The organism is Streptomyces sp. NPDC034099, from assembly GCF_055575415.1.
Window position 1 is genome coordinate 230685 of the sequence record NZ_JBVISR010000006.1, and the last position, 111201, is coordinate 341885.

Annotated in this window: 111 protein-coding genes and 2 pseudogenes (2 of these 113 running past the window's edge); 59 read left to right on the plus strand and 54 right to left on the minus strand. The window is 72.2% G+C overall.

Annotated features, from left to right (window positions below):
* Positions 1-669, plus strand: the 3' portion of a protein-coding gene (locus tag ACZ56V_RS19540) for an Fpg/Nei family DNA glycosylase (RefSeq protein WP_468943770.1). 195 nt of this gene lie to the left of the window's left edge; only the last 669 of its 864 coding nucleotides appear in the window; its start codon lies off the left edge, out of view; its stop codon occupies positions 667-669.
* 39 nt (positions 670-708) lie between these two features.
* On the opposite strand, the gene ACZ56V_RS19545 is transcribed toward ACZ56V_RS19540, so the two are convergent.
* The 3 genes from ACZ56V_RS19545 to ACZ56V_RS19555 all read right to left on the minus strand — a co-directional run bounded on the left by ACZ56V_RS19545 (position 709) and on the right by ACZ56V_RS19555 (position 2743).
* Positions 709-1359 carry a zf-HC2 domain-containing protein gene (locus tag ACZ56V_RS19545; protein WP_468943773.1) on the minus strand — a complete coding sequence of 217 codons (651 nt, stop codon included), beginning with the start codon at positions 1357-1359 and terminating at the stop codon, positions 709-711.
* A gap of 172 nt (positions 1360-1531) precedes the next feature.
* On the minus strand, positions 1532-2047 hold the full coding sequence (locus ACZ56V_RS19550) for a hypothetical protein (RefSeq protein ID WP_003977917.1): 516 nt from the start codon (positions 2045-2047) through the stop codon (positions 1532-1534).
* A 141-nt stretch (positions 2048-2188) separates the two neighbouring features.
* Positions 2189-2743, minus strand: a complete 555-nt coding sequence (locus ACZ56V_RS19555; RefSeq protein ID WP_356370585.1) for a sigma-70 family RNA polymerase sigma factor — start codon at positions 2741-2743, stop codon at positions 2189-2191.
* A gap of 264 nt (positions 2744-3007) precedes the next feature.
* On the opposite strand from ACZ56V_RS19555, the gene ACZ56V_RS19560 reads away from it, so the two are divergent.
* Positions 3008-4162, plus strand: a complete 1155-nt coding sequence (locus tag ACZ56V_RS19560; protein WP_468943776.1) for a CapA family protein — start codon at positions 3008-3010, stop codon at positions 4160-4162.
* A gap of 1 nt (position 4163) precedes the next feature.
* On the opposite strand, the gene ACZ56V_RS19565 is transcribed toward ACZ56V_RS19560, so the two are convergent.
* A complete protein-coding gene (locus tag ACZ56V_RS19565) occupies positions 4164-4637 on the minus strand; it encodes a MarR family winged helix-turn-helix transcriptional regulator (RefSeq protein WP_398916809.1) in 474 nt (157 codons plus the stop codon).
* 58 nt (positions 4638-4695) lie between these two features.
* Between ACZ56V_RS19565 and ACZ56V_RS19570 the strand changes: the two genes are divergently transcribed.
* Positions 4696-5511, plus strand: a complete 816-nt coding sequence (locus ACZ56V_RS19570; RefSeq protein WP_398916807.1) for an alpha/beta fold hydrolase — start codon at positions 4696-4698, stop codon at positions 5509-5511.
* On the opposite strand, the gene ACZ56V_RS19575 is transcribed toward ACZ56V_RS19570, so the two are convergent.
* Positions 5508-6914, minus strand: a complete 1407-nt coding sequence (locus ACZ56V_RS19575) for an amino acid permease (RefSeq protein WP_398916805.1) — start codon at positions 6912-6914, stop codon at positions 5508-5510. The two genes, ACZ56V_RS19570 and ACZ56V_RS19575, sit on opposite strands and share 4 nt — an antisense overlap.
* Before the next feature lie 120 nt (positions 6915-7034).
* Entirely contained in the window at positions 7035-7496 is a 462-nt protein-coding gene (locus tag ACZ56V_RS19580) for a universal stress protein (protein ID WP_356370600.1), read from the minus strand.
* Between the two features lie 109 nt (positions 7497-7605).
* On the opposite strand from ACZ56V_RS19580, the gene ACZ56V_RS19585 reads away from it, so the two are divergent.
* The gene (locus ACZ56V_RS19585) at positions 7606-8445 is read left to right on the plus strand and encodes a polysaccharide deacetylase family protein (RefSeq protein ID WP_398916803.1); all 840 of its coding nucleotides are present in this window, start codon (positions 7606-7608) and stop codon (positions 8443-8445) included.
* A 31-nt stretch (positions 8446-8476) separates the two neighbouring features.
* On the opposite strand, the gene ACZ56V_RS19590 is transcribed toward ACZ56V_RS19585, so the two are convergent.
* Positions 8477-9142 carry a class F sortase gene (locus ACZ56V_RS19590; RefSeq protein ID WP_467382128.1) on the minus strand — a complete coding sequence of 222 codons (666 nt, stop codon included), beginning with the start codon at positions 9140-9142 and terminating at the stop codon, positions 8477-8479.
* 331 nt (positions 9143-9473) lie between these two features.
* On the opposite strand from ACZ56V_RS19590, the gene ACZ56V_RS19595 reads away from it, so the two are divergent.
* Positions 9474-9968 (plus strand): hypothetical protein, encoded by a 495-nt coding sequence (locus tag ACZ56V_RS19595; protein WP_356370608.1) that lies wholly within the window; start codon positions 9474-9476, stop codon positions 9966-9968.
* A gap of 86 nt (positions 9969-10054) precedes the next feature.
* On the opposite strand, the gene ACZ56V_RS19600 is transcribed toward ACZ56V_RS19595, so the two are convergent.
* The 3 genes from ACZ56V_RS19600 to ACZ56V_RS19610 all read right to left on the minus strand — a co-directional run bounded on the left by ACZ56V_RS19600 (position 10055) and on the right by ACZ56V_RS19610 (position 12152).
* Positions 10055-10573 carry a hypothetical protein gene (locus tag ACZ56V_RS19600; RefSeq protein ID WP_398916797.1) on the minus strand — a complete coding sequence of 173 codons (519 nt, stop codon included), beginning with the start codon at positions 10571-10573 and terminating at the stop codon, positions 10055-10057.
* A gap of 189 nt (positions 10574-10762) precedes the next feature.
* On the minus strand, positions 10763-11527 hold the full coding sequence (locus tag ACZ56V_RS19605) for a bestrophin-like domain (RefSeq protein ID WP_468943783.1): 765 nt from the start codon (positions 11525-11527) through the stop codon (positions 10763-10765).
* 16 nt (positions 11528-11543) lie between these two features.
* On the minus strand, positions 11544-12152 hold the full coding sequence (locus ACZ56V_RS19610) for a hypothetical protein (RefSeq protein WP_468943785.1): 609 nt from the start codon (positions 12150-12152) through the stop codon (positions 11544-11546).
* Between the two features lie 268 nt (positions 12153-12420).
* Between ACZ56V_RS19610 and ACZ56V_RS19615 the strand changes: the two genes are divergently transcribed.
* From ACZ56V_RS19615 to rmdA, 3 genes are all read left to right on the plus strand, one after another.
* Positions 12421-13368, plus strand: a complete 948-nt coding sequence (locus ACZ56V_RS19615) for an SCO0930 family lipoprotein (protein WP_398916891.1) — start codon at positions 12421-12423, stop codon at positions 13366-13368.
* A 225-nt stretch (positions 13369-13593) separates the two neighbouring features.
* A complete protein-coding gene (locus ACZ56V_RS19620; RefSeq protein WP_468943788.1) occupies positions 13594-14406 on the plus strand; it encodes an SAM-dependent methyltransferase in 813 nt (270 codons plus the stop codon).
* On the plus strand, positions 14403-16547 hold the full coding sequence (gene rmdA, locus ACZ56V_RS19625) for a cyclic Di-GMP phosphodiesterase RmdA (RefSeq protein ID WP_468943790.1): 2145 nt from the start codon (positions 14403-14405) through the stop codon (positions 16545-16547). Before ACZ56V_RS19620 ends, rmdA begins: the two co-directional genes overlap by 4 nt.
* Before the next feature lie 18 nt (positions 16548-16565).
* On the opposite strand, the gene ACZ56V_RS19630 is transcribed toward rmdA, so the two are convergent.
* Positions 16566-17402: a LysR family transcriptional regulator gene (locus tag ACZ56V_RS19630; RefSeq protein ID WP_468943793.1), complete on the minus strand. Its 837-nt coding sequence runs from the start codon at positions 17400-17402 to the stop codon at positions 16566-16568.
* Positions 17403-17592: 190 nt separating this feature from the next.
* Between ACZ56V_RS19630 and ACZ56V_RS19635 the strand changes: the two genes are divergently transcribed.
* A complete protein-coding gene (locus ACZ56V_RS19635; protein WP_398916786.1) occupies positions 17593-18489 on the plus strand; it encodes an NAD(P)H-binding protein in 897 nt (298 codons plus the stop codon).
* Between the two features lie 15 nt (positions 18490-18504).
* On the opposite strand, the gene ACZ56V_RS19640 is transcribed toward ACZ56V_RS19635, so the two are convergent.
* On the minus strand, positions 18505-19389 hold the full coding sequence (locus ACZ56V_RS19640; protein WP_052842528.1) for a LysR family transcriptional regulator: 885 nt from the start codon (positions 19387-19389) through the stop codon (positions 18505-18507).
* Between the two features lie 131 nt (positions 19390-19520).
* On the opposite strand from ACZ56V_RS19640, the gene ACZ56V_RS19645 reads away from it, so the two are divergent.
* The 6 genes from ACZ56V_RS19645 to ACZ56V_RS19670 all read left to right on the plus strand — a co-directional run bounded on the left by ACZ56V_RS19645 (position 19521) and on the right by ACZ56V_RS19670 (position 25753).
* Positions 19521-20192, plus strand: coding sequence for a succinate dehydrogenase (locus ACZ56V_RS19645; RefSeq protein WP_398916889.1), 672 nt, complete (start codon positions 19521-19523; stop codon positions 20190-20192).
* Between the two features lies 1 nt (position 20193).
* Positions 20194-22143 (plus strand): fumarate reductase/succinate dehydrogenase flavoprotein subunit, encoded by a 1950-nt coding sequence (locus ACZ56V_RS19650; RefSeq protein WP_467382136.1) that lies wholly within the window; start codon positions 20194-20196, stop codon positions 22141-22143.
* Positions 22140-22886, plus strand: coding sequence for a succinate dehydrogenase/fumarate reductase iron-sulfur subunit (locus ACZ56V_RS19655; RefSeq protein WP_398916782.1), 747 nt, complete (start codon positions 22140-22142; stop codon positions 22884-22886). The genes ACZ56V_RS19650 and ACZ56V_RS19655 overlap by 4 nt, the downstream gene beginning before the upstream one ends.
* Before the next feature lie 252 nt (positions 22887-23138).
* Positions 23139-23909: a GNAT family N-acetyltransferase gene (locus ACZ56V_RS19660; RefSeq protein ID WP_468943798.1), complete on the plus strand. Its 771-nt coding sequence runs from the start codon at positions 23139-23141 to the stop codon at positions 23907-23909.
* On the plus strand, positions 23909-24739 hold the full coding sequence (locus tag ACZ56V_RS19665) for a lysophospholipid acyltransferase family protein (protein ID WP_468943800.1): 831 nt from the start codon (positions 23909-23911) through the stop codon (positions 24737-24739). Before ACZ56V_RS19660 ends, ACZ56V_RS19665 begins: the two co-directional genes overlap by 1 nt.
* A gap of 72 nt (positions 24740-24811) precedes the next feature.
* Positions 24812-25753: a DUF2382 domain-containing protein gene (locus tag ACZ56V_RS19670; protein ID WP_468943802.1), complete on the plus strand. Its 942-nt coding sequence runs from the start codon at positions 24812-24814 to the stop codon at positions 25751-25753.
* 42 nt (positions 25754-25795) lie between these two features.
* Here the strand turns inward: ACZ56V_RS19670 and ACZ56V_RS19675 are convergent, their stop codons facing one another.
* Positions 25796-28141 (minus strand): ATP-binding cassette domain-containing protein, encoded by a 2346-nt coding sequence (locus tag ACZ56V_RS19675; protein ID WP_468943805.1) that lies wholly within the window; start codon positions 28139-28141, stop codon positions 25796-25798.
* A 42-nt stretch (positions 28142-28183) separates the two neighbouring features.
* Positions 28184-29203 carry an LLM class flavin-dependent oxidoreductase gene (locus ACZ56V_RS19680; RefSeq protein ID WP_468943807.1) on the minus strand — a complete coding sequence of 340 codons (1020 nt, stop codon included), beginning with the start codon at positions 29201-29203 and terminating at the stop codon, positions 28184-28186.
* 106 nt (positions 29204-29309) lie between these two features.
* Here ACZ56V_RS19680 and ACZ56V_RS19685 point away from each other — a divergent pair, with 106 nt between their 5' ends.
* Positions 29310-29801 (plus strand): phosphatase domain-containing protein, encoded by a 492-nt coding sequence (locus ACZ56V_RS19685; protein ID WP_398916770.1) that lies wholly within the window; start codon positions 29310-29312, stop codon positions 29799-29801.
* Positions 29802-29834: 33 nt separating this feature from the next.
* Here the strand turns inward: ACZ56V_RS19685 and ACZ56V_RS19690 are convergent, their stop codons facing one another.
* The gene (locus tag ACZ56V_RS19690) at positions 29835-30050 is read right to left on the minus strand and encodes a dodecin (protein WP_198601909.1); all 216 of its coding nucleotides are present in this window, start codon (positions 30048-30050) and stop codon (positions 29835-29837) included.
* A 262-nt stretch (positions 30051-30312) separates the two neighbouring features.
* On the opposite strand from ACZ56V_RS19690, the gene ACZ56V_RS19695 reads away from it, so the two are divergent.
* Positions 30313-31581, plus strand: coding sequence for an extracellular solute-binding protein (locus tag ACZ56V_RS19695; RefSeq protein WP_468943811.1), 1269 nt, complete (start codon positions 30313-30315; stop codon positions 31579-31581).
* Between the two features lie 45 nt (positions 31582-31626).
* Here the strand turns inward: ACZ56V_RS19695 and egtD are convergent, their stop codons facing one another.
* From egtD to egtA, 4 genes are read right to left on the minus strand one after another with little or no spacing between them, the layout of a single operon-like run.
* Positions 31627-32598 carry an L-histidine N(alpha)-methyltransferase gene (gene egtD, locus ACZ56V_RS19700; protein WP_356370658.1) on the minus strand — a complete coding sequence of 324 codons (972 nt, stop codon included), beginning with the start codon at positions 32596-32598 and terminating at the stop codon, positions 31627-31629.
* Positions 32595-33395 carry an ergothioneine biosynthesis protein EgtC gene (gene egtC, locus ACZ56V_RS19705; protein WP_356370661.1) on the minus strand — a complete coding sequence of 267 codons (801 nt, stop codon included), beginning with the start codon at positions 33393-33395 and terminating at the stop codon, positions 32595-32597. The genes egtD and egtC overlap by 4 nt, the downstream gene beginning before the upstream one ends.
* On the minus strand, positions 33395-34750 hold the full coding sequence (gene egtB / locus ACZ56V_RS19710) for an ergothioneine biosynthesis protein EgtB (protein WP_468943815.1): 1356 nt from the start codon (positions 34748-34750) through the stop codon (positions 33395-33397). The genes egtC and egtB overlap by 1 nt, the downstream gene beginning before the upstream one ends.
* Positions 34747-36048 carry an ergothioneine biosynthesis glutamate--cysteine ligase EgtA gene (gene egtA, locus ACZ56V_RS19715; protein ID WP_468943818.1) on the minus strand — a complete coding sequence of 434 codons (1302 nt, stop codon included), beginning with the start codon at positions 36046-36048 and terminating at the stop codon, positions 34747-34749. The genes egtB and egtA overlap by 4 nt, the downstream gene beginning before the upstream one ends.
* 286 nt (positions 36049-36334) lie before the next feature.
* Between egtA and ACZ56V_RS19720 the strand changes: the two genes are divergently transcribed.
* A complete protein-coding gene (locus ACZ56V_RS19720; protein ID WP_398916761.1) occupies positions 36335-37174 on the plus strand; it encodes a TIGR02452 family protein in 840 nt (279 codons plus the stop codon).
* Here the strand turns inward: ACZ56V_RS19720 and ACZ56V_RS19725 are convergent.
* Entirely contained in the window at positions 37159-37623 is a 465-nt protein-coding gene (locus ACZ56V_RS19725) for a type II toxin-antitoxin system PemK/MazF family toxin (protein ID WP_356370672.1), read from the minus strand. The genes ACZ56V_RS19720 and ACZ56V_RS19725 overlap by 16 nt on opposite strands.
* A gap of 99 nt (positions 37624-37722) precedes the next feature.
* Between ACZ56V_RS19725 and ACZ56V_RS19730 the strand changes: the two genes are divergently transcribed.
* The 4 genes from ACZ56V_RS19730 (at position 37723) to ACZ56V_RS19745 (ending at position 41149) form a co-directional block, all read left to right on the plus strand.
* Complete coding sequence (locus tag ACZ56V_RS19730; protein WP_398916759.1) at positions 37723-38613, plus strand: NAD(P)-dependent oxidoreductase; 891 nt, start codon at positions 37723-37725, stop codon at positions 38611-38613.
* Positions 38614-38701: 88 nt separating this feature from the next.
* On the plus strand, positions 38702-39124 hold the full coding sequence (locus ACZ56V_RS19735) for a PPOX class F420-dependent oxidoreductase (RefSeq protein ID WP_398916757.1): 423 nt from the start codon (positions 38702-38704) through the stop codon (positions 39122-39124).
* Between the two features lie 406 nt (positions 39125-39530).
* Complete coding sequence (locus tag ACZ56V_RS19740; RefSeq protein ID WP_356370690.1) at positions 39531-39959, plus strand: VOC family protein; 429 nt, start codon at positions 39531-39533, stop codon at positions 39957-39959.
* 119 nt (positions 39960-40078) lie between these two features.
* Positions 40079-41149 carry a hypothetical protein gene (locus tag ACZ56V_RS19745; RefSeq protein ID WP_468943823.1) on the plus strand — a complete coding sequence of 357 codons (1071 nt, stop codon included), beginning with the start codon at positions 40079-40081 and terminating at the stop codon, positions 41147-41149.
* A gap of 37 nt (positions 41150-41186) precedes the next feature.
* On the opposite strand, the gene ACZ56V_RS19750 is transcribed toward ACZ56V_RS19745, so the two are convergent.
* Positions 41187-42470, minus strand: coding sequence for an MFS transporter (locus ACZ56V_RS19750; RefSeq protein ID WP_468944110.1), 1284 nt, complete (start codon positions 42468-42470; stop codon positions 41187-41189).
* 81 nt (positions 42471-42551) lie between these two features.
* Positions 42552-43439: an alpha/beta fold hydrolase gene (locus tag ACZ56V_RS19755; RefSeq protein WP_468943826.1), complete on the minus strand. Its 888-nt coding sequence runs from the start codon at positions 43437-43439 to the stop codon at positions 42552-42554.
* A 184-nt stretch (positions 43440-43623) separates the two neighbouring features.
* Here ACZ56V_RS19755 and ACZ56V_RS19760 point away from each other — a divergent pair, with 184 nt between their 5' ends.
* From ACZ56V_RS19760 to ACZ56V_RS19780, 5 genes are all read left to right on the plus strand, one after another.
* A complete protein-coding gene (locus ACZ56V_RS19760) occupies positions 43624-45606 on the plus strand; it encodes an AfsR/SARP family transcriptional regulator (RefSeq protein ID WP_468943829.1) in 1983 nt (660 codons plus the stop codon).
* 100 nt (positions 45607-45706) lie between these two features.
* Entirely contained in the window at positions 45707-46141 is a 435-nt protein-coding gene (locus ACZ56V_RS19765) for a PPC domain-containing DNA-binding protein (protein WP_398916747.1), read from the plus strand.
* Positions 46142-46228: 87 nt separating this feature from the next.
* Positions 46229-46654 (plus strand): CBS domain-containing protein, encoded by a 426-nt coding sequence (locus ACZ56V_RS19770; protein WP_468943832.1) that lies wholly within the window; start codon positions 46229-46231, stop codon positions 46652-46654.
* Positions 46655-46688: 34 nt separating this feature from the next.
* A complete protein-coding gene (locus ACZ56V_RS19775; protein ID WP_398916745.1) occupies positions 46689-46943 on the plus strand; it encodes a DUF6343 family protein in 255 nt (84 codons plus the stop codon).
* Positions 46944-46968: 25 nt separating this feature from the next.
* The gene (locus tag ACZ56V_RS19780; protein ID WP_398916743.1) at positions 46969-47988 is read left to right on the plus strand and encodes an RNA polymerase sigma factor RpoD/SigA; all 1020 of its coding nucleotides are present in this window, start codon (positions 46969-46971) and stop codon (positions 47986-47988) included.
* A gap of 21 nt (positions 47989-48009) precedes the next feature.
* Here the strand turns inward: ACZ56V_RS19780 and ACZ56V_RS19785 are convergent, their stop codons facing one another.
* Positions 48010-49449, minus strand: coding sequence for an FAD-dependent oxidoreductase (locus tag ACZ56V_RS19785; RefSeq protein ID WP_398916741.1), 1440 nt, complete (start codon positions 49447-49449; stop codon positions 48010-48012).
* Between the two features lie 14 nt (positions 49450-49463).
* Complete coding sequence (locus ACZ56V_RS19790) at positions 49464-50717, minus strand: polysaccharide pyruvyl transferase family protein (protein ID WP_467382164.1); 1254 nt, start codon at positions 50715-50717, stop codon at positions 49464-49466.
* A gap of 149 nt (positions 50718-50866) precedes the next feature.
* Between ACZ56V_RS19790 and ACZ56V_RS19795 the strand changes: the two genes are divergently transcribed.
* Entirely contained in the window at positions 50867-51817 is a 951-nt protein-coding gene (locus ACZ56V_RS19795) for a TerC family protein (protein ID WP_468943837.1), read from the plus strand.
* An 18-nt stretch (positions 51818-51835) separates the two neighbouring features.
* Here the strand turns inward: ACZ56V_RS19795 and ACZ56V_RS19800 are convergent, their stop codons facing one another.
* Positions 51836-52675 (minus strand): helix-turn-helix transcriptional regulator, encoded by an 840-nt coding sequence (locus ACZ56V_RS19800; RefSeq protein WP_468943840.1) that lies wholly within the window; start codon positions 52673-52675, stop codon positions 51836-51838.
* A 103-nt stretch (positions 52676-52778) separates the two neighbouring features.
* On the opposite strand from ACZ56V_RS19800, the gene ACZ56V_RS19805 reads away from it, so the two are divergent.
* Positions 52779-53486, plus strand: coding sequence for an SDR family NAD(P)-dependent oxidoreductase (locus ACZ56V_RS19805; protein WP_398916733.1), 708 nt, complete (start codon positions 52779-52781; stop codon positions 53484-53486).
* Positions 53487-53490: 4 nt separating this feature from the next.
* On the opposite strand, the gene ACZ56V_RS19810 is transcribed toward ACZ56V_RS19805, so the two are convergent.
* Complete coding sequence (locus tag ACZ56V_RS19810) at positions 53491-53694, minus strand: hypothetical protein (protein WP_104633438.1); 204 nt, start codon at positions 53692-53694, stop codon at positions 53491-53493.
* Between the two features lie 136 nt (positions 53695-53830).
* Between ACZ56V_RS19810 and ACZ56V_RS19815 the strand changes: the two genes are divergently transcribed.
* A complete protein-coding gene (locus ACZ56V_RS19815) occupies positions 53831-54736 on the plus strand; it encodes a LysR family transcriptional regulator (RefSeq protein WP_468943844.1) in 906 nt (301 codons plus the stop codon).
* 60 nt (positions 54737-54796) lie between these two features.
* Here the strand turns inward: ACZ56V_RS19815 and ACZ56V_RS19820 are convergent, their stop codons facing one another.
* Complete coding sequence (locus ACZ56V_RS19820; protein WP_468943847.1) at positions 54797-55360, minus strand: NAD(P)H-dependent oxidoreductase; 564 nt, start codon at positions 55358-55360, stop codon at positions 54797-54799.
* A 139-nt stretch (positions 55361-55499) separates the two neighbouring features.
* On the opposite strand from ACZ56V_RS19820, the gene ACZ56V_RS19825 reads away from it, so the two are divergent.
* Together ACZ56V_RS19825 and ACZ56V_RS19830 are read left to right on the plus strand one after the other, a co-directional pair.
* A complete protein-coding gene (locus ACZ56V_RS19825) occupies positions 55500-56204 on the plus strand; it encodes a TetR/AcrR family transcriptional regulator (protein WP_468943850.1) in 705 nt (234 codons plus the stop codon).
* Positions 56205-56276: 72 nt separating this feature from the next.
* Positions 56277-57311 carry a LacI family DNA-binding transcriptional regulator gene (locus tag ACZ56V_RS19830; RefSeq protein WP_398916725.1) on the plus strand — a complete coding sequence of 345 codons (1035 nt, stop codon included), beginning with the start codon at positions 56277-56279 and terminating at the stop codon, positions 57309-57311.
* Between the two features lie 19 nt (positions 57312-57330).
* Here the strand turns inward: ACZ56V_RS19830 and trxA are convergent, their stop codons facing one another.
* Complete coding sequence (trxA, locus tag ACZ56V_RS19835) at positions 57331-57726, minus strand: thioredoxin (protein ID WP_398916723.1); 396 nt, start codon at positions 57724-57726, stop codon at positions 57331-57333.
* 120 nt (positions 57727-57846) lie between these two features.
* Between trxA and ACZ56V_RS19840 the strand changes: the two genes are divergently transcribed.
* Entirely contained in the window at positions 57847-59280 is a 1434-nt protein-coding gene (locus ACZ56V_RS19840) for a dihydrolipoyl dehydrogenase family protein (protein WP_467382174.1), read from the plus strand.
* A 38-nt stretch (positions 59281-59318) separates the two neighbouring features.
* On the opposite strand, the gene ACZ56V_RS19845 is transcribed toward ACZ56V_RS19840, so the two are convergent.
* Positions 59319-59975, minus strand: coding sequence for a peptide deformylase (locus ACZ56V_RS19845; RefSeq protein WP_468944113.1), 657 nt, complete (start codon positions 59973-59975; stop codon positions 59319-59321).
* Between the two features lie 43 nt (positions 59976-60018).
* Positions 60019-60366, minus strand: coding sequence for a tetratricopeptide repeat protein (locus ACZ56V_RS19850; RefSeq protein WP_468943854.1), 348 nt, complete (start codon positions 60364-60366; stop codon positions 60019-60021).
* Positions 60367-60513: 147 nt separating this feature from the next.
* On the opposite strand from ACZ56V_RS19850, the gene ACZ56V_RS19855 reads away from it, so the two are divergent.
* The gene (locus ACZ56V_RS19855; RefSeq protein WP_468943857.1) at positions 60514-61479 is read left to right on the plus strand and encodes a pirin family protein; all 966 of its coding nucleotides are present in this window, start codon (positions 60514-60516) and stop codon (positions 61477-61479) included.
* A 187-nt stretch (positions 61480-61666) separates the two neighbouring features.
* Here ACZ56V_RS19855 and ACZ56V_RS19860 read toward each other — a convergent pair whose 3' ends face one another.
* Complete coding sequence (locus ACZ56V_RS19860; protein ID WP_468943860.1) at positions 61667-62881, minus strand: glycosyltransferase; 1215 nt, start codon at positions 62879-62881, stop codon at positions 61667-61669.
* Entirely contained in the window at positions 62878-63678 is an 801-nt protein-coding gene (locus ACZ56V_RS19865) for a MerR family transcriptional regulator (protein ID WP_467382178.1), read from the minus strand. The genes ACZ56V_RS19860 and ACZ56V_RS19865 overlap by 4 nt, the downstream gene beginning before the upstream one ends.
* 131 nt (positions 63679-63809) lie before the next feature.
* On the opposite strand from ACZ56V_RS19865, the gene ACZ56V_RS19870 reads away from it, so the two are divergent.
* From ACZ56V_RS19870 to ACZ56V_RS19880, 3 genes and pseudogenes are all read left to right on the plus strand, one after another.
* Positions 63810-64718, plus strand: coding sequence for a quinone oxidoreductase family protein (locus ACZ56V_RS19870; protein WP_468943863.1), 909 nt, complete (start codon positions 63810-63812; stop codon positions 64716-64718).
* 106 nt (positions 64719-64824) lie between these two features.
* Positions 64825-65067, plus strand: a pseudogene (locus ACZ56V_RS19875) (hypothetical protein); the annotation flags it as partial.
* A gap of 89 nt (positions 65068-65156) precedes the next feature.
* Positions 65157-65348 carry a hypothetical protein gene (locus tag ACZ56V_RS19880; RefSeq protein WP_467382184.1) on the plus strand — a complete coding sequence of 64 codons (192 nt, stop codon included), beginning with the start codon at positions 65157-65159 and terminating at the stop codon, positions 65346-65348.
* Between the two features lie 35 nt (positions 65349-65383).
* Here ACZ56V_RS19880 and ACZ56V_RS19885 read toward each other — a convergent pair whose 3' ends face one another.
* Entirely contained in the window at positions 65384-66316 is a 933-nt protein-coding gene (locus ACZ56V_RS19885) for a LysR family transcriptional regulator (protein ID WP_468943867.1), read from the minus strand.
* 108 nt (positions 66317-66424) lie between these two features.
* Here ACZ56V_RS19885 and ACZ56V_RS19890 point away from each other — a divergent pair, with 108 nt between their 5' ends.
* The 4 genes from ACZ56V_RS19890 to ACZ56V_RS19905 all read left to right on the plus strand — a co-directional run bounded on the left by ACZ56V_RS19890 (position 66425) and on the right by ACZ56V_RS19905 (position 68954).
* Positions 66425-67270: an alpha/beta fold hydrolase gene (locus tag ACZ56V_RS19890; protein WP_468943870.1), complete on the plus strand. Its 846-nt coding sequence runs from the start codon at positions 66425-66427 to the stop codon at positions 67268-67270.
* A gap of 84 nt (positions 67271-67354) precedes the next feature.
* Positions 67355-67936, plus strand: coding sequence for an MFS transporter (locus ACZ56V_RS19895; RefSeq protein WP_468943873.1), 582 nt, complete (start codon positions 67355-67357; stop codon positions 67934-67936).
* Complete coding sequence (locus ACZ56V_RS19900; RefSeq protein ID WP_468943876.1) at positions 67917-68252, plus strand: ArsR/SmtB family transcription factor; 336 nt, start codon at positions 67917-67919, stop codon at positions 68250-68252. Before ACZ56V_RS19895 ends, ACZ56V_RS19900 begins: the two co-directional genes overlap by 20 nt.
* Positions 68253-68954 carry a cation efflux transmembrane domain-containing protein gene (locus ACZ56V_RS19905; protein ID WP_468943879.1) on the plus strand — a complete coding sequence of 234 codons (702 nt, stop codon included), beginning with the start codon at positions 68253-68255 and terminating at the stop codon, positions 68952-68954. It abuts the gene before it with no gap.
* A 51-nt stretch (positions 68955-69005) separates the two neighbouring features.
* Here ACZ56V_RS19905 and ACZ56V_RS19910 read toward each other — a convergent pair whose 3' ends face one another.
* Both ACZ56V_RS19910 and ACZ56V_RS19915 read right to left on the minus strand, forming a co-directional pair.
* Entirely contained in the window at positions 69006-69209 is a 204-nt protein-coding gene (locus tag ACZ56V_RS19910) for a hypothetical protein (RefSeq protein ID WP_468943882.1), read from the minus strand.
* 837 nt (positions 69210-70046) lie between these two features.
* Positions 70047-71945 carry a CASTOR/POLLUX-related putative ion channel gene (locus tag ACZ56V_RS19915; protein ID WP_468943885.1) on the minus strand — a complete coding sequence of 633 codons (1899 nt, stop codon included), beginning with the start codon at positions 71943-71945 and terminating at the stop codon, positions 70047-70049.
* Between the two features lie 289 nt (positions 71946-72234).
* On the opposite strand from ACZ56V_RS19915, the gene ACZ56V_RS19920 reads away from it, so the two are divergent.
* On the plus strand, positions 72235-74229 hold the full coding sequence (locus ACZ56V_RS19920; RefSeq protein WP_468943888.1) for a flavin monoamine oxidase family protein: 1995 nt from the start codon (positions 72235-72237) through the stop codon (positions 74227-74229).
* 337 nt (positions 74230-74566) lie between these two features.
* Positions 74567-74830: a hypothetical protein gene (locus ACZ56V_RS19925; RefSeq protein ID WP_398918491.1), complete on the plus strand. Its 264-nt coding sequence runs from the start codon at positions 74567-74569 to the stop codon at positions 74828-74830.
* 145 nt (positions 74831-74975) lie between these two features.
* Here the strand turns inward: ACZ56V_RS19925 and ACZ56V_RS19930 are convergent, their stop codons facing one another.
* A complete protein-coding gene (locus ACZ56V_RS19930) occupies positions 74976-75677 on the minus strand; it encodes an HAD family hydrolase (RefSeq protein WP_398918490.1) in 702 nt (233 codons plus the stop codon).
* Between the two features lie 392 nt (positions 75678-76069).
* Between ACZ56V_RS19930 and ACZ56V_RS19935 the strand changes: the two genes are divergently transcribed.
* Positions 76070-76681 carry a ScbR family autoregulator-binding transcription factor gene (locus tag ACZ56V_RS19935; protein WP_467382195.1) on the plus strand — a complete coding sequence of 204 codons (612 nt, stop codon included), beginning with the start codon at positions 76070-76072 and terminating at the stop codon, positions 76679-76681.
* Positions 76682-76960: 279 nt separating this feature from the next.
* Here the strand turns inward: ACZ56V_RS19935 and ACZ56V_RS19940 are convergent, their stop codons facing one another.
* Together ACZ56V_RS19940 and ACZ56V_RS19945 are read right to left on the minus strand one after the other, a co-directional pair.
* On the minus strand, positions 76961-77677 hold the full coding sequence (locus ACZ56V_RS19940; protein WP_398918486.1) for a dienelactone hydrolase family protein: 717 nt from the start codon (positions 77675-77677) through the stop codon (positions 76961-76963).
* A gap of 145 nt (positions 77678-77822) precedes the next feature.
* Positions 77823-78446, minus strand: coding sequence for a hypothetical protein (locus ACZ56V_RS19945; protein WP_398918484.1), 624 nt, complete (start codon positions 78444-78446; stop codon positions 77823-77825).
* Positions 78447-78782: 336 nt separating this feature from the next.
* Between ACZ56V_RS19945 and ACZ56V_RS19950 the strand changes: the two genes are divergently transcribed.
* Positions 78783-79316: a GNAT family N-acetyltransferase gene (locus tag ACZ56V_RS19950; RefSeq protein WP_398918482.1), complete on the plus strand. Its 534-nt coding sequence runs from the start codon at positions 78783-78785 to the stop codon at positions 79314-79316.
* Here ACZ56V_RS19950 and ACZ56V_RS19955 read toward each other — a convergent pair.
* Positions 79203-79700: an MmyB family transcriptional regulator gene (locus tag ACZ56V_RS19955; protein ID WP_468943895.1), complete on the minus strand. Its 498-nt coding sequence runs from the start codon at positions 79698-79700 to the stop codon at positions 79203-79205. The genes ACZ56V_RS19950 and ACZ56V_RS19955 overlap by 114 nt on opposite strands.
* A gap of 21 nt (positions 79701-79721) precedes the next feature.
* Here ACZ56V_RS19955 and ACZ56V_RS19960 point away from each other — a divergent pair, with 21 nt between their 5' ends.
* Entirely contained in the window at positions 79722-80711 is a 990-nt protein-coding gene (locus tag ACZ56V_RS19960; RefSeq protein WP_398918480.1) for an aldo/keto reductase, read from the plus strand.
* 213 nt (positions 80712-80924) lie between these two features.
* Here the strand turns inward: ACZ56V_RS19960 and ACZ56V_RS19965 are convergent, their stop codons facing one another.
* Both ACZ56V_RS19965 and ACZ56V_RS19970 read right to left on the minus strand, forming a co-directional pair.
* Positions 80925-81119: a hypothetical protein gene (locus ACZ56V_RS19965; protein ID WP_467382200.1), complete on the minus strand. Its 195-nt coding sequence runs from the start codon at positions 81117-81119 to the stop codon at positions 80925-80927.
* A pseudogene (locus tag ACZ56V_RS19970) lies at positions 81116-81451 on the minus strand (hypothetical protein); the annotation flags it as partial. The pseudogene ACZ56V_RS19970 and the gene ACZ56V_RS19965, both read right to left, overlap by 4 nt.
* Before the next feature lie 277 nt (positions 81452-81728).
* Between ACZ56V_RS19970 and ACZ56V_RS19975 the strand changes: the two are divergent.
* Positions 81729-83129: a purine-cytosine permease family protein gene (locus ACZ56V_RS19975; protein ID WP_398918476.1), complete on the plus strand. Its 1401-nt coding sequence runs from the start codon at positions 81729-81731 to the stop codon at positions 83127-83129.
* 19 nt (positions 83130-83148) lie between these two features.
* On the opposite strand, the gene ACZ56V_RS19980 is transcribed toward ACZ56V_RS19975, so the two are convergent.
* Together ACZ56V_RS19980 and ACZ56V_RS19985 are read right to left on the minus strand one after the other, a co-directional pair.
* Complete coding sequence (locus tag ACZ56V_RS19980) at positions 83149-84954, minus strand: bifunctional sugar phosphate isomerase/epimerase/4-hydroxyphenylpyruvate dioxygenase family protein (protein WP_468943900.1); 1806 nt, start codon at positions 84952-84954, stop codon at positions 83149-83151.
* A 14-nt stretch (positions 84955-84968) separates the two neighbouring features.
* Positions 84969-85847: a shikimate dehydrogenase gene (locus tag ACZ56V_RS19985; RefSeq protein WP_398918473.1), complete on the minus strand. Its 879-nt coding sequence runs from the start codon at positions 85845-85847 to the stop codon at positions 84969-84971.
* A gap of 164 nt (positions 85848-86011) precedes the next feature.
* On the opposite strand from ACZ56V_RS19985, the gene ACZ56V_RS19990 reads away from it, so the two are divergent.
* Both ACZ56V_RS19990 and ACZ56V_RS19995 read left to right on the plus strand, forming a co-directional pair.
* Positions 86012-86677 carry a TetR/AcrR family transcriptional regulator gene (locus ACZ56V_RS19990; protein WP_356371727.1) on the plus strand — a complete coding sequence of 222 codons (666 nt, stop codon included), beginning with the start codon at positions 86012-86014 and terminating at the stop codon, positions 86675-86677.
* Positions 86678-86839: 162 nt separating this feature from the next.
* The gene (locus ACZ56V_RS19995) at positions 86840-88204 is read left to right on the plus strand and encodes an MFS transporter (protein WP_468943904.1); all 1365 of its coding nucleotides are present in this window, start codon (positions 86840-86842) and stop codon (positions 88202-88204) included.
* Between the two features lie 100 nt (positions 88205-88304).
* On the opposite strand, the gene pqqE is transcribed toward ACZ56V_RS19995, so the two are convergent.
* The 10 genes from pqqE to ACZ56V_RS20045 all read right to left on the minus strand — a co-directional run bounded on the left by pqqE (position 88305) and on the right by ACZ56V_RS20045 (position 97794).
* Complete coding sequence (gene pqqE / locus ACZ56V_RS20000; RefSeq protein WP_468943907.1) at positions 88305-89408, minus strand: pyrroloquinoline quinone biosynthesis protein PqqE; 1104 nt, start codon at positions 89406-89408, stop codon at positions 88305-88307.
* A complete protein-coding gene (gene pqqD / locus ACZ56V_RS20005) occupies positions 89405-89674 on the minus strand; it encodes a pyrroloquinoline quinone biosynthesis peptide chaperone PqqD (protein ID WP_467382212.1) in 270 nt (89 codons plus the stop codon). The genes pqqE and pqqD overlap by 4 nt, the downstream gene beginning before the upstream one ends.
* Positions 89671-90363 carry a pyrroloquinoline-quinone synthase PqqC gene (gene pqqC / locus ACZ56V_RS20010; RefSeq protein WP_467382360.1) on the minus strand — a complete coding sequence of 231 codons (693 nt, stop codon included), beginning with the start codon at positions 90361-90363 and terminating at the stop codon, positions 89671-89673. Before pqqC ends, pqqD begins: the two co-directional genes overlap by 4 nt.
* A gap of 53 nt (positions 90364-90416) precedes the next feature.
* On the minus strand, positions 90417-91316 hold the full coding sequence (pqqB, locus tag ACZ56V_RS20015) for a pyrroloquinoline quinone biosynthesis protein PqqB (RefSeq protein WP_467382214.1): 900 nt from the start codon (positions 91314-91316) through the stop codon (positions 90417-90419).
* A 9-nt stretch (positions 91317-91325) separates the two neighbouring features.
* Entirely contained in the window at positions 91326-91457 is a 132-nt protein-coding gene (gene pqqA, locus ACZ56V_RS20020; RefSeq protein ID WP_468943911.1) for a pyrroloquinoline quinone precursor peptide PqqA, read from the minus strand.
* An 85-nt stretch (positions 91458-91542) separates the two neighbouring features.
* Positions 91543-92532 (minus strand): ThuA domain-containing protein, encoded by a 990-nt coding sequence (locus ACZ56V_RS20025; RefSeq protein ID WP_468943914.1) that lies wholly within the window; start codon positions 92530-92532, stop codon positions 91543-91545.
* A gap of 68 nt (positions 92533-92600) precedes the next feature.
* Complete coding sequence (locus ACZ56V_RS20030) at positions 92601-94748, minus strand: outer membrane protein assembly factor BamB family protein (protein ID WP_468943916.1); 2148 nt, start codon at positions 94746-94748, stop codon at positions 92601-92603.
* A gap of 193 nt (positions 94749-94941) precedes the next feature.
* Positions 94942-95754, minus strand: coding sequence for a citryl-CoA lyase (locus ACZ56V_RS20035; protein WP_467382222.1), 813 nt, complete (start codon positions 95752-95754; stop codon positions 94942-94944).
* On the minus strand, positions 95751-96971 hold the full coding sequence (locus ACZ56V_RS20040; RefSeq protein ID WP_467382224.1) for a CaiB/BaiF CoA transferase family protein: 1221 nt from the start codon (positions 96969-96971) through the stop codon (positions 95751-95753). Before ACZ56V_RS20040 ends, ACZ56V_RS20035 begins: the two co-directional genes overlap by 4 nt.
* A gap of 52 nt (positions 96972-97023) precedes the next feature.
* On the minus strand, positions 97024-97794 hold the full coding sequence (locus ACZ56V_RS20045; protein WP_468943921.1) for an IclR family transcriptional regulator: 771 nt from the start codon (positions 97792-97794) through the stop codon (positions 97024-97026).
* Between the two features lie 208 nt (positions 97795-98002).
* On the opposite strand from ACZ56V_RS20045, the gene ACZ56V_RS20050 reads away from it, so the two are divergent.
* From ACZ56V_RS20050 to ACZ56V_RS20080, 7 genes are all read left to right on the plus strand, one after another.
* Positions 98003-99505 (plus strand): aldehyde dehydrogenase family protein, encoded by a 1503-nt coding sequence (locus ACZ56V_RS20050; protein ID WP_467382228.1) that lies wholly within the window; start codon positions 98003-98005, stop codon positions 99503-99505.
* Positions 99502-101253, plus strand: coding sequence for a thiamine pyrophosphate-binding protein (locus ACZ56V_RS20055; protein ID WP_468943925.1), 1752 nt, complete (start codon positions 99502-99504; stop codon positions 101251-101253). The genes ACZ56V_RS20050 and ACZ56V_RS20055 overlap by 4 nt, the downstream gene beginning before the upstream one ends.
* Positions 101254-101394: 141 nt before the next feature.
* Positions 101395-102546, plus strand: a complete 1152-nt coding sequence (locus tag ACZ56V_RS20060; protein ID WP_467382232.1) for an ABC transporter substrate-binding protein — start codon at positions 101395-101397, stop codon at positions 102544-102546.
* A 7-nt stretch (positions 102547-102553) separates the two neighbouring features.
* A complete protein-coding gene (locus ACZ56V_RS20065; RefSeq protein ID WP_467382234.1) occupies positions 102554-103423 on the plus strand; it encodes a branched-chain amino acid ABC transporter permease in 870 nt (289 codons plus the stop codon).
* The gene (locus ACZ56V_RS20070; protein WP_468943929.1) at positions 103420-105255 is read left to right on the plus strand and encodes a branched-chain amino acid ABC transporter ATP-binding protein/permease; all 1836 of its coding nucleotides are present in this window, start codon (positions 103420-103422) and stop codon (positions 105253-105255) included. Before ACZ56V_RS20065 ends, ACZ56V_RS20070 begins: the two co-directional genes overlap by 4 nt.
* Positions 105252-105986 carry an ABC transporter ATP-binding protein gene (locus ACZ56V_RS20075; protein WP_467382238.1) on the plus strand — a complete coding sequence of 245 codons (735 nt, stop codon included), beginning with the start codon at positions 105252-105254 and terminating at the stop codon, positions 105984-105986. The genes ACZ56V_RS20070 and ACZ56V_RS20075 overlap by 4 nt, the downstream gene beginning before the upstream one ends.
* A 155-nt stretch (positions 105987-106141) precedes the next feature.
* The gene (locus ACZ56V_RS20080; RefSeq protein ID WP_468943933.1) at positions 106142-107017 is read left to right on the plus strand and encodes a shikimate dehydrogenase; all 876 of its coding nucleotides are present in this window, start codon (positions 106142-106144) and stop codon (positions 107015-107017) included.
* Positions 107018-107583: 566 nt separating this feature from the next.
* On the opposite strand, the gene ACZ56V_RS20085 is transcribed toward ACZ56V_RS20080, so the two are convergent.
* Positions 107584-108339 (minus strand): DeoR/GlpR family DNA-binding transcription regulator, encoded by a 756-nt coding sequence (locus tag ACZ56V_RS20085; protein WP_356371729.1) that lies wholly within the window; start codon positions 108337-108339, stop codon positions 107584-107586.
* 250 nt (positions 108340-108589) lie between these two features.
* On the opposite strand from ACZ56V_RS20085, the gene ACZ56V_RS20090 reads away from it, so the two are divergent.
* The 3 genes in view from ACZ56V_RS20090 to ACZ56V_RS20100 are tightly spaced (at most 46 nt apart) and all read left to right on the plus strand, a layout consistent with a single transcriptional unit that may run on beyond the window.
* Positions 108590-109657: a 2-keto-3-deoxygluconate permease gene (locus ACZ56V_RS20090; protein WP_468943936.1), complete on the plus strand. Its 1068-nt coding sequence runs from the start codon at positions 108590-108592 to the stop codon at positions 109655-109657.
* 46 nt (positions 109658-109703) lie between these two features.
* Positions 109704-110969, plus strand: a complete 1266-nt coding sequence (locus tag ACZ56V_RS20095; protein WP_468943939.1) for a RuBisCO large subunit C-terminal-like domain-containing protein — start codon at positions 109704-109706, stop codon at positions 110967-110969.
* A 1-nt stretch (position 110970) separates the two neighbouring features.
* On the plus strand, positions 110971-111201 hold the beginning of the coding sequence (locus ACZ56V_RS20100; RefSeq protein ID WP_468943941.1) for a four-carbon acid sugar kinase family protein. The gene runs 1074 nt beyond the window's last position; the window shows 231 of its 1305 coding nt (coding positions 1-231); it begins with the start codon at positions 110971-110973; the stop codon falls past the right edge of the window.

The window sequence follows — 111201 nt, forward strand, 5'->3', positions numbered from 1 at the left end:
GGCCCGCACCTGGTGACCCACCTGGCCCGGGCCGGCTGGCTGCACTGGAAGGACAGCCTCCCCAGCGGCATGCCCAGACCCGGCAAGGGCCCGCTCGCGCTGCGGGTCGCCCTGGAGACCGGCGCGGGCTTCGACCTGACGGAGGCGGGCACGCAGAAGCGGCTCGCGGTGTACGTCGTGGCCGACCCGCGGCAGGTGCCGGGCGTGGCCCGGCTCGGCCCGGACCCGCTCGCCGACGACTTCGACCCGGCACGCTTCGCCGCCCTCCTCGACGGTGAGCGGCGGCAGCTCAAGGGCGCCCTGCGCGACCAGAGCCTGATCGCGGGCGTGGGCAACGCGTACAGCGACGAGATCCTGCACGCCGCCAGGATGTCCCCGTTCAAACTGGCCGCCTCCCTCACCGACGAGGAGACCGCCCGGCTGTACGCGGCGCTGCGCGACACGCTCACCGAGGCCGTGGAACGCTCCCGGGGCATCGCCGTGGGACGCCTGAAGGCCGAGAAGAAGAGCGGGCTGCGGGTCCACGGCCGCACCGGGGAGCCCTGCCCGGTGTGCGGCGACACCGTCCGCGAGGTCTCCTTCAGCGACTCCTCGCTCCAGTACTGCCCGACCTGCCAGACCGGCGGCAAACCGCTGGCGGACCGCAGGATGTCCCGGCTGCTGAAATGACGGCGCCGACGCGGTGAGCGGCGGTGGCCGGGGCGGCGGTCAGCCGGCCGGCAGCGTCACCAGGCGCTCGCCGTCCGCCGTGCGCACCTCGTAGCGGTCGATCTGGCCGGGATGCAGCGCGGCCCCGCCGCGCATGGTGTGGGGCCGGGCGTCGTGCCGGGGGACCATCCAGCTGGTGATCGTCTGTTCGGACCCGTCCCGGCCGACGGCGACGAGCCGGCACGAACGCGGGCCGGCCCCGTCCTTGACCTCCAGTCGCACGTCCGTGCCCCAGATCTCGTCCTCGGCCGTGATCCTCGCCCACACCCCGGACCGGGCGTCCGTCGCGGTGACCGGCGCCGCCTGGCCGCCCTGGCTCGCGTACAGCACGGCGCCGGGCCCGGCCACGGCGCACACGACGGAGGCGGCCACGGCGTACAGCACCCGCCTGCGGCCTGCCCGCCGGCGCGTGGCCACCGCGGACAGCAGCCGGTCGAGCAGCCGCGGCCCCGGCCTGGTCAGCGGGTGGACGATACGGGGCGTCGCCTCCCGGTAAAGCATCAACTGGCGGGCGGCGGGGCCGAATTCGGTCACCTGGGCCGAGCATCGGGGGCATTCCATGAGGTGGTCCTCGAAACGGAAGGCCTCCGCCTCGTCCAGCACGCCGAGCGCGTAGGCGCCGACGTCACGATGCCTTTCCAGGGACCTCATGACGAATCCTCGTACCGTCGGGTGCGGGTGGGGTTACTCCTTGCTCCCACCCGTACGCACCGGACAGCCGAATCACTCAAGCCACGACGGAATCGCGACCAAGGTGTTCGGAGCGGCCCGGGGCGTGGATTGGTCCCTCCTTCGGAAAGGTTCGCGAGGCCGTCCGGGGCGGCTAGAACAGGTGGATGGCGAGGTGCCCCAGCGGCAGCCCGAGCTGCCAGGCGGGCGTCCACACCTTCGGCCCCTCGTCCTCCCCGGTCACCGGCGCCCCGCCGGGGACCGCGTTCAGGTCCGGGGCGAGCAGTTCGGTGTCCTGAAGCCAGCGCCAGGCGGCCCGGGCCAGCTCCAGGTCCGGCGAGTGGCGTCCGGCGGCCACCGCGTCGGCCGTGACCTCGGCCAGCCGTCCGTGCACCCACTCGTGCCAGGGCTGGTCGTAGGCGGTCAGGGACAGCCAGGTCTCCAGGTGGGTGACGACCCGGATGCCGCTCAGCTCGTTCTCCGTGTCGGACAGGAAGACGGTGAGCGCCAGCGCGTCGCGGCCGGCGCGGAACTCGAAGGACGTCGGCGGCATCAGGTCGCCGGTCCGCAGCAGTTCGTCGGCGATGTACTCGGCGTACAACCACGCCATGGGAACGCTCAGTTCGCCCCCACCGGTGCCGTCCGTGCTCTCTTGACCTCTGTGCAGCATCCCTTCCTGCCTTCCTCCGGTGCGTGCGCGTCGCCCGACCCGGGTCATGGGCCCCCGTCCGGAACACGGATGAGGACAGCCGATTACTCAACCGGGGTCCTGGGCAAGGCGCTTTACGGAGGTTTGACCATAGGGCCGGTTTCACCGCAGGTCGGCGGCGTATCCCGGTAGCACCCTGCGCATGGCGCGCAGCGCGTAGTATGCGCGGGACTTCACGGTACCGGGTGGGATGCCGAGGGTGGCCGCGGCTTCCGCCACACTCGCCCCCTGGAAATACACCAGCACCAGGACTTCACGGTGCTCCGGAGTGAGTGTCTTCACAGCCTCGCGCACATCGAGGGCCGCGGCGGCCCGTTCGGCGTGGTCGGAGCAGACGCGGGCGTTCTCCAGTACGGCGTCGCCGACCTCCGGGGGGCGTGCCTGGCGGGCGCGGCGCGCGTCGATCGCGAGCCGCCGGGCCACGGTCAGCAGCCACGGCCGTACGGAGTCGAAGTCGTCGGCGCGCAGGGCCTCGGGGTGCTGCCAGGCGCGGACCAGGGTCTCCTGCACCAGGTCCTCGGCGCGCTGCCGGTCGCCGTCGCTGAGCCGCAGCAGCAGCGCGAAGAGCGGCCGGCCGTGCTCGCGTTGCAGTGCGGCGAGCTCGTGCTCGGCGGTCGTCCCGTTCGCTGTGTCCGTCAGGGTGATTCCGGCCGTCATGGCCGTATGGCACCGCAGGGGGCCGCGCGGGGACAGGGCGTGCGCACGGGTGTGCGGCGGGCGGTCGATCGCGTCGACGAACGGTTCGACGAACGGTCGGCGCGCGGCCGGCCTGCGGCGGGAGGGTGGTCCGGGCGCCCCGTTCGCGCACGCCGGACGGGCTAATGGGCGTGTCGGAGCCACCGGTGACAAGCCGCGCCTCTTTATCTGTTTGTAAGTAAATGTGACTTTCCATCGGTGTGTGCGACCCAGCGGAGTGAACGGATGATCACACGCAGTCGGCAGGTGGCCCTGGCCCTGACCGCCCTCCTCACCGCGGGCGCGGCCTGCCAGGCCGACGACCACGAACCGCCGAAACCGCCGGCGCCGGCCCCGTCCGCCGCGGACACCGGTGGGTTCACCCTGGTCGCCTCCGGGGACGTGCTCCCGCACGACTCGATCATCGAGCGGGCACGCTTCGACGCGGGCGGTACCGGCTACGACTTCCGCCCCATGCTCGCCGGCGCCCGGCCCGTCGTCGCGCGGGCCGACATCGCCCTGTGCCACATGGAGACCATCTACGGCGCGAGGGGCGACTACAGCGGCTACCCGCTCTTCAAGTCCCCGCCCGAGGTGGCGAAGGCGCTGGCCGCCACCGGCTACGACGGCTGCTCCACCGCCTCCAACCACAGCGTGGACGACGGCGCGGACGGCATCCGCCGCACCCTGGACGCCCTCGACCGCGCGGGCGTACGGCACGCCGGGACGGCGCGCACCGAGGACGAGGCGGATCTCGCGACGGTACTGCGCGCGGGCCGGGCCCAGGTGGCCCACCTCGCCTACACCCTCCACACCAACGGCCAACCGCTGCCCGCGGACCAGCCCTGGGCGGTCGGCCTGATCGACGAGGCGCGCATCGTCGACGACGCGCGGGCCGCCCGGAAGGCCGGCGCCGACGTCGTCGTCGTGTCGCTGCACTGGGGCACCGAGTGGCAGGATGAGCCGGACCAGGACCAGTTGGCCCTGGCCCGGAGCCTGACCGCCGCACGCACCGGCGACCGCCCCGACATCGACCTGATCCTCGGCACCCACGCCCACGTCCCGCAGGCCTACGAGAAGGTCAACGGCACCTGGGTGGTCTACGGCATGGGGGACCAGGTCGCGGGCGAGATGGTCAACGACGCGGGGGTCCGCGATCCGCGCGGCAACCAGTCGGCCATCGGCCGCTTCACCTTCGCCCCGCCCGGGCGGACCGGTGAGCGCTGGAGGGTGACGAAGGCCGAGTTCGTCCCGCAGCTGTTCGACGTCGACGCCGGCCGGGTGGTGAACCTCAACCGGGCGATCGAGGAGGGCGCCGACGTACGCGCCGTGCGCGACCGCATCCGCGACGTGGTGCTCAGCCGGGGCGCCGCCGAGGACGGGCTGGTGATGGGGGAGTAGGTCACGCGTCCGCCACGTCGTCCAGGGCCGTCAGCATGGCCCCGAGCACACGCAGACAGGTGGTGACGTCGGCGTCCGTGAGGTCCGAGCCGACCTCGCGCAGCAGGCGGTGCTCCCGGTCGAGGACGCCGTCGATCGCGGCCCGGCCCCGGTCGGTCAGCCGGATCAGCGACGACCGGCGGTGCGCCGGGTTCGGGGTGCTCTCCACCAGGTCCAGGGCCGCGGCCTCGTTGACCATCCGCTGGACGAACTGACGGCTGATCGCCTGGGCCCGGCCCATCTGCGGCACGGTCATCGGTCCGCCGCGCCGCAGCATCGTCAGCACGGCGCGGACGCCCACGGACAGACCGTCGGCGGCCAGCCCCTGCTCGACGCCGCGCTGAGCGCGCCGGTAGAGGGGGCCGACCAGGTCGTAGACCTCGGTGAGGCGCCGGGCGAGCGCGTCCGGGGGGAGGGGGGCGTCGATGTCGTTCACCCCACCATCATGACACCCAGGTTGCCAAAGTGAGACCCGACATGACACCTTGGTTGTCATGAATTCCGCTTCGGACCTCCGTCTCTTCGCCTCCGACGACGGCGATCTCGCCTACCGCGACACCGGTTCGGGCGACCCGGTCGTCCTGCTGCACTCCGGCTTCACCGACCACCGCGTGTTCGACGCCCAGATCCCCGCCCTGGCCCGCGAGTACCGGGTGATCGCTCCCGACGTCCGCGGCCACGGCGCCTCCGCCAACGCGACCCGGCCGTTCCGCTGGGCGGACGACCTCGCCGCCCTGCTCCGCCACCTCGACACCGGACCCGCGGTGCTCGTCGGCGTGTCCATGGGCGGGGCCATCGCCACCGACACGGTCATCGAGTACCCGGAACTGGTCCGTGCGGTGGTGGCCTGCGGGGCGTCCACCAGCGAGTTCGAGTACACCGACCCCTGGGTGCGACAGGTGCAGGCGGAGCAGGCCGCCGCACTGGGCGCCGGGGACGTCGAGGGCTGGCTCACGGCGTTCCTGCGCTTCGTGCCGGGGGAGTACCGCACCCTCGACGACGTCGACCCCGACGTGCTGCGCCGCGTGCGCGAGATGGCCCTCGGCACCCTCGCCAAGCACACCCCGGACGAGGAGAACCACCATGTGCCCCTGACCGGCGCCTGGGCCCGCGTCCCGAAGATCGACGTCCCGGTCCTCGCCGTCAACGGCGCCCTGGACGCGCCCGAGCTGCTCGCCGAGGCGGAACGGCTCGCCCGCACGGTCCAAAACGGCCGTTCCGTCGTCGTCGAAGGCGTCGCGCACTACCCGAACATGGAGCGGCCCGGGGCCTTCACGGACATCGTCGCCGGATTCCTCGGCACCCTCTAACGCCGCGCCAGCTCCGACTTCCGGTACGAGTACGCGAAGTAGATCACCAGGCCCACCACGAACCACACGGCGAACCGCACCCAGGTCTGCCACTGCAGGAACGTGATCAGCCAGATCGAGAAGACGATGCCCAGCGCCGGCACGAACGGCATCCACGGGGTACGGAAGGTGCGCGGCAGGTCCGGCTGCCGGTAGCGCAGCACGATCACCGCCGCGCACACCACCACGAACGCCAGCAGGATGCCGATGTTGGTCAGCTCCGCCGCCTCGCCGATCGGCAGGAACCCGGCGATCACGGCCGACGCGACCCCGACGATCCAGGTGACCCGTGTCGGCACGTGCCGTGTCGGGTGCGTCTTGGCGAACCACTTGGGCAGCAGTCCGTCGCGCGACATCGAGAACCACACGCGGGTGACGCCCAGCATGAACGTGAACATCACCGTGAGGATGCCGATGATGGCGCCCACCGCGATGATGTCGGCCAGCGAGCTGAGCCCCACCGACTTGAACGCCGTCGAGAAGCCGCTCTCCGGGTCGATGTCCTTGTAGTTCTGCATGCCGGTCAGCACCAGACAGGCCGCCACGTACAGCACCATCGAGATGATCAGCGAGTAGACGATCGCCTTCGGCATGTGCCGCTGGGCGTCCTTCGACTCCTCGGCCGCGGTCGACATGGCGTCGTAGCCGAAGACCGCGAAGAACACCGTCGCCGCGCCGGTGAACGCCCCGCCGACCCCGAACGGGAAGAACGGGTGGTAGTTCGAGCTGTTGATGTGGAAGACGCCGACCCCGATCACCAGCAGCACCACCAGCACCTTCAGCACGACCACGACCATCTCGAAGCGGGCCGCGTTCCTGATGCCCAGCGTCAGCAGGTACGCGATCAGCAGGCACAGCACGGCCGCGAACAGGTCGACCTTGTGTCCGTCCCCGGTGCCGGGCGCTCCCAGCATCCAGTTCGGCAGGTCGGCTCCCATCTCGCCGACCAGGAAGCTGAAGTAGCCCGAGATGCCGATCGCGACCACCGCCACGATCGCCGTGTACTCCAGGAGCAGGTCCCACCCGATGAACCAGCCCACCAGCTCGCCCAGGACCGCGTACCCGTAGGTGTAGGCGGAGCCCGCCTTCGGGATCAGCCCGGCGAACTCCGCGTACGACAGGGCGGCCGCCGCGCTCGCGACACCGGCGATGAGGAAGGAGACCAGGACCGCCGGACCCGCGGTGCCGTTGGCGACCGTGCCGGCCAGCGTGAAGATCCCGGCCCCGATGATGCCGCCGACGCCGATCGCGGTCAGCTGCCACAGCCCCAGCGAGCGCACCAGGCCCCCGCCGCTCTCCGTCTCCTCGATGTATTCGATGGGTTTGCGGCGGAGAACACCCTCACCCATGCGGATCCGGGCCATGCGCCTCACCTCTTCGTGAACGGCAAACGGCTGACGGTGGATCATGATGACGCACACACGTCCGTGACGGAAGTCACGACGCACGCAGGACCCAAGACGCCCGCACCGGCCGGGCCGGTGCTACGGCACCACCGTCACCGGCCAGCGTCCCGCCTTCACCAGCCGCACCGCGACCGAGCCGACGAACCGGTGACCGGCCTGCTCGGAGGCGCCCACCACCACCGCGTCCGCCTTCAGCTCGTCGGCCGTCTGCACCAGACCGCTGTACGGGTCGCCGCGGAACGTGTGGAACTCCCAGCGGACGTCGAATATCCCCTTCACCCGCTGCGTCGACTCCCGGATCTGGGCCACCAGCTCCTCGGCGATCTCGTCGGTCGTCTCCGCCACCGACGCCCCGAGCGCCGCGCCTCCCGCCAGCACCGGCTGCACGTACACCACGGCGAGCAGCGCGCCCTGCCGCCTGGCCAGCCCCCCGGCGTAGGCGGCGGCCCGCAACGAGGAGTCGGAGCCGTCGACACCGGCGACGATGACCTTCGGGCCGTCCGTGCCGCGTTCGAACTGATGGGAGTGCTGTTCCGTCACGCGGCGAGATTATCGGAGACCCGGCGATCTTGAGCCGGGCGGGTGGAATCATGCCGCCGCCCCGGTGTTGCTCAGGTGCGGCGCACCGTGACCGGGCGAGGGATGAGTCATGAAGAAGGACCAGTTGCTCACCCGCCGTACCCTGCTCACCGGCGTCGCGGCCCTGGGCGCGGCCGGCGCCGGCGGCGCGCTCGCGGCGGGCCTGGGGAACGGCCCGGCGAAGCCGCCCGCCCCCGTCCCCGCCCCCGGGCCCCCGCAGCGCAGCCCGCTCAAGCCCTCCGCCTACCGCCTCCAGCCGCTGACCGGATACGGCGCCCCACGGGCCGCGCCCGGCCGGCCCCCGGTGCGCAGCGAGCCGATCCTGCGCATGACGGGCCGGGGCCGCACCATGATGCTCACCTTCGACGACGGACCCCACCCCGAGTACACCCCGCGGATCCTGGACACCCTCGCGAAGTACGAGGTGCGCGCGACGTTCTTCGTCTGCGGGGAGATGGCGGACTACAACCGGGACCTGCTGACCCGGATGGCCGACGAGGGGCACGTGGTCGGCAACCACACCTGGTCCCACCCGCTGCTGACGAAGCTCTCCCGGCGCCGCATCCGCTCCGAGATGGAACGCACCAGCGAGGTGGTCGAGCAGGCCTACGGCGAGGCGCCCCGCTGGTTCCGGGCCCCGTACGGCGCGTGGAACCGCGCCGCCTTCCAGCTCGGCGCGGAACTCGGCATGGAGCCGCTCGCCTGGACCGTGGACACCCTGGACTGGACCACACCCGGCACCGGCACCATCGTCGACCGGGTCGAGGAAGGCGCGGCCCCCGGCGTCGTGGTGCTCTCGCACGACGCCGGGGGCGACCGCTCCCAGAGTGTCCGCGCCCTGCGGCGCTACCTGCCCGAACTGCTCGACTCCGGCTACCACCTCACCGTTCCCCGGCGGCGCCTGATCTGACCACCGCCGCGCCCGCCGGGCCGGGGCACGCTCAGCGGACCTCGGTCAGGCGGGCGAAGGCGACGACGTTCCCGTCGTAGCCGTTCTGCTTGGTGAAACCGCCGCCGCAGGTGATGACCCGCAGTTCCGGGCCGCCCTTCGAGCCGTAGACCCGGTCGCCGGGGAAGTTGTCCTTCTCGAAGACCTCGATGCCGTAGATCTCGAAGACGGCCGTCTTTCCGTCCTGGCGGCGCACTTCCACCTTGTTTCCCTTTTTCAGGGCGCCGAGCCCGTAGAAGACGGCGGGGCCCTGCTGGTTGTCCACATGGCCGACCACGACCGCGGTGCCCTTTTCCCCCGGGGACACCGCGCCGGTGAACCAGCCGGCCAGGTTCGGGTCCTCGGGCGGCGGCGCGTCGACCCAGCCGTCCGCGTCGAGACCGACCCCCATGACCGGCGCGTCCACCTGGATGGCGGGGATGGAGACCCGGTCCGGCACCGAGTACGGCAGCGGTGCGACGCCGGCGGCGGCGCCGTCACCGGCGGCCGCGCGGGTGTCCGAGGCGGCGGCCGACGCGGGCTGCGGGGGGCCCACGTCGAATTCCCCGGAGCCGTTGCGGATGAGCGCGAGACCGGTCAGCAGAACAAGCGCTATCACGCCCCAGGGAGCGCGCTTCCTCCGCCGCTCCTCCTCTTCGGCCAACTCGGAGTCGTACATTCGCCTTCCCCTCTCGACCCGGCCGTCGCCGGATCATCCGCGCATACGAGCACGCTAAGCGCCGTGCGGGGGACCGGCGACGGGGCAGCGGCGAACGGGTGGTGCGCGCGTCCCTGCGTGCGCCATCCGGGAGGTGACCGGCGGAGATTTTCTGACGGGGCGTGACCTGCGGCGATATCCACTCGCGCGGTTTCGGCCCGGCAACCCGCTCACCAGGACGGACCATTCCCGAAATGCGGCTGGGGGCAGGGCAACTGAGGGTCTTTCTGGGAGGCGCTTTCTCGCCGATCGACCGGGGACGGGACCCGGGGCGTCTTCCGCGGAGGATCACATGCGCACCACTCGTGCCCTCGCGGCAGCCGGCGCCGCCGTCGCTGTCCTCTCACTGGCCGCCCCCGCGGCCACCGCCGGGGGTGACCACAACCAGCCGAGCAACATCGTCGCGCTGCCCAGCGTGATCGCCCGCGGCGGTCAGATGACCGTCACGGTCGACGGCTGCCCCCAGGGCGGCACCATGACCTCGGACGCCTTCCGGACCACCCACCTGACCCCGGTCAGGGGAGCCAACGAGACGTCGAAGGGCACCGCCACCATCAGGCAGGACGCCAGGCCGGGCTCGTACGACATCACCGTCAACTGCTCGGGCCGGCGGCTGACCCGGCCGGCGGCCTTCACCGTCATCGGCGGTGTCCGCGGCGGCCTCGGCGGCAGCAGCTCCGACGGGGCGACCTCGACCGACATCGCGATCGGTGGCGGGCTCGTCGCCGCGGCCGTCGCCGGTGGCGGACTGTTCTGGATGCGCCGCCGGTCCGAGCGGCGGATCTGAGCGCCCGCGACCGGAGCACGACCGCAGAGCTTCGCCCCGGACCCTCGTCGGATCCGGGGCGAAGTCCTGCGCTCGGCGGGGCGGGGTCAGGCGCCGTCCGCGCCGGAACGGCGGCGCGAGAGGTGGTACGCCGTGCCCACCGCCCCCGCGACGAGCGCCGCCCCGAGCCCGAGCTGCTTCATGTCGGACCCGGCGACGCTGCCGCCCTCCCCGGCGTGCACGCCCTTGGAGTGCCAGGGCTCGTCGGACGGATGGTGCGAGCCGCCGCCCGCGATGGTCAGGTCCACCGTGCCGGTCTTGTCCCGGCAGGCGAACGTCACCCGGTAGACCGCCCCGCGCCGGGCGTCCCGGTCGACCCGCGCCGTCGCCGACGACTCGTCCCGGGGGATGGTGACCGTGTCGAACACCGGCGAGGTCACCGTGACCCGCCCGTGGCAGCCCGCGGCGGTACGGCCCACCCCCAGCGTGACCTCGCCGCCGGGCGCCACGGTGGCGGGGCTGACGGTGAAGCCGAACGTGTTCGAGCCCACGGCCCCGGCCGGTACGCAGGCGGAGAGGGCGGCGCCGCCCAGCAGTGCGACCGAGGCGACGGGTATCGCGCGCATGGTGAATCCTCCGGGTCCCCGAGGAGCAGCGGCGGACCTGTTCCGCTCGCGCCAGGAATGCACCTCGATGCCCGAAACGCTAGGAAGCCGCGCACGTCGCCGCGATCGCAGTCGCGCGAATGGGGCAAGCGTGTGGGCCGCTCAGGCGACGGTGACGGCGTGTCGGCCGCCACCGTCCCCGCTGTCGTGTCAGTCCCCGGCGCCGGGGAAGAGGCTCAGGAACGGGTCGGTCGACGCCGCCACGCCCCGGCTGAAGGGTGCGTCGAAGTCCCAGATCAGGAAGAGCAGGAAGGCGATCAGCGCGGAGAACAGCCCCGCGAGGACCAGTTCGCGGGTCGTGCGCCGGATCTGCAGGGCGAAGACCATCCCGATGGTGACGAGGGCCCCGGCGATCAGCCCGAACCACACCACCCCCGGCATGGTCGCCCCGGTCGACTGGGTGCGGGAGGACCGGGCCTGGTCCGCGAGGGCCACCTGGTCCACGAGGGGCTGGTACGCCTGCGCCTCGAAGTCCGACCTCGGCTCGTAGTCGCTGACGTCCGCGCGGACGCGGTGGAGCAGTTCGGTTCCGCGGTCGGTCACCTCGCCGTGGTCGGCCATGGCCTTCCACTCGGTGGTGACGACGTGTCCGACATAGGCGTTGACATCCGCCCGGATGCGGTCACGGACGTCGGGCGGGTAGACCCGGACCCGTTCCGAGATCTCGTGCAGCGCGACGGCCTCCGTCTGCACGTCGGCCTGGGCCGCGCTGCGCGCCTCCCAGACACCGGCGATGGCCAGGCCCAGGACGATGGCGTACACCACGCCGATCCACATCGTCATGTACTCGATGACGTCCGGGGTCTCGGTGATGTCCTCGTCGTCGGACGCGGTGCGGTGCCGTAGGAGGGTGACGATGACGACCACGACACAGGCGGCCAGCATCGCGAGGGTGAGAACAAGCCATTCCGGCAAGAGAGGCCTCCAGGGATCAGCGCGCACGGAGCGCGGCGACGGCGACCACCGCGGGCACCGTGATGAGCAGGACGAAGACGAGCGGCGACGTGGTCCCGCGCGAGGACCGCTGCGGCGCCCGGGCGGCACGGTGGCGCGGATAGTGCACCGGGCTGAGCGACGGACGGGGCGTGGCCGAGGGAGCGGGCGCGGGCGCCGCGGGACGGACCGGCGGCGGGGCGGGACGGGGCGTCGGCGACGGGGTCGGGGTCGGTGTGGGCCGGGGCGGCGCCGGCCGCGCGGGCGGAGGCGGGGCCGGCGGTTCGGGCTTCGGCTTCGGCGGCTTGGGCGGCGGAGGCTTCGGCGCGGGCGGCGTCGGGGGAGGGGGAGGGGGCTCGGGCGGGGGAGGCGTGGGCGTCGGGGTGGGTGTCGGCGTCGGGGTGGGCCTCGGACAGGGCGGGAAGGTGGGCCAGGAAGCGCTCCCGGCCACCGCCACCGCGTCGGTGCCGTCCGGTCCGGTCGACGCGTACGCGCAGGCGTCGGCCTGCGCCGGGCCGACCGGTATGCCGACGAGGGTGAACGTCAGCGTCACCAGGGCCAACACCCGTCCGGCGGCGGCGGATCGGGTCGGTTCGGGTCCATGCACGACGCAGATCATGGAGCCTGGCGCACCGTCCCACGCCCGAGTGCGCGGTGATTGCCCCGAAGGAGGGACACGGCCCCACCAGGGGTTTGACGAGGGCGGACCCGCTCGCGCGGAAGCCCGGAAACCTGTACGAGGGGCGGCGCGCCGGTGGCGGACGGGAAGAAAACCCGCGGCCGGTTGAACACAACGGGCTCCCCCGTGCGTACCCAGTGTCGTGCGGCGGCCCACCAGGGCGCCCCAACACCTTCGTGACGATCGGGGATTGACGATGAAGACCTCCTGGCGGAGCGCCTCACTCGTGGCGGGCGCCGCGGCGCTGCTGGCGCTGACGACGGCGTGCGGCCAGGACGGCGGCGGCGCCACCGGCAGCCAGAACGTGGGCGCCACGGCCGCCCCCGGCGACGTCGGCGACCTCGGCACCGGCGCCGGTGACGGACTCGGTGCCGGCGCGGGCGCCGGGCAGGCCTCGGCGAGCGCGCCGGAGCCCGCGGGCAAGCTGTCCGTCACGGCGAACGCCGAGATCGGCGAGCTGGTGACCGACGGAGCGGGCCGTACCCTCTACCGTTTCGACGCCGACACCGCCGAACCGCCCAAGACGACCTGCGAGAACGACTGCGCCACCATGTGGCCGCCCGTGGCCGCGGACGACGCCCTCGCCGGTGAGGGCATCGACAAGGACCTGCTCGGCGAGGTCGCCCGGCCCGACGGCACCAAGCAGCTGACGATCGGCGGCTGGCCCGCGTACCGCTACGCCAAGGACACCGCCGCCGGAGACGTCAAGGGTCAGGGCGTCGGCAAGAAGTGGTACGCGCTGGCCGCGGACGGCAAGAAGGCCAAGGCCGAACCGGCCGCCGGGCTGTCCACCCGCAACGACCCGAAGCTCGGCGAGATCGTCGTCGACAAGAACGGCATGACCGTCTACCGCTTCATGAAGGACGAGGCCTGGCCGAAGCCGGTGTCGGCCTGCACCGGCGCCTGCCTGGAGAAGTGGCCGGTCGTGGCACCCGTCGAGGCCAACGACACCAAGGGCGTGGAGAAGAAGGGACTGATGAGCTTCACCCGGCCCGACGGCGGAGTCCAGCAGACGATCGACTGCTGGCCCATCTACACCTTCGCCGGCGACAAGAAGGCCGGGGACACCAACGGTCAGGGTGTGGGCGGCACCTGGTACGCCGTCAAGCCCGACGGAAAGCCGGTCGGCGCGCCGAAGAAGTAGCGACCTACCGCCTGCCGACCTTCAGCGCGCGAGCGCGGGCCGTCCCCTCCGTACCCAGACGGAGGGGACGGTCCCGTTCGTGCGCATTGCGATGCCTTCGCTCACGGCACGTGCCGCGGGCAGTGACCGGGAACGGACGGTCAATTTCCGTTTGGGCTCGCTCCTTTGGCGGGCGATCAGTAGCCTCAGCTCGAACACCGGACCGCCTATGCCTTGGAGAGCTAGATGGAGCGTCCCGCCTGGGCCCCTCGCAGCATCGACATCTCGGTGCCCAGCGTGTCCCGGATCTACGACTTCTACCTGGGCGGTTCGCACAACTTCGAGGTCGACCGGGAAGCGGCCCGCAGGGCGATGGAGTTCATGCCGGGACTCCCCAAGATCATGCAGGCGAACCGGGCGTTCATGCGCCGGGCCGTGCGCTTCGCGGCCGACGGGGGCATCGACCAGTTCCTCGACATCGGCTCCGGCATCCCCACCTTCGGCAACGTCCACGAGGTGGCCGGACGCAGCCGTCCCGGCGCCCGCGTGGTGTACGTCGACCACGACCCGGTGGCGGTCGCGCACAGCGAGGCCGTCCTGGCGGGCCACGACGACGCCGACGTCGTGGCCGGCGACCTGCTCAAGCCGCGCGAGATCCTGGCCAGCCCCCAGGTGGAGCGGCTGATCGACCTGAATCGACCGGTCGCCCTGCTGCTGGTTGCCATACTGCACTTCGTGGAAGACGAGGACGACCCGTACGCCGCGGTGGCCGAGTTGAGCGACGCGCTCGCGCCCGGCAGCCTGCTCGTCCTCACGCACGCCTCGTACGAGGGAATCCCGCTGCCCGCCGAGCGGGCCGGGGGCGCGGTGGACGTGTACAAGGACATCCGCAATCCGCTGATCATGCGTTCGCGCGACGACATCGCGCGGTTCTTCGAGGGGTACGACATGGTGGAGCCCGGACTGGTTCCGATGCCGCGCTGGAGGCCGGAGGAAGAGCCGGAGGACGAGGACCCGTACGCGTTCTCCGGGTTCGCCGGCGTGGGGCGTACGGCGTGAGCGCGGAGCCGGACGGGCCGGAGGACAGACTGCGCCGGTTCGCGACGATCTGGAGCCGGGCGGTGTTCCCGGTGACCTCGACGTCGTCCACCCGGCCCGAGTTCGAGGCCCAACTGCTGCCGCTGGCCCGCCGGCTGCGCGGGGTGCTGCACGCCCGGAGCTTCGACGCCGAGGAGGCCCGGGCGGTCGGCGCCGCGCTCGTGGACGCGCACTGCACCGATCCGGAGGCGCTCTCCCGGACGCTGGACTGCGTCGACGCCTACCTGGTGCTCTACTGCGGCGAGGACGGCGACCCGGAGGACCTGCGGGCCCGTTCGGCACGGCTCCAGCACGCGATGGCGGCCGGGTTCGCCGGGGCGCTGCGGGACCGGACCCTCGCCGAGCAGGAGGCCATCGCGCAGGCCGCCCTGAAGGCGCAGGGCGTGGTGGCCGAGGCCCTGCACGCCAGCGAGGCCCGCTTCCGCGCGGTCTTCGAGGGCGCCGCCATAGGCATCGGCATCGCCGACCTGGACGGCAACGTCCTCCAGGTCAACGACGCGTTGATGCGCATGTTCGGCATCGCCGACTCCACGCTGGGCGGCCGCCGGGCCACCGAGTGGACGCATCCCGACGACGCGCCGCAGACCTGGCGGCTCTACGAGGAACTGGTGCGCGGCGAGCGCGAGCACTACCACGTGGAGAAGGCCTTCTACCGGCCCGACGGGACGGTCCTGTGGACCAACCTGACGGTCTCCCTGCTGCGCGACGCCGACGGCACCCCGCAGTACCAGCTCGCGCTGATGGAGGACACCACCGAACGGCGGCTGCTCAACCTGCGGTTGCGCTACGAGGCCACGCACGACGCGCTCACCGGCCTGCCCAACCGAAGCTTCTTCTTCGAACGGCTGGAGAAGGCCCTGAACGCGGGCCCTGGCCAGCGCTTCGGCCTGTGCTACCTCGACCTCGACGGTTTCAAGACCGTCAACGACAGCCTCGGCCACGCGGCCGGCGACCGGCTGCTCGTGGAGGTCGCCGACCGGCTCCAGGCCTGCGCCACCGCGCCCGGCGAGATGGTCGCCCGGCTCGGCGGCGACGAGTTCGTGGCGCTGACCACCGGGCCCGACACCCGGCACGAGGTCGACGAACTGGCCGGGCGCATCATGAACGCGCTGCTCGCCCCGGTCAGCGTCGACGGTCGCGAACTGACCGTGCGGGGCAGCATCGGCATCGTCGAGGGCCCGGCCGGCGAGCGCAGCCCGGCCGAGGTGCTGCGCAGCGCCGACATCACCATGTACCGGGCCAAGTCGGCGGGCGGCAACCGCTTCGAGCTGGCCGATCCGGAGGCCGACGCCCGTGTCATCACCCGGCACGGGCTGACCACCGCGCTGCCCGCCGCCTTGGAGCGGGGCGAGTTCTTCATCGAGTACCAGCCGCTGGTCCACCTCGGCGACGGCGGTGTGCGCGGCGCCGAGGCGCTGGTGCGCTGGCTGCACCCGCAGCACGGGGTGCTCGGTCCGGACCGGTTCATCCCGCTCGCCGAGCACACGGGGCTGATCGTGCCGCTGGGCCGCTGGGTCCTGGAGCAGTCCGTGCGGCAGGCCCGCCTCTGGCGCGAGCGGTACGGCGAGGACGGCGCCGCGGGCCCGCTGCGCATCAACGTCAACCTCTCGCCCTGCCAGCTCACCCACCCGGGGCTGGTCCAGGACACCGTCGAGATCCTGGAGCGGACCGGTGTCACGCCCGACGCGCTCTGCCTGGAGGTGACCGAGTCGGCGCTGATCGGCGCCGACGACGACCTGCTGAAACCGCTGCGTCGGCTGGCCGAGATGGGCGTGGACATCGCCCTGGACGACTTCGGCACCGGGTACTCCAACCTGGCCAATCTGCGCCGGCTGCCGGTGAGCGTCCTTAAGCTGGACCGCTCGTTCACGCAGAGCATGCAGCAGTTCCCGGCGGACCCCGTCGACCTGAAGATCGTCGAGGGGATCGTCGCCCTCGCCCACAGCCTGGACCTCGCGGTCACCGTGGAGGGCGTGGAGACCGGCGCCCAGGCCGAGCAACTGCGCATACTGGGCTGTGACACGGCCCAGGGCTGGTACTACGCCCGCCCGGGCCCACCGGAGCGCCTGCACGACCTGGCGCTGGTGGACGCCACGGGCTGAACGAGGGCGCCGCCCGGCTCACGCCCCGTCACGGGCCGCTTCGGCGACCTCGGTCGCGGCGCGGACGAGGGCCGCGGTGGCCGTCGAGCGGGAGTGTCGGGGCCAGGCGAGGGAGAGGACGACCGGCGGGGCGTCCCGGACCGGGCGGTAGGCGACGCCCGGGCGCGGGTAGCGGGCGGTCACCGAGGCGGGCAGCAGGGTGACGACCTTCCCGAGGGAGACGGCCGTGAGCACCTGGGCCAGGTCGTCGTGGCCGCGCCGGGCCTCGTCGATGTGCCGCTCCACGCTGCCCGCGTCGAGGCCGAGGTCGGCCAGCTCCAGCCGGTCGCGGGCGGCGAGCGGGTGGTTCGCGGCCAGGGCGGCGACGCGCGGTTCGGCGGCCAGCGGCTCGGTGTCCAGGCCGGTCGCGTCGAACGGGGCGTGGACGAGGGCGACGTCCGCCTCCCCGGCGCTCAGCAGCCGCGGCTGCTCCTGCCACCCGCACAGCCGGACGGCGACCGGCAGGGCCCCGGGCTCGGACGCGTAGCGCGCGAGGATCGGCTCCAGCAGCCCCGCGTCCCCGTCGGCCTTCACGGCCAGCACCAGCTTCGGCCCCTCGGCCGCCCGTCTGGCCCGACGCCCGGCGGCCTCCAGGGCGTCCAGCGCGACGCGGGCCTCGGCGAGCAGGACGTCGCCGGCCGGGGTCCGGGTGACACGGTGGGTGGTCCGCTCGAACAGGGTGACGCCCAGCTCGGTCTCCAGGCGGCGGATCGCCCTGGACAGGGGCGGCGGGGAGATGCCCAGCCGCTCGGCGGCGCGCGCGAAGTTGAGTTCCTCCGCGACGGCGACGAAGTAGCGCAGGGAACGCGACTCCATGCCCCGCCTCCCTCCCAGGCATGTGGTGACGGCTGGTATTACCCCCAGGGTAACAACCGGGATCGGATCGGTCCTTCAGTTCCACCGGCCCGGAGAACAGGATGAGAGAGCGCCGGGAAGCGTACGCAACGGGCTTCCCGCCCCGGCGCGGTCCCTGTCTTCTCTCCCTCCCTGAACCGGAGTTGTGCTCGTGATCGTCATCACCACCCCGACCGGCGGAATCGGCCGTCAGGTCCTCGACGACGTCCTGGACGCCCTCGACGCCCGGGACGACGGGACCGCCCTGCGCGTCATCGCCCGCGACCCCGCCCGCCTCACCGCCCGCGCCCGCGAGCGCGCCGAGGTCTTCCAGGGCTCGCACGCCGACCCCGAGGTCCTGGCCGCCGCCTGCGCCGGTGCCGACCGGGTGTTCTGGCTGGTGCCGCCCGCGCCCGGCGCCGACAGCGTCGAGGGCCACTTCCGCGACTTCACGCTGCCGCTGTGCGAGGTGATCGCGCGGCACGGCGTCGCACGGGTCGTCGCCGTCTCCAGCCTGGGACGCGGCGTGGCCAAGGACGCCGGACCGATCTCCGCCTCCCTGGCCATGGACGACCGGATCGCGGCCACCGGCGTGCACTACCGCGCCCTGTGCCCGCCCTTCCTGATGGAGAACCTGCTCGGGCAGGCGGCCGCCCTGCGCGACACGGGCGAGTTCCGCATGGCCTGCGCCACGGACCGCGTCCTGCGGACCTGCGCCACCGCCGACATCGCCGCCACCGCCGCCCGCCTGCTGCTCGACGCCGACTGGACCGGCCGCGCCGACGTCCCCCTCGTCGGCCCCGACGACCTCACCCCGAACGGCATGGCCGAGGTGCTGTCCGACGTACTGGGCCGTCCGGTACGCGTGCTGGAGACGACACCGGAGGCGTACCGGGCGTCGGCCCTCCGCTTCGGGGCGAGCGAGGCGGGCGCGCAGGGCCTGGCCGACATGGCGTCGGCGATGGACGCCCAGGGCTTCTACGGCGCGTCCGCCCCCAGCACCCCGGACACCGCCCCCACGAGCTTCCGCCGCTGGTGCGAGGAGATCCTCAGGCCGGCCACGCTCTGACGCCGGGCGGTCCCCTCACCGCTCCAGCAGCATCCGCTGCAGTTCCCGTGCCGCGCGGGGCGGAGCCACGTCGCTGCGGTGGGCGAGGGCGATGGTCCGGTGCAGGCCGGGCCGGGCCAGCGGGGTCACCCGCAGTCCGCGTCCGGAGCGGGCGGCCACCATGCGCGGGACGACCGCCATGCCGAGCCCGGCCCGTACGAAGCCCAGCACCGCGTCCATCTCCCCGCCCTCCACGGCGAAGTCCGGCTCGAACCCGGCCGAGCGGCACGCGGCCACGGTCAGCTCCCGCAGGTCGTAGCCGTGCCGGAACATCACCAGACGCTCGCCCTCCAGGTCGGTGATGCGTACGGCACGGCGCCCGCCGCCCGGCCGGGGCGACTCCGGGGACGACACCACCACCAGGTCCTCCCGCAGCAGCTCCACCGTGGTCAGCGCCGGTGAGGCGGTGGGCAGCGGCAGCACGACCAGGGCGAGGTCGAGCGCGCCGCGCGCCAGCTCCCGCACCAGGTCGTGCGAGCCGCCCTCCTCGATCAGCAGCTGGATGCCGGGATAGCGGTCGTGGAAGGCGCGCAGCACGTCGGGGAGCAGGCCGGTGCACAGGCTCGGGGTGGCGCCCAGCCGGACCCGGCCGCGGCGCAGCTGCGCCAGCTCCAGCACCTCGTGCCGCGCGGTGTCCGCGTCCGCCAGGATGCGCCGGGCCAGCGGCAGCAGCGCCTCCCCGGCGTCGGTGAGCGTGATGTTCCCGCGCGCCCGCAGGAACAGGTCGGCGCCCAGCTCCCGCTCCAGCGCCTTGATCTGCTGCGACAGCGAGGGCTGCGCCACGTGGACCACCTCGGCGGCCCGGGTGAAGTGCCGGGTCTCGGCGACCGCCACGAAGTACTGGAGCTGTTGCAACTGCATATCGCGAGCATACGTCGTCGATAGGAAACCCCTATGGAAACCAGGCGTTCCATGTCTTGGACCGATGGGGTGCCGGGCCCGTAACGTCCTGTGACATGGCTCTGGCAACGCGGACGGACCGACGGCCGTCCATGGCGCGCACCGTGTGGGACTCGACCGTCGGCAAGAAGACAGTGATGGCGGTCAGCGGTCTCGTCATGCTGCTCTACCTGGTCGCCCACATGATCGGGAACCTGAAGATCTACTTCGGGACCGAGGAGTTCAACCACTACGCCCACTGGCTGCGCACGGTCGGCGAGCCGTTCATGCACTACGAGTGGACGCTCTGGCTGATCCGCGTCGTGCTCGTCGTCGCCGTCGTCGCCCACGCCGTCTCCGCGTACCAGCTCAGCCGCCGCGACATCAAGGCGCGGCCCAGCAAGTACGTGCACAGGAAGCCCCGTTCCAGCTACGCGACGCGCACCATGCGCTGGGGCGGGATCATCCTCGGCCTGTTCATCGTCTGGCACGTCCTCGACCTGACCACCGGCACCGTGCACTCCGGCGGCTTCGAGACCGGCAAGCCCTACCAGAACGTCGTGGACACCTTCTCCACCTGGTACGGCAACGTCATCTACATCGTCGCGATGCTCGCCCTCGGCCTGCACATCCGGCACGGCTTCTGGAGCGCCGCCCAGACCCTCGGTGCCGGCAGCCGCACCCGCGACCGGGCCCTGAAGACGACCGCGAACGTCCTCGCGCTGCTGCTCACGATCGGCTTCGTCGCCGTACCCGTGGGCGTCATGACCGGAGTGGTGAGCTGACATGACAACCTACGCCGACTACACGACCGGAGCACCGGTCGCCGACACCAAGGCCCCGGCCGGACCCGTCAACGAGCGCTGGGACACGCGCCGTTTCGAGGCGAAGCTGGTCAACCCCGCCAACCGGCGCGGGAAGACCGTCATCGTCGTCGGCACCGGTCTCGCGGGCGGCTCCGCGGGTGCGACGCTGGCCGAACAGGGCTACCACGTCGTCCAGTTCTGCTACCAGGACTCCCCGCGTCGCGCCCACTCCATCGCCGCCCAGGGCGGCATCAACGCGGCGAAGAACTACCGAAACGACGGCGACTCGATCCACCGCCTGTTCTACGACACCGTCAAGGGCGGCGACTTCCGCTCCCGCGAGTCCAACGTGCACCGGCTCGCGCAGATCTCCGTCGAGATCATCGACCAGTGCGTGGCCCAGGGCGTGCCCTTCGCCCGTGAGTACGGCGGACTGCTCGACACCCGCTCCTTCGGCGGCGTGCAGGTCTCCCGCACCTTCTACGCCCGCGGCCAGACGGGCCAGCAGCTGCTGCTCGGCGCCTACCAGGCGCTCAGCCGGCAGATCGCGGCCGGCACCATCGAGATGCACCCCCGCACCGAGATGCTCGACCTGATCGTGGTGGACGGCCGGGCCCGCGGCATCGTCGCCCGCGACCTGATCACCGGGAGGATCGACACGTACTTCGCGGACGCCGTCGTCCTGGCCAGCGGTGGTTACGGCAACGTCTTCTACCTCTCCACCAACGCCATGAACTCCAACGCGACCGCGATCTGGCGGGCGCACCGGCGCGGCGCCTACTTCGCCAACCCCTGCTTCACACAGATCCACCCGACCTGCATCCCGCGCACCGGCGACCACCAGTCCAAGCTGACGCTGATGAGCGAGTCGCTGCGCAACGACGGCCGCATCTGGGTGCCGAAGGCCAAGGGCGACGACCGGCCCGCGAACGAGATCCCCGAGGACGAGCGCGACTACTACCTGGAGCGCATCTACCCGTCCTTCGGCAACCTCGTCCCCCGCGACATCGCCTCCCGCGCCGCGAAGAACGTCTGCGACGAGGGCAGGGGGGTGGGCCCCGGCGGCCAGGGCGTCTACCTGGACTTCGCCGACGCCATCAAGCGCATGGGCCGGGGGGCGGTCGAGGCCAAGTACGGCAACCTCTTCGACATGTACCAGCGGATCACCGACGAGGACCCGTACCGGGTACCCATGCGGATCTACCCCGCCGTGCACTACACGATGGGCGGCCTGTGGGTCGACTACGACCTCCAGACCACGATCCCCGGCCTGTTCGCGATCGGCGAGGCCAACTTCTCCGACCACGGCGCCAACCGGCTCGGCGCCTCCGCGCTGATGCAGGGCCTGGCCGACGGCTACTTCGTGCTCCCGGCCACCATCAACGACTACCTCGCCCGCAACCCGCTGGGGGACGACGTGGACGACGACCACCCGGTGGTACAGGAGGTGCTGGCCGAGACCGAGGACCGGCTGAACCTGCTGCTGTCCGTCGACGGCGACCGCACCCCGGACTCCTTCCACCGCGAACTGGGCGAGCTGATGTGGGAGTTCTGCGGCATGGCCCGCACCGACTCCGGACTGCGCAAGGCGCTGGAGCGCATCCCGCAGATCCGCGAGGAGTTCTGGCGGCGCATCAAGGTCCCGGGCACCGGCGAGGAGTTCAACCAGTCGCTGGAGAAGGCCAACCGCATCGTCGACTACCTGGAGCTGGCCGAGCTGATGTGCCTCGACGCGCTGCACCGCGCCGAGTCCTGCGGCGGCCACTTCCGCGAGGAGTCCCAGACCCCGGACGGCGAGGCGGCCCGCAAGGACGACGAGTTCGGCTACGCCGCCGCCTGGGAGTTCACCGGCACCGGCGAGGCCCCCACCCTGCACAAGGAAGACCTGGTCTTCGAGTACGTCCACCCCACCCAGCGGAGCTACGCATGAAGCTCACCCTGCGCGTCTGGCGGCAGAAGAACGCCGACGCCGACGGCGCCATGTCCACGTACGAGGTGGACGGGATCTCGCAGGACATGTCGTTCCTGGAGATGCTCGACACCCTCAACGAGGAACTCATCCTCAAGGGCGAGGACCCGGTCGCCTTCGACCACGACTGCCGCGAGGGCATCTGCGGCGCCTGCTCGCTGGTCATCAACGGCGACGCCCACGGCCCCGAGCGCACCACCACCTGCCAGCTGCACATGCGGTCCTTCAAGGACGGCGACACCATCGACGTCGAGCCGTGGCGGGCGTCCGCCTTCCCGGTCGTCAAGGACCTGGTCGTCGACCGCTCGGCCTTCGACCGGATCATCCAGGCCGGCGGCTACATCACCGCGCCGACCGGTGCCGCGCCGGAGGCGCACGCCACGCCGGTGCCGAAGCCGGACGCCGACCTCGCCTTCGAGCACGCGGAGTGCATCGGGTGCGGCGCGTGCGTGGCGGCCTGCCCGAACGGGGCGGCGATGCTGTTCACCTCCGCGAAGGTGAACCACCTCAACGTCCTGCCGCAGGGCGCGCCCGAGCGGGAGACGCGGGTGCTGGACATGGTCGGGCAGATGGACGCGGAGGGCTTCGGCGGGTGCACGCTCACCGGCGAGTGCGCCACGGCTTGTCCCAAGGGCATTCCCCTCGTCTCCATCACGAGCATGAACAAGGAGTGGCTGCGGGCTGCGCGAAAGGTGCAGCGGTAGCGCCGTGGGCGGCTGCCGGCCCGTCGTGGCTGGTCGCGCAGTTCCTCGCGCCCCTTTTGGGGCGCGTTCAGTGAACGTTCGCCGACAACGTGCGGACGGGCGGGGCCGGGGGAGGTGCTCCCCTCGGCCCCGTCTCGCCTTCGCGCCCGGCATTCAGGAAGCGCACATCCGTGCTCCCGGTAGTGGTCATGTGCAGTACAGCCGGTGCCGGAAGAACTGTGGCGGACCCGTCCCCGGCCCAGGAGAGCACCCATGACCGGCGTACTGACCGCTGACCGTCCCCCGAAGCCCGCCGCGCCCCGCCGCTACACCGTCGGCCTCGCCCGCGACGAGGACGACGTACGGGCCGCGCAGCGGCTGCGGCACGACGTGTTCGCCGGGGAGATGGGCGCGCTGCTGGCGAGCCCGCAGCCCGGGTACGACGTCGACGCCTTCGACGCGTACTGCGACCACCTCCTCGTGCGCGAGGAGACCACCGGGCAGGTCGTCGGCACCTACCGGCTGCTGCCCCCGGAGCGCGCGGCGGTCGCCGGACGGCTCTACGCGGAGAGCGAGTTCGACCTCACCGCGCTGGACGCGATCCGGCCCTCCCTGGTCGAGGTCGGCCGCTCCTGCGTGCACCCCGACCACCGCGACGGCGCCGTCATCGGACTCGTCTGGGCCGGCATGGCCCGCTACATGACCGATCGCGGCCACGCCTGGCTGGCGGGCTGCTGCTCACTCCCGCTCGCCGACGGCGGGGCCCTCGCCGCCGGTGCCTGGGACCGGGTGCGGACCAGGCACCTGGCGCCCGAGGAGTACCGGGTACGGCCGCTGCTGCCGTGGGTCCCGCGCCCGGCCGCGCCCGCCGCCCGCACCGAACTGCCGGCTCTGCTGCGCGGCTACCTCCGGCTCGGCGCCTGGGTCTGCGGGGAGCCCGCGCACGACGTGGACTTCGGCGTCGCGGACCTGTACGTGCTGCTGCCGATGAGCCGGGTCGACCCGCGGTACCTGCGGCACTTCCTCTCGCTGGCCCCGGCCTGATGAGCGGCTGGCTGCCCCTCGCACCCTGCACCCCCGCCGCCTGCGTGGACGGGTCCCGGGCGGCCGCGGCGGCCGTGCCGCGCGCCGTGCTGCGGCTCACCGCGGTCGCCCTGCTGCTCCTCGCCGGGAGCGCCGTCGTGCTGGCGCCGTCCGGCCTGCGGCGCAGGCTGCCCGCGGCCCTGGTACGGCGCTGGTGCCGGTGGATCGTGCGGGCCGCGGGGGTCCGGCTCCGCGTCACGGGGGCCGCCGTCCCCGGGGGCGGGCTGCTCCTCGTCGCCAATCACGTCTCCTGGCTCGACATCCCGCTGCTGGCCGCCGTACGCCCCGCGAGGATGCTGGCCAAGAGCGAGATCCGGTGCTGGCCGGTGGCGGGCGGGCCGACGGCGCGCGCCGGGGTGCTGTTCATCGAACGGGACCGGCCGCGGGCCCTGCCGGGCACCGTCGACGCGATCGCGCGGGCCCTGCGCGCGGGCGCCGCGGTGGCCGCCTTCCCCGAGGGCAGCACCTGGTGCGGACGCGCCCACGGGCCCTTCCGCCGGGCGGTGTTCCAGGCCGCCCTGGACGCCGGGGTGCCGGTCCAGCCGGTCCGGATCCGCTACCGGGCCGGGGAGCGGGCGGTGAGCACGACGCCCGCGTTCGTCGGTGTGGACACGCTGCTCGCCTCCCTGTGGCGGGTGGCGTCGGCGCGTGGTCTGACCGCCGAGGTGGAGGTGAGACCGGCCGTACCGCCCGGCCGCCACCGCGACCGTCGTGCCCTGGCCCGGGCCACCGAGGACGAGGTCCACGGCCACCAGAGGAAAGCACCTTCGAAAAGTACGTGTGCTTTGTGAAGTTTGTGCCGTTTCCTTTCGGCTGGATGCGGACAACCGGAAGGCAGGCACTCGAAAGGAGGGTGATGGCAGATGATCACCCGTGAAGAGATCGCCAACGTCCTGGACCAACCGGTCTACGACGGGGACGGCAACAAGATCGGCGACGCCAAGCATGTCTTCTTCGACGACATGACCGGGCGCCCCGAGTGGGTGAGCGTCAAGACGGGCATGTTCGGCTCCGCCGAGTCCTTCGTGCCCATCCGCGACGCCGCGCTGGTGCAGGACCACCTCGAGGTTCCCTACGGCAAGGACCAGGTCAAGGGCGCGCCCTCTGTCGACGTCGACGCGGGCGGCCATCTGTCGGAGACCGAGGAGCACCGGCTCTACGACTACTACGGCATCAACTGGGACAGCGTGCTGTCCGAGGCCGAGCGCACCGACGACGGCCGCTTCGCCGCGGGACCGGGCACGGCGGGCGCGGCCGGAGCAGCCGGAGCGGCGGGTACGGCGGGCATGGCCGGCCGGACCGGCGAGACCGGCGGCAAGGACATGCGCGCCGCGGCCGGTACCGGCGGCATGACCGGACGCCAGGGCGCCATGGAGCGCGAGGGCATGCGCGGCGACGAGGCCATGACCCGCTCCGAGGAGCAGATGCACGTCGGCGTCGAACGGCACGAGTCGGGCCGGGCCAGGCTGCGCAAGTACGTGGTCACGGAGGAGGTCCAGCAGACCGTTCCGGTGACCCACGAGGAAGTGCGCGTGGTGCGCGAGCCCATCACGGACGCCAACCGTGACGAGGCCCTGGCCGGGCCGGAGATCAGCGAGGCCGAGCACGAGGTCACGCTGCACGCGGAACGCCCCGTCGTGGAGATGGAGACGGTGCCGGTGGAGCGCGTCCGGATGACCACGGAGGAGCTCACGGAGAACGAGACGGTGCGCGGCCAGGTCCGCAAGGAGCGCATCGAGGCCGAGACCGAGTCCTTCACGGAGGACGAGACCGGCCGGGGCGGCGAGCGGCGGGGCCGCGAGTGACCGTCCCTCGTCAGCGCGGGACCGTGCGCCGGTGAAGGGACTTCACCGGCGCTTCCCGCCGTCCAGGGCCCGGGCCAGATAGGGCGCGGTGGCGCTCACTTCGACGCCCGCCACCTCGACGGGCGTCCCGGCGGCCACGATCCGGCCGCCGGCGTCGCCGCCGCCCGGCCCCAGGTCGATCACGTGGTCGGCGCCCGCGACCACATCCATGTCGTGTTCGACCACGACCACCGTGTGCCCGGCGTCGACCAGACCGTGCAACTGGCGCATCAGCACCTCGACGTCGGCCGGGTGCAGACCGGTCGTCGGCTCGTCGAGCAGGTAAAGGGTGTGGCCGCGACGCCCGCGCTGCAGCTCGCTCGCCAGCTTGATGCGCTGCGCCTCCCCGCCGGACAGCTCGGTGGCGGGCTGGCCGAGCCGCAGATACCCCAGGCCGACGTCCAGCAGCGCGGCCAGGCTGCGGGCCACCGCCGGTGTGTCCGCGAAGAACTCCGCCGCCCCCTCCACCGTCAGGTCCAGCACCTCGGCGATGTTCCGTCCCCGGTACGCCACTTCGAGCGTCTCGGGGTTGTAGCGCGCCCCGCCGCAGTCCGGGCACGGTGCGTACGTGCTCGGCAGGAACAGCAGCTCGACGCTGACGAAGCCCTCGCCCTGGCAGGTCTCGCAGCGCCCTCCCGCCACGTTGAAGGAGAACCGGCCCACGCCGTAACCCCGCTCCCGCGCCTGGCCGGTGGCGGCGAAGACCTTGCGCACCACGTCGAACAGGCCCGTGTACGTGGCCAGGTTGGAGCGCGGGGTGCGGCCGATCGGCCGCTGGTCCACGGAGACCAGCCGGCCCACGCCCGCCAGGTCCTCGGTGATCTCGCCGACCAGGGTCGACTTCCCGGAGCCGGACACACCGGTCACCGCGGTCAGCACCCCGAGCGGGAACCGCGCGGTCACCCCGCGCAGGTTGTGCCGGGTCACCGGTCCGACCGTCACCGTGCCGCGCGGGGTGCGCGGCTCGCGGACGGGCGCGGGGGAGCGGTGGAAGAGGTGACGGGCGGTGGCGGACTCCGCGACCTCGGCCAGCCCGTCGACCGGGCCGCTGTACAGCACCCGCCCGCCGTGCTCCCCGGCCCGCGGACCGACGTCCACGATCCAGTCGGCGCCGCGCATCACGGCCAGGTGGTGCTCCACCACGAACACCGAGTTCCCGGCCGTCTTCAGCCGCGCAAGGACCGTCAGGAGCGCCTCCGTGTCCGCCGGGTGCAGTCCCGCCGAGGGCTCGTCGAGGACGTACACGACCCCGAACAGCCCGGAGCGCAGCTGGGTCGCCAGGCGCAGCCGCTGCAGTTCCCCCGCCGACAGGGTGGGGGTGGGCCGGTCCAGGCTCAGATAGCCGAGCCCCAGCTCGACGACGGGCGCGATCCGGGAGGTCAGGTCCTCGGTCAGCACCTTGGCCGTCTCGCCCTCGGTGGGCAGCAGGGCGGCCAGCTCGGTGAGCGGCAGCGCGGCCAGCTCGGCGACGGTGCGGCCGCCGACGGTCACCGCGAGCGCCTCGGGCCGCAGCCTGCCGCCGCCGCACACCGGGCAGGGCGCGCTGGTGAGGAACCGCTCCGCCTTCGCCCGCAGCGTGGCGCTCTTCGAGTCCGCGAAGGTCTTCATCACATAGCGCCGGGCGCTCATGTACGTGCCCTGGTACGGCCGCTGGATGCGGTCCGCGTCCCGCACCGGGTGCACCGTGACCACCGGCTGGTCGTCGGTGAACAGGATCCACTCCCGCGCTTCGGCGGGCAGCTCGCGCCAAAGCCGGTCCACGTCGTACCCGAGCGCGTCCAGGACGTCCCGCAGGTTCTTGCCCTGCCAGGCGCCCGGCCACGCGGCGATCGCACCGTCCCGGATCGACAGCGAGGGATCCGGGACCAGCAGCTCCTCGGTGGTGCGGTGCACCCGGCCGAGCCCGTGGCACTGAGGGCAGGCCCCGGCGGCGGTGTTCGGCGAGAAGGCGTCGGAGTCCAGCCGCTCGGCGCCCGGCGGGTAGTCGCCGGCGCGGGAGAAGAGCATCCGCAGGGAGTTGGAGAGGTTGGTGACCGTCCCCACCGAGGAGCGGGACGTCGGGGTCGCCCGCCGCTGCTGGAGCGACACGGCGGGCGGCAGCCCGGTGATCTCGCCCACCTTGGGGGCGCCGACCTGGTGGATCAGCCGGCGGGCGTAGGGCGCGACCGACTCGAAGTAGCGCCGCTGCGCCTCCGCGTAGATCGTCCCGAAGGCCAGTGACGACTTCCCCGATCCCGAGACGCCGGTGAACACCGCCACCACGTCCCGGGGGACGTCCACGTCCACGCCCTCGAGGTTGTGCTCGCGGGCGTCGCGCACCCGGACGTACGGGTCGTGGGGGCTGTGCATCGCGGAGGGCTCCGTACGGTGGCTGGGACAAACCCCGCGATTCTACGCCGGGGTGCCGAGCGGCCCCGTACCGGTGACACGGGCGAGCCGCCGGTAGGAGTCGAGCAGCGCGGCGCGGTCGTACGTGCTGGTGGTGACCAGGACCTCCTGCGCGCCCGTCTCCTTCACCAGCCGCTCCAGCTCGTCGGCCACCTGCTCCTCGGTGCCGGCGACGTGGCCGGCGAGACCGGCCTCGTACAGGTCGCGTTCCTTCCCGGTCATCGTCCGGGCCTCCACCTCCTCGGCCGGGGGCAGCGGCGGGAAGGAGCCGCGCGTGCGGGCGTGGGCCATGGACCACGCCTCCGGGACCAGGAGCCGCCGGGCCGCCTCGGGCGTGGCGGCCACCGCGACGGTCCCGGAGACGACGACGTACGGCTCCCGGCCCCACTCGGAGGGGCGGAACCCGGCGCGGTAGCGGTCGATGCCGCGGCGCATCCGGTCCCGGTCGCGCAGGTCCCCGATGACCATCGGCAGGCCGGCCCGGGCGGCGACGGCCGCGCCCTCGCCCATGGCCAGCACGAACGGCGGTACGGTCAGCCCCTCCGAGGGGCGCGCGTGCACGCCCGTGGGCGAGGTGCCCCGGAACCAGCCGAGCAGCTCGGCCAGTTGCGCGTCGAAGTCCTCGGCGTCGTCCTTCTCCCGGCCCAGCGCCCTGCGGACGCCGTCGGTGAAGCCCACCGAGCGGCCGAGACCCATGTCGATCCGGCCCGGGAAGAGCGACTCCAGCACGCCGAACTGCTCGGCGACGACCAGCGGCCGGTGGTTGGGCAGCATCACGCCCCCGGTGCCGACGCGGATGCGGCCCGTGGCCCCGGCCACGGCGGCCGCCAGCACGGTCGGCGCCGATCCGGCCACCCCGGGCACACCGTGGTGCTCCGCCACCCAGAACCGGTGGTAGCCGAGCCGCTCCGCCTCCCGGGCCAGCTCCACGGTGTCGCGCAGCGCCTGTCCGGCGGTGCGGCCCGCCCGGATGCGGGAGCGGTCGAGGACGGAGAAGCGGGTGGTGGCGAGTACAGAGGTCACACGGTGTTCAACGTCCGCACGCCGCACAGATTCCCGCGACCGCACGCCGCACGGGTTCCGGGCAGCGTCTCCGCGCCTCCCGGCGGCGCGCTCTAGGGTGGGGCGGGTGAGCGACAGCAGCAGGCCCCCGGTGGCCGTGTTCGACCTGGACAACACCCTCGCCGACACCGCGCACCGGCAGCGGTTCCTGGAGCGCCGGCCGCGCGACTGGGACGCCTTCTTCGCCGCCGCGCCGCACGATCCGCCGCTCGCCGAAGGCGTCGAGCTGGTACGGGAGAGCGCGCAGGAGTGCGAGATCGTCTACCTGACCGGGAGGCCCGAGCGCTGCCGGCGCGACACGCTCGACTGGCTGGCCGCGCACGGCCTGCCGGACGGGGCCGTGCACATGCGCGGCGACGCCGACCGCAGACCCGCCCGGCGCACCAAGCTGGAGATCCTGCGCAGGCTCGCGCGGACCCGCGAGGTCCGGGTCCTGGTGGACGACGACGAGTTGGTCTGCGACGAGGCCGAACGGGCCGGTTTCCCCGTGCTCCGGGCACGCTGGGCGGCCCGGTCGGCCGAGCTGCGCACGGCGCAGGAGCGCGAGGGCCGCACCTGAGGGACGTGAACGTCCGAGAGGGCTCCGGGGGCGTCAGTCCGACTCCTCCAGGCGGAAGCCGAGCTTGAGACCGACCTGCCAGTGCGCGACCTGCCCGTCCTCGATCTGGCCGCGCACCTGCGTCACCTCGAACCAGTCCAGCTGGCGCAGGGTCTGCGAGGCGCGCGTGATGGCGTTGCGGACGGCCTGGTCGACGCCGTCGGGAGAGGTGCCGACGACCTCGGTGACCCGGTAGGTGTGGTTCGACATGCGGGTGCTCCCTTCCACGGGCAGCGGTGTGCCCTGCGTCACTCCACCGTGCCCCAAGTCGGGACGGAGCGCGAGGGATCGGCCCGGGAGGTGGAAACCGTCCGGTACCTCCCGGTGCCTCCCCTTGACCTTTGTAATGGTCCATACCAAAATCCCAGACACCCGTTCGAGCCTCGGGCTCGTCCCCCCACGTCGGGTCTCCCTTCGCGTGTGCAGGACACGCCTGCCTGCGCCCTCTGTTCGTCAGTCAGAAGGACCCCTCGTGAGACGTCGCCTCCTCGCCCTTGTCTGTGTGTCCGCCTCCGTGCTCAGCGGCTGCGGCCTGATCTCGCAGGACGGCGGGAGCGAGCGGCACACCGTCACCGTGTGGCTGATGAAGGACAGCGCCTCGCAGGACTTCCTGAAGCGGTTCACCGAGGGCTTCGAGGCCGACCACCCCGACCTCGACCTGGACATCCGCATCCAGGAGTGGACCGGGATCGGCGACAAGGTGCAGGCCGCGCTGAAGGCCGACGGCTCGGACGGACCCGACGTCGTCGAGGTGGGCAACACCCAGGTCCCGCAGTACGCGGAGGGCGGACGGCTGCAGAACCTGACCCTGGAGTCGATGCGCGACTGGGGCATCCGCGACTGGCTCCCGGGTCTCGCCGAACCGGGGCAGTGGATGTCCCAGCAGTTCGGCATCCCCTGGTACGCCGCCAACCGCGTCGTCATCTACCGCAAGGACCTCTTCGAGCAGGCCGGCGTCAACGAGCCGCCCCGCACCCGCGAGGAGTGGCTCACCGCCACGGAGAAACTCGACAAGGACGGCGACCAGGGCATCTACCTGGCCGGCCAGGACTGGTACACGCTCTCCGGCTTCATCTGGGACGAGGGCGGCGAACTGGCCACCCAGGACGGCGAGGGCGGCACCTGGACGGGCGCCCTGGACTCCGATGCGGCCCTGCGCGGCATGGACTTCTACCGCGAACTGCAGGCCCTGGGCGACGGCCCGGTCGACGCCGACGAGGAACACCCGCCGCAGTCCGGGGTCTTCGCGAAGGGACGGGTCGCGCAGATCGTCGCCGTGCCGGGCCTCGCCCAGTCCATCGTGCGCGACAACCCCGACCTCGAGGGCAAGATCGGCTTCTTCCCCGTGCCCGGCAAGAGCGCCGGCAGGCCCGGCGCCGTCTTCACCGGCGGCTCCGACCTCGTGATGCCGAAGAACACCGACCAGGAGGAGGGCGCCCTCGCCGTGATCGAGGCGCTCGCGGGCGAGAAGTGGAACACCGACCTGGCCCGCACCATGAACTACGTCCCGAACAAGAAGTCGCTCGCCGAGGAGGTCTCCGGCGAGGAGGGCATCGAGGCCATGGCGGCGGGCGCCGCGCAGGGCCGGGCGACCCCCGGTACGCCCCGGTGGGGCGCGGTCGAGGCGGACAACCCGATCAAGGCGTACATGACGAAGGTGCTCACCGGGGCGGACGCGGAGTCGGAGGCCCGCAAGGCCTCCGACCGCGTCACCGGACTGCTGGACGCCAACGAGCGCTGACCGGCCCGCGGCCGGGCCGGCGCCGCCCGGCCCGGTACGGCCCGCTCAGCGCGCCACGCTCAGCGACAGGGCGAAACGGCCCTCGCCGTCCGTCCACCAGTGGGCCAGGTCGAGCCCGGCCGCCGCCAGCTCGGCCCGCACACCCTCCCGCCGGAACTTCGCGGACACCTCGGTGCGCAGCTCCTCTCCGTCCGCGAAGTCCACCGCCAGGTCGAGCGCCTGGACCTTGACGGTCTGCGCGGTGCGCGAGCGCAGCCGCATCTCGATCCACTCCCGTTCGGCGTTCCACAGCGCCACGTGCTCGAACGCCGCGGGCGCGAAGTCGGCCTCCAGCTCACGGTTCACCACCGACAGCACGTTCTTGTTGAACTCGGCCGTCACCCCGGCCGCGTCGTCGTACGCGCGGACCAGCACCCCCTCGTCCTTGACCAGGTCCGTGCCCAGCAACAGGCTGTCGCCCGGGGAGAGCAGGGCGCGGACGGAGGCCAGGAACCCGGCGCGCTCCTCGGGCAGCAGGTTGCCGACGGTGCCGCCGAGGAACGCCACCAGCCGGGGGCCCGGCGTGTCGGGCAGCGTCAGCCCGGCCGTGAAGTCGGCGATCAGCGCGTGCACCTGGAGACCCGGACGCTCGGCGACCAGCGCCTGCCCGGCCTGGGTGAGGGCGCTCTCGCTCACGTCGACCGGCACATAGCCGCGCAGCCCGGTCCGCTCGGTCAGCGCGTCGAGCAGCACGCGCGTCTTCTCCGAGGAGCCGGAGCCCAGCTCGACCAGGGTGCGGGCGCCGGTCGCCGCCGCGATCTCCCCGGCCCGGTCGACCAGGATCTCCCGTTCGGCCCGGGTCGGGTAGTACTCCGGCAGCGCGGTGATCGCCTCGAACAGCTCGCTGCCCCGCGCGTCGTAGAACCACTTCGGCGGCAGCCACTTGGGCGTGCTCGTCAGGCCCGCCAGGACGTCGGCCCGCAGGGCGGCGTCCGTGGCGTCCTCGGGCAGCGTCCGGGTCAGACGGAACTGGCTCACGTGCGGGGCTCCTTCACAGAGACGAAAGCGTCTGCCGGGGCGGTTCCGCCCGGCACCTTGAGCGGGGTGAGCCGCACGTCCGTGCCGCTCGCCGCGAGCAGGGAGCGGTCGGGGACCTCCTGCCAGTGCGGATCGTCGTCGTAGGGCTCCGAGGCGACGACCGTGCCGCCGCCCGGACGGGAGAGGTACCAGAGGGTGTCGCCCCAGGTGGTGGCGGTGACGGTGGAGCCGTTCGTGAGGAGCAGGTTGAGCCGGGAGGCGGGGGCCGCCGCCGCGACCTCCAGCACCGTCTCGGCCAGTGCCCGGCCCTCGTCGTCCCCGGCCCGCAGCCGGGCCAGGACCAGCGCCCACACGAGCGCCGAGTCGCTGCGCGCCTCCAGCGACAGCAGCTGACCGGGCGGCAGCGTCGCGGCCACCGGGGCCAGCGAGTCCGGCCAGCCCGCCACGGCGCCGTTGTGGCTGAACAGCCAGGTCCCCGCGGCGAACGGCGCCGCGGCCGCCTCCGCGTCGGCGCCGGACAGCGTCGCGTCCCGTACGGCGCCCAGCAGCGCGCCGGTCCGTACGACCCGGGCCAGGTCGGCGAAGGACTGGTCCGCCCAGATCGGCCCGGCCCGGCGGTACCGGGCCGGCACCGGGTCGCCCTCGGCGTACCAGCCGACACCGAACCCGTCGGCGTTGACCGTGCCGTACCGCTGGTGCCGCGGCGCCCACGACTGGCGGTACAGACCGTGCGGCGGCGCCACCAGGAGCTCGCCGAGCGGCTCCGCGGGGCCCACGTAGGCCAGGTGACGGCACATCAGGACGCCTCCGCCGACCGGGCGGTGCGGAACCCGGAGAAGATCTGCCGCCGGATCGGATAGTCCCAGTTGCGGAACGTGCCCCGGCAGGCCACCGCGTCCACGGCGAAGGAACCGCCGCGCAGCACCTTGTACTCGGGGCCGAAGAACACCTCCGAGTACTCCCGGTACGGGAACGCCCGGAAGCCCGGGTACGGGGCGAAGTCGCTCGACGTCCACTCCCAGACGTCGCCGATCAACTGCCGTACGCCGAGCGGCGACTCACCGGCCGGGTAGCTGCCCGCGGGCGCCGGGCGCAGGTGCCGCTGACCGAGGTTGGCGTGCTCCGGGCCCGGGTCGGCGTCGCCCCACGGATAGCGCAGGGCGCGGTCGCCGGCCGGGTCGTACCGGGCGGCCTTCTCCCACTCGGCCTCGGTGGGCAGCCGGCGCCCGGCCCAGCGGGCGTACGCGTCGGCCTCGTACCAGCACACGTGCAGCACCGGCTCGTCGGCCGGTACCGCCTCGGTCACCCCGAAGCGGCGCCGCAGCCACTGCCCGCCGTCCCGGCGCCAGAACAGCGGGGCGGTGAGGGAGTGCCGGCGGACGTGGTCCCAGCCCTCGGGGGCCCACCAGCGCGGGTCGTCGTAGCCGCCGTCCTCGATGAACGCCCGGTAGGCGCCGTTGGTCACCGGGACGGTGTCGATGTAGTACGGCGCCACCTCGCGCCGGTGCGCGGGCCGTTCGTTGTCCAGGGCCCACGGCTCGGTCGACGTGCCCATGGTGAACGGACCGCCCGGCACCAGGACTTCGGCCGGCCCGGTGAACAACCCCGCCGGGTCCGGGTCGGGCGCGGTCAGCGCCTGCGGGCCCCGGCGCAGCTGGTGCGTGATCAGCATGGTCTCGTCGTGCTGCTGCTCGTGCTGGGCGATCATCCCGAAGGCGAAGCCCGCCTCCGTCAGCCGCGTCCCGTCGAACGCGGTGCGCTCCAGCACGTCCAGCGCCCGCCCGCGCACGTCCGCCGCGTACCGCCGGGCCTCGGCGGGCGACAGCAGCGGCAGGCTCGGTCGCTCGGAGCGGGGATGCTCGAAGGCGTCGTACAGCGTGTCGATCTCCGGGCGTATCGCCTCCTGCCCGGCGACCGCGCGCAGCAGCCACTGCTCCTCCTGGTTGCCGATGTGCGCCAGGTCCCACACCAGCGGGGACATCAGCGGCGACACCTGGGCGGTCAGGTCGGGGCCCTCCACGCAGCTGGTCAGCAGCGTGGTGCGCTCGCGGGCGGTGACCAGCGTGGTCAGGGCCCGCTCACGCAGCCGCTCGGCGTCCACGGCCCCTTCGCCGGAGGTGACGGTGGCGGTGTTGTCGGTGGGGTCGGTCATGAGCAGGTCTCCCTCCCGTGCGGGCCACGGTCCGCGCCGCCCGGCATGTCCAGCAGATCGTCGGCGGGGCAGCGGCCCCTGAGGACGTAGCGCTCCCGGTACCCGGCGACGGCGTCGATCACCTCGGTGCCCGCGCCGAGCCGGGGCAGCGCGGCGAGCGCCGCCGTGAAGCAGGTGACGGCCGCCTCGCGCAGCTCCGGATCGGTCAGCGCGGCACGGGCCGCGTCCTCGTACAGCGGGTTGTGCGGCGCGGCCAGGCCGAGCGTGCGCTCGGCCAGGGGCTTGACCGCCCGGTAGGCGGTCTCGGTGGCCTCCGGGTCGTCGAACAGCGCGGCGGTCACCGCCAGCGGCACGATCCAGCCGTCGTCCCCGGGCTGCGCGTCGATCATGCGCAGCTCCAGGTGGCCGCGCGGCCGTACCGGCGGGAAGAGCGTGGTGAGGTGGTAGTCCAGGTCCTCCCGGGTCGGCGGCCGGGGCACGCGTTCGCGGGTCCACTCCCGCAGGGTCAGCCCCTCAGGCACGTCCCAGGGAGCGCCGTCGCGGCGTACGCACATCACCGGGGCGTCCAGCACATGCCGGGACCAGGCGGCGCGCGGGTCGCTGTCCAGCGGAGGGCCGCCCGCCCGGCCGGCGCCGATCTGCGTCCACCGCAGCTGCCGGGTGGACCGCCAGCCGGTGGGCCGGCCGCCGGACAGCGGGGAGTTGGCGAACGCGGCCAGCAGTACGGCGCCCAGGTGATGGGCCAGCCACCACCGGCGTACGTGACCTGCCGGGCCGGGTTCCTCGTGCCCGGCGTCCACGCACACCTGCACGGACGCGGAGGAGCACATCATGAAGCGGCCACCGGGGCCGGTGCGGTCGAGGCAGGACTCCATGGCGTCGTAGCGCGGCTGCCGCAGGTAGCGGCGCGGTGCCTGCCAGGGATCGTGACCGAGGCCGACCAGCGCGAGGCCGTCCTCGCGCAGTACGGCACGGACGGCGTCCAGGTCGGCGGAGACGGAGCGGACGCACTCCGCCAGCGAGGCGGCGGGGAGCGAACTCAGCTCCAGCTGGCCGCCGGGCTCGACGCTCAGCGCCGACCTCAGGGGCACGGCCCGCAGCGCGGTGTACATCGCGCGGAGCCGTTCGGGTGACACGGGGAGCCGCGGCGCGCGCAGCTCGTGGACGAGCCATTCCACCTCGACGCCGAGGAGCCTGGGCGGACCGGTCTTGAAGCAGATGCCGTGGACCAGCGCCTCGACCTCGGCCTCACTCACAGCGGTACGTGGCCGGATACAGCCACCAACCGAATCGGACATGTCGGGATCCTCCTGAGATTCCACCATGCCGCCGGCCCCTCTGCGGTGGGCCGGGCCGGCACACTCGTCCCACCCAAGACCCTCGTGCCGCTCCGCACAAGGATGCATTTCGGGACGTTCCCGCTCGGTAATCTCCGTGATCCGCCCGTTGGCGAGGGCTTTCCACCTCGTTCACCGGTCGGGAAACTCCGTTGCACCGCATCCCCAGCATCACCCAGGATTCCCGCATGAGCACGACGGGGGAGACCGCGCCGCGCGCGGTCACGGCGTCCACGGGGGTGGCGCCGTGAGCGCGCGCCTGCGGGGCATCGCACAGCAGACGGAGCAGATCGTCGCGGCCGGGTCCTACCGCGCGTCCGACGGGCGCGAGGTGTCCCTCGCGGCGGCGATCGGGGCGGCCGGGGAGGGCACGCGGATGTACGGTCCCGGGCCCGTCGAGGTGTCCGTCCCGGCCCGGGTGAGCGCGGTCTTCGAGGTCACCGGCGAGAGCAGCCTGGAGGCCGCCCGGCGGCTCGGCGGCGACGTCGCCGTGCTCAACTTCGCCTCCGCGCGCAATCCGGGCGGCGGTTACCTCAACGGCGCCCAGGCCCAGGAGGAGGCCCTGTGCCGGGCCTCCGCCCTGTACACCTGCCTGCTGCGGGCGCGCGAGTTCTACGACCACCACCGCGCCCACCGCGACCCGTTCTACACGGACCGTGTCGTCCACTCGCCCGGCGTGCCCGTCTTCCGCGACGACCGGGGCCGCCTGCTGGACGAGCCGGTCACGGCCGGGTTCCTGACCTCCGCCGCGCCCAACGCGGGCGTGGTGCTGCGCACGGCCCCGGAGCGCGCCGCCGACCTGCCCGCCGCCCTCACCGCGCGCGCCGAGCGGGTGCTGGAGACGGCCGTGGCCCACGGGTACCGGCGGCTGGTGCTCGGCGCCTGGGGCTGCGGCGTGTTCCGCAACGACCCCGCCCAGGTGGCGGGCGCCTTCCGGTCACTGCTCGGACCCGGCGGACGGTTCGCCGGTGCCTTCGAACGGGTGGCGTTCGGCATCCTGGACCGCACCCCGGGCGCCACCGTCCGGGCGGCGTTCGAACGCGCTTTCCCGGAGGGGGCGGGCGGTCCCGGTCAGCTCCAGCCGTAGCGCTCCCGCAGCCGCTGCCGTACGAGGTTGAACCGCATCCGGTCCAGGGCGCACGCCTCGCGGCGCATCCCCGCGTCGTGCAGGCGCAGCACCCGGTCCACGTCGACCCAGGAGTCGCGCCCCGAGCGGTCCCACGGCCCGCTCCCGATCGGCACCCACTCGCGGTCGCCGTCGTGCCGCTTGCTGGAGAGCTGCACCGCCAGCACCGTCCCGGCCGCCTCCCGGGCCACCACCAGCACCGGCCGGTCCTTGCCCCGGCCGTCCGCCTCCTCGTAGGGCACCCACGTCCAGACGATCTCGCCGGGATCGGGATCGCCGTCGTGCGCGGGAGCGTACTCGGTCCGCACCCGGCCCACCTCCCGCGGGTCGGCCTCGGTGGTGGCGGAGGGGCCGTAACGGCCGGGGACGGTCTCGCCGTTGCTGTCGATGTCGTCGGTGAAGGCGTTCACGGCCGTACCGTACGGGACGGGTCCGCGCGGACGCGCGGGGACCCGCGTCCGGTGGCAGGCTGGCCCCCGGCACGACCGTACGAGTCAGAAGGCGACGTCATGACCGACCAGCTCACCGTGAGCGTCCTGGGCACCGGCATCATGGGTGCCGCGATGGCCCGCAACCTCGCCCGCGCCGGACACACCGTCCGCGTCTGGAACCGCAGCCGGGACAAGGCCGAGCCGCTGGCCGCCGACGGCGCGCACGTCGCGGACAGCCCGGACGAGGCGGTACGGGGCGCCGACGTCGTCCTCACGATGCTCTACGACGGTCCGGCCGCCCTCGACGTCATGCGGCGGGCCGCGCCCGGGCTGAGCCCCGGCACCGTGTGGGCGCAGTCCACCACCGCGGGCGTCGACGCGGTCGCCGACCTGGCCGCCTTCGCCCACGAGCACGGCCTCGTGTTCTTCGACGCCCCCGTCCTCGGCACCCGGCAGCCCGCCGAGGCCGGTCAGCTGCTGGTGCTGGCGGCCGGTCCCGGCGCGGCACGGGACACCGTGGCGCCCGTGTTCGACGCCGTCGGCTCGCGCACCGTGTGGACCGGCGAGGACGGCGCGGCCGGCACCGCGACCCGGCTGAAGCTGGTGGCCAACAGCTGGGTCCTCGCCGCCACCAACGCGGTCGGCGAGGTCCTGGCGCTCGCCAAGGCGCTGGGCGTGGACCCGGACGGCTTCTTCGACGCCATCGCCGGCGGCCCGCTCGACATGGGCTACCTGCGCGCCAAGGCCGGTCTGATCCGCGAGGGCGCGCTGACACCGGCCCAGTTCGCGGTCTCCACCGCCGAGAAGGACGCCCGGCTGATCGTCGAGGCCGGCGAGGCGAACGGCGTCCGGCTGGACCTCGCCGCGGCCGGCGCGGAACGCTTCGCCCGGGCCGCCGCCCAGGGGCACGGCGACGAGGACATGGCGGCGGCCTACTTCGCCAGTTTCGTGGAGAAGGCGACCGACTGAGCCCACCCGGGGTACCGGGTGCACGAGACCACCCCGGCACCGGCGACCGGACCCGGTGCCGGACCACACCGAATCGCGAGGAGTCCGCATGTCCAAGCCGCCGCTGCCGCCCGAGGCCGTCGCACTGCTGCGCCGCCCCAATCCGTGCGTCATGGCCACCCTCCGCCAGGACGGTGCCCCCGTCACCACGCCCACCTGGTACGTGTGGGACGACGACGGCCGCGTGCTGATCAACCTCGACGCGGGCCGCGTGCGCCTGGGACACCTGCGCCGCGACCCGCGCGTCACCCTCACCGTCCTCGCGGGCGACGACTGGTACACCCACGTCACCCTCATCGGCCGCGTCGCCGAGATGCGCGACGACGAGGACCTCTCCGGCATCGACCGCCTCTCCCGGCACTACACGGGCAACCCGTACCCGAACCGGGAGCGGCCCCGGGTCAGCGCCTGGATCGAGGTGGAGCGCTGGCACGGCTGGGGGGCGCTGAAGGACAGCTCCCAGGCGGGCTGACGGACGGCGCCTCCTGCCCCGCCGGGCGCCGGAACAGGGCGCCCGGCCACCAGAACCGTCCGCCGCGGTACGGCCGGGAGTTGCCGCTCCCGGCCGTACCCGTGCGGCGTCGTCCGTCGGCGGCGGCTACTCGATCTCGCGCATCATCTTCTCCATCGAGCCGACCGCGAGCCGGGTCCGGGTCAGCTCGTCGAGGGTCTGCCGCTGCTCCTCCACCGTGCGGCGCTGCGATTCCTGACACATATCAGGGACGGGTGGGGGTTGGATCGGGGTCGGATCGGGGTCGGTCAAATGGGGAGCCGGGAAGCGGCTCCGGGACATATGATCTCCACGCGGCATCGCGTGTCGGTCACCGTCCGGGTGAGGCATGGAGGCGCCGCGGAGATGCCCGTGGAGGCATTGACCCGTGTCAGTCGAGTTCAACCACACCATCGTTCTCTCCCGCGACCGGGAGAAGTCCGCCCGTTTCCTCGCCGGAGTCCTCGGTCTCGAGGTCGGCGAACCGGCCGGAATGTTCCTGCCCGTGACGACCGCCAACGGCGTCACCCTCGATTTCGCCACCGTCGAGACCGACATCGTCACGCAGCACTACGCGTTCCTCGTCTCCGAGGACGAGTTCGACGCCGTCCTCGCCCGGCTCGTCGAGGGCGGGGTCCCCATCCAGGCCGACCCGCGCGGCCGGTATCCGCGCCGGATCAACCGCAACGACGGCGGCCGGGGCGTGTACTTCACCGACCCGTCCGGGCACGGCATGGAGGCCTTCACCCGCCCGTACGGCAGTGACCCGTCCTCCCCGCTGAACGGCGTCACGGAGGACGTGCCCGGGGCCTGCTGACCGGCGTCCCCGAGGGCGTCACGCGTCCCGTCTCCGCACAGTGTCAGGACCGTTGTCAGACCCCCTCCGCATACTGGTGGCCTCGAAGTACCGGATGCGAGGGGGACGGGGCCGTGCGGATGCGGACGGTGTACAGGGGTGAACTTCCGGTCGCCCACGGGCGGTTCCACGTGGACAGCCGCCGGGAGCCGCGGGGGCCGGTGCCCCCGGACGCCTGCGCCGGACAGACCAACGGCCTGTGCGGCGCGGCCGTCCCGGGCTGCCTCTTCCTGTGCACGGGCGTGAGCGGCGGGAGAGTCGCCCTGACCGTCGAGGTGCACGGCGCCGCACCGCCCCTCGACGACCACTGGGAGGACGTGGTGGAGGCGTCCTTCCGGCCGCTGACCGCCTCGACCGCGGTCCTGCCCTGCGGTCACGGCGCGCTGTGCGAGGTGGCCCTGCCGCCCGCCGACCACCGGGTGCGCTACTGCGGACGCGGCCTGGACGGCGGTGCGGCGGCGGCGTCTTCCGCGGCGCCGGTCGGCCAGTACCTGCTGCAGTTCTGGCCGGCCCCGCCCACCGCGGACCGGGTCGTCCGGCAGACGTCACGCGGCGCCGCACACCGGCACCGCCATGCGCGCGCCCTGGGGTCGCCCGTTTCCGGGGAACCGAGCGAGCGGGAGCGCGCCGAGATCCGGTCCTGGGGCGGGCGGCTGCCCAGCCGTCGGGTGCGGGAGGCCGGCGATGTCGCGCGCGGGCTCGTGCCGCTGGACCGGGACCTGCTCGACGCCGTCGACGCGGCGTGCCCGGTCACCCAGCGCGGCCTCGCCCGGTGGGCCGCCCGCCGCGCCTTCACCGCCGCCGGACTGGACGGCGTCGACTGGATCGCGCCCGCGCTGGCCGCGCTGGACCGCGGGGAGCCCCTGCCGACGCCCTTCGACGAACCCCGGCGGACCTGGGACCGCTTCTTCACCGACGACCGCACCGCCCTCACCGTGCCGGACCCGCCCGGCGTCGGCCGGGGCGCCCCGCTGTGCCGGGCCCTGGCCCTGCCCGCCCTCCGCGCGGCCGCCGACCCGGACCCGCTGCGCGCCGCGCTCGGCGCCCTCTTCGCCGCCGCGACAGCCCACGGCACCGACTACCCGTCCCTGTTCGCGGAGGCTCGACGGTGCTTTCCCGGCCTGGGCGGGGGCGCATTGCCGGGGGCGTGACGGTGTCACCGCGTGGCGGAGGGGTGTGCCGGGGGCTTCACGCGTCGCCGGTGGGCTTCGTCAGGGCCGGAGCCGGGGCCGGGGGCCGTCGGGGCAGCAACAGCGGGGTCGTCAGAAGCACGGCGCCCGCGAGCGCGACCGCCGTACGCGTTCCGGTCAGGCCGGCCAGCAGGCCCCAGACCGCGGTCAGCGCCGCGGTCGTGAGCTTCCCGCTGACCGTGTAGGCCGACAGGGTGCGCGCCACCCGGTCCGCGGGCGTCAACTCCAGCCGACGGGTGGCGTACACCGGGTTGTACACGCCGACGGACGTGATCAGCCCGAACTCGACGGCCATCACCAGGACAAGGCCCGCCGTCCCCGGCCCCACGAAGGCCAGCCCGACGGGCCAGCACACGCGCAGCACCCCACTGGTGACCAGCACCCGGTGCTCCCCGAAGCGCGCCACGAGCGGTCCGGCCAGCCGCGAGCCGACCAGCCCGCCGACACACGGCACCGCGAAGGCGAGGGAGTACTGCCAGGGCGCGAAGCCCAGATCGCCCAGCATGAGCACGGCCAGCAGCGGTGCCGTCGCCATGATCAGCCCGTTGACCAGAACCGTGTTGAGGAACAGCGGACGCAGACCCGGCGAGGCGAGCACGTACCGCCAGCCGTCCAGCAGGTCGCCGGCGCGCGGCCGGCCCGCTTCCGTGCGCCGCGGGCGCGGCTCCCCGCCGCCGATCGCGCGGATGCCCAGCGCCGAGAGGAGATAGCTGACCGCGTCGACCGCCACCGTCACCACCGGACCGAAGAGCCCGACCGCGGCCCCGCCGACCGGGGGTCCGAGCAGGGCCGCGGTCCAGGTCGTCGACTCGAACCGGCCGTTGGCCCGCAGCAGGTCCGGCGGCCGCACCAGCGCCTTGAGACAGGAACCGGCGGCGGACCTGAACGTGATGTCGGCCGCGGCGACGACGACCGACACGACCAGCAGCTGGGCGAAGCCGAGCCGGCCGAAGGCGTACGCGAGCGGCACGCTCAGCAGCACCACGCACCGGACCAGGTCCATCGCAACCATCACCGGCCGCTTGCGCCGGAACTCCACCCACGGCCCCAGCGGCACGGCCACCACCGCGCCCACCGCGAGGCCGGCCGCCGCGAGCGCCGCCACCCGTGCCGGTCCGGCGTCCAGCACCAGAACCGCGATCAACGGAAAGGCGTCGAAGGCGAGCCGCGTGCCGAACGTGCTGACCGCGTACGCCGCCCACAACCATCCGAACCCCCGCCCCAACGACTCGCCGCCCACCAGGTTCGACTCGACCACACCCGACTCCGTCACGCCCGACATCAAAGCGAGCCGGGCCGGGCGGATCAAACAACCGTCCTGGCGGCATGTACAACCGATCGTTGTACATGCCCCCGGTGTGCCCTACCGGGCCAGCAGGTCGCGCAGCGCCCCGGCGACCTCGCCCGGCGCCTCCTCCGCCATGAAGTGCCCGCAGCCGACGGTCCGGTGCCGCAGGTCCGGGGCCCACGCCCGCCACAGCGCGGCGGCGTCGTAGCCGAGAGCGGCGCCCCAGTCCTGCTGGAGCACGGTCACCGGCATCCGCAGCCGGTTGCCGTGCTCCCGGTCCGCCCGGTCGTGGTCGACGTCGATACCGGCCGAGGCCCGGTAGTCGGCCACGATGGAGGGCACCGCCTCGCGGGAGGCCTTCAGATAGGCGTCCCGGACGTCGGCGGGCAGGGCGTCCGGGTCGCGGGTCCACACGTCGAGGAAGTGACCGAAGAACGCGTCCGGCGCGGCGCCGATCAGCTGCTCCGGCAGCCCCGGCGGCTGCGCCATCAGATACAGGTGGAAGCCCACCGCCGCCGTCGTGCCGTGCAGGACGTCCCACATGTCCAGCGTCGGCAGCACGTCGAGCGCGGCCAGGTGCGTCACCGCGTCGGGATGGTCGAGCCCGGCGCGCACCGCGACCAGCGCGCCCCGGTCGTGACCGGCCAGCGCGAACCGCTCGTGCCCCAGCTCCCGGGCCAGGGCGACCACGTCGGCGGCCATGGCCCGCTTGGCGTACGCGGTGCCGTCCGGGTCGGCGGGCTTGTCGCTGGCGCCGTAGCCGCGCAGGTCGGGGCAGATGACCGTGTGGTCGGCCGCCAGGTCGGCGGCGACGTGCCGCCACATCAGGTGGGTCTGGGGAAAGCCGTGCAGCAGCACGACGGGGCTGCCCGCGCCGCCGACGGCCACGTGCAGGCCGATGCCGTCGGCGACCGTCACGCGCTCCCGGGTGAAGCCGGGGATGGCCGGTTCCGTGGTGGTCATGGTGGTCAGTGCCTCTCTGTTCCCGCTCGGGTCTGGTCCCGCTCGTGCCACATGTCCCTGTGACGCCTTCGAGGCTGCCGCGCGCGAATCAGCAACCGATCAGCAACCGGCCGGGGGCCCTCCCGCACGCGTACCGTGGTGATCGCACACGCGAGGGCTGATCGGAGCGGACGGAACACGGAACATGGAAGCGGTCACGTTCGGTGTGCTCGGAGCGGTCACCGCCCGGCGCGGCCCCCAGGCGCTCGCCCTCAAGGGCCCCCGGCACCGGGCCGTGCTCGCCCGGCTGATCCTGGCCCGGCGGCGGATCGTCCCGGTCGCCCGGCTGGTCGAGGACCTGTGGGACGAGCCGCCGCCGCGGGCCGTGGGAGCGGTGCGCACTTTCGTCGGGGACCTGCGCCGCGCCCTGGAACCCGACCGCCCGCCGCGCGCCCCCGCCCGGCTGCTCGTCACCGAGGGTCCGGGATACGCCCTCCGCGCGGCGCCCGCCACCGTGGACGCGTGGCGGTTCGAGGCCGCCGTCGCCGAGGCGGACCGGCTGCCGGCCGCTCAGGCACCCGACCGGCTGCGGGCCGCCCTGGGGGAGTGGCGGGGACCCGCCTACGCCGAGTTCGGCACGGAGGACTGGGCCCGCGGCGAACGCTCCCGGCTCACCGAGCTGCGGCTGCGCGCCGTCGAACGCCGCGCGGAGCTGCTCGTGGAACTCGGCCGCGCCGCCGAAGCGGTCCCCGACCTGGACGCCCACCTCACCGAGCACCCGTGGCGCGAGGAGTCCTGGCGCCTGCTCGCGCTCGCCCTGTACCGGACCGGACGGCAGGCGGACGCCCTCGCCGTGCTGCGCCGGGCCCGTGCCCTGCTGGCCGGACGGCTGGGCATCGACCCCGGCCCCCGGCTGCGCCGACTGGAGGCCGGGATCCTCGCCCAGGACCCGGACCTGGACCCGCCCGGCGAACCGGCGGACGCGGCGGCCCGGCTGTGGGCCCGGGCGACCGAGGCGTACGACCGCACGGTCGCCGCCGGTTCCCGGGCCCGCCTGGAATCCACCGTCGGCCTGCTGCGCAGCCTCGCGGTCACCGGCGGCGGTGGCCTGGAGGCCGCCCGGGAGCACCGGTTGACGGCGGTCCAGGCGGCGGAGGAGACGGGCGACGCGGAGCTGACCGCCCGGGTGATCGGCGCCTACGACGTCCCCGCCAACTGGACCCGCAGCGACGACCCCGAACTGGCCCGGAGCCTCGTCGCCGCGGCCGAACGCACCCTCGCCGCCCTCCCGGAGGACCCCGCAGGCGACGCGGCACGCTGCCGCCTGCTGGCCACCGTCGCCCTGGAGTCGCGGGGCGTGCGCTCCCCGCGCGGACCCCGTGCCGCCGCCGAGGCCGAGCGGATCGCCCGCCGCCTGGACGACCCCGCGCTGCTCGCGTTCGCCCTCAACGGCGTCTACATGCAGTCCTGCACCCGCGCCGGACTGGCCCCCCGCCGCGACGCGATCGGCGCCGAACTCGTCGCCCTCGGCACCCGGCACGGCCTGGTCAACTACGAGATCCTCGGCCACCTGGTCCGGCTCCAGGCCCGCTCCGCCCTCGCCGACCTCACCGCCGCCGACGCCCACGCGACGGCCGTGGACCGGCTCGCCGAACGGCACGAACGGCCCCTCGTCGCCGTCTTCACCGCCTGGTACGCGGCCCTGCGCCAGGCCGCCACCGCCGGCCCCTCCGCCGACTCCCACGACCGCGCCGAGGCCGCCTACCGGTCGGCCGCCGGGCGGCTCGACGGCGCGGGGATGCCGGGCCTGGAACGCGGGCTGCTGCCGCTCGCCCTGCTCGGCCTGCGCCTGGCCCACGGGCGGCCCGCGCAGGTGGACCCGCGCGCGGACTGGGGACCGTACCGGCCCTGGGCCGCGCCGTTCGCCCTGCTGGCCGAGGGCCGGGGCACCGAGGCCGGCGGCGCCCTGCGCGCCCTGCCCGAACCGCCGCCCGACCTGCTCTACGAGGCCCTGTGCTGCGCCGAGGCCGCGCTCGCCCTCGCCCTCGGCGACGGTCCGGCGCTGCGGCGGACGTACGACAGGCTGCTGCCCGCGTCCGGTGAACTCGCGGGCGCGGGCAGCGGACTGCTCACCTTCGGACCGGTCGACGGCTGGCTCGACGCGATCCGCCGGGCCCTGGACGCCTGACGGCGTCGAGCGAGGCGTCCTACAGGCGCGCGGAGGCCGACGGGACCGGCGCACGCCGAGACCGGGGTTGCCCCGGCCCGTGCCGGGTACCCGCCGGGCCATGAAGTGGCAGCAGGTCCAGGACGGCCCGTCCGCGGTGTACGTGGTGGTGCTCGACGCGGGAGAGGACGCGGTCGACGAGCTGACCGCCTTCGCCCGTGACCGGTCGCTGGGAGCCGGCCAGGTGACCGCCGTGGGCGCCTTCTCCGAGGCGGTCGTCGGCTGGTTCGACCGGCAGGCCAAGGACTACCGGCCCATCCCGGTCCAGGAGCAGTGCGAGGTGCTGTCCCTCATCGGGGACATCGCCGTCGCCGACGAGGGACCCACCCCGCACCTGCACGCCGTACTGGGCCTGTCCGACGGCTCCACCCGCGGCGGCCACCTGCTGTCCGGCCGGGTCTGGCCGACGCTGGAGGTCGTCGTCCGGGACAGCCCGACGAAGCTGGCCAAGACCCACCGTCCCGACATCGGCCTGGCCCTGATCGACCTGGGCTGAGCCGGCCGCCGCGGCACGGTTCACCGGCCCGGGCGCGGGCCGCGCGGCCCGCGGACCATCCCGTACCAACACTCCGGGAGGCGCGACATGACACAGCGCATCCGAGACGTGATGTCACCGGCAGCGGTGGCCGTGGAGCCCATGACGACCGTGACGCGGGCGGCCCGGCTGATGCGCGAGGAGGACGTCGGCGACGTCCTGGTGACCTACGACTGCGACCTGTTCGGCGTCCTCACCGACCGCGACATCGTGCTCCGCGGCGTCGCCGACGGCCGGGACCCCGACACCACCACGGTCGGAGCGGTGTGCACGCCCCCGCCCGTCGTCACCCTCGGACCCGACGACACCACCGACCGCGCCGCCGAGCTGATGCGCCGCCACGCCGTGCGCCGGCTCCCGGTCGTCGAGCACGGCGGCGTCCCGGTCGGCGTGGTCACCCTCGGCGACCTCGCGACCACCGACGACCCGCACTCCGCGCTCGCGGACATCAGCCGGGCCGCCCCCGGCCACTGACCCGCCCACACCCCCACCGCAGGGGAGGAACGGCATGAGCGAACCGGTCCACGCGCGGAGCGCGCTGCGGCTGCGGCTGCTGCTGTCGGCGGTCTTCGTGCCGCTGTTCCTCGCCGGGACCGTGTTCTTCGGCGTGTGGGCCGCCGACACCGGCTCCGGCGACAGCCCGGGCCGCGGCACCCTCGTGGTCATCGCCGTGGTGTGCGGGGCGCTCGCCCTGCTGGCGGCGGCCGACCTGCTGGTGGTGATCCGCCGGCTGAGCAGCGAACGCGGGACCGGAGCCCCGTGATCCGGAAGGGGACGGAGGAGACGACATGGCGCCCAAGGCACGCACACCCCAGGCACGCACCCGGGACGACCGCCGCGCCACCACCCGCACCGCACGGCTGCGCACCCGGATCCCCGAACCCGATGAGGAACCCGATCTGCTCGGCCAGTACCTGACCCAGATCGGCGCCACCCCGCTGCTGACCGCCGAGGACGAGGTGCGGCTCGCCACCCGCATCGAGGCGGGGGTGCGGGCCCGGGAGGAACTGGAGGCGGCCGACACCGGCGAGCCCGCCCCCGCGCCCGGGCGGCGCCGCGCGCTGGAGGAGGCCGTCCACGACGGCCAGGAGGCCAAGGACCACATGGTGCGGGCCAATCTGCGGCTCGTGGTGTCGATGGCCAAGCGCCACGCCCACCGTGGGCTGCCGCTCCTCGACGTCATCCAGGAGGGCAACCTCGGACTGATCCGGGCCGTGGAGAAGTTCGACCACACCAAGGGCTTCAAGTTCTCCACGTACGCCACCTGGTGGATCCGCCAGGCCATCGAACGGGGCCTGGCCACCCACGCGCGCACGGTACGGCTGCCGGTCCACGTCGTGGAGCAGCTGCAGAAGCTCGCCAAGGTGGAACGCAAGCTCCGCGCGGGCCTCGACCGCGAGCCGACCACCGAGGAGGTCGCCGACGAGAGTGGCATCGACGTGGACAAGGTCGTCTGGCTGCGCCGGGTCGGACGGGACGCGGTCAGCCTGGACACCCCCGTCGACGAGACCGGGGACACCGTCGTCGGCGACCTCATCCCCGACACCGAGGTGCTGCGGGCCCCGGAGGTCGCCGAGTTCCAGGCGCTCGCGGCGGAGTTGCGGGAGGCCGTCGGCACCCTCGCGCCCCGCGAGTCCCTGATCCTCAGCCTGCGCTACGGACTGCACGACGGCCGCCCCCGCACCCTGCAACAGGTCGCCCAGCACGTGGGCCTCACCCGCGAACGCGTACGCCAGCTGGAGAAGGAGTCCCTCGCCCACCTGCGCGCCCCCGAGCACCGGGAACGCCTGCTCGACTGGGCGGGCTGACCGGAGACCGGGCCCGCGGCCTCAGTCGGGCTGCCCCGTCCGCAGCCGGGCCCCCTGCCGCAGCAGTTCCCGCTGGACCATCCGGTAGGGCAGCCCGCGCGGTCCGCGCCCGTGCCGTACGGTCAGCGCCGCGCACACCCCGGCCGCGTGTCCGGTGGCCATGGCGATGGGCATCACCCGGTACGACGAGTGCGCCACGTGCGTCCCGGAGATGCAGCGGCCCGCCACCAGCAGCCGGTCGGTGCCCCGGGGCAGCAGACAGCGCAGCGGGATGTCGTAGAAGCTGCCCCGCGGCACCCTTTTCAGGACGGTGCCGGAGCCGCGCGGGTTGTGGATGTCGACCGGATAGGCGCCGTGCGCGACCACGTCCGGGAAGGTGCGCGCCGCCAGGATGTCGTGACCGGTCAGCCGGTAGTCGCCGAGCACCCGCCGGCTCTCCCGCACACCGATGTGCGTGCCGCTCTGCACCACGTACGCCTCCTCGAAGCCGGGCACACGGGTGCGCAGGAAGCGGTCGATCTGCGCCAGTTGGTGCCGGGCCGTGCACTCGGCGCGGGTGAGGTCCCAGACGCTGGTGCCGAGGACCCGGTTCACCCGGGTGCTGTTGACGGCGACCTCGCGCGGGTGCGGGGTCGCGAAGAAGAGGATGTCCTCGCGCGGCAGCCGCAGTTCGCCGCCCGCCCTGGCCTCCTCGATCAGCTCCCACAGCCCGTGCACACCCCGCCACTGGTCGGGGTGCTCGCGCACGTACGCGGCGAAGTCCGGCCGGGCGAAGTCGGCGACGCGGAACATCAGCGTCATGGGCTGCACCAGACCGTCCTCCGGCCGCCCGATCTCGTACGGCGCCCCGCAGGCCGTCGCCACGTCGCCGTCGCCGGTGCCGTCCACGACCACTCCCGCGTCGATCACCACCGGCCCCGACTTGGTCTCGAACACCACCCGCCAGCCCGAGCCGTCCTCCAGCGGCAGCGCGCCGGAGGCGAAGGAGTGGAACAGCATCCGAACCCCCGACTCGTCCATCATCTCCAGCAGGGACAACTTGAACAGCTCCGGGTCGAAGGGGACCGTGTACCCGGTCTTCGGGGAGGGCGGCAGGCAGCCGCCGCGGCCCATGAGCCGGTCGAGCAACTGCCACAGGACGCCCGCGACCACCGGCTCGCCCTCGCCGTGGTCGGTGGGCAGCAGCCGCGAGGTGTCCCCGGCCTCGGTGAACGCGGCCTGCTTGTGCTCGTTGTGGAACGACATCAGCGGCATCACCAGCGCCACGGTCGCGTTGCCGCCGAGAAAGCCGTACCGCTCCACCAGCACGACGTCGGCCCCGGCGTCGGCCGCGCCGACCGCGGCCGCGAACCCGGCGGGGCCGCCGCCCACCACCAGGACGTCGCAGCGGCCCCCGTGCCGGGCGGGCCGGGGCGGCAGGGTGACGGTGCGGGCGTCGTGGGGCTCTTCGAGGATCGGCATCGCTGACCTCCGGGTCAGGCGTTCAGCGGCCGTGGCTCGGCGCGGTACGGCCCGTCACCGGTCGGCCCCTCGTCCGCCGGCCCTTCATCGGTTGCGGGGGCGCCGCCCGATCCTCGTGCGGCGCCGATCTCGTCGAGCAGGGACCCGCACCGCTCGCAGGTCTCCCGCGCCGACGCGGACAGCTCGCCCATCCGGGTCCGCAGGTCGTCCCGGCGCTGCGGATACTCGTCCCAGAGCCGGTCCACCTCCGCCAGCAGCAGCCCGGCCTGCTCCCGCGCCACCCCCACCAGCGCCGGGGCGCCCAGCCGGCGCGCGAAGTCGAAGACCTTGCCGGAGTACGGCAGCGGAAGCACCGGTACGCCGGTGAGCGCCGCGAAGATCACGAAGTGCAGCCGCATGCCCACGGCCACGTCGAGGTGGCGCATGAAGCCGAGGACCTGCCCGGGGCTGTAGTCGCCGTGCAGGATGCGGCCCTGGTCCGGGGCCGTCATGTGGGACAGCACCGCGTGCGCGTGCCGTACGTCGTGCCGCTCCATCGGCAGGAACACCACGCGCGCGTCCAGCCGGCGGACCAGGAAGTCCGCGACGTCGGCGAGCAGCGCGTGGTAGTCGCCCTCGTCGAGCTTCTCGGCGGCCCGCCCCGGCTCGCGCACCGACATCCCCACCAGCCGGGTGCCGGTCGGGATGCCCTCGTCGCGCATCATCGCCTCGGTGAACGGCTCCGGGGCCAGCAGCAGCGCCGGGTCGGCGGTGACCGCGACCTCCCGCTCCAGGCCGACCTCCTCCAGCACCAGCCGCGACTCCTCGTCCCGCACCACGACGTCGTCCATCTCCGCCAGCACCGTGCGTACGGTGTCCCGGTCCTCCGCGTCGGTCAGCGGCCCGGCGCCGACGGCGTAGGCGAAGGTGGGCACGTGCCGGGTCTGCGCGGCGCGCACCAGCCGCAGATAGCGCCGCGCCTGGCCGTCGTACAGGATTCCGCCGCCGCCCAGTACGAGGAGGTCCAGGCCGGGCAGCACGTCGAGGACGTGGTTGCGGCTGACCCCCTCCCAGGGCACCACCTCGTCGGCGTCGGGGTGGTGCGCCCGGGTGTGCTCCGCGTTCCGGCTCAGGACGACGAGGTGCGCGTCCGGACGCCGGGCGCGCAGACAGCTCAGCACGCAGGTCAGGATCGCCTCGTCGCCGACGTTGAAGCCGCCGTAGGAGCCCAGTACGCCGATGCGCGGGCCGCGGCGGGCGGGGAGCGGATGCGAGGGCCGAAGGTTCATCCGGGGGCTCCCGTCACGTCGGAATCGGCCGGTGCGCGCCGGTCTCGGTGCGTGGGGCCGCGCACGGTGCCGGGTTGCCTGTGCGGCATCCCGGAAACACCCTGACCAAGAACCACCCGTATGCGATCCGTCCCGCACGAGGAGCACCGGTGAACGTCTCCCTCAGCGTCTGGCTGCTGACCGTCGCGGGCCTGTGCGTCCTCGTCGCCGCCGACTTCTTCATCGGGCGCAAGCCGCACGACGTGTCCCTCCGGGAGGCCGGGATCTGGACGGCCGTCTGGGTGGCCCTGGCCTGCCTGTTCGGGGTGGGGCTGCTAATGGTCGGTGGCGGCGGGCCGGGGGGCGAGTTCTTCGCCGGCTACATCACCGAGAAGTCGCTCAGCGTCGACAACCTCTTCGTCTTCGTGCTGATCATGGCGAAGTTCGCGGTGCCCTCGCGGTACCAGCAGCGGGTGCTGATGGTCGGCGTCCTGGTGGCCCTGGTACTGCGCGCCGCGTTCATCGCGGCCGGCGCGGCGATCATCTCCGCCTTCTCCTGGGTGTTCTACCTCTTCGGCGCGTTCCTGATCTGGACCGCCTGGAAGCTCGTCCAGGACGCCCGCAAGGGCGGGCACGAGCAGGAGTACGAGGAGAACAAGCTGCTGAAGTCGATCGAGCGCCGCTTCGGTGTCACCGACCGGTACCACGGCACCCGGCTGTGGATCGAGGAGAACGGCAGGCGGGTGATGACCCCGATGCTGGTCGTGATGCTCGCCATCGGGTTCACCGACATCCTGTTCGCCCTGGACTCCATCCCCGCCATCTACGGGCTGACCCAGGACCCGTACATCGTGTTCACCGCCAACGCGTTCGCCCTGATGGGCCTGCGCCAGCTGTACTTCCTCATCGGCGGCCTGCTGAAGAAGCTGGTCCACCTCTCCTACGGCCTGTCCGTGATCCTCGGTTTCATCGGCGTCAAGCTGGTGCTGCACGCCCTGCACGAGTCCGGCGTCCACGTGCCCGAGATCGGCATCCCGTTCTCGCTCGGGTTCATCGTGCTGGTCCTCGCGGTCACCACGGCCAGCAGCCTGTGGGTCACCAGGCGGCGGGAGCGGGCGTGACGCCTTCGGGCTGACGGGCTACTCCACCAGCTCCTGGGTGCCCAGGACCGTGAGCAGGGCGAGCCGCTCCGCGTCGGCGGTGTCCGGCTCGGCCGTGTAGGCCATGATCCGCAGATCGCTGCCCGCCACACCGAGCACGTCGCAGTCCAGGGTGAGGGGACCCACCCGTGGATGGTCGACGACCTTGCGGGCCGCCTCGTGCCGGCCGACCGCGTCCACCCGCCACAGTTCGTCGAACCGCTCGCTGCGGGCACGCAGCTCCGCGACCAGTCGGGCCAGCTCGCGGTCGGCGGGGTAGCGGGCGGCGGTGGCGCGCAGGTCCGCGACGAGGGCCGCCTCGAAGGCCCGGCGCTCCTCGGGCGTGTACCGGGCCCGGCTGCCCGGCCCGACGAAGTTGCGCCACACGCCGTTGCGCTCCGGGCCCCGCCACCGGGACGGGTCGCCCATCAGCGCCGCGTAGGGCGGGTTGGCGAGCAGCAGCGTCCACGCGGCGTCGTACACGGCGACCGGGGTGCCGGCCAGTCGGTCGAGCAGCCGGTGGACGCTCGGCGGGATGTACGCCGGAACGGTCTCGGGCCCCGGCGGCACCAGCCCGGCCAGCCGGAACAGGTGCGCGCGCTCCTCGGCGGGCAGCCGCAGCGCCCGTACGAGCGCCTCGACGACCTGTGCCGACGGGTTGGCCGCCCGGCCCTGTTCGAGGCGGGTGACGTAGTCGACGGAGACACCGGCCAGCAGGGCCAGCTCCTCGCGCCGCAGCCCCGCCGCCCGCCGGTGCCCGCCCGCGGGCAGCCCGGCCGACTCGGGGGAGACGCGGTCCCTGCGCAGCCGCAACGCCCGCCCGAACTCCGTAGCCGTCATGCACCCCAGTGAACACCGCGGGCGTCCGGTCTTCCTGGTACCCGTGGTCCCAGGAAGACCGGACGCCTGGCTGTCGGCGCCGGCGCGCCGCAGGCTCGGTCCCATGACGACCACACTGATCACCGGAGCCAACAAGGGCCTCGGCTTCGAGACGGCCCGCCGCCTCGTCGCCGCCGGCCACACCGTCTACGCCGCCGCCCGCGACCCCGAGCGTGGCCGCCGCGCCGCCGAGGAACTGGGCGCGCGCCCCCTCGTCCTGGACGTCACCGACGACGCCTCCGTCGCCGCCGCCGTGAAGACCGTGACGGCCGACGGCGGCCTCGACGTCCTGGTCAACAACGCCGGCGTCGAGCAGCGCGGCGAGCACAACTCGGTGACCGGGGCGGCGGACACGACCGCCGACCTGGTGCGCACCGTCTTCGAGACCAACGTCTTCGGCCTGGTGCGGGTGACCCACGCGTTCCTGCCCCTGCTGCGCCGCTCCGCCGCGCCCGTCGTGGTCAACGTGAGCAGCGGGCTGGCCTCGCTGACCGGACTCACCTCACCGGAGAGCCCCGGGTACGGCTACCCGGGCCTCGCCTATCCGGCGTCGAAGACGGCGGTCAACGCGCTGACCGTGCAGTACGCGAAGGCGTTCCCCGGGATGCGGATCAACGCGGTCGAACCGGGCTTCACCGCGACCGACCTGAACGGCAACACCGGCACGCAGACCGTGGCCGAGGGCGCCGAGGTCATCGTCCGGATGGCCCGGCTGGGCCCGGACGGACCCACCGGGGGCTACTTCGACGCGGCGGGTCCGCTGCCCTGGTAGCGGGTCAGCGGACCGCCGGTGTGGGCCTGCCGCGCGAGACCACCCGGGTGCCGTGGCCGTCGACGACGCGGGCCTGGAGCGAACCGCAGGCACACCGGGTCCACAGGGTGCCGCCCGCCCCGGTGGAGTGGGCGGACAGCACCTGGAAGGGTTCGGCACCGTCGGGCCACCCGCAGTGCGGGCAGACGACACCGGTCGTGCTGGGCATGGCGACTCCTCGTCAGTGGTACGTCGGGATGCTGGTGCGGGCCTCGGTCCCACCGTGGCGCCATTGACAGCGTGCGGCCACGGATCCGTTCACGTCCAGGTTGACTTTACGGACTCCACCGTGAAGCGTGCACTTCATGATTGATCTGCGCAGGCTGCACGTGCTGCGGGCCGTCGCCCACTACGGCACCGTCACCGCGGCGGCCCGCGCCCTGCACTTCACCCCCTCGGCCGCCTCCCAGCAGATCCGGCAGCTCGCCCGGGACCTGGGCGTCGACCTGCTGGAGCCGCAGGGGCGCGGGGTGCGGCTGACGGCCGCCGCGGAGAGCCTGCTGGAACACGCCGACGCGATCGAGGCCCGCTGGGACGAGGCCGAACAGGATCTGCGGGCGGGGGAGGGGACCCCGGCCGGGCCGCTGCGGGTGACGGGGTTCCCGGTGGCCGTCGCGGTTCTGCTGGCCCCGATGGCGGCGCGGCTGCGGGAGCGGCACCCCCGGCTGTCGGTGCGGATCCGGGAGGTCGAGGTGGCGGAGAGCTTCGACCTGCTCTTCGAGGGGGAGAGCGATCTGGCGGTGGTGGAGGCGACCCCGGCCAGCCCGCCGTCGGCCGACACGCGCTTCGAGCAGCGGCCCCTCCTGGACGAGCCGTTCGACCTGGTCGTCCCCGCGGACCATCCGCTGGCCGGACGGGAGGAGGCCGACCTCGCCGACGTGGCCCACGAGGGCTGGATCGCGCCGCTGCCGCAGAGCCCGTGCCGGACCCACATGGTGGCGGCGTGCGGTGCCGCCGGGTTCACCCCCGACGTGGTCCATCTCGCGGTGGACTGGAACGTCACGGCCCACCTGGTCGCCCACGGGCTCGGCGTCGCGCTGGTGCCCCGGCTCGCCCGGCTGACCCCCGAGCTGCCGATCGTCCGGGTGCCCTGCGCCGGCCGGCCGCACCGCAAGCTGCTCACCTGCACGCGCAGCGGCGGCCACCGCCGTGCGGCGGTCGCGGCCGCGCTGGAGGAGCTGCGCACGGTTGCCGCCGCGGCGGTGGCCTGACACACGGCGGGACCGGAGCTCTGCCGAGCTCCGGTCCCGTACGACGTGCTCTCGCGCCGGTCAGGCGGCGATGGCCTCGTCCGTGTGGCCGTGCAGCCGGGCGACGACCTCGGCCAGCTGGGCGGCCACCTCGGCGTCGTCGGCCGGGTGGGTCTCGGCGAAGCGGGTGAGCGAGCCGGGGATGGACAGCTTCAGGTCCTCGATCACCTTTCCGCCCGCGATGCCCACGGCCTTGCGGGCCTCGTCCTGCGCCCACACGCCGCCGTACTGGCCGAAGGCGGTGCCGACCACGGCGACGGGCTTGCCGGTGAAGGCGCCGGCGCCGTAGGGGCGGGACAGCCAGTCGATGGCGTTCTTCAGGACGGCCGGGATGGTGCCGTTGTACTCGGGCGAGAAGAGCAGGAAGGCCTGCGCGCCCTGGGCGGCCTCGCGCAGCTTCGCGGCGGCGGCCGGGACGCTGCCCTCGACGTCGATGTCCTCGTTGTAGAAGGGGATGTCGGCGAGCCCCTCGAACAGCTGCACCTCGGCGCCCTCCGGTGCGAACTTGACGGCCGCCTCGGCGAGCTGACGGTTGTGCGAACCGGCGCGAAGGCTGCCGACGAGGGCGAGGATGCGGACAGACATGAGTACTCCCACTACTGGAACAGATGGTGACGGGCGGGCCGAAACCTTGCGGCAACGATCCGGACCGGGGTCCGTTTAATTTCTAACATCCCAAACGGACCGCGGTCCAGTTTTCTTCCCGATGCTTTACGCTGGCTTCATGTCCGCCGCCCCGCCGTACTTCCCGCAGCCCCAGGAGAACGCCGGTCCCCCCGAGCTGCTGCAACTCGGCACCGGGACCGACGAGGACGAGCCCTGCCTGCGGGCCGACGCCGCGCGCAACCGCGCCCGGCTCCTGGAGGCCGCCGAGCGGCTGGTCGCCGAGCACGGCGCGGGCGCCCTCACCATGGAGGCGGTGGCCGCCGCGGCGTGCGTGGGCAAGGGCACGGTCTTCCGCCGCTTCGGCGACCGCACCGGGCTGCTCGCGGCGCTGCTCGACCACTCCGAGCGGAAGTTCCAGGCCGCGCTCCTGAGCGGTCCGCCGCCGCTGGGTCCCGGCGCACCGCCGGTCGAGCGGCTGCGGGCCTTCGGCTGCGCGCTGCTGCGCCGCTCCATCGACGAGCTCGACCTGCTCCTGGCGGGGGAGCCCAGCGCGGAGCGCCGCCACACCTTCCCGCCGCGCCGTTTCCTGCGCCACCACGTGGCACTGCTACTGAGGGAGGCCGTGCCGGACGCCGACAGCGAACTCCTCTCGCACACCCTCATGGCCTACCTCGACGCCGCCCTGATCCACCACCTCACCCAGCAGTGCGGGCTGCCCGCCGAACGCGTACGGGCGGGCTGGCTCGACCTGGTCGCACGGGTCACCCGCACCGACACCCCGGCCCCCGGGACCCAGCCCACGGCCACCGCCCCGTCGGCCTGAACTCCGTCCGTCTCGGACGACGTTGCCCCGCCCGCCGCCCCGCGTCCGGCTTCTGCCAGGATGCCGTACGTCATGGTGCAGATACCGAATCCGCCGCCCCCCAGGCCCTCCGCAGCGCGCTCCGTGCCCACGAGCGCCGACGTGGCCCGCCTGGCCGGCGTCTCGCGCGCGACCGTCTCCTACGTCCTCAACAACACCGGCGCCGTACGGATCAGCGAACCCACCCGCCGCCGCGTCCGCGAGGCCGCCAGGGAACTGGGCTACGTCCCGCACGCCGCGGCCCGCTCCCTGCGCGCCGGACACAGCCGCATGGTCCTGATGCCGGCGCCGTCCTTCCCCGCCGGCCCGCTCTACAGCCGCTTCCTCACCGAACTCCAGTGGGCGCTCGGCCGCCTCGACTACACCGTCGTGCAGCACGGCACCGTCGGCGTCCACGGCGACGAGGCCGCCCGCGCCTGGGCCGAGCTGCGCCCGGTCGCCGTCCTGGTCCCCGGTGCCGACCTCGGCCCGCGGGGCGTGGAGATCCTCAAACGCTCCGGCGCCCGGGCGGTCCTCACCCTCGGTCCCGAGGCCGTCGAGGGAGCGCACGCCCTGCTCACCGACCAGGAGGGCGTCGGCCGCGGCGCGACCCGCCACCTGTACGACCGCGGCCGCCGCGGCATCGGCGTCGTCGTGCCCGCCGAACGCGGTCTGGACGTCTTCTCGGCACCGCGCCTCGCGGGCGCCCGCGAGGCCGTGTCCGGCACCGACGCCACCGTCACCGAGCTGCCCCTCGCCTACGACGAGAGGGACGCCGCCCGCCTCGCGGCGCGCTGGCGTCCCCTGGGACTCGACGCGGTGTTCGCGTACAACGACGAGTACGCGATGCTGCTGATGCGGGCCCTTCAGGACGAGGGCCTCGACATCCCCGGCGACGCCGCCGTGATCGGCGCCGACGACCTGATGCTGGGCCGGCTGCTGCGGCCCCGGCTGAGCACCGTCCACCTGGAGCTGCCCTCCGGCCGCGACCTGGCCGCACTCGTCGACCGGGCGGTGCACGACCCGGGCGCCGCGCCCGAGCGCCACAAGGTGCTGGGCGCGACGGTGGTGCACCGGGAATCGAGCTGACCGGCGGCCGGACCGCCCGCTACTGGCCTTCCTGGTCGTTCTGCCCGGCCTGCGCCTGCTGCTCGGCGACCGCCTTGCGGACCTCGTCCATGTCCAGGTTCCGGGCCTGACCGATCACGTCGGTGAGAGCCGCCTCCGGCAGCGCGCCCGGCTGCGCGAACACGGCCACCTGGTCCCGCACGATCATCAGCGTCGGAATCGACTGGATGCCGAAGGCCTGCGCCAGCTCCGGCTGCGCCTCGGTGTCCACCTTGCCGAACACCAGGTCCGGGTTGGCCTCCGCGGCCTTCTCGTAGACCGGCCCGAACTGCTTGCACGGACCGCACCACTCCGCCCAGAAGTCGATCAGTACGAACTCGTTGTCCGTGACCGTCTGGTCGAAGTTCTCCTTGGTGAGTTCCACGGTGCTGGTCATGAGGTGATCCCTCTTCCTGGTTTCGGGGGAGAAGCCGTCGGCACAACACTGCCGACCTGGTGGGTATTCCGCGCACGTACCCGTGTGGCCAGGGCGCACACCACCCACCAGACTGACCCCATGACGCAATCGGATTCCCTCACGTACGACGTCGTGGTGATCGGCGCGGGCCCCGTCGGAGAGAACGTCGCCGACCGCACCCGCGCGGCCGGGCTGTCCACCGCGATCGTGGAGAGCGAACTGGTCGGCGGCGAGTGCTCCTACTGGGCGTGCATGCCCAGCAAGGCCCTGCTGCGCCCGGTCATCGCCCGCGCGGACGCCCGCCGCCTGCCCGGTCTCGCCCAGGGGGTCCAGGACCCCCTCGACGCGCAGGCCGTCCTCGCCCGCCGCGACGAGTTCACCTCGCACTGGAAGGACGACGGCCAGGTCCAGTGGGTCGAGGGCATCGGCACCGACCTGTACCGCGGACAGGGACGGCTCACCGGACCGCGCACCGTGGAGGTGGCCGGCCCCGACGGCAGCCGCCGCACCCTCACCGCCCGGCACGCCGTCGCCGTCTGCACCGGCAGCGCCGCCGCCCTGCCCCCACTGCCCGGACTCGCCGAGGTGCGCCCCTGGACCAGCCGCGAGGCCACCAGCGCCAAGAGCGCGCCCGGCCGCCTCATCGTCGTCGGCGGCGGAGTCGTCGCCGTGGAGATGGCCACCGCCTGGCAGGCCCTCGGATCCCGGGTCACGATGCTGGTGCGCGGCGACGGCGGCCTGCTCGCGCGGATGGAGCCGTTCGCCGGGGAACTGGTCGCCGAGGCGCTCACCGAGGCCGGCGTGGACATCCGCACCGGCGTCTCCGTCGAGTCCGTCACCCGCGAGAACGGCACCGTCGTCGCCGTCACCGACACCGGCGACCGTCTGGAGGCCGACGAGATCCTCTTCGCCACCGGCCGCACGCCCCGCACCGGCGACCTCGGCCTGGAGACCGTCGGCCTCGAGCCGGGTTCCTGGCTGCCGGTCGACGACAGCCTCCGGGTGGAGGGCCACGACTGGCTCTACGCCGTCGGGGACGTCAACCACCGCGCCCTCCTCACCCACCAGGGCAAGTACCAGGCACGCATCGCGGGCGCCGCCATCGCCGCCCGCGCCTCCGGGGTGCCGATCCTGGAGTCCGACCCCTGGGGCGCGCACGCCGCGACCGCCGACCACCACGCCGTTCCCCAGGTGGTCTTCACCGATCCCGAGGCCGCGTCCGCCGGCCTGACCCTGGCCGAGGCCGAGCAGGCGGGACACCGCGTGCGCGCCGTCGACGTCCCCATCGCGGTGGCGGGGTCGAGCCTGTACGGCGACGGCTACCGGGGCCGCGCCCGCATGGTGGTCGACCTGGAGGACGAGATCGTCCGCGGCGTCACCTTCGTCGGCCCCGGCGTCGGCGAGTTGATCCACTCCGCGACCGTCGCCGTCGCCGGCCGGGTGCCGATCAGTCGGCTGTGGCACGCGGTGCCGTCCTACCCGACGATCAGCGAGGTGTGGCTGAGGCTGCTGGAGGCGTACCGGGACAACTGACGGGGCACCGCACGGGAAAAACGGACCCGGCGGGCCGGTCAGGCCGCCGGGTCCGGCAGCTCGAAGCCCAGCGCCGACGCCGCCCGCTCCGGCGTCGGCTGGGACCAGAGGTCCGCCATCGCCGCGTTCGAGGCCAGCGAGCGCGGCTCGGCCCGGTCCAGATACAAGGTGCCGTCGAGGTGATCCGTCTCGTGCTGCACGATCCGGGCCGGCCAGCCCGCGAACACCTCGTCCACGGCCCGCCCGTGCTCGTCTTGCGCCCGCAGCCGCACCTCGGCAGGGCGCGCCACCACCGCCTGCCAGCCCGGCACGCTCAGACAGCCCTCGAAGAACGCGGCCCGCCGGGCGCCCACCGGTTCGTACGAGGGGTTGACCAGCACCTGGAACGGCTGCGGCACCCGCCCCCGCGCCACCCGCACCTCGTCCGGCACCGGCGCCGGGTCCTCGATCACCGCGACCCTCAGCCCCACCCCGACCTGCGGCGCGGCCAGCCCGACGCCCGGCGCCGCGTGCATGGTCAGCCGCAGCGCCTCGACGAACCGCTCGAAGAGCACGGGCGCCAACTGCCCGTCGTACGGCTCGGCCGCGCGCCGCAGCACCGGGTCCCCGGCCGCGACGATCGGCAACGGGCCGCCGACGGCGAGCAGTTCCTCGATCCGCTCGGCAAGCGGGGCACGATCACTCGGAGTTCCCATCGCGGTTCCCATCGCGCCAGGATGCCACGCACGGAGTTCGCGCTCAGAGGTCGGCGAAGTCGCCCGTGAGGGCCGAGGCGATGCGCAGCTGGGCGTCGGCCTCCTCCTGCCGCCCCTGCCGTTCCAGGGTGCGGCCCAGCATCAGCCGGGCGTAGTGCTCGACGGGATCGCGCTCGACGACGTTCCGCAGCTCGGCCTCCGCCCGCCGCAGCTGGGCCGAGTGGTAGTAGGAACGCGCCAGCAACAGCCGCGGGCCGGTCTGCTCGGGCACCTCCGCGACCAGTGCGTCCAGGACGCGTGCCGCGGCGGCGTAGTCCTTGGCGTCGAAGAACATCCGCGCACGCTCCCAGCGCTCCGCCGGCGTTCCGTGGTCGTAGTACGTCATGTCCACTGCGACCTCCTTCGGCCCCTCCAACCACGGCACACGCTTGAACATTCCACTACTGATGGAGGTGCGCGTGGAGGCGCCGTCCCCCGCCACGGTGACGGCCCGCGGTCCGTCTGACGCGAAGGGCCCGCCGGGTCTAGGTTGGGCGGCATGAGCAACCTTGATCGCGAGGCCGTACCCAGTCTCTGCGGCGGCCGCGGCTTCGTGGTGACGGAGCCCGTACGGGAGCTTCTCAGCCCTCGGCACGTCAAGCTCGGCGAGTCCACCGAGGTCCGCCGACTGCTGCCCAACCTGGGCCGGCGGATGGTCGGCGCCTGGTGCTTCGTCGACCACTACGGCCCCGACGACATCGCCGACGAGCCCGGCATGCAGGTGCCGCCGCACCCCCACATGGGCCTGCAGACGGTGAGCTGGCTGCACGAGGGCGAGGTGCTGCACCGCGACTCCACCGGCAGCCTGCAGACCATCCGCCCGCGCCAGCTGGGCCTGATGACCTCCGGCCGCGCGATCAGCCACTCGGAGGAGAGCCCGCGCCCGCACGCCCGCCTCCTGCACGGCGCGCAGCTGTGGGTGGCCCTCCCGGACGCCCACCGCCACACCGACCCCCGCTTCGAGTTCCACGCCGAGCTGCCCCGGGTCACGGCCCCGGGCCTGTCGGCCACCGTGCTCCTCGGCACCCTCGACACCGCCACCTCGCCCGGCACCACGTACACGCCTCTCGTCGGCGCCGACCTGACCCTCACCGGCGGCACGGAGGTACGCCTGCCGCTGGAACGGGACTTCGAGTACGCCGTCCTGGCCATGAGCGGCGAGGCCCACGTCGACGGCGTGCCCCTGGTGCCGGGCTCGATGCTCTACCTCGGCTGCGGCCGCGACGAGTTGCCCCTGCGCGCCGACTCGGACGCGGGCCTGATGCTCCTGGGCGGCGAGCCGTTCGAGGAGGAGCTGATCATGTTCTGGAACTGGATCGGACGGTCGCAGGAGGAGATCGTACAGGCGCGGCGGGACTGGGTGGAAGGGGCAAGATTCGGAACGGTGAAGGGCTACGACGGCGCCCCGCTGCCCGCCCCCGAACTGCCTCCGGTGCCGCTGAAGCCGCGCGGAAGGGTTCGCTGACCTGGGAGAACGACTGACCAGCCGGTGACGGTCAGTCGGTCGGTCGTCTTTCCTCATCCCTTGCAGGATCCTCGCGCGCACTATGCGGCTGGGTCCGCCGTGAGCCCGCTGCGCTGTGCCGTGCCCGTCGAGGGTCTGTCCATCTGTGGGTGGCTGTGGCGGGACACTTGCTAACCCTTTGCCAACTCTACTGACCGGTCAGTTGCTGGATGGCCCCGAGTGTCTTCTGTGCTCCGTTTTCGGTTGCCATGTGTTGTGCCGCTCGTGCGGCGGCTCGACTGTGTGTCTGCTGCTTCACCACTTGGTGAAGGGAGTCGGCGAGTCGTTCGACGGTGAGGGACCGGAAGGGGATCGGGGCTGTGGCGGCGCCGAGGGTGGCGAGTCGGCTTGCCCAGAACGGCTGGTCCGCGGTGACCGGCACGGTGACGGCGGGTACTCCGGCGCGTAGCGCGGCGGCGGAGGTGCCGGCCCCGCCGTGGTGGACCACGGCGGCCAACCGTGGGAACAGCAGGGCGTGTGGTACGTCCCCGATGGTCAGCACGTCGTCCCCGTCGGCGCTGAGCCCGGCGCTGCCGGCTTGGAGGATGCCGCGCAGCCCGGCGCGGCGCAGGGCTCGCACGGCGATTTCGCTCAGTCGTTCTCCGTCACCGGATGCCATGCTCCCGAAGCCGATCAGGACGGGCCGGGGTCCGGCTGACAGGAAGTCCTCGAGCACGGAGGGCAGCCGTTCGGCCGGATCGTGGTGGGGCCACCAGTTGCCTACGACGTCCAGGCCGGGGCGCCAGTCGGTGGGGCGGGGTACCAGGGCCGTGCTGAAGCCGTGCAGGATGGGCCAGTTCGCCCGTTCCTGTCGTCGGCGCATTTCGGAAGGGGGGGTCGGGGGGAGATCGAGACGTCGGCGCAGCTCTGTGACCGCCTGTTCGTAGATGCGGTCGGCCATGCGCAGGGAGAAGCGTCCGGTTGCCCGGTTGGCGAGTCGGCCCAGTGAGCGGGAGCCGGTCACGACGGGTGGGAAGTCGCCGGTCGGCGTGGTGGGCTGGAGGTACACGCCGAGGCTGGGTGTGCCGGTGGCCTCGGTGAGGTGCCAGCCGAGGGGGGCCGTGGTGGTCGACAGCAGGAGCAGGTCCGTGGTTTTGTCCACCGCGTCGGCGAAGCCCTGCCCCAGTTCGTTGACGAACGCTGCGGCGGTCCGCATCAGGTCGCGTTTGCCCGTGCCGTCGCCGTGCGCCCGTGTGTCGGCGGGCAGACTGCGGAATTCCAGGCCCGCGTCGTGTGCGAGGGGGGCGAAGGTGTCGGTGGCGGCGAGGGCGACGTCGCAGCCTGCTCGTTGCAGTTCGGCGCCCAGGCCGGTGTAGGGCGCGACATCGCCGCGTGATCCGGCTGCGGCGATCATGATTCTCATCGGGGCTCCTTGGCATCGGTGCTGTCGCCTGCGTGGCGGGCGGCGTTGGCGTAGACGGCCTTGCGGGTGTAGGCGGCCAGGCCCGGGCGTTGCTGTGAGGGAGGTACGACCAGTGCGAAGGCGCGCGGGTCGGCGACGAAGTCGTCCGCGATGCGCCGGTGCATGTCGGGTGGGCAGGAGGTGAACCAGCGTGCGATGTGCAAGCGGTGTTCCTCTGCGAGGTCCATCGCCCGGTCGCTGCAGGCCGGCTCCCCTTCGTCGAACACCGCGAGGAGTTCCGCGCGCCAGGCGGCGGCTTCGCCCATGAGCCGGCGCCAGTCCTCCTTGGTGTGGGCGTCGGCGCGCGCCATCGCCTCGCGCTGTCCTTCGGAGTGCGCCCACTTCAGCTCTGCCTCGGTGGCGTAGCTCAGGTCGAAGGCGACCTCGCCGAAGACCTCGAAGCGTTCTTCGGGTGTCAGGGGCACCCCGGTCTTCTGGACTTCGATTGCCCGTTCCGCCACCTCGGCCAGCCGCTGCAGCCTGGCGATCTCCTCGTTCAGCTGCCGCTGCCGGGCTCGGAGCCGCTCCAGGGCGTTCGCCTGCGGGTCCTTGAAGATCGCGGCGATCTCGTCGAGGGGAAAGCCGAGTTCGCGGTAGAAGAGGATCTGCTGGAGCCGGACCAGGTCGGGCTCGCTGTAGAGCCGGTATCCGGCGTGGCTGCGGTCACTGGGTGAGAGCAGTCCTGCCTTGTCGTAGTGATGCAGTGTCCGTACCGTCACGCCGGCCATGGCCGCGATCTGTCCCACGGAGTAGCTCATCCACGTGCCCTTTCGTCGACACAAGCCTCAAGCCTGACGTAGGGGGAGGGTCAACTCGTGCCCGGCCGGGATCTGGCGATGGCCGCCTTCACAGGGTGACTCGTCGATCGCGTCCGTCGTGGCCGCGCCAGGTGACCCGTTTCATCTACGCCGAGGTGAGCCCGGCCGACAACACCATCAGAGCGGGCCGAATGGACGCCTCGCTGCACCGGGCGCCGCCTCTCGTACCCGGCGGCGGCGGAGTGGGCCGGATCGCCGATCCCGGGGCAACCGGCCTGACGGAGGGCACGCGCGTGGTGGTCGGCGGCGGAGGGCTAGGCTGGCGCACCGACGGCACCTGGCGCGAGCAACTGACCGCCAACGCCGACCAGTTGATACCGGTCCCCGACGGCGTGACCGACGAGGCCGCCTGCGCTCTGTTCGCCGGTGCCGGATACAGCACCGCCTACCTCGTACTGACCCGGGTGGCAGAAGTGAGCGCCGGATGCACCGTCCTGGCACCGGGCATCGGCGGCTCTGTCGGCATGGGTGCCGTGGAGGTGGCCCGCGAACTCGGCGCGTCCCTGGTCGTGACCACCGCGAGCCGCACCGACAAGGCGGAACAGGCTCGCGCCGCCGGTCACCAGCACGTGATCGACCTGTCCCGCGAATCGCTGACCGACGGTGTCGCACGCATCACCGACGGCCGGGGCGTGGACATCGTGGTCGACGGCGTCGCCGGTCCACTGCTCGGTGAGTGCCTGGCCTCCCTCGCACACGGAGGCATCTATGTCGGCGTCGGATACGCCGGCGGCATCCAAGGAACGGTGAACATCACCGACTTGATATGGAAGAACGCCACGGCCTGCGGCTACACGTTCACGACGACCCCACCCGACGTTGCCCGGGCCTCCCGGGTGACTCTGCTGGAGTGGCTGGACGCGGGCCGCATCAACCCCGTTGTCGCTCGTGTGCTGCCGCTGCACCAGGCGGCCGAGGCGCAGCGTCATCTGATCGAGGATCGGCCCTTCGGCCGTGTCCTGCTCAGCATGGACCGTTGAAACCGGCCGAACAGGAGGAGCCAGGAACATGCAACCTCGCTAGGCCGTCACGGCCGACATACCGGAACTGATCCGGCTGCGCGCAGTCGCGCTGGAGAGCCTGGGCATGGATCCCGGGCCGGCCGGCACACCGTGGCGACGCATCGCCCACGGCTGGTTCGAGGAGCGCATCAACCACCGTGACGACTGTGCCTGCCTGGTCGTCGGGGGCGAACCCGGTGACCCTCTCCTCCTCTGCGGCATGGCCTGGATCACCTACCATCTGCCCAGTTCGCGCTGGCCCGACGGGCGCCGCGGCTACCTCGACGGGATCGTGACCGACGTCCCCGCCCGCGGCCGCGGCCACGCACGCCGCATCGTGGACGCATTGGTCGGCCGCCTTCGCACGGCGGGCATTCACTACTTGTCGCAACGCACGGCGTCCTCGCCAACGCTGGATTGCCCTCCTCGACGGCTGCCACCTCCCTCGGAGAGGTCATCCGGGGTGAAGCCCTCTCCCGCAACCACAGCCGGGAACTCACCGGCTACGCTCCCGTCGGCCTGCCCTGGCAGGACCTGGCCCTGAGCTGGCTGGTCTTCCAGCAGGCCGAGGCAGCGGAAAGGGGAGCAATTGTCGATCTCCTGGCATGAGCCGTCGGCCATGGGAAGGGGTGAACCGGCCCGAATCAAGTGTGAGGTCGGAGCCGGTCGTTGAGTGCGGCACCGACTTCTGGGCAGTTCTCCCGGACCGTGTCGAGGAAGGCGCGCAGCACCGGGGAGTGATCGCGGGCCGCGAAGGACAGGACGAGATCGGGCAGGGGTGTGCGTGGGGTCACTTCGCAGAACCGTACTCCCGGACGCGGGACCATCCTCATGCGGGACGGCCCCAGGCCGACGCCCACGCCGGAGGCGGCGAGGCCGATGATCGTGTGCACGTCCCTCGCCACGGTCGCGCCGTCAAGAGCCGATGAGTCCGTGCCCAGAAGGGTGCGCAGTCCGGCGACTACAGCGGGTTCGTCCTCGCCGGCCGACACGATCAGCGGCTGTCGCCGCAGCTGGTCGGCGCTTACCGACTGTTGACCCGCGTACGGGTGCGCCGTACTTACCACAGCGATCACGTGGTCGTTTCCGATCGGGACGGACACGAGACGCTCGGCTCCGGCACCCCGTGGGGGACCGAGGGTGAGGGCCACGTCCAGCTCTCCGGCGATGAGCGCTGGGCTGCTGCGGCTGGTCGCCATCTCGTGCAGTTCCAGTCTCACGTCGGGCCGTTCACGGCCGAACCGGCTCAGGACGCCCGGCAGCGGGTCGAGCAGTGACGAGGCGATGAAGCCGAGCCGCAGACGTCCTGTCTCGCCGCGCGCGGCCCGGCCCGCGTCGACCGTGGCTGCCGCGATCTCGTCGAGCGCCCGGCGCGCCCGCGCGAGGAACGCCTCGCCGGCGGCGGTCGGGAAGACCCCCTGGCGTGTGCGGTCGAACAGCCGGGCCCCCACCTCGCGCTCCAGATCGGCGATCTGCTTGGACAGCGGCGGCTGCGCGATGCCCAGCTCGCCGGCCGCCCGGCCGAAGTGTTCGTGCTCGGCGAGAGCAACCGCGTACCGCAGGTGTCGCGCTTCCATGACCCGCCCCCTATCTCATCGGCTATTGGCAATACCTCAAAGATATGGCCAGGCCACTTACCAGATCTATAGATGGATGGCGCGGTGGTTCCTGTCTGGAATGGAGCCATGGAGAACGTATCTCTGACCGACACCGTCTTCGTGTTCGTGCACGGTGCCTGGCACAGCTCCGGACAGTGGGCGGCGACGCAGCGCGCGCTGGCCGGACTGGGCGCTGCGACCATTGCCGTCGACCTGCCGGGGCACGGCTTCGACGCGCCTCTGCCCACCGGATACCTGCTGCCCGGCCAGCCGGGCCTGCTGACCGAGAAGTCACCGCTCGCCACGATAACGATGGACGACTGCGCCGAGGCAGTACTGAGCATCCTGCACCAGGTGCGTCACCACCGCACTGTCGTGCTTGTCGCGCACAGCGCGGGCGGCGGTCCCGCGTCCCTGGCGGCGGAGCGGGCACCCGAACTGGTGGACCGGATCGTCTACCTGTCCGCGTTCGTCCCGGGCGGGCGGCCGCGGTTCTTCGATTATCTGGGCTCACCCGAGAACGCCACCGCGCTGGGCCGAAACCTGAACCTGGGCGACCCCGAGGCCCTGGGCGCCGTGCGGATCAATCCGCTCTCACCGGATCCCGCCTACGTCGACGATCTGCGGGAAACCCACTACCACGACACCCCCCTGGACCGCTTTGACCGGTGGCGGTCCTCGCTGAGCCCTGACCTGCCCCTGGCGATCCCGACGACTCCGGTCACCCTGACCGCGGCACGGTGGGGACGAGTTCCACGAACTTTCCTGCGCTGCGCCGAGGACCGGGCGCTGGCACCGGCCGCGCAGGACCTGATGATCGCGGAAGCCGACCAGGCCTTCCCCAGCAACCCGTTCACCGTGCATACCCTGCCCGGCAGCCACAGCCCGTTCGCAGCCCGGCCGGGCGAACTCGCCGCGGCCCTCGCCTCCTGAGCCGGCGTCGGCCCATGAAGGGTTCCCCGTCGTCTGAGCGGGGGACGGCTCGAAGCCGACGGCAGGCGGCTCGTACTGCCGGTCGTGCTGAGCGCGACATTCGTGCAGTTGCTCAACGTCACCGTCGCGCAGATCGCCGCCCCGGCGATCCGGACCGACCTGGGTGCCGACTCAGGTGCCGTGCAGCAGATCCTGGCCGGGTACACCCTGGCCTACGCCTGCTTGCTCATCACGGCCGCGCGCCTAGGCGACCGGTACGGCTACCACCGGCTGTTCGTGCTGGGCACCGTCGTCTTCACAGCCGGTTCAGTAGCCGCCGCGTGTGCTCCCGATGCCGTATTCCTCATTGCGGCCCGGCTGGTCCAGGGCGCGGGCAGCGGCTTGGTCGTCCCGCAGGTTCTGTCGATCATCCAGGTCGCCGTCCCCGCTGCCCGGCGCCCACGGGCTCTCGGACTGTTCGGTGCCACGATGGGAATGGCGTCGCTGGCCGGGCCACTGACCGGCGGACTTCTGGACGGGACAGCGCGGCTCCCGCTTCGACGTAGGTGCGGGCCCAGTCGGCTGCGTGGGCCAACGGCCCGTTCGGCCGGCCAGCCGCGCTTAATCCACGTTCTCATGAATTCAGGCTTCGATGTACTCTCAAGGGGTGCTGACACTCGCTGCTGACATCGAGGTGCTGGCGCGGTTCGGCCGCGCCCTCGCCGACCCCATCCGCTGCCGCATTCTGCTCGCCCTCCGCCAGGCCCCCGCCTACCCGGCCGACCTCGCCGACTCCCTGGGCATCTCCCGCACCCGGCTGTCGAACCACCTGGCCTGCCTGCGCGACTGCGGCCTGGTCGTCACCGTCCCCGACGGCCGACGCACACGCTACGAACTCGCCGACGAACGCCTCGGCCATGCGCTCGACGACCTGCGGAGAGCCGTCGTCGCCGTCGAGGCAGACAAGACCTGCCCAGACGCGGACGCGAAGAGCTGCTGCTGAATGACCGCCATATCCCTCAGCCCCGGCCCAGCCCGCCGTGACACGCTCACCCGGCGCATACGCCTGCTCGTCGCCGCGACCATCGCTTACAACGTCATCGAAGCCGTGGTCGCGATCACCGCCGGCACCGTGGCCTCCTCGACCGCCCTGATCGGCTTCGGGCTCGACTCCGTCATCGAGGTCTCCTCCGCCGCAACCGTCGCCTGGCAGTTCTCCGCCCGCGACCCCGCCGTCCGCGAAGCCCGCGAGCAGCGCACCCTGCGGATCATCGCCGTGTCGTTCTTCGCGCTCGCGGCCTACGTCACCGTCGATGCCGTCCGCGCGCTGACCGGTACCGGCGAGGTTGACCATTCGATCCCCGGCATCGTCCTCGCCGTTCTCTCGCTGGCGATCATGCCCTTCCTGTCGGCAGCCCAACGCAAGGCCGGCCGCGAGCTCGGCTCCGCCTCCGCGGTCGCCGACTCCAAGCAGACCCTGCTGTGCACCTACCTCTCCGCCGTGCTCCTGGTCGGCCTGCTGGTCAATCTGCTGCTCGGCTGGTCCTGGGCCGACCCGATCGCCGCCCTCGTCATCGCCGCGATCGCCGTGAAGGAAGGCCGCGACGCCTGGCACGGGAAGGGATGCTGCGCGCCCACCACTCGCGCCTCTGCCGCGAATACCGCGGCAACCTGCGGCTGCGCCAAGGGTTGTGACTGCTGCTGACAACAGCAACCGCAGTAGTCCCCGGCATTCGTATCGGACGCGGACGGTGCGCTAGCTCAGGGCATCCGCTGGTTCGGCGGCGCCGAGCAGGCGGAGCAGGCTGACGCGCAGCACATCCTGCGCCACCGCATCGGGAAGTCGGCCGGCGTCCTGCTCCTTGGTCGCTGTGTGCCCGAGCGCCATGGTCGAGGCGACGAGCCAGTCGACGGGGAGCCGGTCGTCGAATTCTCCGACCCGTTGGCCTCGTTCGATCACCCGTCCAAGGACACCGTGCGTGACGCCCGGCGTCTCGGAGGCGAACGGGCGGCAGCCAGACCATGCTGTCCCGCTGTCCGCTTGCGGTCGCCTCGGATGCGGACGTGCCACCGGTCACGTTGCTCATCGCGGGGTGGGTGCTCATAGGGATCGCTCCAGAAGGGGGAAGGGCCGGCGGATGTACCGGGCCACCGGGAACGCGGCAAGACGGATCAGGGGGCGGAGCGCTCTGTCGAGGCGGGAGGGGGACCGGCGGTCCCGCCGGCCTGGAGGCCCTTGCGGAAGGCGGCTGCGAGCCCTGGCGTTGCCGCGGCCACGGGGGCTTGCTCCCGCACGTGTGGTGGACGGAAGGACTCCGTCCGGCGTGTGCGCGTGGGAAGGGCGGGTGCGTCGGCCGAGCCTCCAGCGGCTGCGGCTTCCTGCCTGCCCGCGCTGACCGGGCGAGCGCCCTGTCCTGCCCCCCGGGGCGGCAGGAGCCGCGGCCACCTGCTGCGGCTGCCACCTGGAGACGCGAGCTTCCTCGGGCGGCGACGCGCCCGCGTCCTCGACCGGTGGAATTGCTGTACACGGTCGATCTGCTACGCGTCGGACAGCGCCGCCAACTCCTCGTACGGCAGCGGTAGGTCAGCGCCATACACGTTCGACGCAGTCGGCGAAGCCGGCGAACCTGCGGGTGCCTTCCCGGCACGGCTGCGCGAGAGGTGGCCCGGGCGGGTCACCGGGGCTGGGCCAGCCGTTCCGAGGCCCACATGGTCGGCCAGGGGCGGGCGCGCGGGCCTGTGCTCAGAGGGGGCTCGGCCCGCTGGTCGCCGAACTCACGTCGACGGAAGCCGTCCGTCAGTCCGTGCCGATGACCACCACTTCGTCCTCGGCCGCCCAGCGGCGCCGCTCGTCCTTCGGCGGATTGATCCGCACGCCGTGGCCGGGGCTCGTCGACGAGTCGACGTGGCTTCGGTAGCCGATGGCGCACTCGCCGCGGCGACGCGCCGCGGCCACTACTGTGGCAAAGGACGTCTCACGTCCGGGCAGTACGTAGTCGGCGACCGGGCGCATGCGGACCCCCGTGCCGTCCGCCGAGAACAGTTCCTCGAACACCGCCGCCAAATGTCGGTTCTGGGAAATCTGGGCCATGAGCAGGCCGATGAGCTTGCCGCTGATGATCACGTCGGCCCCGGGCGCGATGGGGGCCAGCGCCCGGTTCCGGTCGTCGATCAGTTCGGTGACGACGGGCAGTTCGCGCCCGGTGGCCTCCTCCAGCTGCCGCAGCAGCAGGAGGGTGACGAGCGTGCGGTTGTCCGGGTCCTCCGACGACTGCCCGGGGACGGGATCCCGGCCGAGCACGATCACGCTGTCGTAGGAGTGGACGTCCAGGCGTCGCAGGGTCTCGGGGCGGGCGAGGTCCCCGTGGTGCAGTGTCAGAATCAGATCGGTACCGCTGTCCGCGTCCGCCTCGTTCACCTGCCGGTCTGTCGTCTCACCTGGATCCGCCACCACGTCGACGACGGATCCCGGCCGGGCCCGGCGGCGCAGCTGGTCGACTATGAGCGGTGCCCGGCGATTCCACCCCAGCAGGAGGACCCGCTCCGTCCGCACGGGCGTCGGAGGGCCGGACGCCATCGCGGCTTCCTCGACCCACTCCGCACAGTCGTCCAGCCAGGCCGTGTCGTCGTCGCGGGAGATGACGACGAGGAGGTCGTCGGGAGCGATCGGCGTCGCCGGCGGCGGGTTGAGCAGGGGAGAGCCTCCGCGCACCAACCCGACGACACTCGACGTCGGGTACGACAGCAGCGCCTCACCGAACGGGCGGCCCGCCAAGCCCGGTTCGGTGATCACGTAGAACTCGTCGCCGGCGAAGTCGAGCAGTTCCTGGTGAACGAGTGACAGCCCGGGCCGGCGGGCGGCCTGGACGATCAGCCGGGCGGTGATGGTGTCACTCTCCAGGACGATGCCGCCCGGCCCGGCGGCGAGACGCGCGGCCAGGCGGTACCGGTCGTCACGGACGGCGGCGATGACGGGTGGACGGCTCCTCGCCCCGGCCAGGGCCGTCCTGAGAGCCAGCAGTGTTTTGACCACCTCGGCATCGGCGTCGGGCCGGTCGTGCGGCAGGATCAGCACGACACCGGCCGTGGCCGGGCTCGTCAGGAGGAGCATGGCCGGGTCGGTGGTGGGGCCACTGCGGCAGATCAGCCGCGTACGGCCGGTGGCGCCCACCTTCGTGCTCAGCGCCTCCTCCATCAGCGTTTTGTCCCGGTCCGCCAGCACCGCCACCGCGGCACGCCGTTGGTTGGCGTTGGCGGCCACCAGCTCGCTCACCACGGTGAAGACCTGCTCCGACCACCCCAGGACCACGGCGTGGCCGTGTTCGAGAACGGTGGACCGGCCCCGCCGCAACGCGGTGAGCCGCTCCGTGAGCGCCGTCGTGATCAGGCCGACGAGCGTCGAGACGTACAGCAAGGTGACCAGTGCGAGCAGCACCGACATCACCACCCGCAGGGGTGTCCCCGTCGCACCGCCCAGCCGCAGGGTCTCCCCGGTGAGGCGCCACACCTCCGCCAGCCGGTCCGTCAGCGACACCGGGACGTCCGAGTCGGTCCACACCAGCACCGAACTGGCCGGGACGACGACTGCCAGGCACAGCAGCGCCATCCAGCCGATGAGAGCGGCGGCGCCTCTGGCCAGCGTGCTGTCGAACCAATAGCGGACTCTGTCACCGAACGGGGTGCGCCGTTCTGCCACCTTCCCCCCTCCCTCGCCCGCGCTCCCGGCAGGACCACGGCGGCCCGCGTGGGCGGGGTGGCCGCGTGGCCCGTCCGAGGGCACGTATGCGGATACGCATGTCGCAGTGTGGGCGATCCGGCACCGTGCCCGACGAAGATCGCGCAGCGTTCATCACTTCGGGTTCACCGGCCCGTTTCACGTCCGCGACCCCGTCGTGACGTCAGGGTCGGCCGGGGCTTAGCTCCTTCGAGTCAACGCCGGAGCGAAGGGCGGGTGCGCGGTCAGGGCCGCCGGTACAAAGACGACCATGACTGAAGACCACGCAGTGGTGGGTCCAGGGGGCGGTATGTCCCGCAGGAACTTCGCGGCGGTGGCCGGCACGGCCACGGTGGCCACGGCCCTGACCGGCGGCACCGCCACGGCTTCGCCCGCACCCGCCGCACCGAGCGACGGCCGCGGCGCCGACTACGACCGGTGCCTGGCCGTCGCCCGCGCACTCCTCGTACTGGACTCCGACGACCGCCCCCTCGTCCCGCGTTACCAGAGCGTCCTGCAGAAGGGGTTGCCGGCCCAGCGGCGGGCACGGCCCAAGGACGTCCTGGTCATCGGCGCCGGACCGGCCGGTCTCGTGACCGCCTGGCTGCTGAAGAGGGCAGGGCACCGGGTGACCGTGCTGGAGGCCAACGGCAACCGGGCGGGCGGACGCATCAAGACCTTCCGCAGCGGTGGCCACGAACGCGCCGAGCAGCCCTTCGCCGATCCCCGCCAGTACGCCGAGGCGGGCGCGATGCGCATCCCGGGCAGCCATCCCCTGGTGATGGAGCTGATCGACCAGTTCGGCCTGAAGAAGCGGCGTTTCCACTACGTCGACGTCGATGGCGAGGGACGTCCCGCCAACCGCACCTGGATCCACGTCAACGGCATTCGCGTGCGGCGCGCCGACTACGCCCGCGCGCCCCGGCGCGTGAACCGGTCGTTCGGCGTCCCCAAGGCCCACTGGGACACGCCCGCCGCCGCGATCCTGCGCTCCGCGCTGGACCCGGTGCGCGACGAGTTCAGTTCCGTCGGCCGTGACGGCAAGCGCGTCGACAAGCCGCTCCCCGAGCGACTGCGGGGCTGGGCCCGCGTGGTGCAGCGCTTCGGTGACTGGTCCATGTTCCGCTTCCTGACCGAGCACGCCGGCCTGGACGAGCGGACCATCGACCTGATCGGCACCCTGGAGAATCTGACGTCCCGCCTCCCCCTGTCCTTCATCCACAGCTTCATCGGCTCCTCCCTCATCAGCCCCGACACGCCCTTCTACGAGTTGGAGGGCGGCACGGCCGTACTGCCGGACGCCCTGCTGGAACGCGTCCGCAAGGAGGTGCGGTTCGACCGCCGCGTCACCCGCGTCCAGTACCACCACCCCGACCGCCCCGCTCCCGACGCCGAGCACGTCCGCGGCAAGGGCCCGCACGTGTGGGTGGACACCGTGTCGGAGGGCCGCGACGGACCCGTCGTGCGCGAGCAGTTCACCGCTGACGTCGCCGTGGTGACAGTGCCGTTCTCCGGACTGCGTCACGTGCAGATCGACCCGCCCATGTCCTACGGCAAGCGCCGGGCGGTCTGCGAACTGCACTACGACAGCGCGACCAAGGTCCTGCTGGAGTTCAGCCGCCGCTGGTGGGAGTTCGACGAGGCGGACTGGAAACGCGAGTTGCGTGCCGTCGACCCGGGCCTGTACGACGACTACCGCAAGGGACACGCCGCCGCCGACGGCAGTCTGCTCGGCGCCCATCCCTCCGTGCCCGGCGGGCACATCACGGCCGGTCAGCGCACCCATTACGCCGCCAACCGCTCGATCGCGCGCGACCAGCCCGACGCGGTTGACGTCGTGGGCGGCGGCTCGCTGTCGGACAACGCCAACCGGTTCATGTTCCACCCGTCCCATCCGGTCACGGGCAGCGCGGGCGGTGTGGTCCTGGCCTCCTACAGCTGGGCGGACGACGCTCTGCGCTGGGACTCCCTGGACGACGACGCCCGGTACCCCCACGCCCTGTGCGGCCTCCAGCAGGTCTACGGTCAGCGCATCGAGGTCTTCTACACCGGAGCGGGCCGCACCCAGAGCTGGCTGCGCGACCCCTATGCCTACGGAGAGGCGTCGGTGCTCCTGCCCGGGCAGCACACGGAGCTGCTGCCCGCCATCCCCGAACGCGAGGGGCCGTTGCACTTCGCCGGAGACCACACGTCCGTCAAACCGGCGTGGATCGAGGGAGCCGTGGAGTCCGCCGTGCGCACCGCCTTGGAGATCCACACCGCATGAGCCGCGCGGGTCGATCGGCCACGACCTGACCGACAGGCCCCGGCGCGCCGACGCCGGGGTTCTCGTGGGCGTCCGCGTGCTCGCCGGCCGTGCCCGTGAGTGGAGAGCGATGGCTCCGTCGCCGACATGACGCGGATGGGGGCGGCGACCTGGGCAAACGAAATGGCGCCGAACCGGAAGGCCTCGGGCGCGACGGACCTCTGTGACAGCCCGAGCGCATTCGCCTACGAGTGACACAGTCACATCGCGGGCGGCAAAACATGACAGAACCGGAGAATAGGGGCGCGTATCGAGGGCACCCCGGCCCGTGGATCCCCACACGGAACGGAGCCACCCAATGATCGTCAAGAAGATGCACGACATGGGCGTCAAGAGCGAGCACGCCTATCTCGCCGCCTTCGCCTCCATCGGCCTGACCGTCGCCGCCTGGGCCACCAGCCTCAAGGTCGAACCCGGTGTCAACGTCGACCGCGCCGACCGATGGGGCCTCTTCGTCGGAGAATGGGCCCCCACCTTCTTCGGCCTCGGTCTCGCGCTCTCCCACTACGAACAGCACGACGGCACCCTCACCGACGACGGCGTCCACATCCACGAAGCCTGACCGCCTCGTCGAGCCGCAACCGCGGTAGCGCCCGCATCTGGCAGAAGGGGCGGGCGCTGCCCTGCTGCCGGTGCCACTCTGCACTGTGCCGTCATGGACGACGTGCCGGCAGGGACTGCGGGGCCGGAACGGGGCCGGTGTCCGATCACGGGCACGGCGGGCTGCCAAGCGTGTCGGCCCAGGTCAGCAGTTCGGGAGCGTCCAACGTCGGGAGCCACCCGTCGGCCCGGGGGCTGCCGTCATCCTTCGGCCGGGGGCCGACGCCCAGTACCCGCAGGCCGGCCCGTCGGGCCGCTTCCACTCCGGTCAGCGAGTCCTCCACCGCCAGTGCCCGGTGCGGGGGGACACCGCAGAGCCGGGCCGCCACGGCGTACACATCGGGGTGCGGCTTGGGGCGCACACGGTCCCCGGTGTCGGGTACGACCAGGTGCTGGAAGTGCTCGAGCAGCCCGGCCCGTGCCAGGCTCCCTTCGACCACGACCCTCGGGCAGTTGCTGGCCACCGCCAGCGGCAAACGGCCGGAGAGCAGCCGTACGAGCCGGACCGCGCCTGGCATCGTCACGGGTTCGTCGGTGACGAGTGCCAGGAAGTGGTCGAGAAGCGCGGCCGTCAGATCCTCGGCCAGTTCGGGCTTGTGCACGGACTGCGCCATGAGCCGGCCGCAGTCCTCGTAGTGCAGGCCCAGGGCCTGCTCGGCGAACCCGGGCGGTGGCTGGAGTCCGTGCTCCCGGAACGCCTGGCTGCGAGCCTCCTGCCAGTGGCGTTCGCTGTCCATCAGGGTGCCGTCGCAGTCGAAGACGACGGCTTCGGGCGACCAGTCGAGCAGATCGTGGTCCGAGGGGGTCACTGAGGTCTCCCATGCCTTCGCATGTATGTGGCATTTCCGTATCCGCAGGAAACGGAAAGATAGCGTCCACTACGTTATTTCCGTCCAGGCAAATCAGGCAATAACCCTTTTTGGTGACTCGACGTGCGCCGGATGCAGGCGTATGGCTGTGCGGCGGCGACGTCCCTGACGCGGCCATCAAGCCCCTCAACCCCGTGTCCGGGTACGTCGGTTGGCGCACGTGCCGCAGCGCGACGGGTCCGCAGCGCCTTGCTTCCAATACCACTCGCAGGCGTTCGCATTCGAAAGAACTATGTAATCAGTGCACGAAAGTGCCCCTTTTGAACGCCAGGCGTACGCTGGCGCACTAAATTCGTGGCCGGTATCAGAACAGAGCGAGGGCGGACGGGGCATTGCAGGAACGGGCGAAGGCAACCCGCAGATCACTGCTTGAAGCGGCTGCCCAACTGTTCGCTGAACAGGGATACGCGGCCACCAGCGTCAATGACATAAGCGCGAGGTCGGGCCGGACCAGCGGCGCGGTCTACTTCCACTACACCGGCAAGGAGGGAATCGCCGTCGCCGTCGTCGAGGACCGGTTCGCCACCTGGTCTCAGCTTGCCGCACGCTACGGAGACGAGACGTTCCCCCCGCTCGAACGGCTCGTCGCTCTCAGCTACGACATCGCGCACGCCCTCACCCGGGATCCCATGACGCGTGCCGGTGCTCGTCTGTGGGCCGAGCGCACCGTCATCAAAGCTCCCGTACCCGACCCCTTCGCGTTGTGGACCGCCGCCGCCACGCGACTGCTCGCACAGGCCCGGCTGGCAGGGCAGGTCAACCAGCACGTCCGCCCCGCTCGCACGGCCCGCGCTCTCGTGCCCGCGTTCTTCGGCCTGTGCACCCTCACCGAGGCCCTTGAAGGTACGACCGTCCTCAACGACCGACTGGCCGACTGGTGGCACCTGACCATGCCTTCCCTCCGGCCGCAAACGTCCCCCGGAGACCATCCGGCACGCCGGTGACGCACAATGGGAGGCCGCTGGCGCCGGTGCGATGGTCGCGGGCCATCCGGGCTGCCGTCGGCGCCGCCCGCGACCACGATGATGTTGCGGGCCCGCTGTACGCCGGAGACGGCGAGCGGCTGGGTGGGGGAGCGGCCGGCCCTGTACCCGCGATGAGGAGGACCGGGTCCACGGCATCATCTGCCAAGTCTCACAACGGATCTCAGCGCTGTGGAAGGCCATCCGTAACGCTTGTCGGGAGGCTCCGTGATGTGACGGGGACACCCCCCGGGTCCCCCGTCACGACAAGCACTCGGCGAGCAGGTCGACGACGTCGCGCCAGGCTCGCCGCGCGTGCCGTGGGTGGTAGCCGACACCGGGGACCACGGGGTGGTCGACCGGCGGGTGGTGGAAGGCGTGCAAGGCACCGCCATAGACCACCAGGCGCCAGTCGACGCCCGCGGCCTGCAACTCAGCGGTGAACGCGTTTCGTTGCGCGGGCGGCATGATCGGGTCTTCCGATCCGACCCCGGCCCACACCGGGCAGCGAATGCGCGCCGCCTCGCCCGGTCGGCCCGTGGTCAGTGCGTTGACCGTTCCGATCGCGCGCAGGTTGACGCCAGCGCGCCCGAGTTCCAGCCCCACGGCGCCCCCGGTGCCGTAGCCGACGGCGGCGATCCGGTCAGGATCGGTCCGTGGTTCGGCGCGCAACACGTCGAGCGCCGCAAGACCGATGCCCCGCATCCGGTCGGGGTCGGCAAGCAGCGGCATGCAACGGGCCAGCATCTCCTCGGGATCACCCAGATAGCGCCCGCCGTGAAGGTCGAAGGCCAGCGCTACATATCCCAGCTCGGCGAGAGCATCGGCCCGGCCGCGCTCGACGTCGCTGAGCCCCATGCCCTCCGGCCCGAGCAGCACCGCGGGCCGGCGGTCGGCGCCGGCCGGCAGTGCGAGGTGCGCGCTCATCGTCAGACCGTCGGCCGGGTACTCGACCGTACGCGTCGTGATCTTCGTCATGAGACTGGACTGTAATGAGCGTCGAGCCCGGTCCGGACGATGTTCTGCCACTGGCAGAGCGGCAGGGGTGTCCCTCTGCCACACGGGACGGGCCTGGCGGGCCTGGCGCTCAGGGCTGCACCGTGGCCGGCCAGTGAACGATCTCTCAGTATCCCCAGCCGGCGTAGATGGTGATGTTCTTGCCATTGTCCCTGGCTCCGACGCACACGTCACGCCAGTCGAGCAGCCAGCCGCTGGAGCGGCACCTCTCCTTCCGGAGGTCCAGTTCACGGATGATCTCCGGGCGGGACATGCCGTCCTCGCTGGTGACCGTCGCTGCGCGCCAGCAGCCGCCGGAACCGCAACTAGTGCTCTCGTCAACCATGTTGATGCCTGGCGGCAATGAGGGGAGGGCCTCGGACGGCGGGGCTTCCGAGCCCTCGCCGAGCATCAGCGCGTACAGGAGGCCGATCACGAGAGTGACGGCGAACTGCGCCCCCAGGAAGCCGATCGCTCTGTTGCGGCGGGAGGTCCATTGCGGGGGAGGAGAGCTCTCGCGGCGTCCTTCCAGTCCCGCTCCGCAGGCTATGAGCAGGGGCGCGAGAGCCGTGAACACGAGGTGGGCGTCGGGTCCGGGGGCGTCGATCCAGCCCCGCTGGACGCTGATCAGCAGACTGGCTCCGGCGAGCAGCGTGCCGCCGACCGCGAAGCCGACGGGGCGGGTACGGGCGATCGTCGTCCAGACGACGGCGGGCGCGACGGCGAAGAGTATCCCCAGGGTGATCAGCACGCACGGGGGGACGTGTGGGCCTGAGTGCCCGGTTCCACACGGTCGGGGCTCATCTCACGCCCGCAGGCCGGCCGTGCATGCCGTGCGTGCGGCGAAGCCGTCGTTGCCAGGACTCACCCGTGCGCGTCGGGCCCGCCGGTACGGAAGCGGTCCGGAGCGGTGGCGGCGGAAGCTGTGCCGTGACGCGGAGCGGTTCGCAGCCGCCCCGAATCGAGTGGGAGTCGGCCGTGGCTCCCCTGCACGCTGCGGACGTCGGGCCGTCGGCCGCATCGCTGCCGTGCCAGGCGTGCGACGTCGCAGTTCGCGCTTTCGCCGCCGCGTCGGCAGGATGGGGGCATGACCGAAATCCGCACCCCTCGTCTCGTCCTGCGCCGATGGCTGGAGGAAGACCTCGTCCCGTTGTCCGAGATCCACGCCGATCCCGTCGTGATGCGGAGCATCGGCGACGGCAGGCCGCGCTCGGCGGAGCAGACCGCCGGGGACATCGAGGCATGGGAGGAGGAGTGGGACGAGGAGGGATTCGGGGTGTTCGCGGTCGAGCTGCTGGGCTCGGGCGAACTGGTGGGTGCCGTGGGTTTGTCTGTTGCCGACGCGCCGACGGAGGCAGCCGGTCAGGTCGAGATCAGCTGGCGGCTCGGGCGAGTCTTCTGGGGACAGGGATACGCATCCGAAGCGGCCCACGCCGCACTGGAATTCGCCTTGCAGGACCGCGGTCTGGAACGAGTGATCGCGGTCCTGCGGACGGGTGACAGTGCTTCAGCTTCTGTGATCGACAAGCTCGGCATGCGGGCGGAAGGCGCCGCACAGCATCCGGTTCACGGTGACGACCTGACCGTATTCGCTATCGACCTGACGCAGTACCAGGAGTAGGGGGCAGAGCGCAGCGGCTGGGGGACTGGCGCCCGATCGTCCTACGAGACCAGGGATTCGACGGCGCCGATGCCGCGGGCCCGGAGCGCGGCGACGTGGCGGTCGCCGCGGTGCGTACAGGGCGCTGCCGAGCGCGTTGGCTTCGACGATGTCGAAGCGGGCGTCGCGTACGCAGGCCGGCACTCCGGCCGGCGAGCCGAGCAGACGGACGATCGTGGAGTGACCCCTGGACGCGGTCACCGCGGGGCGCCGGCCCGAGGAGGACGGGGAAGCAGCGACCGTAGGACGCGCCGGGCACGTTGCTCCGGCTCGAGATGCCGGTAGGCGCCATCTGTCGCTAGATGGACGAGTGGCACTCCTGCCTCTGGGACTACGAATGAACATGCGGGAAGGGGCTGGACACGTATGCGGAAGCGCAGTCTGAGGGACCTGGAGGTGTCGGCCGTCGGCCTGGGATGCATGGGCATGTCCGCGTTCTACGGCTCCGCCGACGAGGACGAGGGCATCGCCACCATCCGGCACGCCCTCGACCTGGGCATCACCTTCCTCGACACGGCCCAGATGTACGGTCCCCTCACCAACGAGTCACTGGTCGGCGAGGCGATCCGGGGCCGCCGCGACGAGTACGTGATCGCGACCAAGTTCAACAACCGGATGGACGATGCCGTACCCGGCGACACCAGTACCATCGGCCCGCAGGACGGTTCGGCCGAGCACGTGCGCAGCTCGGTCCACGGCTCCCTGCGGCGCCTGGGAACCGACCACATCGACTTGTACTACCAGCACCGGGTCGACCCCAAGGTGCCCATCGAGGAGACCGTCGGCGCCCTGGGCGAGCTGGTGACCGAGGGCAAGGTGCGGTGCATCGGGCTGAGCGAGGCGAGCGCGGAGACCATCCGGCGGGCTCACACGGTGCACCCGGTCACGGCCGTGCAGAGCGAGTACTCGTTGTGGTCGCGGGACGTGGAGGCCGAGGTGCTGCCCGCCTGCCGGGAGCTGGGGATCGGCTTCGTGCCGTACTCGCCGCTCGGGCGAGGCTTCCTCGCCGGGCGGTTCACCACGCCGGACGAGCTGGATGCGAACGACTGGCGTCGTCAGAACCCGCGCTTCCAGGACGTCAATCTCGAGGCGAACCTGCGCCTGGCGGCCAAGGTGAAGGAGATCGCCGCCGAGAAGGAGGCGACCCCCGCCCAGCTGGCGATCGCCTGGGTACTGGCCCAGGGCGAGCACCTGGTGCCCATCCCCGGCACCAAACGCCGCACCTACCTGGAGCAGAACGCCGGAGCGGTCGAGGTCGAGCTGACCGAGGACGACTTGGCTCGCATCGCCGAGGAGCTGCCGGAGGCGGCGGGGGAGCGGTACGACGAGGCGGGGATGCGTTCGGTCAACCGGTAACCGCGCGGCCGCGCATCCGCGCCGCGGTGGCCGGCCTTCAGCGGGTCTTGCCCCCTGCTCCCGTCGCGGGGGAGAGCGCGTCCTTCGGCAGGCCTCGGCGAGCACGTCACGGAAGGGCTCCGCCGTGCGGTCGCCGAACACGCCTCCGCAGGGCCGGAAGGGAGAGGCCACGCGGCTGGGGCCCGACTCCCCCCCCGGATCGGTCCGGCGGTCTCACCACGGCCGGATCGGCCGGAATCCGACGCGTCGCCCGTCGGCGTCCAGCAGATGTCCCATTCGTTTCACGGTGCGAGTGCCGACCAGGCGTTCGGTGACGCCGAGGTCCCGCAGCCGGGCGCAGATCGCCGTCTCGCGCTGCTGCACCGAACCGACGTCGCGCAGCCAGTAGGTGGCCAGCACATTGGTCACGGCCTGCCGCCCTGCCCGCCCCTCACGCGCCGACTGCCCGTGACCCCGGCCTTGTTTGTAAACAGCCCCCGCGCCGCCGCTTGGGTGTCGAACTCCTCCAGGCGGGCCTGGGCGTCGGGACGGTCGTCGCACATGGCCCCCGGCAGCACCCGGCCGAGCGGCATCGGTGCGCAGGCGCTGTCGAAGGCGAGCCCGGTGCCAGCGGCGGCGGGCGGGAGCAGGTCGCAGACCTGGGCGACGGGCGCGAACGCGGAGTCGGCGAGGCTGACGACGGTCAGCCCGGCCTCCTTGGCGTAGGTCAGGGCGTCGACGACCTCACGAACGGCACGCGGTCCGAGGACCGGCAGGGGCCGGCTCGTGTCCCTCGAACAGGGCCTGCGGCCGCGCGGCCGGGCTGCCGTGCTTGCTCATGCACGTCCCCCAACATCTGCCCCTCCCGGTGCCCGTCCCGGGAGGTGAGGGGCACGCCTCGTCCGCCGTCACCCACACCACGTCACCCCGGATCGTCGGGCAGGCATTGACAACCTATTCACCCATCCTATTCAGTCATCTTGGCGCCGCATACTTTCATACAGCAAGTCGACCGTTACCACCGGACAAGAGGCTCCCATGACCCAACTCGTCGAGTTGCGCTCGATCGACGTCGTCCCCGACGACGAACGGCACGGCAGCGCCTTTTCCCAGTTCACGCTGTGGCTGGGCGCCAACCTGCACATCACGGCCGTCGTCACGGGCGCCCTGGCGGTGGTCTTCGGCGGGGACGTCGTCTGGTCGCTGGCAGGTCTGCTGCTGGGCAACCTGCTCGGCGGCGCGGTCATGGCCCTGCACTCCGCGCAGGGTCCGAAGCTGGGCCTGCCGCAGATGATCCAGTCCCGGGCGCAGTTCGGGGTGCGCGGCGCGGTCGTACCGCTGCTGCTCGTGGTGGTCATGTACGTCGGCTTCTTCGCCAGCGGCACGGTGCTGGCCGGGCAGGCGGTCGGCGAGCTGACGCACACCGACGAGACGACCGGCATCATCGCCTTCGCGCTGGTCACCGGGGTCATGGCGACCGTCGGCTACCGGATCATCCACGCCCTGGGCCGCATCGCGAGCGTCGTCTGTGCCCTTGCCTTCGTCTACCTGGGCGTCCGGCTGCTGGAGCGCGCCGACCTCGGCGCGCTGCTCGGCGACGCGCACTTCTCGCTGCCGATGTTCCTGCTGGCGATATCGCTGTCGGCCTCCTGGCAGCTGGCGTTCGGCCCGTACGTGGCGGACTACTCCCGCTATCTGCCACGCACGACGTCCACGCGGGCGACGTTCTGGTGGACGCTGTCGGGATCGGCGCTCGGTTCGCAGTGGTCGATGGCGTTCGGGGTGCTGGTCGCGGCGACGGCGGGCGAGGCGTTCCTGGACAGCCAGGTGGGCTATGTGGTGGGGCTGGGCGGCACGGGCGTGATGGCGTCGTTCCTCTACTTCGTGATCGCGCTCGGCAAACTGACCGTCAACGTCCTCAACACCTACGGCGGCTTCATGTCGCTGGTCACCGGCGTCACCGGTTTCCGGGAGCGGCAGGTGCTCTCGCAGCGGGGCCGGACGGCGTACATCGCGCTGATCATGGTGGCGGGGACGGTGGTCGCGCTGGCCGGCAAGGACAGCTTCCTCACCTCGTTCAAGGACTTTCTGCTCTTCCTGCTGACCTTCTTCACCCCGTGGTCGGCGATCAACCTGGTCGACTACTACCTGATCTCCAAGGAGCGCTACGACATCCCGGCGCTGTTCGACGCGAGCGGCCGGTACGGGGCCTGGCGCTGGGACGCGCTGACCGTGTACGCGGTGGGTCTGCTGGCACAACTGCCGTTCCTGGCAACCGGTTTCTACACCGGTCCGCTGGTGGCGCCGCTGGGCGGGGCGGACGTGTCGTGGATCGTGGGGCTGGTGGTGCCCGCGCTGCTGTACTGGTGGCTGGCCCGGCGCACCCCGGGTCCCGGTGACCCCACCCCGAAGACGTCCTCCAACCGCGCCCTCGCCTGATGCGGCGCAACGAGCCGCATCAGCCGCCGGTGAACCCGCGCACCGTGTGCTGTGCGGCCAGCCGCACGGGGGCGTTGGGCGCGCCGTAGCCGCGGTAGCCGCCGTCGCGCTGGACGAGTTCGAAGAAGACCCGGCCGATGGTGAGCGTGTAGCAGTGCCGGAAGGTGCCGTGCTCGTCGCGGTCGTAGAGGATGCCCAGCTCCCGGTACGTCTCCAGCTCGCCGTCGGCGAACTCGTAGCGTGCCGCGAGGTCGTCGTAGTAGTTGGCCGGGATCGGCAGCAGCTCTCCACCGGCCGCACGGTGGTCGCGTGCGGCGGCGACCACGTCGTCGGTGGCCAGCGCGATGTGCTGGGCGTGCGCCGTGTCGTCGATGGGGGCCGCGCCGACGGTCAGGACGATCCGGACGGCGCCGTCGTCGGTGGAGACGGCGCGACTGCGCAGCAGCCCGTAGGGGTCGGCGACGTCCACGCTCCCTTGGGAGCGCAGCCCGAGGACGGCTCGGTGGAAGAGAGCCGCCTCGTCGAACTGGTGCCAGGGCTGCGTCAGGGAGAGGTGGTCGATGCGCCAGCCACCCTCGTCTCCGGCGTCGGGACCGGCGCCCCCGACGTTCTCGAAGTCCGCGCGCCAGTCGGGCAGTCCGGGGCGCTCGGTGGCGCAGAAGAACAGCTCCGTGCCGTCGGGTGCCGCGACCGCCTCCAGCAGGGCGTCCCCGTGGGCGCGGCGGCGTGGCAGCACCGGGGCGAGCAGGGCCTCGGCGCGGCGGGCCGCGCCGGCGGGGTCGGGGGACTCGAGGCCGATGGTGGCCAGCCGGGTGCCGTCGCGGCGCTCGGCGGGACCGGTGTTGACCAGTACGCGGGCGTCGCCCCGCTGCCACAGGTCGACGGGCTTGCCCCGGTGCCGTGCCGTCCGGGCGAAGCCGAGCGCGCCGAGCACCGCCGAGACGGGGGCGGCGTCGGGCGTGACCAGCTCCGCGAAGGCGACGCCGGTGGGTACGGCGGGCGCGGGCGGTGCGACGAGGCCGACCTGTTCCTGGAGGACCAGCAGGGAGCGTCGGGCGTCGACGGCGGTGGGACCGGCCTCGGACTGCCGGAAGACGTCGTTGAAGACCTCCAGGGAGAGGGGGCCGTCATAGCCGGCGCGCATCACGTGCCGCAGCAGTCCGGCGACGTCGAAGCCGCCCTGGCCGGGGAAGCAGCGGTAGTGACGGCTCCACTGGAGGACGTCCATCGCGAGCAGCGGGGCGTCGGCCAGCTGGAGGAAGAAGATCTTCTCGCCGGGGATGTCCTCGATGCCCTTGGGGTCACTGCCGCGCGAGAGGATGTGGAAGCTGTCCAGGCATGTGCCGAGCGCGGGATGGTCCGCGGCCTCCACGACGCGCCAGGCGTGGTCGTAGGTGCTGATGTGCCGGCCCCAGGCGAGCGCCTCGTAGGCGACGCGGACCCCGTGGTCCTGGGCCAGGTCGGCGAGGCGGCCCAGCTGCTCGGCGGCGAGGGCGTCGTCGTCCAGCGTGTGCGGGGAGACGCTGGAGCAGACCAGGACTGTGTCGGCTCCGAGCCTGCGCATCGCCTCGAACTTGTGCCGCGCGCGGCGCAGGGCGCGGGCGAACTCCTCCTCGGGCAGCGCCTCCACGTCCCGCATCGGCTGGTAGAGGTCGATGGTCAGTCCGAGGTCGGCGCAGCGGGCACGGATCTCCTCAGGGGCCAGCGGGCTGGCCAGAAGGTCGTTCTCGAAGATCTCCACGCCGTCGAAGCCGGCCCGGGACGCGGCCGTGAGCTTCTCGGTGAGGGAGCCGCTCAGGCAGACGGTGGCGATGGACGTGCGCACGTCGGTTCCTCTTTCTACTTCGGAGCGGTGGCGGCACCGGCGAGGTCGGTGATGTCGGCGAGCATCCGCGCCGCGTCGGGTTCCCGCCCGGTGATCAGCCGGAACGCGTCCGCGGCCTGGAAGACGGCCATGCCGCCGCCGTCCAGCGTGGCGCAGCCCAGCGCGCGTGCGGTGCGCAGCAGCTCGGTCTCCAGCGGGCGGTAGACGACCTCGGCGAGCCACAGCCCCGGGTGGAGCAGGTCGACGGGCAGCGGCAGCCCCGGGTGGGCGGCCATGCCGGTGGGGGTGGCGTGCACGATGCCGTCGGCCGTGGTCAGCAGTTCGGGCAGGCGGTCCGGGGTGGCGGGGACGGCACGGCCGTCCCCGAAGTGGCGGTTCAGCGAGGTGGCGAGGTCGACGGCGCGCTGGGGCAGGGCGTCGACGACCGTGATCCGTCCGGCGCCCAGGGTGAGGGTGGCGTGGGCGACGGCTGCGCCCGCCCCGCCCGCGCCGAGCTGCACGATCCGCTCCAGCGGCGCGTCCGGCAGACCGCGGGCGAACGATGTGGCGAAGCCGGTGACGTCCGTGTTGTGCCCGATCGCGCGGCCGGCGTCGTCGAAGACGACGGTGTTGACCGCGCCCAGTGCCTCGGCCTGCGGAGAGAGGGCGTCCAGGTGCCGGATGACGAGCTGCTTGCACGGGTGGGTGATGTTCAGCCCGTCGAACGCCAGGTCCCGCGCGGCCCGCACGAGGTCGCCCACCGCCTCGGGCGGCACGCCGAGGGTGTCGATGTCGATCAGCCGGTACAGGTAGCGCAGGCCCTGGCGACCGGCTTCCCGCTCGTGCAGAGCCGGGGTGAGCGAGGGTCCGATGCCGGAACCGATCAGTCCGACGAGATACGAGTCGTTGGCCACCTGGGGACGACCTCCTGAGCGGCTCGGGCTTGGACCCGAGCGAACAATGTACGAACCAGTACGTTAGTCATAGCAGGAGGTTGCGGCGGGAGGGAAGCGCAAGGCTTCTACAATCACCGACACGCCCTGCCCGCACCCCGTCCAGGCCCAGCCGAAGGAACCCGATGACCAGCGTCGACGAACCGGCACGATCCGGCACCCGCACCCGCGACGCCGCCCGCACCCGGGCCGAGATCCTCGACGTGGCGACGCGGGAGTTCGCCCGGGCCGGCTACGACGGGGCCCGCGTGGACGAGATCGCCGCCCGCACCCGCACCACGAAGCGGATGATCTACTACTACTTCGAAGGCAAGGAGCAGCTGTTCACCGCCGTACTGGAACGGGCGTACGGCGTGATCCGGGAGGCCGAGCAGCAGCTCGACGTCGACCACCTGGACCCGGTGGCCGCCATCCGGCGCCTCGCCGAGCTGACCTTCGACCACCACGAGCGGCACCCCGACTTCATCCGCCTGGTCAGCATCGAGAACATCCACGACGCCGCGCACATCGCGTCCTCGGAGATGCTGGCCAGCATCGGCTCCCCGGCGCTCGACGTGATCCGCCGGATCCTCGACGAGGGGCGGCGCTCCGGCCTGTTCACGGCCGACGTCGACGCCGTCGACCTGCACGCGATGATCAGCTCCTTCTGCTTCTTCCGGGTCTCCAACCGGCACACCTTCGGTGCCCTGTTCGGCCGCGACCTGGTCGCCCCGGACCAGCGCGAGCACTACCGGGCGATGCTGGGGGACATGGTGATCGCCTACCTGACCGCGGAGCGCGCGACGGACTGAGGGAGGGCGCTCGCTCAGGACACCACCCCTTGACAGGCGGGACACGTCGGCGCAACATCCCTTCCCAACCGCGACTAACTACCCAGTGGGTTAATTAGTCGTCCGGCACCCCTCCCCTCCGCTCACTCCGTCCCCCGGTGGAGTCCCCCGAAGGAGTACGCCGTGTCCGTCCCCGCCCCCGCCTCCCAGGGCGCCGCCCCGCCCGGCCAGCCGAAGAAGGCCGCCACCGCCGCCTGGATCGGCAGCGCGCTGGAGTACTACGACTTCTTCATCTACGGCAGCGCCGCCGCGCTGATCTTCCCGGAGGTCTTCTTCGACGAGTCCGACCCGGCCACCGCGACGCTGCTGTCGCTGGCCACCTTCGGCGTCGCGTATGCCGCGCGTCCGGTCGGCGCGCTCTTCCTCGGGCACATCGGCGACCGCATGGGCCGCAAGAAGATCATGGTCTTCACTCTGGTCCTCATGGGCGTGTCCACGTTCCTCATCGGGTGCCTGCCCACCCGTGATCAGGTCGGCGTCCTCGCCCCGGTCCTGCTGGTGCTCTGCCGTGTCCTCCAGGGCATATCGGCGGCGGGGGAGCAGGCCAGCGCCAACTCCATGACCCTGGAGCACGCGCCGCCCCACCGACGTGGCTTCTTCACCAGCTTCACCCTCAGTGGCACCCAGGGCGGCCAGTTGCTGGCCACCCTGGTCTTCCTCCCGGTCGCCGCACTCCCCGAGGACCAGCTGCTGGCCTGGGGGTGGCGCGTGCCGTTCTGGCTGAGTGTCGTGGTCGCCGCGGTGGGCTACGTCATCCGCCGCAGGCTCGACGAGACTCCGGCCTTCGCCCAGCAGGTGGCCACGGAGGGCGTCGTGAAGATGCCGCTGGCGGTGCTGGCGCGTGACCATTGGGCGGACGTCCTGCGGGTGGTCGCCGGAGCGTTGATCGCCTCGGTCAGCACGATCTTCACGGTGTGGGCGCTGGCCTTCGCCACGAGTGACTCGGTCGGCATGTCCCGCACCGCGATGCTGTGGGTGGGCGCCCTCGCCAACGTCGCCGCGCTTGCCGCGATCCCGCTGTGGGCGATGCTGTCCGACCGGATCGGCCGGCGCCCGGTGTTCCTGATCGGCGCGGTCGGCAGTGCGGTGACGATGTTCCTGTACCTGTGGGCGATCTCGACCGGCTCCTACGCGCTGACGTTCCTGCTGGGCATCGTCGCCTTCGGTGTCGTCTACAGCGCGGCGAACGGCGTGTGGCCCGCCTTCTACGGAGAGATGTTCTCCACCCGGGTGCGGTTGTCGGGCGTCGCGATCGGTACGCAGATCGGTTTCGCGGTGGCCGGGTTCGCGGTCACCTTCGCCGCGCAGATCGCCGGCCCGGACGGCGACGACTGGTTCGCGGTGGCGCTCTTCACGGCGGCGCTGTGCGTACCGCCGGTGATCGCCGCGTTCTCGGCCCGCGAGACCCATACGGTTCCGACGGAGGAACTCGGCGAGGATGCCCGCCGGAAAGGCGCACGGCCCGAGCCGGAGGCGGTGCGGGCCTGACACCCCGGGCCGCCTTCCTTCCCGAAGCACCGCCACCGGAACCACGACGGCGGTGCTTCGGGACGGGGCAGCATGCGCGGGCGTCTCCGCACTTCGGCGGCTACCCGGCACGGGGACCGGCGCCCGGGGCCTTCGAGGGAAACCGCGGCACGATCTCCCGCCCGGGATCGACCCGGGTGAGGCCCGTCAACACGGCATGGTCGGGGGAGAGGGAACAGGCGGGGTCGGTCCGGGCCGCGTCGCCGGTGAGCGCGTGGGCCTGGCAGCGACAGCCACCGAAATCCTCCGTACGCCGGTCGCAGGTACGGCACGGTGACGGCATCCAGTCGGTGCCGCGATAGGCGTTGAACGCCGGTGACTCCTCCCAGATCCACCGCAGCGACGTCTCCTTGACGTTGGGCGCGCCCAGTCCGGGCAGGGAGGCGGCCGCCGGACACGGCAGGGTCGTGCCGTCGGGCGCGACGGTGAGGGACACCGCGCCCCAGCCGCCCATACAGGGTTTGGGCGTGCCGGAGAAGTAGTCGGGCACCACCCAGGTGATGTCCATGGCACCCGCCAGACGTTCCCGCCAGAGCTCCACGGCGTCGGTGGCGGCGGCGAGCTGCTCCCGGGTCGGCATGAGCGCGGCGCGGTTGAGCAGGCCCCAGCCGTAGAACTGGGTGTTGGCGAGCTCGACGCGGTCCGCGTGCCACCGCACCGCCAGCTCGATCAGGCCGTCGACGACGTCGAGGTTGTGCCGGTGCAGGACGACGTTGACGCCGAGCGGCAGGCCCCGCTCCTTGACCAGGCGTGCCGCCACCTCCTTGGCCCCGAAGGACCGGTGGCCGGCGATCTCGTCCGACCGGACCTGATCGGAGTGCTGCACGGAGAGCTGCACACTGTGCAGACCCGCGGCGACGAGCGCGTCGAGACGGTCCGCGGACAGGCCCACGCCGCTGGTGACCAGCTGGGTGTACAGGCCGGCGTCCACGGCGGCACGAGTGATCTCCACGAGGTCGGACCGCAGCAGCGGCTCGCCGCCGGACAGATGGGTGTGGAGCACGCCGAGACCGGCCGCCTGTCGGAAGACGTCCGCCCACTGGGCCGCGGTCAGCTCCCGCGAACGCCGGGTGAGCTCAAGCGGGTTGGAACAGTAGCCGCAGTGCAGCGGGCAGGCATGGGTGAGTTCGGAGAGCAGGGCCCAAGGTGGGGCGGGAGCCGTCAACGGAGGCAGCCTTCCGTGTGCATGCGGTGCAGGAACGAGGAGATCTCGCGGTGTACCCGCTCCTCCTGGACGCCGTCGGGCAAGAGCAGCGCCGCGATCTCCTCGACGGTGCGCGTGCCGTCGCACAGTTCCAGGACGCCGCGCCCCGAACCGTGCAGGACGACCACCCGCTCGGGCAGCAGCAGGACGTCGGTTCCCCGCGTCCGGTCGTGCCGTAGCAGCGCGGCAGGGGGGACAGCGGGCTTCCACAGCCGGTCGCCGGTCATCGCGTGTTCCCCTGCTGCACACTGTCGAGCAGGCTCCACAGCACGTCGCACTTGAAGGAGAGCGCCGCCAGGGCGCTGTCCTGCTCGTCGCGGGTGACGGCCCACTCCTTCACCCAGGCCAGAGCCTCGCTGCCGTCCCGGCGTCCCTGCGGGACCCGCTCGCGGAAGTACGAAAGACCGGCGGAGTCGATCCACGGGTAGTGCACGGGGAACGTCTCCAGGCGGACCGTCATGATGGACGGGGCACACAACTCGGTGAGGGACGAGGCCACCGCCTCCAGGACAGTGCCGTTGCGGCAGAAGTTGACGTAGCCGTCCACGGCCAGCCGGACACCGGGCAGCAGACGCCGGTGCGACAGCAGGTCCTGCCGGTCCAGGCCCACCGCCTCGCCCAGCCGCAGCCATCTTTCGATGCCGCCGTCCCCGTCGGTGATCCCGTCGTGGTCCTGTATCCGGCGGATCCAGGACCGGCGCCGGCCGGGCTCGTGAAGCTTGGCCAGGATGTGGGAGTCCTTCACGGGGATGTTGCACTGGTAGTAGAAGCGGTTGGCCACCCACGTGCGCAGTTCGCCCGGGCTCAGCTCGCCCCGGTGCATGCGCCGGTTGAACGGGTGGCGGTCGTGGTAGCGGGCGACCGCGAGCTCCCGCAGTCGGCTCTCCAGTTCCCCGGCGCTCCACGGGGCGGCCACTCGCGCGCCCCGCGGCGACGCGGCAAAGGTCTCGGTTCCGACGGTTGTCGTGGTCACAGGGACACCACCATCCTGTCCTCGGCGACGCGCAGACCGAGGTCGGCGAGCCGCTCGTGCTCCGGTGCGTCGGGGTCGACCAGCGGGTTGGTGTTGTTGAGGTGGGTGTAGTACGAGAGCGCTTCCGCGCCGGCCAGGCGCCGCGCGGTGCCCTCGGCACCCCGGATCGGCAGATGACCCATGCCGGAGGCGGTCCGCCGGGAGATGCCGCTGCGCGAGGGCTCGTCCTCGTCGAGGAAGGTGCCGTCGAGCAGGAGGCAGTCGGCGGCGGCGATCTCCTCGTCCAGGGCGTCGTTCCAGGCCGCCAGGGCCGGTGCGTACACGGCGCGGGTTCCGGAGCCGGGATCGCGGACCGACAGAGCACTGCTCCAGGCGGGATGGGACGGTTCGCCGGCCGCGTAACGAGGACGTTTGTCCGACAGAGGCAGCACGCTCACTTCCAGACCCGCCACCTCGGCCGGTCGGCCGGAGCCGTCCGCCGGGAGGTCGTGCCAGGCCAGCGTCGTGTACGGGGAAAGGATGTCGGTCAGCGGCAGGCGGGTGGTCAGGGCACGGCGCACCGGTTCGGTGCACCACACGTCGATCCTGGCGGCCTCGCGCAGGCGCAGCAGCCCCAGGGTGTGGTCGAGTTCGGCGTCGGTGAGGACGACCCGGACCACAGGTGTGCGGCCCTGTCCGACGTCCGGCCGCAGAGCGGGGTGACTCTCCAACTGCTCGGCGACGTCCGGGGTGGCGTTGGCGAGGAACCAGTCACCCGCGCCGCCCCCGTGCACGGCCAGGCCGTCGTGGAGGCGGCGGCGGGAGGGGTGCCGGCGTGCCCCGGCGCAGCCGGGGCACGCGCAGTTCCACTGAGGGAGGCCGCCACCGGCTGCTGTCCCGAGTATGCGCAGCAGCACGGCGTACGCCTACTTGTCGCGCAGGAAGTAGGCGGTGACTTCCAGAGCGGTGTCGATCACCGTGAAGTCGGGGGTCTGCCAGCCGGCGGACTGCTGGTCGGCGGGCTCGGGACGGTACTGGGTGGCTGCTTCGTCGTGCATGGTGACATCACCTTTCGTGTGGGAGGGGAAACGTGCCGCGCGGAGTCGTGCGGCCCCGGCCGCCGCCGCATGACGGCGCCGGACGTCACGTGCAGAACGGCTTCTTGCCCATGGCCGACTCGACGCCGCCCAGCAGCATCTTCTGGAACTCGGCGGCTCCCGGGAACGAGCCGTCGGTGGAGAAGTCCTTCGCGTCGTGCCCGAGGGTGGTCAGCCAGGCACGGCCGCCGTCGTAGTACTGGCACCAGGTGACGGGGTGGTCCTTCCCGTGGCCGGGGTGGTGGTAGTTGCCCGAGACGCCCCCGGCCAGCGTGCTTTCGTCGACCTCGGCGAGGACACGGACCCGGGTGGGTGCGGGGACGAGGTTGTACCACTCGTCGGAGATGGTCCAGCGGTCGGGCAGAGACTTGGTGGAGACGTCCTTGCGGTTCACGGTCCGGACCGTGCCGGACTGGTTACGTCCGTGGTCGTAGAAGTTGGCATTGCCCAACAGGCCCTCGTACCAAGGCCAGTTGTACTCGGTGCCGAAGGCGTTGTGGACGCCGACGAAGCCGCCGCCGCCGCGAATGTACTGGCGCAACGAGGTCTGGGCCGCGTCGTCCAGGGCGTCGCGGCTGGTCGAGTAGAAGATGACCGCGTTGTACTTGAACAGGTCGGCAGGAGAGGCGAGTTCGGAGACGTCCTCGGTGTAGTCGACCTGGAAGCCGTTGTCGGCACCCATCTTCACGACGCTCTTCTGGACGACGTTGGCGTCGGTGAGCGCGGGGTTCATGCCCGGTGCCAGGGCGGGACCGAGGTTGGCGTGCCGCGGGCCGGCGGTCCGGGTGTAGAGCAGGACCTTGAAGCCCTGGGAGGTGTCGAAGTTGCCCCAGTCGTGGTAGCAGCGGGCGTCGGCGCCGCGGCACACGCCGTAGTCGGGATCGCCGAGCTGCTGCGCACCCGGGCCGACGCGGCCCTGGGCGACACTGAGCGTGCCGGTCGCCATCAGGGCGACGGTGATGCCGAGGGTGCCGGCGGCGCCGGTCAGCGCCGCGGCCAGTGGCCGGAGCCGGCGCCGGGGTCGGGAAGATCTCATGAAGCCCTCCTCGTGGTGGTGTCTGGTGGTGCGGGCGGAGAGGAGCAGGCGCATGGTGCGCCCCGGCGCTACTCGACGACGACCTTGCCGGTGTTCTGCGGGGCGACCGGGTCGTTGAAGAAGTACTCGCCGGGGGTGACGAAGGTGTGGGTGAAGGACTGGCCCGGCATGAGCAGTCCGGTGTCGATCTCGGACTCGAAGAAGGAGACCGCGCCGTGTGCCGACGTGTTGTCCGCCGGGTTCACGAAGGTGACGGTGGTGCCCTTGGCGACGACCAGGTGCTGGGGTGACATGGCGTTCTGGGAGACGAGGTTTTCCGTGGGGCCCGGCGCCTTCTTCGCGGTGTCCCAGATGCGGCCCAGGGTGACGGTGTTCTTCGCGGTGTCGCCGGTGACCGCGGCGGCGCGGATCTGGTTGCGCCGGGACGGTGGGGTCGGGGCGGGAGCGGGCCCGACCCGGCCGCCGAGCTTGAACGCCCACAGGTGGTCGCCCTTGGGGACGTCCGGGTAGGGCAGACCGTTGCCGCCGGCCAGCACGGCCACGTACTGCTCGCCGTCGATCTCGTACGTCAACGGGCTGGTGTTGACGCCCGCCCCGCACTGCCAGGTCCACAACTCGCCGCCGTCACGGTCGTCGAGGGCCGTGAGGACACCGTCCGGGCGGCCCTGGAAGAGGACACCGCCGGCCGTGCTGAGGATGCTGTTGCCGTGGGCGAGGGACCAGTCGCCTTCCTGCCGCCACGCGACGGTGTTGGTGCGCGGGTCGACCGCGGCGATTCCGCCGGCGAAGTACTCACCGAGGGGGCGGGAGGTGTTGACCCGGCCGCCGTGGGTGTTGGAGTAGGCGGAGTTGATGAGGCCGTATCCGACGTACACCATGCCGGTGCGGTGACTGAAGGACGGGAATGACCAGTCGGCCCCGCCGCCCGCGCCCGGGTAGAGGATGGTGGCCCGGTCCCAGTGGACCTCGAAGAGGCCGCCCGTCGGATAGAACGGCACGGGCCGGGTCGCCTTGTCGAGGCGCGGTTCGGACTCCACGAAGGGCTCGCCCCCGGGGAAGGGCTGGGTGGGGACGGTCTTCTGTGCCGTGTGTTGCGGCACCGGCCGTTCCTCCATGCCGTGGACCGGTTCTCCCGTCGCCCGGTCGAGGATGTAGTAGATCCCGGTCTTGCTGCCGTAGACGACGACCCGGCGCTTCTTCCCCTTGATCAGGAGGTCGGCGAGAACGGGGGACATGACGTTGTCGTAGTCCCAGATGTCGTGGTGGACGGACTGGAAGTGCCAGCGTCGCTTGCCCGTCTTGGCGTCGATGGCGACCAGGCTGTTGGCGAAGAGATTGTCGCCGCCGCGGGTGGAGCCGTCGGTGCGGGGGTACGGGTTGCCGAACGTCCAGTAGACCAGGCCGAGTTCCGGGTCGACGGCGGGGTGGATCCAGCACACCGCGCCACCGGTCTTCCAGGAGTCGCCCTCCCAGGTGTCGTGGCCGTACTCGCCGGGGCCGGGGGCGCCCCAGAAGACCCAGGCGACTTCACCCGTCTCGGCGTTGAGGGCGTAGCCGCGGCCCCGGGCGCCGGCGGTGCTGCCCTGAGTGCCGATGTAGACCAGTCCGTCCCAGTAGACGGCTGCCCCGGCGAGACCGCCCTTGCTGCCGCCGCACTGGCCCGAGGCGGGGTCGCAGTCGGGGTCGCCCTGGTCCTCGACCAGCAGCTCGCGGCTCCAGACGAGGTCGCCCGTCCGCTGGTTCAGGGCGACGACCTTGTTGTCGCCGGTGATGGTGTAGGCCAGGCCCTTGCCGAGGGCGAGGCCGCGCATGTTGGTGGTCTCGGTGCCGACCTTCGTCTTCCAGATCACCCGGCCGGTGCGGCCGTCGACGGCGAAGACGTTCTGCTGGGCGGTGGCGAGGTACAGCACGCCGTTCTGAGCGATGACGGCGCACTGCTGGTGGTTGGAGGTGGAGCCGTTCTCCAGGTTGATGTGCCAGGCGCCGCGCAGCTTGGCGACGTTGGCGGCGGTGATGCGCTTCAGCGCGGAGTAGTTGTGGTTTCCGAGGTTGCCGCCGGCCTTGGGGAAGTCCTTGCCGGTCGCGGCGTGGGCCTGCGCGGGGACGGGCCGGGCCAGGCCGTCGGAGGTGGCGGCCTCGGCGGCCGTGCCGTGCAGCATGGCGACGGTGGTGGCCGTTCCGGCGGCGGTGGTGGTGAGGAAGCTGCGTCTGTCCATGGTTCCTCTTTCGTGACGGATCCTGATGACCCGTCCGTGACGAGGCTGACGGTTCCCGGATGGGGAGGAAGAGGGGGAGAGGCGGATCATGGTCCGCTGTACGGTTCGCATGGCCCGTACTGTGGTTGCCGATCGGCGGAAAGCCACGTTAGGGATGCCCTTGGGGCGTGGCAAGGGGTGTGACGCGGATTGGTTACGCGTTTTTCGGCTGGGGCAGCCGGGCCGGGAGCACGCCGCGGGGGATGGGGCCCTTGTTGCGGCGGCCCTGGCCGGTCTCCTCCCAGGCGTGGGCGAGGATGCCCACGGAGCGGCTGAGGACGAACAGCCCCCGGGCGAGCGGTGCGGAGAAGCCGAGTTCCGCGTAGATGACGGCCGTTGCCCCGTCGATGTTCATCGGTACCGGCCGCGCGCCGGCCCGGCGGCGTTCGAGGATCGTCTCGACGGCCAGCGCGGCCTGCAGGAAGTCACCGCTCACGGTGCCGTCGGACACCGCCCCCTCCACCAGGAACAGGAGCGGGTCGCGACGGGGGTCGACGGGGTGGAAACGATGTCCGAAGCCGGGCAGGTAGCGGGAACGGCTCTGCCAGTCCGCCATGGTCTCGCGGGCCGCCTCTTCCCAGGAACGTCCCCCGATGCGCAGACGCCGGATGTCGGTGAGCATCTCCACGCACTGCTGGCCGGCTCCGCCGTGTGCGTCACCGAGCATGTTGACGCCGGTGGCCACGGCGTTGTTGAGCCCCACTCCACAGGTCGCCGCCATGCGGGCGGCGGCGATGGAGGGCGCCTGGGGGCCGTGGTCGACGCCTGCCACCATGGCGGCCTCCAGCAGGGCTGACTGGCGTGGCGAAGGCAGGTCGCCGCGCAGCAGCAGCCAAATGACGTCCACCAGGCTCGCGGAGCCGATCAGCTCCTGGACCGGGCGATCCCGCAGTTCGATGCTGCCGGGCTCGATGTGACTGACCGCCGTGGCCCACCACAGGGCAGCCTCGTCCTCCGTGGCGCTCATGACGCGGTGGCCTCTCCGGCAACCGCGGTGGCGTCCCTGGCGGCCGTGGCCGACCAGCGCTTCGCGAGTGCCGTGCGTTCGGCGTTGTGCTGGCCCAGCAGCGGCGGGGGAGAGGGGGGACCGAACGCCTCCCCGTCGACCAGCACCCCGTTGCCCACCACGTGCAGCGGCTGCCCGGCTCGCCCGGGGTGCCGCAGTTCGCTGATGAAGCGGCGGTGGGCCAGCTGCTGCTGCTCCAGCGCCTGAGGAACCGTCAGGACCCGGGCCGCGGGCACCCCGGCGGCGTTCAGGTCGCGTTCCCAGTCTGCGGCGGGGCGCGTGGCGAGCGCCCGGTTCAGCTCGGCGTTCAGCTCGGCTCGATGCACCTTGCGCTGCTCCCGCTCACCGAAGCGGGCGTCGGTGATGAGCTCCGGGACGCCTGCCAGGCGGCACAGGGTCTCGAACTGCTGTTGCTGGTTGGCCGCGATGTTCAGCGGACCGTCCGCCGCGGTGAAGGTGCCGGACGGGGCAGCGGTCGGGTTCTGGTCGCCGAGAGGCTTCGGGGGCACGCCGCTGACCAGGTAGTTGGAGACGGCCCAGCCCATGGTGGACAGGGACGCCTCCAGCATGGACACGTCGAGCCGGCCGCCGGCCCCCGTGCGTTCGCGGCGCAGCAGCGCGGCGCTGATGGCGAAGGCCGCCATCAGTCCTCCGGTGGTGTCGCAGACCGGGAAGCCGATGCGCTGCGGTGCCGTCTCCTCGGTGCCGGTGACGCTCATCATGCCGGTCAGGCCCTGGACGATCTGGTCGTAGGCGGGGGCATCACTCATCGGGCCGGTGTGCCCGAAGCCGGAGATGGAGCAGTAGACCAGGCGCTCGTTGAGCTGGGCCAGGCGCTGGGGCCCGTAGCCCATGCGCTCCAGCACGCCCGCCCGGAAGTTCTCCAGCAGGACGTCGGTCCCCGCCAGCAGGTCCTCGAACAGGGCCCGGTCGGCGGTGTCCTTGAGATCGAGTTCGAGCGACTTCTTTCCCGCGTTCTGGGCGAGGAACGACGCCCCGACGCCCTCGCGGTTGAGCGCGGGGTCGGGGCCGAGGTTGCGGGCGAGGTCGCCCTGGCCGGGGCGTTCGATTTTGACCACCTCGGCCCCCATGAGCATCAGCTGATAGCTGCAGTAGGGTCCGGCGAGCACGTTCGTGAGGTCCAGAACGCGTATTCCGTCGAGTGGGCGAACGTGCATACGGGTCTCCTTCCAGCAGGCGCCGTGTCGGGCGCCGCTGTCGGCGTACTGGTTAGGTGCGCGGCCCCAGGGGGTGCTGGAAGCCGTGCGAGGCGATGCGGGCGGCCGTGTCGAGCAGGTCGCGCGCGAAGTCCTCGGTGGCTCCTTCCGGGATGCGCGCGCTCGGGCCGCTGAGGGAGAGTGAGGCGACGACCACGCCCGACTGGGTGCGGATGGGTACGGCGACGGCGGTGAGGCCGATGTCGCGTTCACCGTGGCTGACCGCGTACCCCTGGGCGGTCGCCTCGTCCGCCCACAGGCGCAGTTGCTGGACGTGTGCGACGCCGTGCGGGGACTCGGCGGCCACTCGTTGCAGCAGTCCGTCCGTGGCTCCGATGAGCAGGACCTTGGAGGAGGCGCCGGCCCACAGGGGGAGTTCGTCGCCCACCCGCACCACGTGCCGCAGCGGTTGCGGACTCTCCTGCTGGGCGACGCAGACGCGGTGCACGTCCCGGCGGATCATCAGGTTCGCCGTCTCACCGCGACGGTCGACCAGCTCGCGCAGCAGCTTCTGGGTGTCGGGAGGCAACTCCCATGACGTGTGCGCGAGATGAGCCCAGCGCCAGAGCCCGGGGCCGGCCGTGTAGCCGCCCGGTGTCGCCCACAACAGACCGTACTGCTCAAGCGTCTGGACCAGGCGGACCACCGTCGTCTTGGGCAGCCCCGTGGCATCGACCATGTCCTTCAAGGGCACGGTGGGCTGATCTTCGGTCAGCAGCGACAGGATGTCCAGAGCGCGGCGCACACTTCGTACGCCACCGCCCACTCCTTGCTCCGCGTCCACGTCATCTCCTTCGTGAGGGGTGCCGCCGCCCGCCGTGAGGGCGCGGCGTCCGGGGCGACAGCCTTCACCAGTGCGGCTCCGTTCGGAAATCGATGGCTTCAACTTCCTTGCGCCGACCTATTGCCACGGCCTCTCGGCGCCCGTACGTTACACGCCAGTCCATAGAGCAGTCCACGGAAACCACTAGATGGTTTTTTCTGGAGACGTGATGCTGCAAGACCTGCTCAAGGCCGCCGATGCGAACGATGTCGTCGAGGCCCTTCCCTTTCTCTCCGGTTCCTGGGGTGGCGAAGGTCCACCCGCTGACCGAACCGGCCCCTACCTGCGACGGACCGTCAGCCGCGCACCCACCGCGACGGCCGCCGAGATCGACACCGCGGTCACCCGGGCGGTCGGTTACGCCCGGCAGACGGCCGACCTCGCGCCCGCCGCCCGGGCCGACATCCTGGAGGCCGCCGCCCGCAACGCCACCGCCCACCGCGACCGGCTGGCCCGCATCCTCGCCCTCGAACTGGGCAAGCCCCTGAAGGACAGCCGCACCGAGATCGACCGGGTGGCCTCCACCTTCGCCGTGTGCGCGGCCGAGGCCCGCCGCATCGACGGCGAGACCCTGCCCGTCGCCGGCTGGGCCACCGGCATCGGCAACACCGCCTTCACCTACCGCGCACCGGCCGGGGTGACCGTGGCGATCACCCCGTTCAACGCGCCCGCCAACCTGCTCGCCCACAAGCTGGGCGCCTCCTTCGCCGCGGGCAACACCACCTTGGTCAAGGCACCGCCCCAGGCCCCGGCCACCTCGGCGGCCGTGGTCGCCCTGCTCATCGACAGCGGCATGCCCCACCAGGCGGTCCAACTGCTGCACGGCGGAGGAGAAGTGGGCGCCGCCCTGTGCGCGGCCGGCCCGGTGAGCGTCATCAGTTTCACCGGCAGTGCCGAGACCGGGTCGGCGGTGGCCCGCGCGGCCGGCGCCAAACGGCTCGCCCTGGAACTGGGCGGCAACGCGGCCACCGTCGTCTGCCAGGACGCCGACGCCGCCGCGGCCGCCCGGGTCTGCGCGCGTACCGGTTACAGCAACTCCGGTCAGAGCTGCATCTCCGTCCAGCGCGTGTACGTGCACCGCAGCCTTTACGCGGAGTTCCTCGACGCCTTCACCGCGGCCGTCGACGCGCTGGTCGTCGGCGACCCCCTGGACGAGAGCACCGACATCGGCTCCATGGTCGACGAGACCGCCGCCGAACGCGTCGTGACCTGGACGCGGGAGGCCCGGGACCTCGGTGCGAGGGTGATCCGCGGCGGCACCCGCGACGGCGCCACCGCCGCCCCCACCATCGTCGCAGACCCGCCCGCCCACGCATCGGTCGTCGTCCACGAGGTGTTCGGAGCCCTGGTGGCCGTCCTGCCCTACGACGACTTCGACACCGTCCTCGACCAGTGCAACACCAGCAGGTACGGACTCCAGGCCGGCCTGTTCACCCATGACCTCACCCGCATCCTCACCGCCTGGCGGCGACTGGAGGTCGGGGGACTGATCGTCAACGGCTCCTCCAACTTCCGTCTCGACCACGTGCCCTTCGGCGGGGTGAAGGACTCGGGGTTCGGCCGTGAGGCCCCCCGCTGGCTCATCGACGACTACACCGTCGTCAAGACGCTCATGCTGCGCGGACTGTCCGTCTGGGGCGACAGCCGGGAGCTGCCCAAGGAGGACTTGTGACCACCGTGACCGCCGCCGAAGCCCTCGTCGCCCAGCTGGAGTCCTACGGCGTCGAATACGTCTTCGGCACCTGTGGACACACCAACATCGCCCTCCTCGACGCGCTCGGACCGAGCTCGATCGAGTTCGTCATCGCCCGCCACGAACAGGCCGCCGCGCATGCCGCAGACGGATACGCCCGCGCCACCGGCCGCCCCGGCGTCCTGCTCACCCACGTCGGCCCGGGCATGATGAACGCCGTCACCGGCGTCGCCACCGCGGCCCTGGACTCCGTACCCCTGGTCGTCATCACCGGTGACATCCCCTCCTACTATTACGGCCGGCACCCGCACCAGGAGGTGAACCTCCACGCCGACGCCGACCAGACCGCCATCTACCGGCCGTTCTGCAAGCGGACCTGGGAAGTGCAGCGGGTGCGGGACCTCCCGCGTGTCACCGAGCGGGCGTTCTTCACCGCCACCTGCGGACGCCCCGGCGCCGTGCTGGTCAACATCCCCATGGACCTGTTCAACCGGCCGGTGACGCCCTACGCCGGCGAGCATCCCCTGCCCGGCCACCTCGGCCGCCCCGGCCTGGACACCTCGACCGCGGAGCGGATCGCCGAGGCCCTGCTGGAAGCGGAACGCCCCCTGATCTACTTCGGCGGCGGCCTGCGCGGCCCTCGCGCCCGCGCCGAACTGCTGTCCCTGGCCGAGCACCTGGACATCCCCCTCGCCCACTCCCTGATGGGCAAGGGCACCGTCTCCGACACCCACCCCCTGTTGCTGGGCATGCCCGGCTTCTGGGGCCTGGCCAAGACCCATGAGCACACCAAGGGCGCCGATGTCGTCCTGGCGCTGGCCACCCGCTTCGCCGAGACCGACTCCAGCTCCTGGGATCCTGCCCACACCTGGAACTTCCCGCCGAGTCACCTCATCCAGATCGACATCGATCCCGCCGAGATCGGCCGCAACTACCCCGTCCACATCGGGGCCGTCGCCGATGTGGAACTCGCGCTGGCCGAGATCCACGCCGCCGTCCGTGCCCGCCGGGGCAACGCCCTCACCCGCCCGGGGCTGCGCGAGTCGATCCGGGCCGCCCGCGGCGGCGTCTTCGCCGCGGCACGGGAGGCCGGCCGCAGCGACGACTTCCCGCTGCGGCCCCAGCGCATCCTGACCGACCTGCGCGAGGCGCTGCCCGACGACGCGGTCCTGGTCACCGACGTCGGCTGGAACAAGAACGGCGTCGCCCAGTGCTACGAACTCCCCGAGACCGGACGCTTCATCACCCCCGGAGGCGCCTCCACCATGGGCTTCGGCCCCGCCGCCGCGGTCGGCGTGCAGATCGCCCAGCCCGACCGCGTCGTGGTCGCCCTCATCGGCGACGGCGGCATGAGTGCCCAACTGCCCGCGGTCCCGATGGCCGTGGAACAGGGCGCGCCCGTGATCTTCGTGGTCATGAACAACCGGACCCACGGAACCATCGCCGACCTGCAGGCCTCCTCCTTCGGGCGGTCCTACGGGTGTGAGTTCACCGATGCCGAGGGCCGCTCCTACAGCCCCGACTTCGCCCAGTACGGCGAGTCCTGCGGCGCCGACGGCTACACCGTCACCGCGCCGGGCGAACTGCGCAAGGCCCTCGAGGACGCCGTCGCCCGCCGCCGCCCCGCCGTGCTCGACGTCCCCATGGTCAACGAGCCGGTGCCCACCCCCGGCCACTGGAACATCAAGGACATCTACGCCGGCCACTTCCCGTCCGACGCGGTCTGAATCTCGACGGCCGCCGCTCCTGCCGCGACGGCCCCGCCCGCCGCACCGACCCCGTCGACCGGACCACGGCAGCCGGCCCGGGACGCGTCGCCTCCCCCACGCCGTCACTGCCCATCCACCGTCTACCACGAGGTGACCCTCATGACCCTCTCCACCCGTCCACGCACCGTTGTCACCGGCGCCGTGGCGCTGGCCGCAGCCCTGGCGGCCTGCAGCGCCCCCGGCGAGTCCGACAGCGACACCCGGTCCGACTCGGGCCCCATCAAGATCGCCGTCGTCAACGCCCGCAGCGGCCAGCTCTCTTCCCTGGGCGAGTGGGAGTACAAGGGCGCCAAGCTCGCCATCGACGAGTGGAACAAGAAGGGCGGCATCGACGGACGCGAGATCCAGATGAAGTCCTTCGACGACCAGGGCGACCCGACCACCGGCACCAATCTGGCCCGCAAGATCGACAGCGAGAACTACATCGCGATGATCGGCACCGCGGAGAGCGCGGTCACCATCGCCATGGCGCCCGTGCTGAAGCAGGCCGAGATACCGAACATCACGTCCGGCCAGGCCGACGGCCTCATCGACCTGAAGAGCCCGTTCCTGTTCCTCAACGGCCCCACCAGCACCACGTACGACTCCACGCTGGCCAAGTACCTGATCCAGGACAAGGGCTACCGGCAGATCGCGGTGATCACCAACAACGGTTCCTTCGGAAAGGGCGAGCACGACGCCTTCCTCCAGGCCGCCAAGGACCTCGGTGTCACCCCCGTCACCGACCAGGTCGTCACCACCGATCAGAAGGACTTCAGCGCCGCGCTCACCACGATCCGGGCCAAGAAGCCGCAGGCCGTCTTCATCGGCTCCGAGGAGGTCGAGGCGGGCCTCATCGTCAAACAGGCCCGCGACCTCGGCATCACCGTCCCGTTCGCCGGCGCCGCTCCCCAGGGCACCCCGGTGTTCATCGACACCGCGGGGAAGAAGGCCGCGGAGGGCACCATCGTCAGCTCCCCCTACCTGAGCAACGACATCAGCCCGGCCGCGCGGAAGTTCGCCGAAGCCTACAAGGCGGCCTACGGCGAAGAGGCCGAGCTGCACGGGGCCAAGGCCTACGACGGCACGAACATCCTCCTGACCGCCCTGAAGACCAGCAACGTCGCCACCGGCAAGAAGCTCGCCGACGCCATCCGCGCCACCGCCTACGAGGGCCTGCTCGGCCAGTTCACCTACGGCCCCGACGGCGTCGGCATCACCCGGACGACCATCGGCGTCATCCGGGACGGCAAGCTCGTCGAGCAGAAGTGAGAGCGACGTGCAGAACACCCTCCAGACCCTCGTGGGCGGCCTGAGTCTCGGCGCCGTCTATGCCCTGGTCGCCATGGGCTTCTCCCTCGTGTACCGCACCATGGGACTGGTCAACTTCGCTCACGCCGACATCGCCATGATCGGCGCCTACGCCGCATCCACGTTCTACATCACCTCCAAGCTGCCCTTCGCCGCCGCCATGGTGCTGGCCATCGTCATCACCGGCGCCATCGGCCTGGTCATCGAGCGTGTCCTGCGGCCCTTGGAGAACAAGGACTTCGACCTGATGCTGATCGGCACGATCGGCTTCGGCATCGTCCTGCAGGCACTGGCCGTCATCATCTGGGGCACCACGGGCCGCGCCGTGCCCTCACCGCTCGACTCGGCACCGCTGGACATCCTCGGCATTCGGGTCCGCACCTACGACCTGCTGGTCATGGCGGTGGCCGCGCTCGCCGTCGTCGCCCTCGCCTTCTTCCTCTCCCGCACCAAGCGCGGCGCCGCCATGCAGGCCGTGGCCATGGACCACGAGGCCGCCACCGCGGTCGGCATCGACGTGGGCCGCAGCAACGCCCTCGCCTTCGCCATCGGCGCCGGGCTCGCCGCCCTCGCCGGAGGCCTGGTGGGCCCCATGCTCTACGTCGACGCGGCCCTCGGCGGCGCCCTGGGCATCAAGGGCTTCGCGGCCGCGATGCTCGGCGGCTTCGGCTCCATCCACGGCGCCGTGGTGGGCGGCATCGCCATCGGGGTCCTCGACTCCTACGCCGCGGGCCACTTCCAGGGCTACTCGGTCCTGGTCACCTTCCTGGTCTTCACCGTGGCGATCATGATCCGGCCCACGGGCATCTTCGGTGAAAGGACGGTCAGCCGCGCATGAGGTCCCGACTCACCGCCGCCGGCATCCTCGCCGCAGCCGCGTGGGCGTTGCCCTACGGCCTGGGCGGCTACACGATCCACGTCGTCAACATCGCCCTCATCTACGCCCTCCTCGCCGTAGGCATGGGCCTCGCGATGGGCATCTCCGGCCAGATCAACCTCGCCCAGGTGGCGTTCTTCGGGGTGGGCGCCTACGCCGTCGCCATCCTCACCACCCACTACGGGTACGGCTTCTGGGTCTCGGCGGCGCTCGCGGTGCTCACCACGGTCGTCGTCGGCATGTTCGTCGGCATCCCCGCCCTGCGCATGCAGTCCCACTACCTGGGCATCGTCACCCTCGGCCTGGCGCTGGGCTTCATCAACTGGGTCACCAACGCCCATCTCACCGGCGGTGCCGACGGCATCTCGGGGGTCCCCGTCCCCAGCCTGCCCGGGGTGGACCTGTCCAGCGAGTACCTCTACTACTACCTGGAAGTCGTCGTCTTCGGCCTGGCCCTCCTCTTCGGCCTCTTCGTCGTCCACACCTCGCTCGGCCGCCGGCTGCGCGCCATGCGGGACGACGCGCTGGCGGCCGGAGCGATGGGCGCCGAGATCCCGCTGCTGCGCATGACGGCCTTCCTCCTCGCCAGTCTCTACGGCGGCCTCGCCGGTGTCCTGTACGCCGGGCTGATCCGCTACGTGGCCCCGGAGACCTTCTCCATCGGCAACATGTTCATCCTGCTGGCCATGGTCGTCATCGGCGGCCGCCGCTCGCTGGTCGGCTGTGTGGTCGGCGCCATCGGCCTGACCCTGATACGGGAATGGCTCTCGGACTTCTCCACCTACGCCCAGCTCGGCTACGGCGTCGTCGTGGTCCTCATGGTCGTCTTCGCCCCGACCGGACTGGCCGGTGTCCCCGCCCGGTTGCGCGACCAGTTCGAGCGGCGCCGCGGTACCCGGTCCTCTCGTGCCGAACTGCGTCCCTTCACCCCGTACGACACCGTGGAGCGGCCCTCGTCGCGGCCGGCCGTGCTGTCCGTCGAGGGCGTCACCAAGCAGTTCAGGGGACTGAGGGCGCTGGACGCCGTCTCCCTCACCGTGCACGAGGGGGAGATCCGCGGCGTCGTAGGCCCCAACGGCTCCGGGAAGACGACCCTGTTCAACGTCATCAGCGGCTTCTACCGGGCGTCGGCGGGATCGGTGGGCTTCGCCGGCGCGGACACCACCACCGCCCGCCCCTATGCCCTGTCCCTCGCGGGCCTCGCCCGCACGTTCCAGAACCTACGCCTGTTCGGGCAGCTCACCGTCCGCGAGAACATCCTGGTCGCCCTGGACCGCACCCGCACCCGCGCGATCTGGCAGTACGCGATCTGGCAGCCCGGAGTCCTCGCCCGCGAACGCCGGCTGCGTGTCCAAGCCGACGAGATCCTCGAACGCTTCGGCCTCGCGGACTTCGCGGAAGCCGACCCCTCCGCCCTTCCCTACGGCATCCAGCGCCGTATCGAGATCGCACGCGCCATGGCGTCGCGCCCCCGGCTGCTGCTGCTCGACGAACCCGCCGCCGGTCTCAACGGGGAGGAGGTCCAGCAACTGATCCGCATCGTCCGCTCCATTCGTGACAGCGGCACCACCGTCATCCTCATCGAGCACAACATGGGCCTGGTCATGTCCCTGTGCGAGAAGGTGACGGTCCTGTCCAGCGGCAAGGTCATCGCGGAGGGCACACCCCAGGAGGTCGTGTCGGCACCGGAGGTCGTCGAGGCCTACCTCGGCGACTCCGACCTGGGAGAGATCGGCATGGACACACCCGCTACCGATGAACAGACCGACCGCGCGAAGGAAGTAACCCCATGAAGGTCACCGGAGCCGACGCAGTGGAGCGACTGTGTGTCGAGGAACTGAGTGTGCACTACGGCGGCGTCCGCGCGGTCAGCTCCATCGGCTTCACCGTGGAGCCGGGCCAGTCGGTGGGCATCATCGGCGCCAACGGCGCAGGCAAGACGTCCACCCTCAAGGCTCTCATGGGCCTGGTGCCCCGCAGCAGCGGCCGCATCAGCCTGGGCGACCGGGACCTGACCAAGGTGAAGGCCAAGGACATGGTGCGCCACGGCATCGGCTACGTCCCCGAGGGCCGGCACGTCTTCCCCGGCCTCTCCGTCGAGAAGAACCTGATGCTGGGCGCGTACTCCCGGACCTGGGACAAGCACACGCACCAGCAGCTCGACGAGGTCTACGCCCTCTTCCCCGTTCTGAAGGAGATGTGCGAGCGCCTGGCCGGAGCGCTCTCCGGCGGGCAGCAGCAGATGCTCGCGATCGGCCGAGCCCTCATGACCCGGCCGCGTCTGCTGGTCCTGGACGAACCGTCCATGGGCCTCTCCCCGAAGCTGGTGGGCAACATCCTCGACGTCCTGCGCAGACTGCGCGAGGAGGGCCTGAGCCTGCTGCTCGTGGAGCAGAACGCCAAGCTCACCTTCGGGGCCACCAGTCACTGCATCGTGATGGAGAACGGCGAGGTCGCCATGAGCGGCACCTCCGCCGAACTCAGCCACGATCCGCGGGTCAGGGAGGTGTACCTGGGGCTGTGACCCCGATCCCCGCGCACTGCTCGGCTGACCGGGCGGAGGGGGACCGGCATGGCGACAGCCTGCGGCACTCCCTTGCGCGCCGTCCTCTTCCCGTGGCACATCCCGCCTGGTATTCATAACGAACCAGTTCGTACATTCGCTGCGGGAGCCATGCCGTGACGCAACACTCCTATCTTGTCGGGCTCTTCGGACCGGTCACCGGCTCCTTCCTGGAGGCCGAACTGCACCAGCGGGAGGCGGACCGGCACGGAGTGCGGTATCTCTGCAGGCGATTGTGCATCGAGACCGGGCCTCCTCAACGCCGGGGCATCGCGGCCTTCATCGCCAGAGCACGGGATCTCGGGTACTCGGGACTGGCCCTGGCCCATCCCTACCGGCATCTCATCAGCCCCTATGTCGACGAACTGACCGAGGCGGCCGCGTGTCGGGGCTCCGTCGACGTCGTCGTGTTCACCCGCGACGGACGGTCGACCGGGCACTCGACGGACGTTGCCGATGTCGAGGCGGCCTTCGGGCGAGGGCTGCCGGAAGCTCCCCTCGGCCACGTCGTGCAGTGGGGAGCCGGAGCCACGGGTTTCGCCGTGGCCGGGGCCCTCAGCAAGCTGGGAGTGGAGCGCTTGACCGTACTGGACGCGGAGCCCGGTCGGGCCGAGGCCTTGGCGGCGCGACTCAACGAGCAAGCCGATGTCTCGTGGGCCGAGCCTGTTCCCGCGGAGGCCCTCGCGGAGCGGCTGCGGCGCGCCGACGGCCTGATATATGCCGCCGACGGCGGAGATGCTGTCGCCGCGGACACGAGTCTCGTTCAGGCTTTGCATCACGGCCTGTGGATCTTCGACACACGGTGGGACCGGGTCCCCACGCCCCTCCTGCTCGCTGGTAGATCCCTGGGGTGCCGAGTGCAGCACGGTGGGGGTTCGCTGGTGAACGGAGCCGCCAGTGCCTTCCGGCTCATCACCGGGCTACCACCCCACACGCCCCATATGCTCGCGGATTTCGCCGAGTTGACGGCCGGCCCCCTGGCCCACACCTGACGGGAGAGCACGGGCACCTTGGTGCACCGCCCGGCGGCGAAAGCATGTCGCCGGTGCGCGGCAGCAGCACGCCGCGGGAGGCTATCGAGGGTGTTCTCGCTGGGCACCATCCGGTCGCTCTCGCCGTTCACCACCAGGACCGGCTGCCGGAGGCGCGACAGGTCCGCCGGAGCCTGGAATCCCCCTGGTGGATAGCCTTCAACTGGGCACGGAACGACGGTAGCGAGAGGGCGTTGTCGCGGGCGCCGTTGCGCTCCTTGAGTCGGTCCAGGAAGGCGCGCGCCGCCTTGCGGCCGCCCGGGGCGCCGGTGAAGAAGGGAGCTGTTTCGGGTCCCGGCGGGTCAGAACGGCCTTGAGGGTGTCCCGGACGGTGAGTCCGGTGACCCGGTCGATGCCGGGGCCTCCGGCGGGGCCGGTGCCCGCGAGGACGACCTTGCGCACGAGGGCGGGCTCCCCGGCGGCGAGGACCTGGGCAACCGGCGTCGTGCGGCGAGCCCGTCGACGACGCGTGGGTCCCCGTCCGCCGGGGGTGAACCTCCCGCGCTCCGGCCTCGCGGTTCGAACGGCTACGGAGCGACGACGACCTCCGCGAGGGCGGAGCCCAGCTCGGCGGGAGGCGTCCGGTCGGTGACGAGGACGTCGACGAGGGACAGGCCGCCCAGGGCCATCGCCTTCTTGCGGTCGAACTTGGTGTGGTCGGCGGCGACCACGACTCGGTCCGCGAGTCCGAGAAGTGTGCGGCGCACCTCGACCTCGGCGGGGTCGAAGTAGGTGATCCCGCGGTCGACGGACAGTCCTCCGCAGCCCAGGACCATCAGGTCCAGATGGATCTGCGGCCTCTCCTGCACGGCCGTGGGGGCGACCAGGCTCAGTTCGGGTGTCATGAGCCCGCCCAGGACGAGGACCCGGCTCCTCGTGTCGCGCAGCTCGAACGCCGCGTGGAGCGAGTTGGTGATCACGGTCAGATCGTCCCGGCCGGCGAGTTGTGCGGCGACCGCCGTGCAGGTGGTGCCGGTGTCGATGCCCACCGAAGCACCCGGTCCGACCAGCTCCGCCACACACCGGGCGATCCTCGACTTCTCCAGCGTCATCGTCGAGGAACGGGCTCCGTAAGCGGGTGCCCGGCGGGGCACGGCGCCGCCGTGCACGCGATCCAGCAGCCCCGCCTGGTCGAGTTCGGCCAGGTCCCGACGGATCGTCATACCGGACACTCCGAAGCGCTCGGCGAGGGTGCCGACGTCGACCTGCCGGGACTCCTGCAGTACGCCGAGGATGGCCTTCTGCCGGGAGTTGCGCACGGGTTCCACCTCGTCCTGAGCCACGCTCCTCACGCTATCCGGCCTCCTGTCGCGCGCTCCAACCAGGGGTGGAGCGTCCTGTCTCCTCGCTTCCAGCGATGTTCATATGAACATCCTCTGTGCTCCGATCGTACACTCGGGGGCCTGCTCGCGCGGATGCAGCCGACTGTTCACAGACCGATACGCAAGTGGCGACCTATTGACCTGCGGGATTTTCGTGGCTACGGTCCGAGCCACTCAATGTTCATTCGAACATCGCCGTTCGGAGGTCCCCATGGCTGTGCCCATCAAAGCCGGTATCGAGAAGGTGCCGGGCGGGCTGATGCTCGTCCCCATGCTCGTCGGAGCCGTGGTGCACACGGCGGCGCCGGACTCCGGAGAGTTCTTCGGCTCCTTCACCGGGGCCCTGTACACGGGCCTGCCCGCGATCCTGGCCGTCTTCTACGTGTGTCTCGGCGCGACCCTGGATGTGAAGGCGACGCCCTACATCGCGAAGAAGGGCGGCGTGCTGCTGGGGAGCAAGGTCCTGTTCGCGATGCTCGTCGGCATAGTCCTGGGCCGGCTCCTGGGGGAGTCGCCGGTCAGCGGCGGGGCCTTCGCGGGATTGTCCACGCTGGCGGTGGTGGCGGCGCTGAACGACACCAACGGCGGCCTCTACATGTCGCTGATGGCCCAGTTCGGACGCAAGCGCGACGTCGGCGCCTACAGCGTCATGAGTCTGGAGTCCGGCCCGTTCCTCACCATGGTCACGCTCGGTGCCGCCGGGCTTTCCGTCTTCCCCTGGCAGACCCTGGTGGGGGCGATCCTGCCGCTGGTGCTGGGGATGCTCCTGGGCAACCTCGATCCCGAGATGCGCCGCTTCCTGGCCCCCGCCGTGCCGGCGCTCGTGCCGTTCCTCGGGCTGTCACTGGGACTCACCCTCAACCTGACCGCCGTCTGGAAGGCCGGGCTGCTGGGGGTCGGGCTGGGTCTGTTCGTGGTGCTGGTCGGCGGGGCGGTCCTGCTGCTGGCCGACAAGGCGAGCGGCGGCGACGGCATCGCGGGCCTGGCCGCGGCGACCACCGCCGGCAACGCGGCCGTGGTCCCCTCGATCGTGGCCGCCGCCAATCCCGTCTACGCGCCGGCCGCCCAGTCCGCGACCGTGCTCATCGCCTCGTCGGTCGTGGTGACGTCGATCCTCTGCCCACTGATCACCGCGCTCTGGGCCCGGCGGGTCCTGAAACAGCCCTCCGGCCCCGGCCAGGCCGGCGAACCGACGGCCGACGACGGGACGCCGTCCCCCGCCCCGCAGCACCTGCCCGGCGGACATCCGGCAGCCGTCGCACCGCGCGACGCCGGCTGAGCCGTACGCCCCCCCCCGCACCAGAGCAGTAGAAACGGAGAGCACCATGCGTGACCAAAGGGTCGTGCGCTGCACGTACTACCTGGAGTCGGCGATCGATCCGGAACAGGCTGCCGCGGCCATGGCCGGGGAGCAGTCCAGCGGCACCTTCGTCGCCGTGCCCGGTGAGTCCCCCCGCATACGCGAACGGCATGCCGCGCAGGTCGTCGACGTGCGGGAGCTGGGGGTGCGCAGCCCGTCGCTGCCGTCGCGCACCCGCCCCGAGGAGGTGCGGGCCGCCCTCGCGGTGGTCGAGTTCCCCATGGAGAACATCGGCACGGACCTGGCCACCTTGCAGACCACCATCGCGGGGAACCTCTTCGAGCTCGGCGACCTCTTCGCCTGCCGCGTGCAGGACATCGAGCTGCCGGACGAGTTCGTCGCCGCCCACCCGGGCCCGGCGTTCGGCGTCCCGGGCACCCGCAGGCTGATGGGGGACGCCGAGGGTGTCATGATCGGCACCATCGTCAAGCCGAACGTGGGCCTCGCCGAGGACGAATTCCGGCTGATCGTGCGGGAGTTGGCCAGGGCCTCGGTCGACCTGATCAAGGACGACGAGCTGATGACCGATCCCGCGTACCTTCCGCTGGAACGCCGCATCGCCGTGGCCACCGAGGAGATCCGGGAGGCCGAACAGATCACCGGCCACCCGGTCATGTACGCGTTCAACATCACGGGTGACCTCGCCGGGCTGCGCCGCCGACACGACATGGTGGTCGGGGCGGGCGGCCGGTGCGTGATGCTCAACGTCCCCGTCATGGGACTGCCCGCACTGGCCTGGCTGAGGGAGTTCTGCGAAGTCCCCGTGCACGGACACCGTGCCGGTCTGGCCGGGGCGATGCGCTCACCGGCCCTGGGGATGTCGTACCGGGTGTGGCAGCGGCTGGCCCGCCTGGCGGGAGCCGACCACCTGCACGTCAGCGGACTCGGCAGCAAGTTCTACGAGACCGACGCGGAGGTCGCCGCGCACGTGCACAGTCTGCTCGAACCACTGGGGAAGACCCTGAACCCGGTACCGACCCTGTCGTCCGGGCAGAACGTCACCACCCCGGCGCCGACCTTCGCCGCCACCGGCTCGACCGACCTCCTGATGCTCGCGGGCGGCGGCGTGGCCGCGCACCCCGACGGACCGGCCGCCGGCGTACGCAGCCTCCGCGCCGCCTGGACGGCGGCCGTCGACGGCGTCCCCCTGGACACGGCCGCACACACGGCGGCTCGGGCAGGCGACCCGGCCCTCCTCCACGCCGGTCGCGCGTTCGGGGGAGTGGCCTGACATGCCGTACGTCAGCTTCGTCGCCGATGACCTGACCGGTGCCAGCGACGTCCTCGCCCAGGCCCACCGCCACGGCCTCGACGCCGTGCTCGTCCTCGGGGACGGCAGCAGGCCGCTCCCCACCGACTGCGACGTCGTCGGGATCGCCGGGCCGTCCCGTTCCCTCGGAGGGTCCGCCTTCGACGAACTGGTCCGCGCACAGCTGGAGCAGATCACCGCGGCCGATGCGGAG

Coding starts and splice junctions, on each gene's coding strand:
- ACZ56V_RS19545 (WP_468943773.1), bottom strand. CDS start 1,359: ATGAGGTCCCTGGAAAGGCATCGTGACGTCGGCGCCTACGCGCTCGGC.
- ACZ56V_RS19550 (WP_003977917.1), bottom strand. CDS start 2,047: ATGCTGCACAGAGGTCAAGAGAGCACGGACGGCACCGGTGGGGGCGAA.
- ACZ56V_RS19555 (WP_356370585.1), bottom strand. CDS start 2,743: ATGACGGCCGGAATCACCCTGACGGACACAGCGAACGGGACGACCGCC.
- ACZ56V_RS19560 (WP_468943776.1), top strand. CDS start 3,008: ATGATCACACGCAGTCGGCAGGTGGCCCTGGCCCTGACCGCCCTCCTC.
- ACZ56V_RS19570 (WP_398916807.1), top strand. CDS start 4,696: ATGAATTCCGCTTCGGACCTCCGTCTCTTCGCCTCCGACGACGGCGAT.
- ACZ56V_RS19575 (WP_398916805.1), bottom strand. CDS start 6,914: ATGGCCCGGATCCGCATGGGTGAGGGTGTTCTCCGCCGCAAACCCATC.
- ACZ56V_RS19585 (WP_398916803.1), top strand. CDS start 7,606: ATGAAGAAGGACCAGTTGCTCACCCGCCGTACCCTGCTCACCGGCGTC.
- ACZ56V_RS19590 (WP_467382128.1), bottom strand. CDS start 9,142: ATGTACGACTCCGAGTTGGCCGAAGAGGAGGAGCGGCGGAGGAAGCGC.
- ACZ56V_RS19595 (WP_356370608.1), top strand. CDS start 9,474: ATGCGCACCACTCGTGCCCTCGCGGCAGCCGGCGCCGCCGTCGCTGTC.
- ACZ56V_RS19600 (WP_398916797.1), bottom strand. CDS start 10,573: ATGCGCGCGATACCCGTCGCCTCGGTCGCACTGCTGGGCGGCGCCGCC.
- ACZ56V_RS19615 (WP_398916891.1), top strand. CDS start 12,421: ATGAAGACCTCCTGGCGGAGCGCCTCACTCGTGGCGGGCGCCGCGGCG.
- ACZ56V_RS19620 (WP_468943788.1), top strand. CDS start 13,594: ATGGAGCGTCCCGCCTGGGCCCCTCGCAGCATCGACATCTCGGTGCCC.
- ACZ56V_RS19630 (WP_468943793.1), bottom strand. CDS start 17,402: ATGGAGTCGCGTTCCCTGCGCTACTTCGTCGCCGTCGCGGAGGAACTC.
- ACZ56V_RS19640 (WP_052842528.1), bottom strand. CDS start 19,389: ATGCAGTTGCAACAGCTCCAGTACTTCGTGGCGGTCGCCGAGACCCGG.
- ACZ56V_RS19645 (WP_398916889.1), top strand. CDS start 19,521: ATGGCGCGCACCGTGTGGGACTCGACCGTCGGCAAGAAGACAGTGATG.
- ACZ56V_RS19650 (WP_467382136.1), top strand. CDS start 20,194: ATGACAACCTACGCCGACTACACGACCGGAGCACCGGTCGCCGACACC.
- ACZ56V_RS19655 (WP_398916782.1), top strand. CDS start 22,140: ATGAAGCTCACCCTGCGCGTCTGGCGGCAGAAGAACGCCGACGCCGAC.
- ACZ56V_RS19660 (WP_468943798.1), top strand. CDS start 23,139: ATGACCGGCGTACTGACCGCTGACCGTCCCCCGAAGCCCGCCGCGCCC.
- ACZ56V_RS19665 (WP_468943800.1), top strand. CDS start 23,909: ATGAGCGGCTGGCTGCCCCTCGCACCCTGCACCCCCGCCGCCTGCGTG.
- ACZ56V_RS19670 (WP_468943802.1), top strand. CDS start 24,812: ATGATCACCCGTGAAGAGATCGCCAACGTCCTGGACCAACCGGTCTAC.
- ACZ56V_RS19675 (WP_468943805.1), bottom strand. CDS start 28,141: ATGCACAGCCCCCACGACCCGTACGTCCGGGTGCGCGACGCCCGCGAG.
- ACZ56V_RS19690 (WP_198601909.1), bottom strand. CDS start 30,050: ATGTCGAACCACACCTACCGGGTCACCGAGGTCGTCGGCACCTCTCCC.
- egtC (WP_356370661.1), bottom strand. CDS start 33,395: ATGTGCCGTCACCTGGCCTACGTGGGCCCCGCGGAGCCGCTCGGCGAG.
- egtB (WP_468943815.1), bottom strand. CDS start 34,750: ATGACCGACCCCACCGACAACACCGCCACCGTCACCTCCGGCGAAGGG.
- egtA (WP_468943818.1), bottom strand. CDS start 36,048: ATGTCCGATTCGGTTGGTGGCTGTATCCGGCCACGTACCGCTGTGAGT.
- ACZ56V_RS19730 (WP_398916759.1), top strand. CDS start 37,723: ATGACCGACCAGCTCACCGTGAGCGTCCTGGGCACCGGCATCATGGGT.
- ACZ56V_RS19735 (WP_398916757.1), top strand. CDS start 38,702: ATGTCCAAGCCGCCGCTGCCGCCCGAGGCCGTCGCACTGCTGCGCCGC.
- ACZ56V_RS19745 (WP_468943823.1), top strand. CDS start 40,079: ATGCGGACGGTGTACAGGGGTGAACTTCCGGTCGCCCACGGGCGGTTC.
- ACZ56V_RS19750 (WP_468944110.1), bottom strand. CDS start 42,470: ATGTCGGGCGTGACGGAGTCGGGTGTGGTCGAGTCGAACCTGGTGGGC.
- ACZ56V_RS19755 (WP_468943826.1), bottom strand. CDS start 43,439: ATGACCACCACGGAACCGGCCATCCCCGGCTTCACCCGGGAGCGCGTG.
- ACZ56V_RS19760 (WP_468943829.1), top strand. CDS start 43,624: ATGGAAGCGGTCACGTTCGGTGTGCTCGGAGCGGTCACCGCCCGGCGC.
- ACZ56V_RS19765 (WP_398916747.1), top strand. CDS start 45,707: ATGAAGTGGCAGCAGGTCCAGGACGGCCCGTCCGCGGTGTACGTGGTG.
- ACZ56V_RS19770 (WP_468943832.1), top strand. CDS start 46,229: ATGACACAGCGCATCCGAGACGTGATGTCACCGGCAGCGGTGGCCGTG.
- ACZ56V_RS19775 (WP_398916745.1), top strand. CDS start 46,689: ATGAGCGAACCGGTCCACGCGCGGAGCGCGCTGCGGCTGCGGCTGCTG.
- ACZ56V_RS19780 (WP_398916743.1), top strand. CDS start 46,969: ATGGCGCCCAAGGCACGCACACCCCAGGCACGCACCCGGGACGACCGC.
- ACZ56V_RS19785 (WP_398916741.1), bottom strand. CDS start 49,449: ATGCCGATCCTCGAAGAGCCCCACGACGCCCGCACCGTCACCCTGCCG.
- ACZ56V_RS19790 (WP_467382164.1), bottom strand. CDS start 50,717: ATGAACCTTCGGCCCTCGCATCCGCTCCCCGCCCGCCGCGGCCCGCGC.
- ACZ56V_RS19800 (WP_468943840.1), bottom strand. CDS start 52,675: ATGACGGCTACGGAGTTCGGGCGGGCGTTGCGGCTGCGCAGGGACCGC.
- ACZ56V_RS19805 (WP_398916733.1), top strand. CDS start 52,779: ATGACGACCACACTGATCACCGGAGCCAACAAGGGCCTCGGCTTCGAG.
- ACZ56V_RS19810 (WP_104633438.1), bottom strand. CDS start 53,694: ATGCCCAGCACGACCGGTGTCGTCTGCCCGCACTGCGGGTGGCCCGAC.
- ACZ56V_RS19815 (WP_468943844.1), top strand. CDS start 53,831: ATGATTGATCTGCGCAGGCTGCACGTGCTGCGGGCCGTCGCCCACTAC.
- ACZ56V_RS19820 (WP_468943847.1), bottom strand. CDS start 55,360: ATGTCTGTCCGCATCCTCGCCCTCGTCGGCAGCCTTCGCGCCGGTTCG.
- ACZ56V_RS19825 (WP_468943850.1), top strand. CDS start 55,500: ATGTCCGCCGCCCCGCCGTACTTCCCGCAGCCCCAGGAGAACGCCGGT.
- ACZ56V_RS19830 (WP_398916725.1), top strand. CDS start 56,277: ATGGTGCAGATACCGAATCCGCCGCCCCCCAGGCCCTCCGCAGCGCGC.
- trxA (WP_398916723.1), bottom strand. CDS start 57,726: ATGACCAGCACCGTGGAACTCACCAAGGAGAACTTCGACCAGACGGTC.
- ACZ56V_RS19840 (WP_467382174.1), top strand. CDS start 57,847: ATGACGCAATCGGATTCCCTCACGTACGACGTCGTGGTGATCGGCGCG.
- ACZ56V_RS19845 (WP_468944113.1), bottom strand. CDS start 59,975: ATGGGAACTCCGAGTGATCGTGCCCCGCTTGCCGAGCGGATCGAGGAA.
- ACZ56V_RS19855 (WP_468943857.1), top strand. CDS start 60,514: ATGAGCAACCTTGATCGCGAGGCCGTACCCAGTCTCTGCGGCGGCCGC.
- ACZ56V_RS19860 (WP_468943860.1), bottom strand. CDS start 62,881: ATGAGAATCATGATCGCCGCAGCCGGATCACGCGGCGATGTCGCGCCC.
- ACZ56V_RS19865 (WP_467382178.1), bottom strand. CDS start 63,678: ATGAGCTACTCCGTGGGACAGATCGCGGCCATGGCCGGCGTGACGGTA.
- ACZ56V_RS19885 (WP_468943867.1), bottom strand. CDS start 66,316: ATGGAAGCGCGACACCTGCGGTACGCGGTTGCTCTCGCCGAGCACGAA.
- ACZ56V_RS19890 (WP_468943870.1), top strand. CDS start 66,425: ATGGAGAACGTATCTCTGACCGACACCGTCTTCGTGTTCGTGCACGGT.
- ACZ56V_RS19905 (WP_468943879.1), top strand. CDS start 68,253: ATGACCGCCATATCCCTCAGCCCCGGCCCAGCCCGCCGTGACACGCTC.
- ACZ56V_RS19920 (WP_468943888.1), top strand. CDS start 72,235: ATGACTGAAGACCACGCAGTGGTGGGTCCAGGGGGCGGTATGTCCCGC.
- ACZ56V_RS19925 (WP_398918491.1), top strand. CDS start 74,567: ATGATCGTCAAGAAGATGCACGACATGGGCGTCAAGAGCGAGCACGCC.
- ACZ56V_RS19940 (WP_398918486.1), bottom strand. CDS start 77,677: ATGACGAAGATCACGACGCGTACGGTCGAGTACCCGGCCGACGGTCTG.
- ACZ56V_RS19950 (WP_398918482.1), top strand. CDS start 78,783: ATGACCGAAATCCGCACCCCTCGTCTCGTCCTGCGCCGATGGCTGGAG.
- ACZ56V_RS19955 (WP_468943895.1), bottom strand. CDS start 79,700: ATGTTCATTCGTAGTCCCAGAGGCAGGAGTGCCACTCGTCCATCTAGC.
- ACZ56V_RS19960 (WP_398918480.1), top strand. CDS start 79,722: ATGCGGAAGCGCAGTCTGAGGGACCTGGAGGTGTCGGCCGTCGGCCTG.
- ACZ56V_RS19975 (WP_398918476.1), top strand. CDS start 81,729: ATGACCCAACTCGTCGAGTTGCGCTCGATCGACGTCGTCCCCGACGAC.
- ACZ56V_RS19990 (WP_356371727.1), top strand. CDS start 86,012: ATGACCAGCGTCGACGAACCGGCACGATCCGGCACCCGCACCCGCGAC.
- pqqD (WP_467382212.1), bottom strand. CDS start 89,674: ATGACCGGCGACCGGCTGTGGAAGCCCGCTGTCCCCCCTGCCGCGCTG.
- pqqA (WP_468943911.1), bottom strand. CDS start 91,457: ATGCACGACGAAGCAGCCACCCAGTACCGTCCCGAGCCCGCCGACCAG.
- ACZ56V_RS20025 (WP_468943914.1), bottom strand. CDS start 92,532: ATGAGATCTTCCCGACCCCGGCGCCGGCTCCGGCCACTGGCCGCGGCG.
- ACZ56V_RS20030 (WP_468943916.1), bottom strand. CDS start 94,748: ATGGACAGACGCAGCTTCCTCACCACCACCGCCGCCGGAACGGCCACC.
- ACZ56V_RS20035 (WP_467382222.1), bottom strand. CDS start 95,754: ATGAGCGCCACGGAGGACGAGGCTGCCCTGTGGTGGGCCACGGCGGTC.
- ACZ56V_RS20040 (WP_467382224.1), bottom strand. CDS start 96,971: ATGCACGTTCGCCCACTCGACGGAATACGCGTTCTGGACCTCACGAAC.
- ACZ56V_RS20050 (WP_467382228.1), top strand. CDS start 98,003: ATGCTGCAAGACCTGCTCAAGGCCGCCGATGCGAACGATGTCGTCGAG.
- ACZ56V_RS20060 (WP_467382232.1), top strand. CDS start 101,395: ATGACCCTCTCCACCCGTCCACGCACCGTTGTCACCGGCGCCGTGGCG.
- ACZ56V_RS20070 (WP_468943929.1), top strand. CDS start 103,420: ATGAGGTCCCGACTCACCGCCGCCGGCATCCTCGCCGCAGCCGCGTGG.
- ACZ56V_RS20075 (WP_467382238.1), top strand. CDS start 105,252: ATGAAGGTCACCGGAGCCGACGCAGTGGAGCGACTGTGTGTCGAGGAA.
- ACZ56V_RS20090 (WP_468943936.1), top strand. CDS start 108,590: ATGGCTGTGCCCATCAAAGCCGGTATCGAGAAGGTGCCGGGCGGGCTG.
- ACZ56V_RS20095 (WP_468943939.1), top strand. CDS start 109,704: ATGCGTGACCAAAGGGTCGTGCGCTGCACGTACTACCTGGAGTCGGCG.